This window comes from Flavobacterium erigeronis, from assembly GCF_054075165.1.
On record NZ_JBSKGP010000007.1, the window covers coordinates 173,014 to 288,356 of the forward strand.

Sequence of the window (115,343 nt, forward strand, 5' to 3'; positions counted from 1 at the left end):
ACTATCCGTTAGAAGAACAAACTATTCATTTTTTTGACAACGGTTATTATAAAATTGATCGTCAGATGCTTTTTCAGCCTCCAGAATTTAACCGAAAAATGCTGTATCATATTTATAACTCCAATATGGCTTTGCTAGGGAAACTTCAAAAGGAAATCGCTTTGTCTGATCGCGAAATGAAAGATTTAGAAAATCTGCCTTCTACTTTTATGATCTGTTATTTAAATGGTTTTGAAGACGCAAGACAGAAATTAATTGACGCAAAATTATATTTGAAACCGTATAAAAATGTGTATTCTTCTTTTAAAGAGGCTTTAAGGGTATTGCGTAAAATGAAATATGATGTACAGTGAGGAAAGGTGCTGAGATTCTAAGCTACTAAGGTTCTGAGGTTTTTGTAGAGACTGACAGCAGTGCGTCTAACATTCCATTTTATTGAAAATTCAAATATTTTTTTACCTCTTCATACGAAAATAAAAGCTCTTTTGGACCGTCTGCATAAGATGCGGCTTCATACGAATTGTAAAATAAAAGTAAACCGTCAGAAGTATAGAAGATGTTTTGAGGCAGTTGAAATTTATCATTTTCAAACATTAAACCTGTTGCATTGATATTCGCTTTTTCAGGTATTTTGTATTTGGCTCTGAATGTCTTTTCGGCGAAAGCCTTAAATTCGTTTTCGTTTTTAAATAACTGCTTATTGAAAATCGTTTTTCCAGTTTTTCGATCAAATAATAAAGAGCGATAGCCTTGATATCCGTGAGCACCGCCTGTAAAAGTATAATGATCTATTTTCAGATTTAAAATCTGTTCTGATTGAAATTCAACATTTCCTATTATTTTAGCTTCCCAGCCAAAGGTGTCTTCAGGAAATTTTTGGTGCATTTCTTCGTAAGAAGTAATAAATGATTTTGACAATGACTTATAATCGTTAACCTTTGCCGAATCTTCACCAAAAAAGACAATCTCTTTAATTACATTAAAAACCTTTTTATTAATGCTGTCTGCTATTATTTTCTGAGTTTTTGCGATTGGAATTTCCATTGTAATTACTGGGCAGTCTTTCTCGCATGGAAGATTTGATTTCTCTTCAAATGTCTCTTTTTCAAATGAAAGTTCTTTATTGCAACCCGAAATTAAAAGCAGTAAAAAGATATAAAATGGATATTGTTTCATGTCACGAAATGTTAATTATATAAAAAGAAAAAGAAGAGGAGCTGGAACAAATTAAATTAAAAGGTAAATTTGTATTCTAAAATTACGATTTTTAAAACATAAATCAAAAAAATCGCGAATATCAACAAATTTGTTGAGAACAAATATTTAAAATAAATTTTATTTATATGAAATTCAATACCAAAGTTATACACGGAGGACAGCATCATGATCCGTCTACTGGGGCAGTTATGCCACCGGTGTATCAAACATCAACATTTGTACAAACAAGTCCAGGAAAACCCTTGGCAGATTATGAATACAGTAGGGCTTCGAACCCGACTCGTACCGCGTTGGAAGACGCTTTGGCAAGTATTGAAAACGGAACTCGCGGACTAGCATTTTCATCTGGTCTTGCGGCTACAGACTGCGTTTTGAGATCTTTCAAAGAAGGAGACGAAATCATTGCAATGGATGATTTGTATGGCGGAACCTACAGAATGTTTTCTCGTGTTTATAAAGATTCAGGTATTAAATTTCATTTTGTTGATATGACGAATATCGAAAAACTGAAAAACCTAATCAATGAAAACACGAAATTAATCTGGGTAGAAACACCAACAAATCCGTTAATGAAGTTGGCCGATATTCAGGAAATAGCAAAAATTACTCAGGAGAAAAAAATACTTCTTGCTGTTGATAATACTTTTGCGACTCCGTATTTACAGAAGCCATTAGATTTAGGCGCTGATATTGTAATGCATTCGGCAACAAAATATTTAGGTGGGCATTCAGATGTTATTGCTGGAGCGCTTATCGTAAAAGATGAAGCACTTGGTGAGCAATTGCATTTTCAGCAATTCGCTACAGGAGCGACACTTGGACCAATGGATAGCTTTTTGGTTTTAAGAGGAATCAAAACTTTGGCTTTAAGAGTTCAGAGACATTGCGAAAACGGAGAAAAAGTTGTGGAATATTTAAGCAATCATCCGAAGATAAAAACGGTTTATTACCCAGGTTTAAAAAACCATCCATTTCATGAAATCGCTAAAAAACAAATGAAAGCTTTTGGCGGAATGGTTTCTTTCGATTTTAAATCTGGAAAAAAAGAAGATTCTATCGCATTTTTAGAAAAGCTGAAAGTGTTTACATTGGCTGAATCTCTTGGAGGAGTAGAATCATTAGCCAATCATCCAGCTTTAATGACGCATGCATCAATTCCTGCAGATAAAAGAGCTGAAGTTGGTATTACCGACGATTTGGTTCGATTAAGTGTTGGCATTGAAGATGCAGAAGATTTAATTGCAGATTTAGAACAAGCGCTTTCTTAATAGAAAATTCCAAATAACAAATCCCAAATTCCAAAAGTAAAATTGGAGTTTGGGATTTGTTATTTTAGTTTCGGTTACCAAAATAGAATCCGAAGGATTCAAATATTTATAGCAATCTGTTCTTCAAGATAAGTGCGACCCCGATGGGGTCGTATAACCTCACGTATTAATTTTCTATAAATATTTGAACCTTTCAGGTTCTTTTAAATGCTTAATAAACGAAAATCCCAAACTCCAATTTTACTTTTGGAATTTGGGATTTTTATATTGGAATTTATTTTAGATCTAGAATTCTAAATAGTAAATGTATCCAAAGTTAAACCAAACCTGCCAATCGTTAGATTTGTTTTCAGTATAAATATCCTTATTTGGATTTAATCCGTCGATCCAGTCTGAATTGTACATTTGGAAACGAGTTTCAAACATTAAATCGCTCATTGTTGTTAACTTGTAATGAACTCCAATAGCAGCGGTTGCAGATAAAGCAATGCCCGTTTCTGTAGAAAATCCATGAGCACGTCCATCAGATGGGGTTAAGTATTTTCCTGGAGTAACATTAGGTAGTGTAATGTCTCCTAAATGAGATCCAACTTTTGTTGAATAATAGCTCACTTGAAATCCTAAAGCACCATACGGACTGAAGCTACCAATTGTATTTTCGAAATCGTGAATTTTCATGAAAGGAGAAAATTCAATCTGTGCACCCAGATTTACAAGACTAGAACTTGCGTGCATATTTCTCAATTGTGTCGCAAATACTCCGTTAGGCTTATATTCAACCCATTGACCGTGATGTTTTAAAGTGGTTCTGCTATAAGAAAGATCAGATCTTACTTTAAAATGTTCTGTAAAAAAGTTTTCTCTATTGTTGTTAGCAGAAAAGTTTATAAAGTGCATGATTCCAATGCCAAAACCTGTGTTTCCGACGTTATTATCAAAGTTGTTTCTTTCTCCAAAATCGGACTGTAAAGTTACGGGTCCGGCGTAGATTCCGATCTCTTGAGCTAGTCCTTGTGCTGATACGGCAGTGGTGATGCCAAACAAGGCAAGTAATGTGATAAATAGGGGTTTAGACATTTTTGAGGGCTTACAAATCATGGCAAATATATAAAAAACATAATCGATTCAAAATATAAAATTGCTGTATTGAAAAATAAGTAGCAAAATACTTAATTTACTAACTTTTAAAAGGTGATTTGCATGTAAACACCTACATGTAAAATGTGTTTTTTTGTAATGTTTGAAAAAAACACAAATCGCTTCAAAAAAGTGAAAATTGTAACATCGAATCATTATTTGATATATCTTTGTCTGTTAAAACGAAAACGTTTTCTTAAACATGATTTCTTATTTTTATAAGAGTAAAAATTAAAGCTAAATTATCTGAAAAATTTATTTCAAAGATGGAACAAAAAATAAATGAATTTATGGCTCTGGTTGAGTCAAAAAATCCAAATGAGCCAGAATTTCTTCAAGCAGTTAGAGAATTTGCAGAAACTGTAATTCCTTTTATATCTGAGCGTAAAAAGTATGATGGCAAGAATATACTTCTAAGAATTGCAGAACCAGAACGTTCTATAATTTTTAGAGTTCCGTGGGTAGACGATAAAGGAGAAATCATTGTAAATAGAGGTTTCAGAATTCAAATGAACTCTGCTATCGGGCCTTACAAAGGAGGGATTAGATTCCATCATTCTGTGAACTTGTCTGTTTTGAAATTCCTTGCATTCGAACAAGTATTCAAAAACAGTTTGACAACACTTCCTATGGGAGGTGGAAAAGGGGGTTCTGACTTTGATCCAGAAGGAAAATCTGATGCTGAAATTATGCGTTTCTGCCAGTCATTCATGACAGAATTATGTCGCCATATTGGTCCAGATCTTGACGTTCCTGCTGGAGATATTGGTGTTGGAGCAAGAGAAATTGGTTACTTATTCGGGCAGTACAAAAGAATCAGAAATGAATTTACGGGAGTTTTAACTGGAAAAGGTTTGGCTTACGGAGGTTCATTAATCAGACCAGAAGCTACTGGTTATGGAGTAGTTTACTTTACAGATCAAATGCTTCGTACAATTGGTCACGAAATTAAAGGTAAAAGAGTTGCAATTTCTGGATTCGGAAATGTGGCTTGGGGAGTAGCTTTAAAAGTAAATGAATTAGGCGGAAAAGTAGTTACTATTTCTGGTCCTGACGGATACATTTATGATGAAGAAGGAATTTCTGGAGAAAAAATCGACCACATGCTTGAAATGAGAGCTACTGGAGATAATAAAGCAGAAAGATACTTAGAGAAATATCCAAATGCTATTTTTCATAAAGGAAAAAGCCCTTGGGAAGTAAAAGTAGATATCGCAATTCCTTGTGCTACTCAAAACGAATTGAATGGCGAAGATGCTCAAAAGTTAATTGATAATGGCGTTTTATGTGTGACTGAAGCTGCAAATATGCCTTCTACACTAGATGCTATTAAACTTTTCTTAGACAATAAAGTATTATTTGCACCAGGAAAAGCTGCAAATGCTGGAGGGGTTGCTGCTTCTGGATTAGAAATGACACAAAACTCAATCCGTTTAAACTGGACAAGTGAAGAAGTAGACTTGAGATTGAAAGAAATCATGATCGGAATTCACAATCAATGTAAAAAATACGGTGCAGAAGAAGACGGATATGTGAACTACGTAAAAGGAGCAAACATTGCCGGATTTGTAAAAGTTGCCGACGCTATGCTTGCACAAGGTGTAGTTTAAGATTAGATTACAATAATTAGAAATACCCTCGTTATCTACGTAAGATATCGAGGGTATTTTATTTGGACTAAAAATTAAATAAAATCTCGTTTGTAGTATATTTGTCTATTCGAATACATTAAATGATGAAAAAACTATTTTTCTGCGGTTTCTTTTTACTTCTCATTCAGTTTTGCGGGGCGCAAAGCAAACTGTCTTGGCAGGGATATTTTTCATTTAATGAAATAAAAGATGTTTCAGAATCGACTACCGCTGTTTTTGCGGCTTCAGAAAATGCATTGTTTTCAAGAAATATAGCAACAAACGTTCTTAAATCGACCACTACCGTTGATGGATTATCAGGTCAGACAATTTCTGCGGTTTATTATAGTGAAGCATTCAAAAAAACAATCATCGGTTACGAAAATGGTTTGATGATTTTGATTAATGATGCCGACGGAAGCATTTTAAAAGTGGTTGATATAATTAATAAGCAATTGCCAGCAAATACGAAAAAAATCAACCATTTTATGGAAAGCAATGGCTTGATATATGTTTCTTGCGATTTCGGAATTGTTCAGTTCAATCTTAAAAATTCGCAATTTGGCGATACTTATTTTATTGGCGATAACGGTGCCGAAATTAGTGTAAAGCAAACTACATTGTTTAACGGTTTTATTTTTGCAGCAACATCAAGTGGCATCAGAAAAGCAGACAGTGCGAGTGCTAATCTTATAGATTACAATCAATGGTTGGTTGTAAATGCTGGAGATTGGTCTAGTGTTGAGGCTTTAGATACAGAACTTATTGCCATAAACACTTCCGGATACATTCATAGATTCAATTCAAACGCCTTTGTAGGTTTTTTGCAATTGCCTCAAGCGGCCGTTGATACTAGAGCCAAAAATCATAATTTGTTTATTACAACTGCCAATACCGTTTATGTGTACAATAATCAGATGGTGTTAAATAGGCAAATTACAAATTCGCAGGTTTTGGATAATACTTTGAATTTTAGCTGCGCAACTGCAGTTGGGAATCAGATTTTTATTGGAACAAAAGAAAAAGGACTGTTTTTTTCTGATTTGAATAATGCTACTGCTTTTGAAAATACGACACCGAGTGGCCCAGTTCGAAACAATATTTTTGCTATCGACGCTGGTTCAAATGTTTTATGGACAGTTTACGGAGATTATGATGTTACCTATAATCCTTATCCGTTGGATAATTACGGAATTAGCCGTTATAATGCATCAGGGTGGTTGAATGTCCCGTATTCTGAAGTTTACGATGCAAAATCAATTACAAGAGTTTTGATTAATCCCAATAATGAGAAGCAGGTTTATGCAAGTTCTTTCTTTTCGGGATTATTGAAAGTCGAAAATGATGTGCCTAGTTTTTTATATAATGAAAAAAACAGCGGTTTAGAGTCCATTACAACTGAAGGCCTAAATTATATCGATGTCCGCATCAATGCCACGGCTTTTGACAAAACGGGAAATCTTTGGGTAACCAATAGCCGTATCAAAAACGGACTAAAGGTTTTAAAAACAAATGGGCAGTGGGGGAGTTATGCAATGACTTCGATTTTAGACAATGCAGAAGAAGATAATTATTCAAGTATAGCCATAGATCGTAATAATGTAAAATGGATTGGAACTCTAAAAAGCGGAGTTGTTGGATTTAATGAGAGCACCAACACATTCAAAAAAATGACTTTTGGCGTAGATGCAGGTAATCTGCCAATTGCTGATGTGAGATCGATAGCTTTAGATACAAAAAATCAGTTATGGATTGGTACGACAAAAGGTTTGAGAGTTTTGTCTAATGTTTCGAGTTTTCAATCGGAAAGTCAATTAAAAGCAAATCCGATTATTATTACCGAAGACGACTTGGCTCAAGAATTATTGTATGAGCAGTTTGTTACTTCTATAGCTGTAGATGGTGCAAATAATAAATGGATTGGAACGGCAGATTCTGGTATTTTTATGGTTTCGCCAAATGGCCAGGAAACGAAATATCATTTTACAATAAATAATTCGCCATTGCCGAGTAATTATGTAAATGATATTAAAATAAACGCTAAAACAGGAGAAGTTTTTATCGCAACCAATAAAGGATTAGTTTCTTTTAACGGAATTGCAACAGATGCAAACGACGATTTAAGTAATGTTTATGTTTATCCAAATCCCGTGCGTCCAACATATTCAGGAACTGTTAAAGTTGCTGGATTGATTGATAAAGCAAATGTCAAAATCACAGATATTGAAGGAAATCTGGTTTACGAAATAACCTCTTCTGGAGGAACAATCGAGTGGGATACAACTGCTTTTGGGAAATATAAAGTGGCATCTGGGGTTTATATGGTTTTTATTTCAGCAGAAGATGGAGGAGAAACTAAAGTTAAAAAAGTGATGATAATTAGATAATATGGCAATTAGAAAATTAGAGAATTGCCAAAATCTAAAATCCACAATTTAAAATCTAAAATTAAAAGTGCTCGTCAAAACCAAAGCCATAGTAATTTCATCGTTAAAATTTCAGGAAAAAAGCTTGATTGTAAAATGCTTTACACTTTCAAGCGGACTGAAATCTTACTTTGTGCGCGACGCTTTTTCTAGCAGAAAGGCAAGTCAGAAAATTGCTTACTTTCAGCCTTTTTCGATTTTAGAGATAGAAGCTGTTCATAAGAATAAAGGAACTTTAGAGAATTTTAAAGAAATCAGAAGCGCTGTTCCGTTTCAGACGATTCATACTGACATTGTAAAAAGTACGATGGTTATGTTTCTTTCAGAAATGTTGCATCATTCCATTCAAGAAGAAGAAAAAAATGAACAGCTTTTTTTGTTTTTAGAAACGGCGCTTACTTGGCTAGATCATCACGATGAAATTTCAAATTTTCACTTAATCTTGCTTTTAGAAATCACAAAATATCTGGGCTTTTATCCTGATACTTCCGATATAGATTTGCCTTTTTTTGAAATAAATGAAGGAATTTTTACGGTTTTCCACACTTCAACCGCACTTTCTGAGCATGAAACGACTTTATTTAAAAAACTATTGGAACTAAAATTTGATAACGATCAAAAAGTGTTTCATGTACTTGAAAGACAAATATTGTTAAAAGTTTTGATTAGCTATTATTCGTCTCATTTAGAGGGGTTTAAGAGTCCGAAATCGCTTGATATTTTGAAAGAAATTTTTTCATAACTGCATTTCTATTTTTATATATTTGCTCAGTATTTTTTTACTAAAGGATTATGTCTTTTTGGTAAAAAGTAAATTTCAAAAATATCTAAACCAACTAATTTTAAAAAAAAATCTACCATGAAGAAAATTACTTTTTCGATTATTTTTCTTCTGTCGGTAACGGTTTCATCAATTGCCCAAAGAAAATATGATGAAATAGTTACAACAGAAAATGCTGTCCAAGATTTGGTGCAGAATGGGGTTACTGGAGTTGTTGTCTTTAAAGAAGGCTCATCTATTAAAGGACTTGATCCTGAAATAAAAAAAATTGTATGGACTTTAACTAAAGAAGATTTTGGAGGTAGGTCAGTATTGGATATCGCTGGCGATACAGATCTTACAAAACTTTTCGCGGATAAAAGTACTTTAACTAATGTTCCTGGAAGCCCATATGTGGAAGCTTATCTTGAAAGTAAATACCTTATTATCAATACTGATACAGGTAAAGTAGTTTATAATTCTGCAAAAGAGTCTTTCTGGGTTACCCAATCAGATTTTATTCCTGAAACAAACGAGTATTTACTTACTTTGAAAAAAGATGGCGATATGGCAATTGCTTTATTGGATATGACTACTGGTGAATTGAAATGGAATACAGCTGTTGATAAAGCAAAATCATTGTTTAGTTTTTCTTTTAAAGAATCAGCAAACACAAACATCGCTACAGTACACGGATCAGTAATTTACTATTTATTGTACGGAAAATTATATTCTTTTGACAGAGCTACAGGAAAGTTAAACTGGAAAGGGGAAGAAGATTATTCTAAATTCTTTTTAACTCAAAACGATAAAAATATTGTTGTAGTAAATAATGCTGGAACTTTCTCTTCAAAACAGTATTTAAATGTATTGAATACAGAAACTGGAAAAAGTATCTGGAAAGAATCAATCAAAACTAAGAGAGTAGTTTACCTTGAAGATTGGGGAACAAAAATCTTAGTGGCTCACTACAGCGGATTTAATTTTTATGACTTAACTTCTGGAGAGAAAATCTGGAAAAAAGACGCTCGTGGAGATGGTTTGAAAAGAGTAATTCCAATCGACCAAGATTTCTTATATGTTGCTGAAAACGAAATGATGTTGATCAATAAAGATGGAGAAAAGCTTTGGAAAAAATTCATCGAAATTTCTGATGATAAAGAAGATCCAATCTACTACTTAGGAAAAGTGGGTGAAAAAGTAATGTACCTTACAGGAACTTACGGAAACATGGTAGATTATAAAACAGGAGTTAAGCTTTGGAAACGTAATATTAAGTTTGAAAAAGACCGTCCAGTTTTACCAACTTACGATGAAGCTACAAATTCTTACTTAGTGTATAATGATGAGAAATTATACAAATTTGATCCAAGCATTAGCGATAAGCCAGAGCCATTTGCTAAAGTTAATATCAAAAAAGAAAAAGAATTAAACAGTATCGAACAATTTCCTTGGGGAGTTGTGCTTTCAGGACCACTTGAAGTAATGGGAGTAAATATGGATGGTACTGTAAAATATCACCATACTTATTCACAGCCAGGAGAAGGAACAAGACGTCTTTTAAAAAGTGCTGCAATTGCGGGAAGTATTGGTTTAGGAATTGGTTCAGGAGTAAGTTCAGTTAAAGGTGCTGATTTGACTATGACATATCGTGATGCTGATGGTAACATGAGAACCGTGGTTGCAAAAGGAGATCAGCATAATAAGGATCAGGCAAAAACTTATGCGGCTGGATCAGCGGCTCTAGGTGTAGTAGCGGCTAAATTTGACAAGCGTTACAACGCGATGAAACAAAACAGAGACTTCTCTTATATTTTTGCAAAAGCAGATTCTGGAGAAAAAATTCTTGTAAAAGTGAGTAAAATTGACGGTGTTGAAGTTGATAAGATTATTTTCAACAACAACAAGCCAATTTATGAAGTGGATCCTGCGACTCAGAACATTTTTTATGTTTCTGATAAGTCAATTCAGATTTTCAACAAGAAAGAAAAATAAAAAAAGACAAGGCCATCAGGATCAGATTCTGATGGCTTTTTTTTGCCTATGAAAAAAAAACTACTCCTTATCGCTTTACTTGTAATTGGTTCAATTCAAGCACAAGAAAAAATAAGCTCTAAAAAAAAGAAATTTTACATCCCGGTAATTAAATATTCAGAATTTCCTGCGCTTGATAATGTATTGACACAAACAACATTTTATCAATTAGACAAAGAATTGGTTCAAGAGGAAATTATACTAAAGAAAAAATATTTTAATATAGACGGGTTTATAAAAGATCCTGCAAATGGTAAGTTAAAAATTTACTTAACCATTGGCCTGCCAAAATTTAATGAAACCAGAATTGACAGTACGTTTGACAAAAAGAAGAATAACTGGCAATTTATGGCTTCTTCTGTTTTTAATGTCAATATTAAAGTAGATGTTAAATGTGCTGATAAAATAATCTTGTCTAAAGATTTTAATAATGTAGAATCAAGTTTAATAGGTGCTAGCTATCAAAAGAACGAAGTTAAGGTTATTGCTGGTACGAATAATAAAAAAATTAGAGAAGCAGAGAGAGAGGCTAATGCAACTGCAGAAGAACTTGGTGTTGACGATGTAATTTATCAATCTGTTGAGAGAATTCAAAATTACCTGAATTATAAATTAGCCTACACAACTGATGAATCTAAAGAAAAATTTGAGTTTGTAACCTCAAAATCGCATCCAGAATACAAGCAAATGCAGGCTTTTGAAAACGAAATTACTGCTCAAATGGAGAAAGTAACACTTGAAAAAGGTTTGGATGAGAAATTATTGACTCCGCATTTGCAGTATTTAGAAAGCTTGTTGGTTAAATATCCACCATCAGCTGCAAATGAGTATATGAGATTCATTGTAACAAACAATTTGTCATTAACTTACTTCTTGCTTGAAAATAAAGAAAAAGCTTTGTTGTATGCGAATTTATTAATAGAAAATGACAAACTTGATTCGAGAGGTTCGGCAATAATTAAAAGAGTAGAGACTGCGCATTTTGTAGACAAAAAAATACGTTCTCATACAAACAGATTTGTCGATCTTGCAAAATTAGGGCTTAAAATAGCAGAAGAAAAAGAAGAAAAACGATTAGCCTTTTTTGAAAAAATCCAACAGCAGGATGCCGAATGGGAAATCGAAAAATCTAATCGTGAAGCTTATCTGGAAAAGATTAAAATGCAAAGACATAATTTGCTTGATTCAATAGCGTATCAATTAAATGCAAATCTTTTGGCAAAAGTAATCGATAATCTTGGTGGAAGCCAAGCCTTGAAAAAAATAGAAAAAACACATTTGCTTTCTAAGATTTCGATAGAAGGAACCAATATTCCTCAAACAGAAGAAAAATGGGCAACAACGTCGCATTATCTTCTAAAGAAAAAAATGCCTGAAGCTTATTACGAAATAGTAAATGGACCAGAAGCATGGAGCCATGACGATCGTGAAACAGGTATAAATGCTAAATGGGCAAAGTTAACCGCATACGATTATAGCAATTTGTCTAAGAATGTTGATCCAGTAAACTTTTTGACAGACTTAAGACTTGATCTGTGGAATAATTTTGAGATTTTAGGAGAAGAAATGTACGAAGGAAAATTGTGCTATCATTTAAATTATTTTGAAAAAACGTTGAGTTCTGGAAACAGAACAATTCCGAAAACAGATTATCACGTTTTTATCGATAAAGAAAATTTCAATATTGTTTCTACTGAGAAAACAGAATTTGATAATGGTAATAAAAGTTTTTTCGAGAGAAAATTATTTGGTGATTACCGCCCTGTAGCAGGATTAAATTCTGGAAAAATCCCTCATAAGATTAATTATGAAATTGAAGATTTTAACGGTGAAACTTTGTATCAGGAAACTCGTGAAAAAGTGGAGATAAATCCAGTTTTTGGAAATAGAATTTTTATGAAAGAAGTCTATTTCGGAGGATTCAAATAAGATACAAGCTTGCAGAAAGCTATTTTTAGAATTGGTTATTTTTTGATTTTATTAGCTCAGAAAAATGAGAATAATGTCAGAAAGTAACCAATTCTTGTGTTTTTGTATCTATTCTCTCAACAAAACTTTGTGAAATTTAATGAAATTGGCGGTCAATAGTTCAAAATTTCTTACTTTCGCACCTCGTTTAAGAAAAGGATAAAATGAGTACAAAATTTACTGAATACAAAGGACTTGACTTGCCAACTGTAGCGTCTGAAGTTCTTGATTTTTGGAAGAAAGAAAATATATTTGAAAAGAGTGTAACAACTCGCGAAGGCGCTGAGCCTTTCGTATTTTTTGAAGGTCCGCCTTCAGCAAACGGATTACCTGGAATTCACCACGTAATGGCACGTGCGATTAAAGATATTTTTTGCAGATATAAAACTCAAAAAGGTTTTCAAGTAAAAAGAAAAGCCGGATGGGATACTCACGGTTTGCCTGTAGAATTAGGTACCGAAAAAGAATTAGGAATTACAAAAGAAGATATTGGTAAAACGATTTCTATCGAAGAATATAACGAAGCGTGTAAAAAAACCGTTATGCGTTATACAGACGTATGGAATGACTTGACCGAAAAAATGGGTTATTGGGTAGATATGGAAGATCCGTATGTGACTTATAAACCAAAATACATGGAATCGGTTTGGTGGCTTTTGAAACAAATCTACGATAAAGGTTTGTTGTACAAAGGATACACTATTCAGCCATATTCTCCCAAAGCAGGAACTGGATTATCTTCTCACGAAGTAAACCAGCCCGGAGCTTACCGCGATGTTACAGATACTACGATTGTAGCGCAGTTTAAAACATTGCCAGAAACATTGCCTTCATTCTTGCAAGGTTTTGGAGATATCCACATTTTAGCTTGGACGACAACTCCTTGGACGCTTCCATCAAACACTGCTTTGACAGTTGGTCCAAAAATCGATTATGTTTTAGTTAAAACTTTCAATCAATATACTTTTGAGCCAATCAATGTGGTTTTGGCTAAAAACTTAGTTGGAAAACAATTTGGAAAAGGCTATTTCTTAAGTGAAGACGACGCTGATTTTGACAATGTAAAAAATGGCGATAAAAAACTGCCATATAAAATCTTAACCGAAGCAAAAGGAGCAGATTTAGTAGAAATCCGTTACGAGCAATTGTTGCCTTATGTACTGCCTTACGAAAATGCTGAGAACGCCTTTAGAGTAATTTCTGGAGATTTCGTTACTACAGAAGACGGAACGGGAATTGTACATACAGCTCCAACTTTTGGTGCAGATGATGCTAAAGTAGCAAAAGAAGCAAAACCAGAAGTGCCGCCAATGTTGGTTCTGGATGTAGATGGAAATGCAGTTCCTTTAGTTGATTTACAAGGAAAATTCACTTCGCATGTTGGTGATTTAGCTGGCAAATATGTTAAAAACGAATATTACGATGCAGGGCAAGCTCCAGAGAAATCTGTGGATGTTGAAATCGCTATTCGTTTAAAAGAAGAAAATAAAGCTTTTAAAGTTGAAAAATACGTGCACAGTTACCCACACAGCTGGAGAACTGATGAGCCGTTATTATACTATCCATTAGATTCGTGGTTTATTAAAGTAACCGACGTAAAAGATAGAATGTTCGACCTGAACGAAACTATCAATTGGAAACCCAAATCTACTGGTGAAGGACGTTTCGGAAACTGGCTTAAAAATGCCAACGACTGGAACTTATCTCGTTCTAGATATTGGGGAATTCCGTTACCAATCTGGAGAACAGAAGATAAAAAAGAAGAAATTATTATCGGTTCTGTTGAAGAATTGTACCATGCAATCGAGAAATCGATCGAAGCAGGTTTCCAAAAAGAAAATCCATTTAAAGGATTTGAAATCGGAAATATGGACGAATCAAATTATGATTTAATCGATTTGCATAAAAATGTAGTAGATCAAATAACATTAGTTTCTGCTTCTGGCCAGCCAATGAAGCGTGAAAGCGATTTGATCGACGTTTGGTTTGATTCTGGAGCAATGCCTTATGCACAATGGCATTATCCTTTTGAAAACAAAGAAAAAATTGATGAAAACAAAGATTTTCCAGCAAACTTTATTGCAGAAGGAGTAGACCAGACACGTGGATGGTTTTACACGCTTCACGCAATCGGAACTCTAGTTTTTGATAAAATTGCATACAAAAACGTAGTTTCAAACGGTCTTGTTTTAGATAAAAATGGGGTTAAAATGTCTAAGAGTAAAGGAAATACCATAGATCCATTTAAAACCATTGCAGAAAACGGTCCAGATGCTACGCGTTGGTATATGATTATGAATGCAAATCCGTGGGATAACTTAAAGTTTGACCTTGAAGGAATTGCTGAAGTTAAACGTAAGTTCTTTGGAACATTATACAATACCTATTCTTTCTTCTCGTTATATGCTAACATCGACGGATTTAAATACGAAGAAGCTGAAATCCCGTTAAACGAAAGACCGGAAATTGATCAATGGATTATTTCTGAATTGCACTCATTAATAAAATTTGTTGACGAATGCTACGAAGATTACGAGCCAACAAAAGCTACAAGAGCCATTTCTGATTTCGTTCAGGAAAACTTAAGTAACTGGTACGTTCGTTTATGCCGTCGCCGTTTCTGGAAAGGAGAATATGCAAAAGATAAAATTGCAGCTTACCAAACGCTTTATACTTGTTTGCTTACAATCAGCAAATTAAGCGCTCCAGTGGCTCCATTTTTTATGGATAAATTGTACCGCGATTTAACAACTTCTACGGGAACAGAGGATTTTGCTAGTGTTCACTTGGCAGAATTCCCAAAATTTGTCGAAAACTTTGTTAATAAAACGTTGGAAAGCAAAATGCAGAAGGCGCAGACGATCTCTTCTTTGGTTTTATCACTTCGTAAAAAAGAGATGATCAAAGTACGTCAACCTCTGCAAAAGGTAATGATTCCAGTACTTGACGACAATCAGCGTGCTGAAATTGAAGCTATTTCTGACTTAGTAAAAGCTGAGGTAAACGTTAAAGAAATTGAACTTTTAGACGATGCTTCTGGTATTTTGGTAAAACAGATTAAGCCTAATTTTAAGGCTCTTGGACCACGTTTTGGTAAAGATATGGGGTTGATTTCTAAGGAGATACAAAGTTTTTCTGCAGGTCAGATCAATCAGTTAGACAAGCAAGGAACGCTAGATATTGTTATTGCAGGAAATAGTGTAACTTTATCATTAGAAGATGTAGAAATTACATCACAAGATATCGAAGGATGGCTGGTTGCTAATTCAAACGGAATAACAGTTGCGCTTGACATTACAATCTCCGAAGAATTAAAAAATGAAGGTATCGCGAGAGAATTAGTAAATAGAATACAAAACATTCGTAAAGATTCAGGATTTGAGGTTACGGATAAGATTAAAGTTCAAATAAAACGAAACGGCATTTTAGAAGAAGCAGTTTCAAAAAATGAAGACTATATTAAGTCTGAGACATTAACAGATGATTTGGTTTTTGCTGACGCGTTAGAAAACGGCACAGAAATTGAGTTTGATGACATTAGAACCATTATATTAATTTCAAAATAGTAGAAAATGATAGATGAAATTACAAGATACTCTGATGCTGATTTAGCAGAGTTCAAAGAAATAATCCAAGCAAAAATTAAGAAAGCACAAGAAGATCTTGATTTGATCAAAAGTGCGTATATGAACGATTTGAATAACGGAACTGACGATACTTCTCCAACTTTTAAAGCTTTTGAAGAAGGAAGTGAGACCATGTCAAAAGAAGCAAACTCTCAGTTGGCTATCAGACAAGAGAAATTCATTCGTGACTTAAAAAACGCTTTATTCCGTGTAGAAAACAAAACATACGGTATCTGCAAAGTAACAGGTAAATTAATTAGCAAGGAAAGGCTTAAAATCGTTCCTCATGCAACAATGAGTATCGAGGCTAAAAACCTGCAAAGATAATCGCGTAGAAATACGTAAGAAAAAAGCGCTCCTTTAAGGGGCGCTTTTTTTTGTTTAATGTTTAGCTGTGAGCGAGTTTGTTGCCAAATCTAAGCTTTGAAAGAAATTATTTATAATTAATCAAAGTAGAATTGAATGTCTGCTATCGGTTTTTGTAAGAACAAAATTGAATGCGAGTCTCTTCATTTTGAGTTTTCTAAATAAAAAAACCGCCTTAAAATTAAGACGGTTTGTAATAAATTGAAATCAAGAAATTAAGCTAGGTTTTTTTCAACTTCAGCTTTGTGTTTTCTTAAAATAGCTCTAGTCATTCCTAAATTAGCTTTTGAAGCATCAGCAGCTAGATAGATCATGAATTTTTTGTTTGGAGAAATGTCGATAATGTGGATTTGATTAGAAAGTGTGATCAAAATATCTTCGATGTCCTGATTTAATCCTAAAGCTTTTACAGCGCTCAATTTGGCTTTTACTACTTCTAAGTTATAAGCTGCGGCAAGTTCTGGGTCGAAACCTGGGTCAATAGTTAAATTTCCGAAACTTAATCCAGATTCAATTTCTGTTACTGCTACAGCGATAAAGCCGTTTACGTTAGTTTTCATTTCGTTTAAAAACACGTTTAAAAAGTCATTGTTCATAGTTCATTTGGGTTATTTGTTAATAGAATTTTATGTTATTTCAATAAAGAATTTTTACTTAATTCGGCAGAAACTTCTTCTGTAGAACGCATCAATAACGCGAGATTGCTTCCTTCTTTAGAAAAAGCAACAATAAAGTTGGAGCCACTGATTTTATTTCCAACAATAACGCCTTCCGCGCTTTTTAGATATAATTGTTTTAAAGAGCCTTTTTCTAAATCAATTAAGAATTTTTCGCTCATAGATAAAATTGCTGCGCTCATTGCGGCAATACTGTCTCCGTAATCAAGATTCAGTGAAGTAATTAATTTGCCTTTACCATTTAAAATTAACGCTGCAGTAGATTTTGTGCTGACAAGAAAGTCATTCAGAGTAGTTGTAATTTCATTCATGATTTGTAGGATTTTGGGAGGAATGTTAAATTCAGTTCGTTTTGGTGTTGTTTTTAGAAAATAATTCAACTTGTGCTAAACAAGTGTTAATTTTTATTAACAAATATAAATTAAATTATGTATCATTGTAGTACCAAATCAGTAATAATTTAAATTATTTACTACAAAAAACTTACATTATGGCTAAAGTATTGAAATTCAAAGAAGTAAACTCTGATGTGGAGCGCAGAATGAAAGAATTTGAAAAACTGCGTGTTAAGTTTAAAGCTGATGTAAAAAAAGGGGAAGCTAAGAAATTGGCGGCCGGAAAAGAAAGCAAAGGAATCTTTAAGTCGATCTCTGAATTCTTTTCCGACAGTCCGAAAACACCAGCAAAAGCTGCTGTTAAAAAGTAAACTTTACCGGGTTTAGATTAGCAGATAAACTTGTTTAGTTTGTTACAAAAGAATTAACGCTCCTTTGGGAGCGTTTTTTTTGATTTAATTGTTATTTTTGCCCATCAAAAAATCATAAAATGTCATTACGAAAAGCGTATTTCCTTATATTCTTAGTTTTAATTGTTGATCAGCTTTCTAAAATCTATGTCAAAACAAATTTCGTTCTTGGTGAAGAAGTTGTAATTGCAAATTGGTTTAGAATTCATTTTATTGAAAATGAAGGAATGGCTTGGGGAACAAAAATACCAGGCGAATACGGAAAATTAATTTTGACAGTGTTCAGAATCTTTGCTGTTGTCGGAATTGGCTGGTGGCTTTCTGATTCTGTAAAAAAACGTCATTCGACTTATTTAATAGCGGCCATTGCATTAATCTTTGCAGGTGCAGCAGGAAATATTATAGATTCTGTTTTCTACGGAGTTATTTTTGATGACAGTACGCATAACTTGGCGACCATTTTCTCACCAGCTCCATACGGAACTTGGTTTCATGGTCTGGTTGTAGATATGTTTTATTTTCCGATTTGGGAAGGCGAGCTTCCAACGTGGTTTCCGATTTTTGGAGGAAAACATTTTGCTTTTTTTAATGCTATTTTTAATGTAGCCGATGTAGCAATTTCTACAGGTGTGGGTATACTTTTGGTTTTCAACAAAAGAGCTTTCCCAAAACACTAAATATTTAAAATTCCAAATAGATAAAAATTCCAAATTCCAATATCTATAATGCTCTTCGCTGTAGATATTGGAATTTGGAATTTTTAATTATTGGGATTTAATTTTTTATTATCTTATTTTTACGATATAAAAAATCAAAATTATGCAAAGTCCGTCTTTTTCTATTTATGATGCTTCTGCGGGATCAGGAAAGACGTATACTTTGGTAAAAGAATATTTAAAAATTATTCTTTCTTCTCCAAAAAACGATGCATATCGAAATATTTTAGCGATTACGTTTACCAATAAAGCGGTTCATGAAATGAAAAGCCGTATTGTTGGAAATTTGTCTGAATTTGCAAAAGACGATCCGTCTTCAAAAGCAGTCGATTTAATGGAGGATTTGTCCCGAGAAACAGGACTTTCCATTATTAAAATTAAAACGAAATCGCAACAGATCATAAAGCACTTAATTCATAATTATGCTGCTTTTGATATTTCTACCATTGATAAATTTACCCACAAAGTTATTCGAGCTTTCGCGCACGATTTAAATCTGCCAATGACTTTTGAGGTTACTTTGGATACTGAAAATTTATTGGTCGAAGCTGTTGATGCGATTATTGCGCAGGCAGGTGAGGATGAAACGCTGACAAAACTGCTCATCGATTTTACGATGGAGAAAACCGATGATGATAAAAGTTGGGATGTTTCGAGAGAAATTCTAGATACTGGTAGATTGGTTTTGAATGAAAATAACCGAAATGAAATTCTCCATTTTCAAAACAAAACAATCGAAGAGTTTGTAGAGATCAAAAAGAAAATGCAGGCGCTTTGCAAAGAGCTGGAAGAAACTAATGAAGGTCTTGTGGTGAAAGCAATTGAATTGATTGATAATAACGGAATTGATTCGAAATCATTTTCAAGAGGAACTTTTCCGAATCATTTGCAAAGCATTCGAGAAGGGAAATTCAATCCGAAAAATAAAACCTTTCATGAGTTTGATGATATTGCGATTAATAAAACAGCGAAAGACCGAGCTTTAATAGAAAATATTATTCCAGAGTTACTTCAGATATTAAAGGAGGTTTATCAAAATTTTGAAAAAAGAGATTTTTATAAAGCCTTTTTAAAAAATATTACACCGCTTTCTTTGCTAAATACTGTGAGTAATGAGCTTGCAAAAATTCAGTCGGAACAAAATGTTTTGTCGATTTCAGAATTCAATGCTATAATTCACCGCGAAATTCAGAATCAGCCCGCGCCATTTATTTATGAACGTTTGGGTGAACGTTACCGCAATTTTTTTATTGACGAATTTCAAGATACATCAGAAATGCAATGGCAAAATCTGATTCCGCTGATTGACAACTCGCTTTCCGGTTTAGATGATTTAGGTAATAAAGGAACTCTGATGATAGTTGGGGATCCGAAACAATCTATTTATCGCTGGCGCGGAGGAAAAGCAGAACAATTTATTGAATTAAGTAAAGAAGAGGTGACTTTTTTTCATCATGAAAAAAAAGTGAAGCATTTAGATACAAACTATAGAAGTTATAGCGAGGTTATTGAATTTAATAATGCTTTTTTTAAACTCATTTCTGCCGAATTTACAAATGAAGATTATAAGAATCTATATGAAAATCATAGTTTTCAAAATACGAATTCCAAAAAAGGCGGTTATGTAAATATTTCTTTTCTTCCAATAGCTGATAAAAATGAATCTGTCGATGAAGAAGAAGTTGTAGAGAAATCTGATTTGTATGTTTTAGCGACTTTAAATACAATTCAAGAAGTAGTAAGGCAAGGTTTCGAATATAAAGATATTGTAATTCTGACCAGAAAAAGAGATCAAGGAATTGCGGTGGCAAATTATTTGACAGAGCAAGGCATTCCGTTGCTGTCGTCAGAAACTCTGATGATTCAAAATGCATCAGAAGTTCGTTTGGTTATTCATCTTTTAAGATATTTAAACAATAACGCTGATTTAGAATCGAAAGCTAATTTTTTGCATTTCTTGGCTTCAAGCAGAGATTTGACAATGCCTATCCACGATTTTATCGCAATGGGAATGAGCTATAAATTTGAAAAAGAATTTGAAGAATGGCTTATGACTTTTGATGTTTCTTTTTCTTTTGAAGATGTGAGGAAGAAATCTTTGTATGAAGCTGTGGAAATTATCATTTCTAAATTTATTCTTTCTTCCGAAGGAAATGCTTATGTGCAGTTTTTTCTGGATATTGTTTTAGAAAGAGATATTCGGAATCAATCGGGAGTTTCAGACTTTTTAATTTTCTGGGATAAGAATTCGGAGAAATTTAGTATTCCGTCGCCAGAAGGAAATAATGCCGTTCGAATTATGACAATCCATAAATCTAAAGGATTAGAATTTCCAGTCGTAATTATGCCTTTTGCAGATGAAGATTATAATCGAAAACCAAAAGATAAATTGTGGTTGGATACCGAGGAAATAGATTTGGGGGTTCCAAAAGCTTTGGTTGATAATAGCAGTGCGGTTGAAAGTTTTGGTGAAAACGCATCAGCAGTTTTTAATTTAAAAAAACAAGAAGAGCTTTTAGATAACATAAATGTGCTTTATGTTGCTTTGACTCGCGCAGAAGAGCAATTGTATGTGATTTCGCAATCAATAAAAGCAAAAAATGATGGTGAATATCCGAATAATATGGCTTCTTTTTTTATTAAATTTTTGATTAATGAAGGGGTTTATGATGAAGAGAAATTGAATTACGAATTTGGAAATAAAAGCAAGCTGTCAAAAACGACCAAAACAGTTGATGCAGTTAAATCAATTCCGATTGTCAGGGAGGTTTTAAATCCGAAAAATATTAAAATAGCCCAGCGTGAAGCTTTGATGTGGGGAACGCATCAGCAAGAAGCTATTTCGTATGGAAATATCGTTCATGAGATTTTGGCTTTCGTTAAAGATAAATCAGATGTTGATTTGGCGGTAACAAAATCTATTGAGAATGGTTTGATAACTTACGATCAGCTCGACAAAGTGCTTAAAACTTTGAATGAAATTGTAAATCATCCAGAACTGAATGTTTGTTTTAATGGAAAACATACTGTTTTAAATGAGCAAACTATTGTTCAAAAAGAAGGGAGAATTTTGAAGCCAGATAGAGTTGTGTTTTTAGAAAATAAAGAAGCTTATCTGTTGGATTATAAAACTGGAGCTGTAAATGCTAAGTACAAGCAGCAAATTCAGGAATATCAAGATGCAATACAAGATTTGGGATACACCGTTTCGAAAAAAGCTCTTGTTTACATCGGAACTGAAATTGAAGTGGTAAATTTGTGAAAAAATTAATCAGATGTTAAAGAAAAAGCGAAGCTATAATATGGTTAAGTTGTTAATTTTTAACGTTTTAAATAAATAAAAAATGTACGGTAAAATAAAAGAACATCTGCAAAATGAGCTGCAGACAATCGAAGAAAATGGAATTTTTAAAAAGGAGCGTATTATTACTTCTCCACAAGGTGCGGAAATCACAATTTCGACCGGAGAGAAAGTATTGAATTTTTGTGCTAATAACTATTTAGGGCTTTCGTCGCATCCAGAAGTTGTACAAGCTGCAAAAGATGCAATGGATACTCATGGTTTCGGAATGTCATCTGTTCGTTTCATATGTGGAACACAGGATATTCATAAAACATTGGAGAAAAAAATTGCAGATTTTTATGGTACTGAAGATACTATTTTATACGCTGCTGCTTTTGATGCCAATGGAGGAGTTTTCGAACCTTTATTAGGAGAAAATGATGCAATTATTTCAGATAGTTTAAATCATGCTTCCATTATTGATGGTGTTCGTTTGTGTAAAGCGGCGCGTTATCGTTATGAAAATAACAATATGGAAGATTTGGAACAGCAATTAATAAAAGCAAATGAAGCTGGAGCTCGTTTTAAATTAATTGTTACTGATGGAGTTTTTTCTATGGACGGATTAGTAGCGCCTTTAGATAAAATCTGTGATCTTGCCGACAAGTATGATGCCATGGTAATGGTAGACGAGTGTCATGCTGCTGGTTTTATCGGGGCTACAGGAAAAGGAACTCTAGAAGCAAAAGGAGTGATGGGAAGAGTAGATATTATAACAGGTACTCTTGGTAAAGCTTTAGGAGGAGCAATGGGAGGATATACTACTGCTAAAAAAGAAATAATTGAGCTGTTACGTCAAAGATCTAGGCCTTATTTGTTTTCAAATTCTTTAGCGCCAGCAATTGTTGGGGCTTCAATTAAGGTGTTTGAATTATTAGAAAAAGATACCACACTTCGAGATAAACTAGAATGGAATACCAATTACTTTAAAGAAGGTATGAAAAAAGCAGGTTTTGATTTCATCGATGGTGATTCTGCAATTGTTCCAGTTATGTTGTATGATGCAAAATTATCTCAGACAATGGCAAACGAACTTTTGAAACAAGGAATTTATGTAATTGGATTTTTCTTTCCAGTAGTTCCAAAAGATAAAGCCAGAATACGTGTTCAGCTTTCTGCAGCGCATGAAAAAGAACACTTGGATAAAGCGATAAATGCCTTCACAGTTGTCGGTAAAATGTTAAAAGTTATATAATTACCACTTTGGTCAAATTTTTGTAGGTTTTTTTTAACATTTCATTTTGTATTTAAAAAATTTGGTGTTACTTTTGCTTGTAATTAACTAAATTGTAATTAAAAAAATTAAGTATGAAACATCTTAACAAACTTTTAGTTGCTGTATTGATGGCGATGGGTTTAAATGCTCACGCGCAAGACAGTAACAATCCATGGGCTATCTCTTTTGGAGTTAATGCCGTGGATACTAGAACAAGTTCGGGTTCAGGAAGTGGATTTTTCGATCAGCACTTCTCTCAGCCATTCGCAGTAAAAGATAACTGGAACATTCTTCCTTCTCTATCTTACATTGGAGTAAACAGATACGTAGGTAGCGGTTTCTCTGTAGGTTTACAAGGATCTGTAAACAAAATTGATAAATTGGTTACTTTCGATCCAACTGCAGCAGGACATGATGCAAGAGGTAACGTAGTTACTAATCCTGGTGATTTAATGTACTACGGAATTGATGCTACTATCAAATACAGCTTCCAAGAATTAATCAAATCTAAAGTGATTGATCCTTCGTTATCTGTTGGTGGTGGTTATACTTTCTTCGGAGATAACAGTTTTGGTACTGTTAACCCAGGTGCAGGTGTTACTTTCTGGTTTACAGATGCTATTGGTCTTGAGTTAGCTACAAGATACAAATGGGCTGTTGCTGCTAATGAGGATAAACCTCTTGACAGATCTGTGTTCCAACACACTGCTGGTTTAGTTTTCAAATTCGGAGGTAAAGATACTGACGGAGACGGAATCTATGACAAAGATGATGCTTGTCCAGATGTTGCTGGTTTAAAACAATTCAACGGATGTCCTGATACTGACGGTGACGGAATCGTTGATGCTTCTGACGCTTGTCCAGATGTATTTGGTTTAGCTGCATTAAACGGATGTCCTGATACTGACGGTGACGGAATTGCTGATAAAGATGACGCTTGTCCAGATGTTGCTGGTTTAGCTGCTTTAAAAGGTTGTCCTGATACTGACGGTGACGGAATCGCTGATAAAGATGACAAATGTCCTACAGTTGCTGGTCCTAAAGAAAATGGTGGATGTCCATTCTTAGACGCTGACAAAGATGGTGTTGCTGACAAAGATGACGACTGTCCTACAGTTGCTGGTCCTGCTAGTAACAGAGGATGTCCAGAAGTAACTTCTGAGGCATTAGAAGATCTTAAAGTTCAAGCTAGAGCGGTATACTTCAACTCAGGAAAAGCTACTTTCAAAACTGGAGACAAAGAAACTCAAGCTAGATTAGATGCTATTAAAGAAATCCTTAAAAACTATCCAAACGCGAAATTCTCTATCGAAGGACACACAGATAGTACAGGTTCTGCTAAAATCAACCAAAAACTTTCTGAGGACAGAGCTAAAGCTGTTCTTGATGCATTAGTTCAAAGAGGTGTAAACCCAGAGAACTTAGAGTCTAAAGGATTTGGTGCTTCTCAACCAGTTGCTAGTAACAAAACTGCTGCAGGTAAAGCTCAAAACAGAAGAACTGAAATTAGACACATTGGTTCTAAATACCAAGGTAAACTATAATTAGTTTTCTAAATAAATATGAAAAGCCATTCTTAATTGAATGGCTTTTTTTATTTTTATCCTATGGTAAATACTTCTTTTCTTCAAAAAATTGCCTCCGTTGTAATTCAGGATTATGCAGATAAACTTTCTGAAATAACTATAATACTTCCGAATAAAAGGGCAAAAGTTTTTTTGATTGAAGCTCTGAAAAAAGAGACTTCAAAAACTATTATTGCACCTGAAATTACTAGTATAGAAGATTTTGTTCAAAATGTAGCCTCAATACGAGCAGTTGATTCTATTGAGCTTTTGTTTGAGTTTTACGAAGTTTATTTGTCTGTTACTGAAAAGAAACACCAACAGTCTTTTGAGTTATTTGCAAATTGGGCAAAAACTCTATTGCAAGACTTCAATGAAATTGACAGGTATCTTTTAGATCCTTCACATGTTTTGTCTTATTTAAAAGATATTGAAGATATAAAAAAATGGGGGCTTGAAGTCGATCAAAAAACAAAACTTCTAGAAAATTATATTGACTTCTGGAAATTACTTCCATTGTACTACGAGTCGTTATATAATCATTTGCTGTTTAAATCAATCGGATATCAAGGGTTGATTTATAGAGAAGCTGTAAATAATCTTAATCATTTTTCGAATACTATTGGAAACCGCACTTTTATTTTTGCCGGATTTAATGCTTTAAATGCTGCTGAGGAAAAAATAGTGCAACATTTGCTTGCTTTGGATCAAGCTAGGATTTATTGGGATGCTGATCAAGCTTTTCTTAATGATCCCTATCACGATGCAGGGCTTTTTTTAAGGCGCTTTAAAGAAAGCTGGAAACATTATAAGTCAAATATTTTTGAATGGATTGTTGACGATTTTTCGCAGTCAAAAAACATTCAAATTATTGGAACTCCGAAAACGATTGGGCAGGCAAAACTGGCAGGAAGCATTATTGAAAATTTAATAGACCAAAATCCAGACGCTTCGTTAGATAAAGTTGCAGTTGTTCTTGGTGAAGAGAATCTGTTGGTTCCTGTTTTGTATTCGTTGCCATCTTCTGTTGGAGCTTTAAATATTACGATGGGATATTCTGGAAAGAATAATCCGTCTCAGATTTTTGTTGCCAAATTATTTAAAATGCATACCAATGCACTTTCTCGAAAAGGTGGCAGTTATGTATTCTATTACAAAGATGTGTTGGATGTTTTGACACATCCTTTGGTTGAGCCCTATGCAAATGCACAGAGATTGGTAAGAATAATAAAAGAGAATAATTATACTTTTATTACTCAATATAAAATTTTGGAACTTCATCCTGAGCCGTCAAGCTTTTTTAATTTATTATTTGAAAAATGGGAAAGTGGTTCTATTGCGGTTTTAAAAAATATTTCTGCTTTATTAATTGCAATTAAAGAGCATTTTAGCAACGATAACGTAGAAGAAAAGATTGCTAAAGCTTTTGTTTATGGCGTCTTTAAAGTGATAAATAAGCTTATAAATTATTATTCGAAACACCACCATATTGATAATATCGATACCCTTCATTCGATTTATAAGCAAATTATAGATTTGGCAGAAGTATCTTTTGAAGGTGAACCATTGCGTGGACTGCAGATTATGGGAGTTCTTGAAAGTCGTGTTTTGGACTTTGAAACTGTGATTATAACGTCTATGAATGAAGGAAAATTTCCGGCCGGAAAATCACAGAATTCATTTATTCCTTATGATGTGAAAAAAGAACTTGGGCTTCCAACTTTCAAGGAAAAAGATGCTATTTATACTTATCATTTTTATCATTTATTGCAAAGAGCAAAAAATATTTATCTGATTTACAATACTGAAAATGACGGATTGGATGCTGGTGAAAGAAGCCGTTTTATCACGCAGCTTGAAGTCGAAAAACAGCGAAATCATAATCTTACTTTTGATATTTATAATCCCGTTTTACCAACAACGGCATACGAACCTATTTCTGTTCCGAAATCTGAGATGGTTATGGAGCGTTTGAAAGAAATTGCTGCTAATGGTTTTTCGCCATCGGCATTGACCAGCTATATTCGGAATCCTATTGAGTTTTATTTTCAAAAGATATTGAGAATTCGTGAAGTTGAAGAAGTTGAAGAAAACATCGCTTTGAATACTTTGGGAACGATTATCCACGAAACACTAAAAGCACTTTACGAGCCTTTTATTGGGAAATTTATTTCTGAAAGCGATCTTCTAAATTGTTATAAATTATTGGATGATGAAGTTCTCAAGCAGTTTAAGTTGGTTTATAAAGAAGGCGAAATCAAAAAAGGGAGAAATCTTTTGGCTTTTGAAGTAGCTAAACGAAATGTTTCTAATTTCCTAAGAATGGAATTAGAATCGGTAAAAAATAATGAAGCGATTCAAATTGTTGCGTTAGAGCAGACTTTTGAAAGAGAATTTGTTCATCCAAAACTGCCGTTTCCAGTTTTAATAAAAGGAAATGTAGATAGAATAGAACGTAGAGACGGAAAAATTAGAATTATCGATTATAAGACGGGAAAGGTTGAGAAATCGAATGTGATATTGAAAACTTGGAACGGATTAACCCAGGAGCTTAAAAACGATAAAATCATTCAGGTTTTGGCGTATGCTTTTATGTTTGAAAAAGAAGCTGGAAACCTTCCGATAGAAGTTGGTATTATTTCATTTAAAAATTTAAAATCTGGATTCTTGCCTTTTGGTTTTAGGGAAGAGAAAGATTTGAATGTTGTAGTAACGCCTGAAATTTTGAATTCTTACTTAGAAGAAATTGCCAATTTGCTCAGTGAGATTTTTGATATTAATATTCCTTTTGAGGAAAAAATCTAGAAGTTCTTATCAGGAAATTTAGAAACATATTTGAGTTTTATAAGACGACTTTGGTCGTGAATTTGGCTATCTCTACTACTGTATTTCTTTTTAGTGGACTTAACAATTTTTTATTGATGATAGCTACACTAGGTTTTGCATTAAGTATCGGATTTAAAGAGATGTATCGTCAGAACGAATATTTGTTTTACATGAACAATGGTTTTTCTAAAGGAAGACTTTTGTTTTACACTTTCTTGCTGAATTTTGTTTTTGTATTTCTGTTTGCGACGGCGCTAATTATAATTCAAAAAGCATCTTGAATAAGCATATTCTAGAAATAAGTGGAATTCAAAAAAGTTTTAATAATAAATTATTACTTTCAGATATTTATTTGAAATTGGAAACGGGACAAATAATTGGTTTGTTTGGCAGAAATGGTTCTGGTAAATCTACATTATTGAAGGTTATATTTGGAATAGTTCCAGCATCAGATAAAAGTATTTTTGTTAACGGAATTTCAAAAAATAATTCATCTTTGTTGTTAAATGAAATTAGTTATCTACATCAAAACCAATTTATTCCAAATCATTTTTCAGTTTTACAGACGGTTTTGTTGGCTGTCGATAAACAAAAAGCACACCTTGTTTGTGAAGATGAATTTTTAAAATCTCTTTTAAATCAAAAAATTAGGAATCTGTCTTTTGGAGAATTAAGATATCTTCAGGTTAAATTAGTACTTTCTAATGAATCAAAATTTGTATTATTAGATGAACCGTTTAGTGGTTTGTCTCCCAAAATGATTGAGATTGTAAGTTTATTAATTAAAGCAAATTCTCAGAAAAAAGGAATCATTATTACTGATCACAATTATAGAAGTGTAGTAGGAATTGCAACAGATTTAAGAATGTTAAGCGGAGGTAAGTTGCAGATAATCAATAAAAAAGCCGAACTCATTCAAGAAGGTTATCTGAAAAGTTCGGCAAATTTTTAGATGCTTTTAGCTAAATATTTTTTTAAAGAAACCTTTTTTAGATTTTTCTCCAGAAGCAGTAGTGTTAATGTGTCCGTTCTCAATACGAAATCTTCTAAACTTTTCCAGTTTTACATTTAGGTCAAAGCGTAATTCGTCAACTGTTTTCATTTAATAAAATTTTTTGCAAAGCTATATAAAAACTTTTGTCAAACACAACATTCTGCAAATGTTAATTTTAGAAATGAGTTTTGTTAAGCGAAATGTTATGTTTTTGATATTATTTGCTTTTTATGTTAATTTTTTTTGCAGATTTTTTGCAAAAAAATAGGATTAATTAAGTGATAAACAAAAGTGACTCAGTACGTTATATTACATCTTTTTTTAACAAGTGTTTATCGCGCAATTGTTAATATTAAAATATCTTTGGCGCTCCAAAAACATGACAAATAAAAGAAAATGATTGATTTACAAACACTAGTAGAAGAGACTGGCGCAGAGTCTGGACTCAGTTTTAATATTGATGGGATCTTAAACGAGTCTGTTAATTTAGAATACGACGGAAATGTTGCAGCAATGATCGGAATGATCTTAAAGATGTGCCTTGAAATGTCTGAAGACGTTAACAATGGAGATCTTAAACAAGTAATGATCAAAAATAACGACGGAATTGTTGTAGCAAGCAAAAATCAAGATGATAATTGTATCGCGTTGCTTTCTAAAGATTTAAGTAAAATGGGGCTATTGCTAAGAAAAATGGATTCTATTTTTAACAACTAATTTAAAACCAAATATTTTAATAACATGTCAGATTTTTTACAAAATTTTCAAAACGATTTAAAAGAAAATGTTAACGGATTTATTGCTGTTTCAGTTACAGAAGTGGAAACAGGAATGTCTTATTGCTCATTAACAGTAAAGCCTGATTTTGATCCAGAATTGGCTTCGGCTTATAATTTAGAAGTTGTAAAAGCTAAATTAAACGCACTTAGAGCTTTAGGGTTAAATCAGAAAATTAATGACATTTTAATTACACTGACAGATCAGATTCATATTATTGATGTTTCTGAAGATGGAAGATATTTTATCTACCTAGCAGTAGATTCTACTAAAGCAAATCTTGGCTTAACAAGAGCGACTCTATCGAAATACAAAAAAGATATTACATCAAAGTTATAATGATATTTTGCCCCCAAGAATGAGAAAAAGGCTGTTTCAACTCTAAGTTAGAAATGGCCTTTTTCGATTTTAATAGTTTTAGTTTTTACTGGAAGAACTCTTGTAAGACGGTTTTTAGGGCTTCTTTGTTTTCAATTTGACTCATATGTCCGTCTTCAAAAGAAACCAATTCTGTAGTGGTATCTTCAATTTGAGAAACACTTTCTTCGTAATTTAAAACAGGATCTTTTTTTCCTAATATCAATAAAGCTGGAAATCTATTTTCTTTCAAAAGCCATTCTCTATCTTTTCTGATTTTCATTCCTTCCAAAGAAGCAACGATTCCCTGCAAAGGTGTTTTTAAGGCTTCCGTTTTTACTTTCTCAATTTCTTCTGCTAATCGGGTTCGGTTATTTTCGCTAAATAAATTTGCAATTGCCAAACTTACAAAGCTTACATAGTTTTGTTTTACAGCTTTGATGGCGCGAGTTCTGTTTAGCTTTTTTTCTTCGTTATCTTCTTTTGAAGTAGAATTTTGTAAAACTAATTTCTGGATTTTCTGCGGATATAATTCGGCGAAAGCCAAACCAACATAACCACCCATAGAATGCCCGTGAATTATTGCTTTTTCGATTTCTAAATTTTCCAAAACTTCATTGACTGCGTTGGCATTATCTTCCATCGAATGAACATAACCTAAACAATCTGTTTCGCCATGACCTAATAAATCGATTGTAATTACGCGGTATTTCTCTGAAAAAAGCGAGACATATTCTGCCCACATTTTTTTGTTTTCTAAGAAACCATGAAGAAAAACAATCGCATTGCCTTCTCCTGAGTCAGTAAAAGAGATTTTAGTGTTTTTATATAAGATAGTTTTCAAAATAATAGTTTTGATTTAAAACACAAAGTTAGTAATTGATCAAACCATATAAGTCATGTAAGTTCATTTCAGTCAAAAAAAAATGAATCGAGTTAATTTTAAATATTTAATATGAGATATAAGGTTTAAAAAGAAACGGCTCTCATTTCTGAAAGCCATTCTATAAATTAAAAACGATTGTCTCCATCTAGAAGATTCCCTAACCCACCAAGCAGACTTCCTTCGTCACGACTGTTTCCACCAGATCGTGGTGCCGATGCGATAATGCGATCAGCCAATCTTGAGAATGGTAATGACTGAATATATACAGTTCCCGGACCTTTTAAAGTGGCATAGAATAAGCCTTCGCCACCAAAAATTGAATTCTTGATACCGCCAATAAATTCAATATCGTAATCTACATCTTTGGTAAAACCAATAATACAGCCAGTGTCTACTTTTAGAACTTCGCCAGGGGCTAATTGTTTTTTAGCCATTGTTCCTCCAGAATGGACAAATGCCATACCGTCTCCTTCAATTTTTTGCATAATAAAACCTTCTCCGCCAAATAAGCCTCGGCCTAGTTTCTGAGAAAATTCTATTCCGACAGAAACGCCCTTTGCAGCGCATAAGAAAGAACTTTTTTGACAGATAAATTTTCCTTGAAATTCTGTTAAATCAATCGGAAGGATTTTTCCAGGATATGGCGATGCAAATGAAACTTTGCTTTTAGTATTGCCCTGATTTAAAAAAGCAGTCATAAATAAGCTTTCTCCAGTAAGAACTCTCTTTCCTGCATTCAAAAGTTTGCCAAACAAACCAGATCCTTGCTGTTGAGAACCATCGCCAAAAATGGTTTCCATCTGGATATTGTTTTCCATCATCATAAAACTGCCAGCTTCGGCAATTACAATTTCTTGCGGGTCCAATTCTATCTCGACATACTGCATTTCTTCTCCAAAAATCTGATAATCTATTTCGTGTGATTGCATAATTTCTAAGTTATTTGTTTTTAAAATTAGTCGAAAACCACTCTAGAATGTTACAGATTTTAGTGTTCTAAACATCTTTTTCAAAACAAAACATGATTTGGTTATTTTAAATTAGTCTTAATTATGTTTTATTTGCTTTAAATTATATATTTTTGCATCGTTAATAATTTTTTTAGAATGGCATTAGTTAGTGATTCGACCAACCAAGTATTATTTGAAACCGAAAAAGGATACAGTTATCAATGTGATTTGACCAATACTATCGTTATCAATTTTGTTGATACAGTGTCAAGTTATAAAATTCATGATTTTTTGATTTTTCAAAGAAAGGTTAATAATGTCGATATTTTGAATATGCTTTATGACTTGTCTGATAAGTCAGATGCACAGCTGATTGAGACTACTAAAAGAAATTTTTCCAGAAATCTTACCATCTGCGAAATAGTGCAGCTTAGAGAATTATTGAACGGAACTAAATTTACGCTCAACCTTCATTCTATACTTTGTAATGTTTTAAAAGCGGAGCTTATTTAGATTCTTACTTAGATTAAATCCAAATTTTCAGACATTTACGGCACTTCGGTCTAATTTTAGTAATTTTACATTATTAAAATTTAAGACTATGAAAGATTTACTAAGAACAAGCACTTCATTAACTGAAGGGATTGAAAATATATTGAACTTACAGGCAAAATTAGAAAGCGACGCTTCAAACAAATATTTAGCTATGGCAGCATGGTTGGATAGAAATGGTTATGCTAATACAGCATCTTACTTGTATAAGCAAGCCGAAGAAGAAAGAGAGCATTTTCTAAAAGTTTTCAAATATATTACAGATATGGGAGGGATAGCAGTTACGCCATCTAATCCAGAAGTACAACAAGAATTTGCTTCTTTGAGAGAAGTATTTGAAATTGCTTTACAAAATGAAATTGCAGTTACTCAAGCGGTTAATAAAGTAATTGCAAAATGTAGAGCTGAAAACGACTACGCTACAGAAGATTTCATGATGTGGTATGTTGCTGAGCAAAGAGAAGAAGAGAAAAACGCAAGAAGAGCATTAGAGCTTTTTGAGTTGATCGACGAAAATGAAGCTGCTGGTAAATTCCAATTGGATGTACAGATAGCAAAAATCGGATAATTAAAACCGATTTTTATAAAAATAAAAAGCCCTTAATAATTCAATATTAAGGGCTTCTTTTATTTATTCATTCATCAAAGTTTCAATCTCATCAGCTTCAACAGGAATGTTTCGCATTAAGTTGAAAGGTTCTCCTTTTTCCTGAACCACAACATTATCTTCAAGACGGATTCCGAATTTTTCTGCTGGAATGTAAATTCCTGGCTCAACTGTGAAAACCATATTCGCTTTCATTGGTTCGTGAAGCAATCCGTAATCGTGCGTGTCTAGTCCCATGTGGTGAGACGTTCCGTGCATGAAATATTTTTTGTAAGCTGGCCATTCTGGATTTTCGTTCTGAACATCAGCTTTATCTAATAAACCTAAACCAAGCAATTCAGAAGTCATAATTTTACCTACTTCAATATGGTATTGTTTCCAAAGCGTTCCAGGAGTAAGCATTTTTGTAGCTTCATTTTTAACTCTTAAAACCGCATTGTAAACCGCTTTCTGGCGATCTGTAAAACGTCCAGAAACTGGAATTGTTCTTGTCATATCGCTTGAATAATTAGCGTATTCTGCAGCAACATCCAATAATAATAAATCACCTGCTTTACATTGCTGATTGTTTTCGATGTAATGCAAAACATTCGCATTGTTTCCAGAGGCAATAATTGGCGTGTAAGCAAAACCTTTTGAGCGGTTACGGATAAATTCGTGTGCCAATTCAGCTTCTACTTCATATTCTGTGACATTTGGTTTTACAAAACCTAATAATCTGCGGAAACCTTTTTCTGTAATATCACAAGCATGCTGAATCAAATCGATTTCTTCGCTTTCTTTTACAGAACGAAGTCTTTGTAAAATTGGGTTGCTTTTTGCCACATTGTGTGCTGGATAACGCTCTTTCCACCATTTTACAAAACGAGCTTCACGAGTTTCTGTTTCAACAGTTGCACGATAATGTTCGTTGGTGTTGATGTACATCGTATCGGCGTACGTCATCATTTCGTTCAAAACTTTATGAAAATCCTGTAACCAATAAACAGTTCTGATTCCAGAAACCTGAAAAGCACGTTCTTTAGTCAGTTTTTCACCTTCCCAAACCGCGATATGATCGTTTGTTTCTCTCAAGAAAAGAATTTCTCTCTGGTTTTCGTAAGGCGCATCTGGAAACAAAAGCAAAACACTTTCTTCCTGATCGACACCGCTCAGATAAAAAATATCTCTGTGCTGCGCAAAAGGCAAAGTACTGTCGGCACTAATTGGGTAAATGTCATTTGAATTGAATACGGCAACTGAATTAGGTTTCATTTCTGCCATGAACTTTCTGCGGTTTTTTACAAAAAGACCACTGTTTATTTGATGATATTTCATAATTATTTCATTTTTGAACTTCGAATTTCAAAATTAATGATTTTTGAATTAGTGGCGTATAGCAGATTTATTAAAGTTTTCTTATTTGTTGTTGATTTTGATTCGTTCTATTTAACCGCAAAGAACGCAAAGTTTTTTTTCTCATTTTTTTTGTCCTCCTGAGCGAAGCCGAAGGACCGCAAAGTTTTTCTTTTTGTTATTGTCATTAAATATTAAGCATTGAGATAATATTTGGAAATCAAAATAAGAGCAATACGGTTTACCGTAAAAAACTTTATCAATTATTATTAATATTTGCGTACAGAAAAAAATAAAAACAAACTTACCTATGAAATTGAAAAAATACTATTTAACCACATTATTTCTTGTGTCACTTTTAGTGCAATCGTGTGCAACAGTTGAAGATGTTGCATTGAGTGCTGAAAATGAAATTCAATCTTTTACAATAACGAGAGGCGAGCTTTCAAAAGAGTTTGAAATTTCTGATGATTCTATTACTGGAATAGTAGAAAGTAATTTTGAATTAAACGATTTGACTCTCAAAGTTTTAATCTCTAAAGGAGCAAAAATAAATCCTGACCCAGCTACAATCAAATCAATTACTGCTCCATTTGCTTTGACAGTTATAGCTGAAAATGGTGAAGATAGAGTTTATAATGTAGATATTAAAAGAGAACCTAGTGTTGAGAATTCTGTTTTAGAATTTAATTTGACTAATGAAGCTTTTACAACTACAGCCAAAATAAATTTAGAAAACGGAGAAATTACAAAAAGAATTCCTGAATTTGTTGATTTGAAAAATTTAAGCATCGATTTGAAATTTTCAAAATATGCTACAATTTCACCAGATCCAAAAACGATAAAAGATTATTCTTCGCCAGTGAGTTTTACCGTTAAGTCAGAATCTGGATTAGAAAAAGTTTATCAGGTTAAGTTTGAATATATGAATAATGATAGATTTCAATCCTGTACAGATGCAAATTCAGACAAATGGTTTGGAGGAGATGATAGAACAAATGTTCCCGATATTTTGCCATTTGATAGAAATGTAGGAACTGGTCAGACTATTATAGTTGATAAAGATTTAGTTCCTTCAGTTTTTAGTGTCGATTTAAAGGGTGGTTTTAGATATTTTCAAGGAAATACTAACTATGACAAAGCAGTTACCTTAAAATTGGTTGTAAGAGATGAAAATTCTAAAATTTTAGCAACAACTACTACAGATGTTCCAGCTGGTTTTAGCGGTGGTATGATTCCTTTTGACTTAACCCAACACAATATTTTTATGGAAGCTGGAAAAAAATATAAGATGTTTTGGTATGTTGTTAATGGAGATGTAATTGGTGTAAATTCTGGAAGTAATGCTAACTCCAGTAATGGCTCAGGATTTTGTTTCAATTCTGGATGGGCTGGAGAATCTAAAAAAAGTAAAAATACGACACTAGAAGATTTAAGTGTTTGGTATGAGCACTGGTGGCACTTTAATATTGAATTGGAAGGAAAAGAATAAAAACCGAAAACCGAAGCTTATGCTTCGGTTTTTTATTTGCTGTCTAGTTTGTGTTTGGTTTTAAAATTAGAAATGTGTAATCTTGATGTAGAGAAGATTATAATTATGAAGCCAAACATCAACATAAGAAAAATCCAAACCCAAGATCTAGACTTTGTCTACAAATCAATATGCGAGCTCGAAAATGAAGTTTTTGATTTCGAAACTTTCAAAAGCATATTCAACGAAAACATTTCAAACCCAAATCATCTTTATTTAATCGCCGAAAGCGGAAATGAAAGTTTAGGCTTCATTACATTTCATGTTCAAAATTTAATGCATCATTGCGGTTTGGTTGGCGAAATTCAGGAGTTTTTTATTGATAAAAACCATCGTGGAAAAGGCGTTGGAAGAAAATTAGTTGATGAAATAATTCTCTATTCAAAGCAAAATAATCTAAAAAGTATTGAAGTTACTACAAACAAAAAGCGAGTTGAGAATGTGGCAATTTATGAAAATCTGGGTTTTACTTTGAGCCATAATAAGTTTACTATTTTAAAATAAAAAAAACTTTGCGAACCTTGCGTAGTTCCTTGCGTTCTTTGCGGTTAAACAAAATTCTGCATCTTAATAAATGAACAAACTAAATCCATCCATAAAACACCATTTAATAGTTGGAATGCTCATTAGTCTTTGGCTTTTCATTTTCGCATTCATTATAAAACCTTTTGATGACGGAACTATAAATTTCCAATCTTGGCTTTTAATAAGTGTTGGTTTTAGTTTGCTGGCTTTTTTGTGTTATGGAATTCTTGCAATTATTCAAAAAGTGATTTACGAGAAAAGTTCAGCTTGGAATATCGCATTAGAAATAAGCGGAATTATATTTTTTTATCTGATTTATTTACTCGGAGTTTACACTTATTACAAAAATCCAATTCTAAACGGCGGATATAATTTTACTGAATTCTTCACTATAATTTTTATCAAAGTTTCATTAATTCTGACTCCAGTAATTATTCTGGCAAGAAGATATTTAATTAAGCTGATTCCGATAAAAGAAGATGTTCTGATTTTTAAAGGAGAAAATAAACACGACATTTTAAAAATCAAAAAAGCCGATTTGGTTTGTATTTCGAATGCGCAGAATTATGTCGAGATTTTTTATATCGAAAATGATAAACTTCACTCTAAACTTATTCGGTCTTCGCTTAAAAAGATACAGGATGATTTTACTTTTTTATTGCAAATTCATCGTTCGCATTTAATAAATCCGACTCATTTTAAATCATGGCGAAATCCAAATATTATAATTTTGACTCATATCGAGCTTCCTGTTTCTAAAAATTATAAAGAAGTTTTATTGGCATTGTAATTTTCGTACCTAAAAAGATATGTTTTGTACCTAAGCTTGTAAAATCAGTAGCTTAGAGGTTTTCTTGTCCTAGTTTTGTTTTTCAATTTTAAAGTCAATTATATGAAAACAAAACACCTTTGCCTTCTCGGATTATTATTTTTTCTTCTTAGCTATTTATTATTTTCTAAAGTTTTGCCGGACTTTCGCGTGCCGATAGATTTTGCACATTGGCTCAATTTAATTGGAGCCTGTTTGTTATTATCTTTTAATGATGTTTTTCCTAAAAATGAGCTGAATAGAATTGCTTCTTTTATCACATTTTTGGGTGTAGTTGCCCACGTAGGACTTTGTACAATTGATTTAATTATGTTTAGTTTTGGGAATGATGATCTTGCTAAAGCCGAATTGAGTAATCATATTAATAATTCGCCCTTTATTTTATATCCTTTTATAATAGTTGGGCCTTCTTTGCTTTTTATTGGGTTGTCTTTGCATGCATTACGATTCATTAAAACAAATGCAATCAATTCTATTATGGTTTTCCTGTCTTCAATGGCAATTGGTTTTTCATTTTTTATATTGAAAAATGGAGTTTATATGTTGTTGAGCTGTATGATTTTTGTTTTAGGATTGGGATTTTTGTTGTTTAGAAAGGAAGAAAAGTTAATTAGATAATTTGTCAATTTGATAATTAGATAATTCCCCGATTTTGCGCATGACCTTTGTCAAAGTTTTAAACTTTGACGAAGGTTTTTTTATGCAATCCTATTTGTTTGGCAAATAGTATTAGTAAGATTTTTATTTGATTATTTTAATGTTGTCTAAATGGAAATGCTATTTTTGCTCGAGATACAAATGTTAAACAGTTTGTATCGAAAATCAATAAAACATTATAAATATGGAAGTTAAAAAAATACTTACTTTTTTTGCAATAGCTTTATTTCAGCTTATAAATGCACAGACCTATGAATTGCACAATTCAATTAATTTTAGTGATGTTAACGATGGGCGCAATGTACCTGATGGAATTACATGGTTTAAGCCAGGTGCCTTATCGTATGGGATATATAGAACAGATGGTGCTTGGGTAGGGCCAAATTATCAACAACTAAAATTATCTTTTAGTACGGGTATTATTATAGATGGCGGATCATCACATGGAAAAAGTGGTACAATTATACAGCCAGAAGAAGGGAAAGTAGGTATTGGAAACATTGTTCCAAGTGCAAAATTAGAAGTTACTGGAAACTCTGCTGTTTATAGTGATTTTGCAAATTATTCAGGAACTACGGTAAATAATATTTTGCCAAATGGTAAAGAACCAACATTAGTTATTAGTGAGAAAACCTCTGGAACATTTGTGCCAGCTACTGGGGGACAAATCACTTATCGAGGAGGATTAAGTTTTGGGAGAGGAGGTCCCGGAATTTATTCTGTAAATTTTAATCCTGCTGGTAGTTCATTATATGGGGATCTTCGTTTTCAGACTACAGCCTGGAATGGTTCGGATTATAGTAATTATGATAGAATGGTTATTACTAATCAGGGTTATATAGGTATTGGTACAAGTAATCCAGTTTACAAGCTTGATGTTTGTGGAACAATTAGAGCAAAAGAAATAAAAGTTGATTTGCAGGGAGGTTGTGATTTTGTTTTTGAGAATGACTATAAATTAATGGATTTGAATAAATTAGAAAATTTTGTAACTCAAAATAAACATCTTCCTGAAATTGCCCCTGCAAGAGAAATGATTGAAAATGGACTTGAAATGAAAGAATTTCAAATGAAATTATTGCAAAAAATTGAAGAATTAACGTTGTACACAATTCAGCAAAATAAAAAATTGGAAATGCAGAGCAAGAAAAGCGAAAAACAGGAAAAAGAATTGAAAGCACTGCGAACTAAAATAATAAAGTTAGAATCAGCTAAAAAATAGAAGAAATAGAAATAAAAAAAACCGAAGCGATTAAACTTCGGTTTTTTTGTTGGAATTTGGAATTTTAAAGTTGGAATTTAACTAATCAATCCATTTATAATATCTCGCTCCAATCAAAACTGGGATTTCTTTTTCGATTCTATCTAAAACCCATTCTTGTTTTGGAGTTCTTATGCTTTCTTTTAATTCTTTTTTATGAAGACCTTCATAAGTGTTGAAATCAATTTCTACGCTTTCTTCTAAATTTTCAAAAAGCTTTATGTTTGCTAAAGCTGATTTCCATTCTGGCTGAATGGTTCCTTCAAAAACTTTCGATTTCGATCCGCTTCCGTAAGCTAAGAAACCAAATTTTTCTCCAGCAACTTCTTTATTTGTATCATGAAAATGAGCCAAAGTAGATAACAATCCCATGAAAATAGAACCTGTATAAAGGTTTCCGATTAGAGAAGAAGCTAATTCAGCAGGCTGTAATTTCTCCGTTACAAAACTTCTGTAATCATCAGATTTTGCTACTTCTTTAATTTTTGTCTGATAATCTGCAGGCGCAATATCATCGGCAATAATTTTTTCGGCACTGTCTAAAGCATAAATTTCAGACAACATTCTGCGGCCTTGAAAAGAATACGGCAAGTGCATTACAATACTATGCCAGGTATTGTATAAAGTTTCGGTAGTGTTTTTTAATTTTTTGAATGAAAAGTAAGCATTTCGCGTACGATCCATATAGCATTGGTTCGAGTATTGGCCGTCAAAAACTGGCTGATCTTTGTGGATTTCAATTTCAGCTTCTAAATTATCAAACCAAGAATCGTTGTTGGTGTTTTTCGTGATTTCTTCTTTAGAAATTGTTCTATAAGGCTTAAAGAAGTCAAAAACACCTTTTGTGCTCGTTGCCCAATTGTCATCAAAAGCAATAATTTTTGGGTTTGCAGCAATTAACATTGCAACAGCTCCGGCACCTTGAGTGTATTCTCCGCCAGAATTTAAATCGTATTTAGCGAAATCACTTGTAACTACAATTGCTTTTTTCATCGGATTCAATTTTACAAAATCCAAACAGTTTTGAAGTGCATCAACACCGCCAATACAGGCAAAAGTAAAATCGACAACATCGCATTCAGCCAAAGCATCTTCGCCAAATTTTTGCTCCATTAAGCTAATAAGGTAAGAAGCAATTGGCTTAGAACTGTCAACACCGCTTTCGGTACCAACATAAATACGACTGATTTCGTTAAGATTTATATTGTTGTTCTGAATCAATTTGGTTAAAGCATTTGCTCCAAAAACAACAGCATCTTGGTGAACGTCTGGAAAAGTCATTTTTAGTAATCCAAGACCTTTTTCTAATTTTTCTGGTTCAATATTTCTGGCAACAGCCAAAGTTTTTATGGGTAAATGTATGTTTGCTACATCAAATGAGATAGCATCAATTCCTGTTTTCATTCTTAATTTTTTGAGCCGCTAAAGGTAAAACTATGTTGTGGAATGACAATTTTTTACTTAGACAAAATTTCTGCTCAGCATCACTTTTAAAGAAAACAAATCAAAACTTTGAATAAAATAACAATATGATAAATTTTTGGTAATCTACTTAGAGGGTAATTTTTTCTTTAAGTCTTAAAAAGCAGTGTCTTGACGTTTTCTATAGTGAATTATTTTTTAGCAGCTTCATTTTTGTACGTAAAAATACGTAGAAAAGGTCTATTTTAAAATCATTATAAATAACAGCGAAATGGTTGTAGTTCTTTTGTAATTGAGTTATTTTTGTCTAATTTTTTAAAACAAACTACTTAACACTTATGGCACAATCTGCACAGTTGAATGCTTCCATCTTAAAGAAAGTAGCAATGGCTCTTTCGGGAATATTCTTAATCACGTTTTTAGCGCTGCATGTTACCTTAAATTTTATTTCTATTTTGAGTGAACCCGTTTTTAACGAAGTTTCTCATTTTATGGGTTACAATCCGCTAATACAATATGTAATGCAGCCAGTTTTGGCATTCGGAGTAATTTTGCACTTCGTAATGGGATTTGTTCTTACTGCTCAAAACAGCGCGGCAAGACCAATTTCGTACGCAAAGTACAATGGAGCAGCAAACGCTTCTTGGAGTTCTAGAAATATGATTATTTCTGGATTGGTTATTTTGGCATTCTTAGTATTGCACTTTTATGATTTCTGGTTTCCTGAATTAAGCTATAAATATATAGCAGGTACAGCTCCAGACGCTACAAGATATTATGGTGAGTTAGTTCACAAATTTCACAGTCCAGTTCGTACAGGATTATACTGTATTTCTTTTATCCTTTTAGGATTTCACTTATGGCACGGATTTGCATCTTCTCTTCAATCAATGGGAATGCACAATAAATATTCAAGATTTTTGGCAAAAGTAGGTTACTGGTTTGCAGTTGTTGTACCAGCAGCTTTTGTAATTATCGCACTTTTTCATCATTTCAACCAATAATTAATATCAATTATAATGGCATTAGATTCAAAAATTCCAAATGGTCCTATAGCGGACAAATGGACAAATTATAAAGATCATATTAATTTAGTAAACCCAGCTAACAAACGTAATTTAGATATTATTGTTGTTGGTACAGGTTTGGCTGGAGGTTCGGCTGCGGCTACTCTAGCAGAGTTAGGATATAACGTAAAAGCATTCTGCTTCCAAGATTCTCCACGTCGTGCGCACTCTATTGCTGCACAAGGGGGGATCAACGCGGCAAAAAACTATAAAGGAGACGGTGACTCTGTTTACAGATTATTTTACGATACTGTAAAAGGAGGAGATTACCGTGCTCGTGAAGCAAACGTTCACCGTTTGGCTGAAGTTTCTGCAAACATCATCGACCAGTGTGTGGCTCAAGGGGTGCCATTGGCTCGTGAGTACGGCGGACTTCTTGACAACCGTTCTTTTGGAGGAACTTTGGTTTCTCGTACATTCTACGCACAAGGACAAACTGGACAACAATTATTGTTAGGAGCTTATTCTGCAATGAACCGTCAGATTGGTCGTGGAAAAATTAAAATGTACAACCGTCACGAAATGCTTGACATTGTTATCGTGAACGGAAAAGCGAGAGGAATTATCGCTCGTAACTTAATCACTGGAGAAATAGAAAGACATTCTGCTCACGCGGTAGTTATTGGTTCTGGAGGATACGGAAACGTATTTTTCCTTTCAACAAATGCTATGGGATCAAACGCAACAGCAGCTTGGAAAATTCATAAAAAAGGAGCGTTTTTCGCAAATCCTTGTTACACTCAAATTCACCCAACATGTATTCCAGTTTCTGGAGATCACCAGTCAAAATTGACTTTGATGTCTGAATCATTACGTAATGACGGTCGTATTTGGGTTCCTGCAAAATTAGAAGATGCTCAGGCAATTCGTGAAGGAAGAAAAAAAGCAACTGATTTATCTGAAGCAGAAAGAGATTATTTCTTAGAAAGAAGATATCCTGCTTTTGGTAACCTTGTACCTCGTGACGTTGCGTCTCGTGCGGCTAAAGAAAGATGTGATGCTGGTTTTGGAGTTAACAAAACGGGAGAAGCAGTTTACTTAGATTTCGCAGCAGCGATCAAACGTTACGGAACTGAAGAAGCTTATGTAAAAGGTTTAGATGCTAATGATTCAGCTTTAGTAACTAAATTAGGAACTGCAATCGTAAAAAGTAAATACGGAAACTTATTCCAAATGTACTTGAAAATTGTAGACGAAGATCCTTATGTAACGCCAATGATGATTTACCCAGCGGTTCACTATACAATGGGTGGAACTTGGGTTGATTACAACTTAATGACTACAATTCCTGGATGTTTCTCAATTGGAGAATCTAACTTCTCTGACCACGGAGCAAACAGACTTGGAGCTTCTGCTTTAATGCAAGGTTTAGCTGATGGATATTTCGTATTGCCTTACACTATCGGAGATTATTTAGCTCCAGATATTAAAATGGGTGAAATTTCTACAGATTTGCCAGAATTTGTTGAAGCGGAGAAAGCGGTAAAAGATCAAATCGAGAAATTTATCAATAACAACGGTAAACATTCTGTAGATTATTTCCACAAAAAATTAGGGAAAATCATGTGGGATAAAGTAGGTATGGCTCGTAATGCTAAAGGTTTAACTGAAGCTATCGAAGAAATTGCTGCTTTACGTGAAGAGTTTTATAGAGATGTAAAAGTGCCAGGAAGCGCTAACGAATTTAATCAGGAATTAGAAAAAGCAACTCGTGTTGCCGATTTCTTAGAATTAGGAGAATTGTTCGCGAAAGATGCTTTACACCGTAACGAATCTTGTGGAGGTCACTTCCGTGAGGAATACCAGACAGAAGAAGGAGAAGCACTTCGTGATGACGATAACTTTGCATACGTTGCAGCTTGGGAATACAAAGGAAAACCAAGTGATGCGGTATTACACAAAGAACCTCTGAATTACGAAAACATTAAATTAGTTCAAAGAAGCTACAAATAGTATTTGAATATTGATTCAATACTTAAAACTGATACAAAATGAAACTTACATTAAAAATATGGCGTCAGAAAAACGCCCAAGATAAAGGAGGGATTGTAGAATATCCTATCGATGGAATCGAACCAGATATGTCTTTCCTTGAAATGCTTGATGTTCTTAACGAACAATTAATCAACAAAGGAGACGAGCCAGTTGCATTTGACCACGATTGTCGTGAGGGAATCTGCGGAATGTGTTCTTTATTCATCAACGGTGAAGCACACGGACCAGACAGAGGAGTAACAACTTGCCAATTGCACATGCGTATGTTTAAAGATGGTGACACGATTTTTATCGAGCCATTTAGAGCAAAAGCTTTCCCAGTAATTAAAGATTTAGTTGTTGACAGAAGTTCTTTTGATAGAATCCAACATGCAGGAGGATTTATTTCTGTAAACACTTCAGGAAATACAATCGACGCGAATACTATTCCAATTCCAAAAGACGACGCAGATAAATCATTTGATGCAGCGGCTTGTATTGGTTGTGGAGCTTGTGTTGCAACTTGTAAAAACTCTTCAGCAATGTTATTCGTTTCTGCAAAAGTTTCTCAATATGCATTATTGCCACAAGGAAAAGTTGAAGCAACTGACCGTGTATTAAACATGGTTCACCAAATGGATTTAGAAGGTTTCGGAAACTGTACAAATACAGGAGCTTGTGAAATCGAATGTCCAAAAGGAATTTCGCTTGAAAATATCGCACGTATGAACCGTGAGTATTTAGCAGCAAGCTTAAAAGGATAAAGAATACAATTTAGTATATTTGAAAAACGCTTCCGTTACGACGGAAGCGTTTTTTGTTTTTATTCGTAATACAATTGCGAAGCACTTATTTCTTGTTTTTCCTTTCCTTCTGGCTGAATGAAACAGTTTAAAATCGTTCCGCCAGTTAAATCAAAATAATTGATATTGATCTTATGGAATCCTTTTTCTAGTTTAACTGCCCCATAGGCTTCATTTGCCCAATGAATTTTATCGTTATCTACAATTAATTCATCATCAATAAAAAGCTTTGATCCGTCGTCTGAAAGTGTCGAAAACGTATAATTTCCAGTTTCTGGAATAAAGATATATCCGTTAAGTTTTAAACCAATGTAACGCTCTAATTTTGTTTTCCATTTTTCAGCGCTGATTTTGCCTTCTAAAATTCCAGAGTTTACTGGTTTTGCCAATTCTAAATCTTGAGTTTGCTGAAATAATTTTCCAGTGAAATATTGATACTGCAAACCATTTTTTTTGGGTTGAATTGCCAAAGCAGGTTTTAAATCAGGATTTCGGACAATGATTTTATTGATTGAACTTCTTTTACCGCTTTCGCTAATTTGAATCGTTTTAATAATTCGATATTCACCTTTTGGAATATTGATTTTTACGGGATTTTGATACAGATTTGCTGTTTCATCAGGATTATAGCCATCGATCGTGTAGAAGATTTTTCCGTTTTTGATGGTTGATTTTAAGTCTAAAATATATGTCGAAGCAATTAAAGCCGTTTCATCAGCACCAAAAGGAGTTGGAACTTTATACAATCTTTTTTGTTTTTCTAATTTTTCTAAATGATATGGAAGCTGATTTTGTACAAAATGATTGTAATTTTTGTTTTGAGGTTCTGTCCACGCAATTTCTGCTAAAGCAAACATTCGCGGGTACAACATATAATTCAGTTTTGCTTCGCTTGTCAAATATTCCGACCAAAGGTTAGCCTGTACGCCCAGAATATATTTTTGTTCTTCAATCGTTAAACTGTCAACCGGCGTTGGATTATAATGGTAGACTTTTTCTAAAGTGCTCAATCGCCCAACTGTCAACGGTTCGTTTGGCGAATAACCTTGATTGTAATCAAAATAAACCGTTCGTTCTGGAGTCATTACGACGGGATGTTTCAATTTTGCAGCATGAATTCCACCCGATTCTCCTCGCCAAGACATAACAGCAGCGTTTGGTGCTAAACCGCCTTCTAGGATTTCATCCCAACCGAAAATTTGTCTTCCGTTTGCATTTAGGAATTTTTCTATTCTTTTAATGAAATAGCTCTGCAATTCATGTTCATCTTTCAAACCTAAATCTTTGATTCTTTTTTGGCAATTTGGACAAACTTTCCATCTTGTTTTTGGACACTCATCGCCGCCAACATGAATATAATTACTTGGAAATAATTCCATAACTTCTTTTAAAACATCTTCCAGAAAAGTAAAAGTTTCGTCTTTTCCAGCACAAAAAACGTCTTCAAAAACACCCCAAGATTCTACGACTTTATAATTTCGATCTGGAAAACAAGCCAAATTTGGATAAGCTGTAACCGCCGCCGAAGCATGTCCTGGCATTTCGATTTCGGGAATAATATTGACATAATTTTCTTCGGCGAATTTTACAACTTCTTTAATTTCTTCTTGAGTGTAAAATCCGCCGTAAGGATTTCCGTCGAAGAAAAAGGAGGATCTTTCGAATTTATTACCAACTAAAGTCTGCGCTCTTTTTGAACCAATTTCGGTAAGTTTTGGATATTTTTTGATCTCAATTCGCCATCCCTGATCGTCTGTTAAGTGCCAATGAAAGGTGTTTAGCTTATAGCTAGACATTTGTCTGATAAAATCTTTTATAACATTAACAGAGAAAAAATGACGGCAAACATCTAGGTGTAAACCGCGATACCCGTATCGTGGTTGGTCTCGAACGATTACGCATGGAAATTTTAGCTCTTTTTTGGAAGGATCATTTGGTAAAAATTGCAATAATGTCTGAACAGCATAAAATAATCCTTCTTCTTGACCGCTTACTAAAATTTTATTCTTAGAAATTTCGATTTTATAAGCTTCTTTTGAGGCCAATTTTTCATTTGTATCGAACTCAATTTTGATATTTGATTTTTTGGAATCTGAAAATGAATTTACAGCCGATTCAAAAATTTTAGCCGATTTTAATTCCTTTTGGCTGTAATTTTTGTTTTTAAAAGTAACCTGAACTTTTCCATTTATTTGAATGCTGTCTCCAGTCAATTTATAAAAATTTGGAGTCGGAATAATAGAAATGTTCTGTTGTGAATTTTGTGCTTTTCCATTTAAAAAAGAAAGAACAAAAAATATAAAAAGGAATTTTTTCATAAGAGAAAAACTTTAAATTTTTATTAAAAACAGTTTTAAAGATATTGAAATGCTTTTAAAACTAAATTATTGAAAATTTTTATTGCCAATACGGCTTTTGGTTTCGATGAATTATTTAACGAATTGTTTATTTTTGTAAATAGAAAAAATCAATCGGCATGAGCACTGAAAATGAAGTTTTAAATTACAGTAAAGAAGAACGTAAAAATCATATTCTAAAAGAGATCAACTTGCACACGCGTGTCAGTTTTGAAACGCTGTCGGCTAAACTTGGTGTTTCAGAAGATACAATTCGCCGTGATATTAATGAATTGGACGCTGAAGCACTTATTATCAAAGTAAAAGGCGGCGCGATGACCAAAGGATATCACTATTCTTCGTCGAATCAGACTTATGCGGTAGAAGCGAAACAAGTTATTGCACAAAAAGCAGTTAGTCTTCTTCATGACGGAATGGTTATTATTGTTGACGGAGGAACTACGATTCGAGAATTCATCCGATTAATTCCAAACGATCTTAATCTGACTGTTTTTACGATTACGGCTCTTACTGCTGTACAGCTTTTAGATAAACCGAATATCAAAACGATTATGATTGGCGGAAGCATTTCTTCTTACAGTCAGATGTGTGTGAGCGGAGAAGTTTTTCATCAATTAGCGAATATAAAAGCAGACCTTCTTGTTTTAGGGACAAATGCTTTAGACGTCGATGGCGGATATTCTGATTCGGATTGGGAAACCGTTCAGGTAAAAAAAGCAATGATTCACGCTTCTAAAAAAACTGCAGTTTTAACTATTACCGAAAAATTGAATACAGTTCTAAAAATGAAAATTGCTAGTTTGTCTGAGGTGAATTACGTTATTACCGAAGAAGAGCCAAATCACAAAAAACTACAGCCATACAAAAGCGCCGTTCCGAGTTTGGTTGTGATCTAACCTTTATCTCAAATAAAAATGAAAATTGCTTTAATCCAAACCGATCTTTTTTGGCAGAATGCCCATAAAAACCGAGAAAACTTTGATTCAAAAATCAATGAAATCGAGTCGGACGTAAATCTGATTGTACTTCCAGAAATGTTTTCTACCGGATTTACAATGAATGCTTCTGAAGTTGCAGAAACAATGCAAGGAGAAACGATTGCTTGGATGAAGTTAAAAGCAAAACAGAAAAATGTTGCAATTACAGGGAGTGTTGTCATTACAGAAAATGGAAAATATTACAATCGAATGATTTTTGTTTTTCCGTCTGGCGAAATTCAATATTACGATAAACGACATTCATTTTCTCTCGCTGGCGAAGACAAAATCTATACACGCGGAAACCAAAAAGTTATTGTTGATTATCTGGATTGGAAAATTTGTCTTCAGATTTGTTATGACTTGAGATTTCCGGTTTTTGCTCGAAATGTAGAAAATTACGACCTTATTCTATATGTTGCCAATTGGCCAAAAGTGCGCACCAATGCTTGGGACGCTTTGCTAAAAGCCCGCGCCATAGAAAATCTTTCGTATGTAGTGGGAGTAAACAGAACTGGAAATGATGTCCATGATTATGAACATGTAGGCCACTCTCAGGCAATAGATTTTTTAGGTAATTATATCTTAGAGCCACAAGAAAAAAATGGTGTTTTTGTCGTAGAATTAGACAAAAACACCATGTATGAAACGCGTAAAAAATTGGATTTTTTAAGCGATAAAGATCAGTTTGAAATTAAACTTTAAAACGCTTTTCGTTTCTTTTCTGCTTCTTTTTTCTTTTTATCGTCTTGTTTTTTCTCGACTTCGGGATTAAACGGAATACTCAAGTCAATTGTTTCGTTCCGATCCCAATTGGCGCGCACATCAAACTCTTGCTGATTGTAAAATACCTCTTCGGCATATTTCTTTTCTAAGAAACTACCTGTGTCATATTGTTTGTTTTTATTGTCATCGTAAATAACACGCACGGTAAAAAGGTCAGGTTGAAGTAGATTGAATTCCAATGTCGTTGCGCCTTCAGAATAGCCTTCGGCCAATACAACATCTCCTTTTTTATTGGTCAATTCAACAATAATAGGAAAACGTTTTACATTTTTTAAATTCAAGATAATATTTCCGTAATCGGCATATTCTTTAGTGTTGAGTTTATACGATAAAGTATCATTTGTCTTTTCATAAAAATCAGTCAAAGCGCCTGGTAAGAAAGTGAAATTGTATTTTTCTAAAGGCTCTTTTTTGAAATCAATATACAGTTTCTGGTCAAATTCATCGTATTCTGTTGTGTAAGGAACAGCAACAGAATCTTTATTCACCAAATTGATTTTAGACTTATCAAATTTCACCAATGGGGTTTCGGTTTCCAGTGTAAAACGTTCTCTAAAATTAATTTGGCCGTTTTGTACCGCTTTAATATTTAAAGTGTCTTTTTTCAAAGCTTTAATTTTAAAAGAAAACTTTTTGTTGTAGCTTCCTTTCTCCACTTCCATAGATAATGAATCGGCCTTTAAAGGTTTGTACCAGACCTGAAGTGAATCTTTTTTAGGGAATTGCGTTATAATAGTTTCTAGAACTTCATCGCCATTTTTAAGAACGATTTTTGGTTTTGAATTCTTGAAATTCTGTTTTCCGTCATATGGAAGATACAAACGGTTTCCAGAAGCCTGAATAGGTTTGAACGTTTTTAAAGGCAATGTTTCTTTAAATAATTCTAATTCATAAACAGTATCTGTCGGAATGGTGATGTAGTTTTTTAAGAAACCGATTTTATCATCTTTCGGATTAAATTTATTGTTTGAGCCTTTGTCTTTTAATGCCACCAAAAGATATTTTCCTTCTTTTAAATTTTCGAATTGAAAAGTTCGCATACTGTCCAAAGTGTTGGTAATGTAGCGCGGAAATTCTTTGTAAATGGTAGAATCTTTGTATTTGTCATTTATTTCATATAGCATTACAGAAACGAAATTATCGACATATTTTCCGTAAGAATCTTTAATTCTTCCGTTCAATTTAAGCGAGTCAATGTGCGATCCTGTAGAAAAAATATATTTAAATTGGTTTAAAGCATTTCCTTCATTATTATCAGTAATCGCTTGTCCAAAATTAAAACTATACGTGGTGTTTGGCTGTAAAGTATCTCGAATTTCAATCTTTAAAAATTTACTCACTGTTGAAGGCGTGATTAGAGGCTCATTTTTTAAAGGAGGTGAAATAATCAGCTGTTTATTGGTGTTTTTAAGTTTGACATATTCGTCGAAATTTAAAAGGATCGTATTTCCTTTAAAATCTGTAGAATAATTTTCGGGAAAGCTAGAGACCAAAACGGGAGCTAATGTATCTTTTAAACCGCCGGTAATACTGCCTCGCTTAGCACAGCTTATCATTGATATTAAAATTATAAAGGCAATATATTTTAAAGTGTTTTTCAACATAACGGTTTTTCAATTTGATTGCACAAAATAACAATTATATTTGCTTTAATTGAAATTTTTTGGGCAATTATTAGGATTTGCAACTTTTGTAATTCTTCTAAAATTTTACCTCTTCGAGTATTTTAAAACGGCATAATTTCTTACTTTTGAATTAAAATGTAATCTTCTAAGTTTTGTTCAAACGAATTTTTCCAGTTTTGTTTCTCTTTTTAATGTTGTCATGCACTAAAAGCGAAAAACCTGTAATCTCCTTTTATTACTGGAAAACGATATTTAAATTCTCAAAAACAGAAAAAGAAGTTTTGGATGAAAATAAAGTTCAAAAGCTTTATGTAAGATATTTTGACATTGAACTTCATCCAGAATCAAATTTTCCAATTCCGATTAGCCCTGTTCGATTTTTAGAAAATCCAAAAGAATATACTATTGTTCCAGTTGTTTTTATCCAGAACAAAGTGATGTTGCAGCCTCATCTTGATGTGAATGATCTGGCACAGAAAACTTTTGATTTTATAGAACAGATTAATTCTAAAAACCAAATTTCGTGTCAGGAAATTCAAATTGATTGCGATTGGACCTTAAAAAGCAAAGAGAATTATCTGAAATTTATAGAGGTTTTTAAAAAGCTTTCGAACAAAAAACTTTCAGCTACCATTCGATTGCATCAGGTGAAATACTTCAAAAAAACAAAAATCCCCAATGTCGATTCTGGAGTTTTGATGTATTATAATATGGGATCGATTGCGCCCGATTCGCTAAATTCTATTTATGATAAAAAAGTAGCAGCACGATATCTGAAAAGTTTAAAGCGATATCCGCTGCATCTTGATTTTGCGTTTCCAATTTATTCGTGGGGAGTTCATATTAGAAACAATAAAGTCATCGGACTTCGTTCTAAAATGAATAGTGCAGCGCTAGAGAAAGATGTTAATTTTGAAAAAACAAGTCCGATTTTTTTCAGAGTAAAAAAGGCCAATTATAAAAATGGTGTTTTTTATGAAGAAAATGATCTCTTGAAAATAGAAGAAATTAAAACAGAAGATTTAAAAGAAATGGCAGAAGATTTGCAAGATAATCTTGTCGAAAAGCCAAACGAAATTATATTTTACGATTTAGACGAATTCAATTTAAATAATTATGAAAAGAATATTTTTGAGCAAGTTATTTCTTGTTTCTAGTGCCGTTTTGCTTTCTGCATTCGGAATATACGCCTGTGCAGATGGAGATTGGGACTATTTAGGATCTTATAATTCAAATTTTACTCCAGAAACTTTTGCTGATAAATCGTATTCGCCATTATTTTTGTCAGGCGGAATTTTCTACGGAATTGGTTTTGACACTCAGCACAATTCTCGTTTTAATAAAAACATAAAGTCGGATTGGGCAGATTACTTAAAAGGAAAAGCCGATACAACAACAGTTAATTATTTTTTGATTGGTGACGAAAAGCCTAGATATTATTCTGATGAAAAAAATGTGATCAAAAACAAAGAAGAAATAACCGATTTGCATGTTTTTTATAAAACAAAAAAGGAAAATAAAAGCTCTCAGAAATGGGGCAAAAAGCTTAATTTGAAAGATGAGAAAGTTAAAAACTTTGTCGAATTTTTGTATTTGGCGCAGAAAATAGAAACGGTTTCTATTGGAGAAGATTATTGGAGTTACGATCCTGTGGTGGCCAAAACTTTCAATGATGCTAAAATGATTCAGTCAATAGAAAATGTCTACAACACGCTGTCTGATCCGTTTTTGAAAAACAGATATTGGTTCTTGACTATGAAAGCGCGTTTTTATAGTAATGACAAGCAAAAAGCGATTGATTTTTTTAATAAAACAGAAAGCTCTGTTGCAAAAAATACGTTGTATTATCGTGCTTTGGCTTATGTTGCAGGAATTAATTTCAAACAGAAAAAATATGCGACTTCGAACTATTTATATGCTCAGGTTTTTGATAAATGTCCAGAATTGCGAGTGGTAACGGCTTACAGTTTTCATCCAAAAAATGAATCAGATTGGACTAAAGCTTTGGCGATGGCAAAAAATAACAAAGAAAAAGCGGCGCTTTGGGCAATTCACGGCTATTATAAAGATGAAAAAAAGGCAATTGAAAAAATCTACGAATTAGATCCAAAGAGTGAACATTTGAATTATCTCGGAACAAGATTGGTTAATTCGCTAGAGCAAAAAATAAATAATTCGTTTCAGCTGGACGGGCAAGGAGAAAATCAGAAACCAAAACCGCAGACTGTTGCAGAAAATAAAACAGAAAATAAAGCAAAAGTTGATAATAGCGCTATTGATTTAATTGCAAAAATTTCTGCTGCAGGAAATACCGATAAACCCTATTTATGGGATATGGCACTTGGATATCTTCAAACTCTAAAAGGGGATTATGCTAATGCAGATAAAAATTATACTAAAGCAGAAAAAACGCTTCCAAAAACACAATTGGCTGGGATGCAGCTTCGTTTATTGCGCTTTGTAAATAATTTAAGCAAGATTGATAAGCTGACAGATAAAAATGAGAAAACAATTCTAGCTGATTTGAATTGGCTGTATTACGAGCTTCCTAAAAATTATAAAGGAGAGGAATTTCGTTATCAAAATGCTTCTTCGTGGAGCAGAAGCTATTTGTCGCATTTGTATAAAGAAAGCGGCAATTTTGTGATGGCTGAGATTTATGGTGAATCGCGTTATAGTTATTGGAATGACGGAAATGCTTTTTATGACAACGAAAAGAATTTGTTGGCGATAAAATCTTTCTTAGAAAAATCTAATAAATCGGAAATTGAGAAAATCGGAGCAGGAATTTATAGTTTGAAGCTGAAAGATATTAATCAGTTTCAGGCAGTTCAGGCGACTTTCAAAAACAAGATTCCAGAAGCAATTGCTTTTATGCAGCAAACCGATTCTGTTCAGCATTACAAATTCTTAGGAAATCCGTTTAACGGAAACATAAAAGATTGTCATGATTGTGAGCACGCGGCGTATCAGAAGAAAAAATATACTTACATGGATTTCTTGACGACAATAAAATCTATGCAGGAAAAATTGGCTCAGAAAGAAGATGTTTATACGAACAGCCTTTTGCTAGGAAATGCGTTTTATAATATCTCTCATTTTGGAAATGGAAGAACTTTTTACGAAATCAGTATTGTAGGTTACGGTTCAAGTCCGTATTCGTTTAGAGATTCAATGAAAGAAATGATTACGAATAATTCGGTTTCTAAAATGTATTATCAGAAAGCTTTTGAAGCTGCTTCAAACAAAGAACAAAAAGCAAAATGTCTGTACTTGATTTCGAAATGCGAACGAAACGATTATTACAATAAAAAATACAGTGCAATAAACAGTTATTGGCAAATTCAAGACGATAAAGTTAATTTTATTGCCTGGAACTCATTCAAAGCTTTAAGAAAAGACTATTCCGATACGAAATATTATCAGGACGTAATTGCCGAATGCGGTTATTTTAATACGTACGTAAATCAATAAACAGGAAAAGGTGGTAAACAAAATAGAACATATAGGGATTGCAGTAAAAAATATGGATGATGCCAATATTTTGTTCGAAAAAATGCTTGGTGTTCCGTCTTATAAAATGGAAGCTGTGGAAAGCGAAGGCGTACTAACATCTTTCTTTCAAACCGGAAATAATAAAATCGAACTTTTGGTGGCAACGAATCCCGAAAGTCCGATTGCTAAATTTTTGGAAAAAAAAGGAGAAGGGATTCACCATATTGCTTTTGATGTTGATGATATCGAGGCAGAAATAGTTCGCTTAAAAAATGAAGGTTTTGTTTTGATTAATGAAGTTCCAAAGAAAGGTGCCGACAATAAATTGGTTGTTTTTCTGCATCCAAAGAACACAAATGGTGTTTTGGTGGAGCTTTGCCAAGAAATTAAATAAAAAATATCATTTTAATTTTTTGAATAAGAGGTTGAAAATCAATTTCGTTTTTGAGATTCGAAGAAACTTTTAAAATTAAATTAAAATGATGTCTTAAAATATTTGGAGTGAATGAAAAATAGTAGTAATATTGCATCCTCTAAACCGGTCCTATAGCTCAGCTGGTTAGAGCACCTGACTCATAATCAGGTGGTCCCTGGTTCGAGCCCAGGTGGGACCACTTCTTTAGAATAGAAAGCCTTTACAGAAATGTAGAGGCTTTTTTGTTTTTCAGTACTTTTTAGGATGTGAAATTTGAAATATTCTGCATCAAAAATTAAACTTTCCTTTCTGTAAAATCTCTTAACTTTATCCATCCGAAACAAATTTAATCTTAAGATGGATAGATTAACTCCCGAACAGAGGAGGAAAACTATGCAGGCGATAAAAAGCACTGCTACAAAAGGCGAAGTGAGGCTTGCTAAAGCTTTATGGAAATTGGGTCACAGATATCGAAAGAATAACAAAAAGATATTTGGAAGACCAGATCTTACTTTTGCCAAATATAAATTGGCCATTTTTGTCGACAGTGAATTTTTTCACGGAAAAGATTGGGAAACAGAGCAAATGAGGATTAAAACAAATCGGGAATATTGGATTCCGAAAATTGAAAGAAATATCCAAAGAGATGATGAAGTCAACAGTTTTCTGATTTCTGAAAATTGGACAGTTTTAAGGTTTTGGAGCAAAGAGATAGAAAAGAATCTCGAAGTTTGTTTGGCAAAAATTGAAGGAACAATAATGCTTTTAAGTATTTAAACTTTTTCAGTTTTTAATTTTCTAGCTTCGGCTTTTTCTATGCATTTGAAAATTTCGGAAGCGAGTCTTTGTATCACTGGCATGCTTACCGAATTTCCAGCTTGTTTGTAAAGACTGGAATTCGAAATTTTAGGCAGTTTATAATGGTCTGGAAAACCTTGAAAACGAAAACATTCTCTTGGGGTTAGTTTTCTAAAGCCAAATTCGGTTGTAATAATTGGAACATTGTGGCCACCAGTTCCCATATTGGCGGTTAAAGTAGGGCAGACTTCTTTTTTGTTTTCTCGTACATATTGTCTTCTAAACTGATAAATTCGGTCTTCGCGCACAACAGTTTCTTTGAGCATGTTGTACATGTATTTATCTTCGGTGTAATAGAACTTTTTGTCGACTTTTTCTTTTGTGATTAAATCGGCAACCTTTTTTGTTAATTCTTCTTTTTCTGGGAAATTAAATTTAAAGCCTTTTTTCACGAAGTCTTTGTCGAAAGCAATCATGAAAATTCGCTCTCGATTGTGCGGGATGTTTCCAAAATTTTTGGTGTTCAAGACCGCGCTGTCAAAAGTATAATTGCGTTTTTTGATTTCGCGCTGAATTACTTTCATGGTATTTCCTTTGTCGTGACCTTTTAGATTTTTCACATTTTCAAGAAATACCACTTTTGGCCTCATTTCGTCAATAAAATCCAATATTTTGAAGAAATGATTTCCTCTACTGTCTTTAAAACCTTTTCGATGGCCAGCGAGAGAAAAGGGCTGGCACGGAAATCCGGCAGTAAGAATGTCAATTTTATTGAGTTTTTTTACGTCCAATTCCATAACATCACCTTCAATAAGAGAGTGGTCAAAATTGTTTCTATAAGTAACGCAAGCTTTTTTGTCAAATTCGTTCGCCCATTCTAATTTGAACCCCGCATTTTCAAAACCTAAACAAATGCCGCCGACGCCTGCGTATAAACTTCCGACTGTATATTGGTTTTTCATTTGCTTGATTAGAGGTTTTTGGAAATAGGTTTGAATTTGAAAGTCCAAATTTAACTGTACAAATATATTAATTTGAAAACATTCTCTTAAAAGTAATTAGAGTTGAATCCAAACTTCTTTTTTTGACGTAAATTTTAGTAACAGGTCTTTTTCTCATTGTAAAAAAATCAAATTCGGCTAAAATAAGGAAATTCTTATAAGCTTATAAGACTTATAAATAATAGCAAAAAAGAGTGATTGTTCTCTAGAGCGTTTTCTGAAAAGGATTAGCAGAATTTTGAAAAAAAATGTTAAAATTTGTTTTGTGTTTTTTGGTTTAAAAGTTGATTTTGTGCAAAAAACTTATACTTTTGTCCAAGATTTTGGAAGTAGAAATGCGTTTGTGCGAAATTTCCACAGAAGAATATTTATCAATAATTATCTAGAGTTGCTGATTTGCAATCGCTTGAATTTATGAAAAATCTAAAAGCCCCATTTTTAGTAATTGCCTTGTTGTTTTTAAATGTTTTACTGGCTGGACCGAAGGATATGCCTGTGCCAGGTGATGCTAATGAAATGAATGCACAACAAGCAAGGCTCGCTTGTCCAAATTGCCCTGCTGATTTTCCAATAGATCAGAATATTGTTTTTCTAGTAATTAGCGGTTTAGCTTTAGGAGCTACAATAATATATAAAAATCGTACAAAAAAAGCTTCAATTTAAAATTGAAGCTTTTTTTGTGGAAAATTGCAAAACTTTATTTATTGATAGAATAAAGTCTAGAAATATATTTTCCAACTACATCAAACTCAAGGTTGATTTTTGTGCCAACTTTGAAATCTTTAAAATTAGTGTGTTCATAAGTGTACGGAATGATTGAGACACTAAATTCATTTGTTTTAGAATTAACTACTGTAAGGCTTACTCCATTTACTGTAATCGAACCTTTTTCGATTGTAATATTATTTAAGTTTTTATCATACTCAAACGTATAATTCCAGCTTCCGTTAGCTTCTTCAATTTTGATGCAAGTGCCTGTTTGATCTACGTGACCTTGAACAATATGTCCGTCTAAGCGGTCACCAAGCTTCATTCCTCTTTCCAGATTTACAATATCGCCAGTTTTCCAATCTCCAATATTGGTCTTCAAGATGGTTTCGTCAATTGCGGTTACCGTATAAAAAGAGTCTTTTATAGCAACAACTGTAAGGCATATTCCGTTATGCGAAACGCTTTGGTCTATTTTTAATTCGTGGGTAATTGAAGAGTCAACTGTTATATGAAGATTGTTTTGGTCTTTTTGAATTTCGTGAATCCTGCCGAGTGTTTCTATAATTCCTGTGAACATTGTGGTTTTATTTTACTAAATTTGCACATCAAAATTAGTAATAAATAAACTGAGCTCATGAATAAAAAAGCAGAAAATATAATTGTTGGAATTTCAGTTGGAGATTTAAACGGTATTGGAAGCGAAGTTATACTCAAAACATTCGAAGATTCTCGAATGTTGGAATTGTGTACGCCGGTTATTTTTGCAAATGCTAAAATTCTTTCATTCGTTAGAAAAAGCTTTACATCGACAGTCCAATTTCACGGAGTTGACAAATTGGAGCAGGTTATACCTGGAAAAGTAAATGTCTTAAATCTTTGGAGAGAAGGAGTTGATCTGAATTTTGGAGTTAATGATCCTAAAATAGGAGAGTATGCGATTAAATCTTTTACAGCCGCAACAAAAGCTTTGAAAGATGGCGAAATTGATGTTTTGGTTACGGCTCCTATTAATAAATACAATATACAGTCTGAGGATTTTAAATTTCCTGGGCATACAGATTATTTAGATCAGCAATTAGATGGCGATGCGCTAATGATGATGGTGCAGGATAATTTAAGAGTAGGTTTAATTACCGATCATGTGCCTCTTAACGAAGTTGCTTCACATTTGACAGAAGAATTAATTGCAAAAAAAATAGAAACAGTCAGAAAATCTTTGGTTCAGGATTTTAGCATCGTAAAACCAAAAATTGCAGTTTTAGGATTGAATCCGCATGCAGGTGATGGCGGTGTAATTGGTAAAGAAGATGATTTGATTTTGAAACCTGTTTTAAAAAAAATATTTGAAGCAGGAACAATGGTTTTTGGTCCTTTTCCTGCAGATGGCTTTTTTGGAAGCGGTCAATATGAAAAATATGATGCTATTGTAGCCATGTATCACGATCAAGGATTAATTCCGTTTAAAACTTTATCTTTTGGTAAAGGAGTTAATTATACGGCAGGTTTAAACAGAGTTAGAACTTCTCCAGATCATGGCACAGCTTACGATATTGCTGGGAAAGATATGGCAGATTACAATTCTTTTAAAGAAGCAGTCTATCTTGCAATCGATATTTTTCGCTCGCGTAATCAGTATGAGGAGATTAGCCAAAAACCTCTTAAAATAAAAGAAAAACAGTTATAAACAAAAAAAGGTGAATAAGATTATTAGATTTATAATAATTTTATATCTTTGCACCCCAATTCAGATATCTAGTTTTAGAACTGAATTGATCAAATTGATGTTGAAATGAGCAAAACAAAAGAATTTTTAATTCCTTTCGTAGGATTAAAACTAGGAAAACACCATTTTGAGTATCAGATAAATAACGAGTTCTTTAAGAATTTTGAATACGATGAGTTTCAAAGTTCAGACATTAAAGTCAATTTACTTTTTGATAAAAAAAGTACAATGTTAGAGTTAGAATTCAAACACAAAGGAACCGTAAACGTGCCTTGTGATCTAACAGGCGAAGATTTTGATCTACCTATTAAAGGGAAAATGAAGTTAATAGTTCGCTTTGGAGATGAATTTAATGATGATAACGAAGAATTATTGATTTTACCACATGGTGAACACGAGATAGATGTTGCGCAATATATTTATGAAATGATCGCGCTTTCAGTACCTCAAAAAAGAATTCATCCAGGGGTTAAAGATGGAAGTCTACAGACAGAAACTTTAACAAAATTGAATGAATTAAGTGTAAAAGAACAAAAGGAAGAGAGTAATAAAGAAGAAGATATTGACCCGCGTTGGGAAAAATTAAAGAAACTATTAACGGATAAATAATATAGTAAAATGGCACATCCTAAGAGAAAAACCTCGAAAACAAGAAGAGATAAGAGAAGAACACATTATAAAGCTACTGTAGCTCAAATCGCTACATGTCCTATTACAGGTGAGGCGCATTTATACCACAGAGCTTACTGGCATGAAGGTAAAATGTACTACAGAGGGCAAGTTGTTATCGATAAATCTGAAGCGGTTGCTTAATACGTTTTTGTAAATTATACTAGAACTCTCACATAGTGAGAGTTTTTTTTGTTGGTTATAATTTTCGTTTTTTAGGAAAATATAGACAAATTCGTTACGTTTTTTTTTGTAATTTTCAAGTCTTTTAAAAATTTTTCAAATTAATCATAATTTGAAAAGAAAATAATAGAATATAATGAATACAATCACAGCCGCAATTACCGCTGTTGGAGCTTATGTTCCTGACTTCGTTCTTTCGAACAAAGTACTAGAAACAATGGTTGATACCAATGATGAGTGGATTACCACTCGAACAGGAATTAAAGAAAGAAGAATTCTTAAAGATGCTGATAAAGGTACGTCGTACCTTGCGATAAAAGCAGCACAGGATTTAATTGCAAAAGCAAATATTGATCCGCTTGAGATTGATATGATTATAATGGCAACTGCAACACCAGATATGATGGTGGCTTCTACAGGAGTATTTGTTGCGACAGAAATTGGAGCGACAAATGCATTTGCATACGATTTGCAAGCTGCATGTTCAAGTTTCTTATACGGAATGTCTACTGCTGCGGCTTATGTTCAGTCAGGACGTTACAAAAAAGTACTTTTAATTGGTGCAGATAAAATGTCATCAATTGTAGATTATACAGATAGAGCAACTTGTATTATTTTTGGAGATGGAGCTGGTGCAGTTCTTTTCGAACCAAATTATGAAGGTCTTGGTTTACAGGATGAATATTTAAGAAGTGATGGCGTTGGACGCGATTTTCTTAAAATTCCTGCGGGAGGTTCTTTGATCCCGCCTAGTGAAGATACTGTAAAAAACAGACAGCATAATATTATGCAAGACGGTAAAACTGTTTTCAAATATGCTGTAACTAATATGGCAGATGCCAGCGAATTGATTTTGCAAAGAAATAATTTGACAAATCAAGATGTTGACTGGTTAGTGCCACACCAAGCTAATAAACGTATTATTGATGCTACTGCCGGAAGATTAGAATTGGACGATTCTAAAGTTTTGGTAAACATCGAAAGATATGGTAATACTACTTCTGGAACTTTACCATTAGTATTAGCTGATTTTGAAAATAAGCTTAAAAAAGGAGATAATGTTATCTTTGCCGCTTTTGGTGGAGGATTCACTTGGGGATCTATCTATTTAAAATGGGCTTACGATACAAAATAAATTAAAACTAAAAACGAATCATTATGGATTTAAAAGAAATTCAAAACCTAATCAAATTTGTTGCAAATTCGGGCGTTGCAGAAGTGAAGTTAGAAATGGATGATGTAAAAATCACGATCAGAACAACTTTAGAAACAAATGTAACAGAGGCAACTTACGTACAGCAATTACCAGCTCAAGCAGCTTTACCTCAAGCGGCAGTTCCACAAGTTACAGCTCCAACAGTTGTAAGTGTAACTCCAGAAGCTCCAGCAGCAGCTAACGATTCTAAATATATTACTATAAAATCTCCAATCATTGGAACATTCTATAGAAAACCATCTCCAGACAAACCAGTTTTCACAGAAGTTGGAAGCACAGTTTCTAAAGGTGATGTTCTTTGTGTAATTGAAGCAATGAAATTATTCAACGAAATCGAATCTGAAGTTTCTGGTAAAATTGTAAAAATTCTTGTAGACGATATGTCTCCAGTAGAATTTGACCAACCTTTATTCTTAGTAGATCCATCATAAATAAATTTAGATTTTAGATTTTAGATTTTAGAATGGTTCGAAGCAATTTTGTTAACCATCTAAAATTATCTAATTATCAAATTGTCTAATTAATTAAAATAAGATGTTTAAAAAAATATTAATTGCGAATAGAGGAGAAATTGCACTACGTGTAATTCGTACATGTAAGGAAATGGGAATCAAAACTGTTGCAGTTTACTCTACAGCCGACGCAGAAAGTTTACATGTTAAATTTGCTGACGAAGCGGTTTGTATTGGCCCTCCTCCGAGTAACTTATCGTATTTGAAAATGTCAAATATTATTGCAGCTGCTGAAATTACAAATGCAGATGCAATTCACCCAGGTTATGGATTTCTTTCTGAGAATGCTAAATTCTCAAAAATCTGTCAAGAGCACGGAATTAAATTTATCGGTGCTGCTCCAGAAATGATCGACCGTATGGGAGATAAAGCTTCTGCAAAAGCTACAATGAAAGCAGCAGGAGTTCCTTGTGTACCAGGTTCAGATGGATTATTAGAATCTTACGAACATGCACAAAAAACAGCAGCAGAAATTGGATATCCAGTTATGATGAAAGCTACTGCTGGTGGTGGTGGTAAAGGAATGCGTGCCATCTGGAAAGAAGAAGAGCTTTTAAAAGCTTGGGAAAGTGCACGTCAGGAAGCTGCTGCTGCGTTTGGAAATGACGGAATGTACATGGAAAAACTTATCGAAGAGCCACGTCATATCGAAATTCAAGTTGTTGGAGATGCATACGGAAAAGCTTGTCACCTTTCTGAAAGAGATTGTTCTGTACAGCGTCGTCACCAAAAACTTACTGAAGAAACACCTTCACCTTTCATGACAGATGAACTTCGTGCAAGAATGGGAGAAGCTGCTGTAAAAGCTGCTGAATTCATTAAATACGAAGGAGCTGGAACAGTAGAGTTTTTAGTAGACAAACACAGAAACTTCTACTTCATGGAAATGAATACTCGTATTCAAGTAGAGCACCCGATCACAGAACAAGTTATTGATTATGATTTGATCCGTGAGCAAATTATGGTTGCTGCTGGAATTCCGATTTCAGGTAAAAACTACCTTCCACAATTACACGCTATCGAATGCCGTATTAATGCTGAAGATCCATATAACGATTTTCGTCCTTCACCAGGAAAAATTACTACGCTTCATATGCCAGGAGGACACGGAGTACGTTTAGATACTCACGTATACTCAGGATATAGCATTCCGCCAAATTACGATTCTATGATTGCTAAGTTAATTACAACAGCGCAGTCTCGTGAAGAAGCTATCAGCAAAATGCGTAGAGCTTTGGATGAGTTCGTAATCGAAGGTGTGAAAACTACAATACCTTTTCACAGACAATTAATGGATGATCCAAAATATATTGCAGGAGATTATACAACTGCATTTATGGATACATTTAAAATGAAATCTATAGAGGAATAATATAAAGGCTGTCAATTTTGACAGCCTTTCTTTTTTATATACTTCCTCTTAAATTAAATTCCAATTTAAATTGCTTCGCCTGTTCGCTATCGCTCGAGTCCAAATTCCAAACTAGAGATGATTATATTGGGATTTGGAATTTCAAAAATTAGAATTTCCTAAGCTTGCAATGGAATTTGGAATTTCAAAATTTGGAATTTCAGCCAAGGTTACACTAAAAGTGTTTACTTATTACACACTTCTTTTCTCTTTTACACACCTTTTAAGTTTTATCTTTTTTTGCTATATTTGATGTAAAGCCTTTAAAAACAGGTTTTTATGATCTTTGGCATGGCTCTTTTCTTTTACGGCACAATAATTTCATTATCTAAAGCGTAAACAACTATTAATTTAAATATATACGTTATGAAAAATTTATTTTTATCAGCCGCAATTGTCTTAGGAGGTTTAACTTCATTCGCTTCAACTACACAAGTAAATAATACAATCGTAAAAACGATTTCTATTGAAGAAGAATACACTGAAATTAAATTAGAAGAATTACCAGCAGCAATTACAGAATCTTTGAAAAAAGCTTATCCAACTGCAGTAATCACTAAAGCTTACAAAAACGAAAAGTCAGAGTACAAACTTGATGTTACTGTTGGTGACAAAGTTGGAAATCTTTTTGCTAATGCAGACGGAACCTGGATTCAAAAATAATTCAAAATTCTAAAGTATTCGTATTATGAAAATTCAAATAAAGAATACTAAAATCAAATTAACTACATTAAAATATAACTATCATGAAAAATTTATTTCTATCAGCCGCAATCGTTTTGGGAGGTTTAACATCATTTGCTTCAACTTCGCCAATTTCAAATACAATCGTTAAAACAATTTCTATTCAAGACGAATATACAGAAATTAAAGTAGTAGAAGTTCCAACAGCGGTAACTGACGCTCTTAAAAAAGCATATCCAGATGCAGTTTTGACTAAAGCATTCAAAAATGAAAAGTCAGAATATAAACTAGAAGTTACTGTTGGTGACAAAACAGGAAATCTTTTTGCTAACGCAGATGGTACTTGGATTAAAAAATAATTAAGTCTAACCCTTAAAAACTATTACTATGAAAAAGTTAATCTTATCGGCAGCAATTGTTTTAGGCAGTTTGTCGATGTACGCAGAGACCCCTGTTGCAACTACTCCAATAGTGCATACAGTAAATGATCAGGATGGATATAAAGAAGTGGACGGAGTTCCGGCAGCCGTAAAAAAAGGTTTAGATGACGCTTATCCTGGTGTAGTGCTTGAAAAAGCATGGGTTAATGATAAAAAGGAGTACAAAATTGAGATAACCGTTCGAGGCGAAAAATCGATCGTTTATACAGATGCTTCTGGTAAAATCCTTAAAAAATAATTTAAACCACTAAATATTATGAAAAAGTTAATCTTATCAGCAGCGATTGTTTTAGGAAGTCTTTCAGTAAACGCTACAGTTCTTCCAGCGATTTCGATTTCTCAATCAGTACTTGTTCAGGATGGATATACTGAAGTTGCTTTAGATGCTGTTCCGTCAGCAGTGAAGTCTACAGTTGAAAAATCTTTTCCAAATACTAAGCTTGAGAAAGCTTATAAAAATGATAAAAACGAGTTTAAGCTTGAAATTTCAAGTGGAGACAAGAAGTATACTATTTTCACAGATGCTTCTGGGAATATCATTAAAAAATAATTTAAAATCAGCATCATGAAAAAACTAATCTTATCAGCTATGGTAGTTTTAGGAACAATGTCAATTCATGCCAATGTATTGTCTGTTTCTCAAAACACTAAAGCGACTGTAACTGTTCAGTCAGAATACACTGAAGTTACGGCAGATGCTGTGCCTGCAGCAGTAAAAACTGCTCTGCAGACTGCTTATCCAGGAGCAAAACTGGAGAAAGCATTTGTAAACGAAAAAAAAGAGTATAAACTCGAAATATCAGTTGGAGACCAGAAGGCTACTGTTTATTCAGATGTCAATGGTAACTGGTTGAAGATATAATTAGGTGAATTTAGATTTATGTTTTTGGTGAAAAAGAGATTGCGTCGTGCAATCTCTTTTTTTTTACATATTTTACATAAATTTATGAAATAACAAGTTTAATAATGTTATTTTAGCAAAAAAGTCCCTCAAACCAAATGCCGAAGATATTACTGATAGAAGATGATATTGCGTTTTGCAAATTATTAGAGAAATTTCTAATCAAAAAAGCGTATGACGTAACGATAGCTTTCTCTGCAGCAGAAGCACGTGAAGCGGTTAAAAACGAATCTTTCGATTTGATTTTGACAGATCTTCGCTTGCCTGATTCTGACGGTATCGGACTTATGTCTGAATTTAAAAATTCTCATCCTCATATCCCTGTTATTTTGATGACGGGTTATTCTGATGTAAACACTGCGGTAAAAGCCATCAAAAACGGTGCTGCAGATTATATTTCAAAACCATTTAATCCAGATGAAGTTCTTCTTGTTATTACCAATGCGCTTCAAGCGCCAAAAGTGGAAGAAGAAACTCCTGTAAAAGAAAAAAAGACAGCAAAAAAGCAAGCTCCATCAGGAGAAAATGAATTTGTTAAAGGAATTTCTGTTGCATCCAAAAAACTTTTAGATCACATTCAGCTGGTAAGTCCAACCGATATGTCGGTTTTAATAATTGGAGAAAGCGGAACAGGAAAAGAAATCATTGCAAAAAGCATTCATCAGCAAAGCAGAAGAAAAGACAGTAATTTTATTGCAGTCGATTGCGGTGCGATTCCAAAAGAATTGGCGGCTAGCGAATTTTTCGGACATTTAAAAGGATCTTTCACAGGAGCGATCAACGATAAAAAAGGATATTTTGAAGCTGCAAATGGCGGAACTTTATTTTTGGATGAAATTGGAAATCTTTCTTACGAAAATCAAATTCAGCTTTTAAGAGCACTTCAAGAACGAAAAATTAAACCTGTTGGAAGCAATAAAGAAATAAACGTCGATATACGCATTATTACAGCTACAAACGAAGATTTGCGCGAGGCAGTAAAAAACGGCGATTTTAGAGAAGATTTATACCATAGAATCAACGAGTTTTCGATTCAGTCGCCATCTTTAAAAGATCGTGGTGAAGATTTAATGGTTTTTGCCGATTATTTCTTAGAAAAAGCCAATCAGCAATTGCATAAAGAAGTCATCGGATTTTCGCCAGAAGTAGTTTCTATTTTTCAGAATTACAACTGGCCTGGAAACTTGCGAGAATTGCAAAACTGCGTAAAACGTGCTACGCTTTTAACTCGAGGAGATTTTATTGAAAGCGATGTTCTCCCAGCAGAATTTTTTCAGATTCAAACACAGCAGACACCCGCAAATGAAGTTTTTTCTTTATCTGAAAATGAAAAAGAAACGATCATACATGCGTTGTCTAAAACGCAGAATAATAAATCTGAAGCAGCAAAATTGCTGAAAATTACCAGAAAAACACTTTACAATAAATTGAAACAATATAATATTGAATAAAAAAAAGCAGTCTATTTAGACTGCTTTTTTTATGAATTTCATTAAGGATTATATTTCTTGTTTCAATTCCTCAAAAAGGACTTTTATTTTTTCGTTTAAATCGGCGTACGTAGCCTTTATGTCAATCGTATTTAAATCTTCTTTTTCTAAATCTTTTAAAATATCTCCAATTTCATTGGCTTGAATTTGTTTAAACATTGGAGCAATACGATGCGCGATAGATTTTATTTCGTCATGATTTTGTTCCTCAATGGCGACTTTCAAAAAACCTAAATTTTCTATAGTGGTTTCCAAAAAAGACTTTAAAACCTCTTTCAAAGCCGATTCGTCCTGACCCAGAAAATCCTTTAAGGTTTCTAGAGAATATATTTGAGAAGTATTTTGTGTTGTATTCTCGGTATATTCCGTTATGGGCACTTCTTCATGATCCAAAATATGCTGAATCGTTTCTAGTAAAATTTTTGGCGAATATGGTTTTTTAACAACAGTTGTAAAACCAGCCTTTTTATATACTGCAAGATCAAGATCGGTGCGGCCTGTCAGTGCAATTACAGGCTGATTTTTGAAAATGGTTTCGGGAAGTTCTCGAAGTTTTTCTAAAAACAAAAATCCGTCTATTTCTGGCATTTGAATATCGGTAATTACAAAATCAAACGGAGTGGTTTTAATTGTTTCTAAAGCTTTGGCAGGATTAGTAAACGAAAACACCTGATGTTGTTCTTGCTTTAAAACACCACTCGTTAAATTCAGAAGATTAATATCGTCGTCTACAACAATAAAAGTCTGTTTTTTACTGTTTTTTGCAGTCTTTGGTTTAATTTCGTTTGCAGGAATATTTTGGCTATTATCAAATAATAAAGGCAGTCGAATAAGGAAAGTACTTCCTTTTCCGAAGATGCTTTCTAAGGTTAAATTACCGCCCAAAATAGAAATAATCTTTTGGCAGATCGATAAACCTAAACCTGTTCCTCCGTATTTCTTTTCAATGCTTTCATTCGCTTGGGCAAATTCTTCAAAAACCAATTTCTGATTGGCTTTTTCAATTCCGATTCCGGTATCTTGAATCGAAATGGTGAAAAACTGATCTTCATTCGCGTAAGCGGCAATTCGAATATGGCCTTCTTCGGTAAACTTATAAGCATTTCCGATAATGTTGGTCAAGATTTGTTTTAAACGAAACGGATCGCCAACAATGCGTTTTTGAAACTGCTCGTCTATATTGATAATAAGATCAATATCTTTCTGTTTGTAAACAGTTTGTATATTTCGGGCAACATCTTCAATAATTTCTGGTAATGAAAACGGAACTTTTTCTATCGAAATTTTTCCAGCTTCAATCTGCGAAAAATCCAATAAATCCTGAACAAGCTGTGAAATATATTCAGACGAATTTTTAATGTTTTTAACGAAATAAGACTGCTTGGTGTTAATGTCTGAATTTCCTAAAAGTTCAGAATAACCAACAATAGTACTCAAAGGCGTTTTTAAATCGTGGCTTACAGTCGAAATTAACTGTTCACGGCTCTTTAGCAGGTTTTTTGTTTTGAAATTGGCAATTTCCAGCTGTTTTTTATACAATTGAGATTTGGAATAATCGCTCACAATTAGAATCGAAAAAAAGACCGTCAGCAACAAACCGATAACCGCAGAAGCCGTTACAATTTCGTTGACTCTTTTTAATGATTTTTCTTTTAGTGAATTGCTTTTGATCGAATTGATGATAATTTCTCGCTCAATAATTCGAAGTATTTTTCTAAGCTGATCCGAAATTGCTATTTCATTCTGAAGCAGTTTGTTTTCTTCAAAATTTAGAGATTCTTTCTTCTTTTCGGCTTTTAATTTAACAGAACTTAAAAGTTTTTTAGAATTGGCCAAAATAGAATCAGAGGCTTTTTTACTCAGTGTATTGGTGCTGTCGTCTGGAATATTTGAATTTAAATAATCGACATATCGCTGTAAAACACCGCGCTGATAACTTCCTAACTGGTTTGGGTTTTTAGTGAAATCCTGAAGTTCCAATTTTCTCAGGTTAAATTCCATTTTTGTGATTTCATCGATCGCATTATTTACAGAGGTTTCATCATCAGCTTTATTTTTAATTTCTCTTAATTGCTGGATGTTTTCTGTCTTTTCAGACAAAAAATAAGTAACGCTATCCAAAAGTGTTTTTTGATATTCTGTCGTAACAACTTGCTTTAAAGTATCGATGCGTTTGCGAAGAGAATCGGTTTCGATCAGATAATTTTTAAAATCTTTTTCAGAATTATTTTGAATGGTTTGTCGAGCTAAACTTTCTGTTTTATAAACATTAGAATACAATCTGCTGACTCTAAGAATTTTTATTTTTTCTAAAGCAATCTTGTCTTCCAGCTTGTTGTAAACTACATTTTCAGAATAAAGAAACCATCCAACGGTAACAACCAAAGCCAATAATGCAACGTAGCTGAACAAAACCTTGATTGCGGTGTAACTTTTTTTGGTCTCCATATTTTGCTGAAAGATTTGGGAATTTCGGAATTATTAAAACATTGCAATTTATCTAAAAAAATCTGTTTTAGAAAGTAGCAAAATAATCATTATGTTACATAATTGTAAGGTCTCCAAAGAAAAACAGCCGTAGATTATGTAAATCTACGGCTGTTTTAATATTGTTTTTATGGATTATAAAGTTTCATCTAACCATTTGAAGAATTCGCCCTGCCAAACCTGTGCATTTTGAGGTTTTAAAACCCAGTGATTTTCGTCTGGGAAATATACAAATCTACTTTTGATTCCTCTTAACTGAGCCGCTTGAAAAGCTTCTTGCCCTTGTCCGATTGGCACACGGAAATCTTTTCCTCCTTGGAAAATCAAAATCGGTTTATTCCAATTCTGAACTAAAGTCGCTGGATTAAAAATAGTATACGCTTTTTGTGCAACAGCATTATCTTTTTCCCAATATGGTCCGCCAAAATCCCAGTTGTTAAAGAAAACTTCTTCTGTTGTTCCTAACATCGAAACGGTATTGAAAACACCATCGTGAGCGATAAAAGTTTTGAAACGGTTTTTGTGAATTCCTGCTAAATAAAATACAGAATATCCTCCGTAACTTGCCCCAACACAACCTAAACGGCTTTTGTCAACATACGATTCTTTAGCAACATCATCAATTGCAGAAAGATAATCGTCCATAACTTGTCCGCCCCAGTCTTTACTAATCTGCTCGTTCCATTCAACTCCGTGACCTGGCATTCCGCGACGGTTTGGAGCAACCACCACATAACCTTTAGCAGCCATTAAAGAAAAATTCCAACGGAAAGAATACGATTGTGTCAACGGACTTTGCGGTCCTCCTTGACAGAATAATAAAGTTGGGTATTTTTTTGAAGCATCAAAATTTGGAGGTAAAATTACCCAAACCAGCATTTTTTTACCATCAGTTGTCGTTACATAACGTTTTTCTGTTTTGCTTAAAGCTAAAGTTTTATACGTATCTGTATTTACGTTTGAGATTTGTTTCCAAGTATTTTTCTTCAAGTTAAAAGAATAAATTTCAGCAGCATGATTCATGTCTGTTCTTGTTACAATGATATCATCTCCAGCAAAACCAACTAAATCATTTACGTCAAAATCTCCGTTTGTTAACTGGCGAACGTTGATCGCAATTCTCGTTAAACCAGGAAAATTAACAGAGAAAAGCTGTTTTGTTCCATCAACAGGAGCCACAAAAAATACTGTTTTTCCGTCTTTGCTCCAGATAAAATTATCTACAGTTCCGTCCCAATTTGCAGTTAAGTTTTGTTTGATTCCTTTAAACTCAACAATAATATCATTTTTATCAGACTCGTAACCATCGCGTTTCATTTGCAACCAAGAAAGATTTCCTGTTGGAGAAAATTGCGGTGCTGTGTCGTAACCTAAATTACCTTCCGTTTTATTGGTCGTTTTTTGAGTCTCTAAATTGTACTCATAAATATCTGTATTTGTCGAAATCGCATAAGCAGTTCCCGCTTTTTTCTTGCAAACGTAAAAAATGCTTTTGCTGTCTGGCGACCAGATATAATCTTCGTCACCGCCAAAAGGTTTTTGCGGAGAATCGAAAGTTTCACCTTTCAAAATATCAATTCCTTTTGCGCCGTCTTTGTTTTCTTTGTAAAAAACGTGATTAAATTTTCCTTCGTTCCAAGTGTCCCAATGGCGATAATCTAATCCGTTGTAAATTTGAACGTCCGATTTAGTAAGCTCTGGGTAGAAATCTTTTCCTAAAACGCTCTCGATTTTTACTTCATCATTATAAACAACAAATTTTCCGTCTGGCGAAATATTTTTGTCTTTTAAAACATCTTTGGTATCCTTAATTTCAGTGGCATTACCTCCGTTTACCGGAATAATATAAAGTTTAGAAGTCGATTTGTTATCGGCTACAGAAGGCGTTGAAACCTTATAAACAATATTTTTTTCATCTTTTGAAAGTCCAAGTGGAGTTACTCGTCCTAATTTCCATAACAATTCTGGCGACATTACATTCTGTCCGATAGCGTTTAAACTCATCATTATTAAAGTTGTTACTACTACTTTTTTCATAATAAAAATTCTATTTTTTGTGGTGCCTAAAATACAACATTTTAATCCCATTTAGTTAAATTCCAAATCCCAAATATTGTTAAAGTTTATAGGATGAAATTCTAGTTTTATTCGCCACGAATTCACGAATTTTTACTCTCAAAGATTATCAAAAATTGATTTGTGAATTCTTGTCGACAAACACAAATTTTTATTCTCAAAGATTGTCAAAAAATAATTTGTGAAATTCGTATCGACAAGCACAAATTTTTATTCTCAAAGATTATCAAAAAAATAATTCGTGAATTCGTGGCAGAAAAAAATCATTATTTTTATAAAAAAAAATCTAAAATGGAACTAAGCTACTGGGAACTAAAAAACTGGTTTTCAAACATAGATTACACAATTGTCGGGAGCGGAATTGTCGGACTGCATACTGCATTACGCTTACGCGAAAGATTTCCAGCGGCTAAAATTCTGGTTTTAGAACGCGGCATGTTACCTCAAGGCGCCAGTACCAAAAATGCGGGTTTTGCTTGTTTCGGAAGTCTGTCTGAAATTATGGATGATTTAAAAACACATTCAGAAGAAGACGTTGTGGCTTTAATCGAAAAACGCTGGAAAGGTTTGCAATTGCTTCGAAAAAAATTAGGAGACGAGGCAATAGATTTTAAGCCTTTCGGCGGATATGAATTATTCTTGAGAGCAGACGAATCAGGATTCAACGAATGCGTTTCTAAAATTCCGTTTGTCAACGAAGTTTTAAAACCGCTTTTTAAAGCTGATGTTTTTTCGAAAGAAGTAGACCGATTTGGTTTCGGTAATATCCACGAATATTTAATTTTTAACCCTTTTGAAGGACAGATCGATACCGGAAATATGATGCAGGAATTGCTGAAACAAGCAATTGCAGCAGATATTTTTATTTTAAATCAGCAGACCGTAAAATCGTATGCCGATGCAGGAAATCATGTTGAAGTTGTGGTAAATGATTTTAGCTTTAAAACCAAAAAACTGCTTTTTGCGACCAATGGTTTTGCGGGCGAATTGACAAAAGGAGCGGTAAAACCAGCAAGAGCGCAAGTGCTTATTACAGAGCCAATTCACAATTTAGACATCAAAGGAACGTTTCATTTAGATCGCGGTTATTATTATTTTAGAAATATTAATGACCGAATTTTATTAGGCGGAGGTCGAAACCTTGATTTTGAAGGTGAAACGACAACCGAATTTGGACAGACGAAAATTATTCAAAATAAATTGGAAGAATTACTGAAAAATGTAATTTTACCAAATCAGGATTTTCAGATTGCGCATCGATGGAGCGGCATTATGGGAGTCGGAAATAGTAAGAATCCTGTCGTAACCCAGCTTTCTGAAAACGTATCCTGCGGAGTACGTTTAGGCGGAATGGGAGTGGCGATAGGAAGTTTAATAGGAACAGAATTAGCAGATTTAATAGAATAGCATGGCAGCACCCAAGAAACCAGCACCCAAAAAAACAACAACTACAAATAAGCCCAAACCGGCGGCAAAGAAAAAAACGAATCGCAGTTTTGGCGAAAAAGTAAAATGGTTTTTTATTAAAGCGGCTTTATGGTTTTTTGGAATATCAATCGGATCGGTGATTTTTTTCAAATATGTTCCGGTGCCATTTACACCTTTAATGCTCATTCGCGCCATCGAAAATAAAATGGCTGGAAAAGAAGTTTATTTTGATCACGATTGGGAACCGATTGAAAAAATCTCAATGAATTTGCAAAAAGCGGTTATTGCCAGTGAAGATGGAACTTTTTTAACTCACAATGGTTTTGATTTCAAAGCACTTCAAAAAGCATATAAAAGCAACGAACGCGGACGCAGAATTCGAGGAGGAAGCACCATTTCGCAACAAACGGCCAAAAATGTTTTTCTATGGCAAGGGAAAAGTTATTTCCGTAAAGGCCTTGAAGCTTATTTTACCATTTTAATTGAAATTATCTGGGGCAAAGAACGCATCATGGAAGTTTATCTAAACAGCATCGAAATGGGCGATGGAGTTTACGGTGCTTATGCCGCGACAGAACATTGGTACAGAAGAGATGCGTCGAGTTTAACGCCAATGCAGGCGGCAGGAATTGCTGCAATATTGCCAAACCCAAGAAAATTTAAAGCGACAGGTTCATCAAGTTATATTAATAGAAGAAAAGAAAGAATCGTGCGCGAGATGCGTTACGTTGGAAAAATCAATTACAATGGAAAAGAGGAAAAGAAGTAAAAAAGCACTTTTTGCTTTTCTGATTTTGACTGTAACGTTAACTTTTGGACAAGGAAAAACTAAAGAAATAGGTTTTATAACAGATAATGATTTGTACACTTCGTCTAAATACGATATGTATTACACCAATGGTTTGGAGCTTTTTTTTCGATTTTTATCTAAAAACGATAACCCGAAAATAAATAAAGAAATTACCGAATTTAGAATTGGGCAATATCTTTATAATCCGAGGTTTTTAAATAAGGAAGCGGTTACTGTAAACGATCGTCCTTTTGCCGGTTATATTTTTGCCGAAGTTGGGAAAAACTTTTTTTACCAAAGCGAATCGGTTTTAAAGACCGATTTTCAAATTGGTTTTCTTGGTCCGAATGCGTTTGGAGAAGAATTACAGGAAGGATTTCATAAGATTATTGGTTACAAAAAAGTTTATGGCTGGGAAAACCAGATTCATAATGCTTTAGGAGTACAGGCTCATGCTATTTATTCTAAAAAAATGTTTCCTTCAAAACATAATGATTTTGTAGATTTTCATTGGCAGTCGGAAGCAAATTTGGGAACGATTTTTTCTGGAGTCTCAACAGGATTTATGGCGAGATTCGGATTTAAAAAATTAATTCCGATTTACGATTCTAATATACACGATGCGTCGATAAGTGCAGAAGCGCAACCGAATATTAGAGAATTTTATTTTTACGCAGCGCCAAGTGTCAATTACCAGTTTTATGATGCTACTATTCAAGGAAGCATGTTTAACGATACAAGTCCAATTACTTTTGATTTGGAACCGCTTCGTTTCAATGCCGAAGCAGGTTTAAAATACAGATACAATAACTTCAATATTTCGTATTCTTTCCTTTATCGAGGAAGAGAATTAAAGGATCCAGGAATTGATACCAATTCAGGATATTTTTATGGGTCTATTCGAATGGGATTTTTGTTGAGGTAAAAAATACTGCTCTAAATAATTAGTTTATTTTTTTAGGATTTCTTTTATAAATGAATTTTTTTAAGATTAATCTAAATTCATTTCTTTGAAATACTGATCCCATTTTTTATTAAGATAATCGGTTGTTTGTTGCATTATTTTCGAATTTACATCTGAGGTATTTTGTACCGTTGAACTTAATATCGCTTTACCATTTTCAAAATAGATATAAGCACTGACATCTTGATCTCCCCAAAAGAAAGGAAATACAATTGCCCTATTTTCTGCGCTTTCAGTTATATATTTTTCCATACTGATTATAAAGGAAAACATAGGTAGCATTTCCACGAAGTTTTCACTAAAAAATAGCATGCCCCAATGCCATTCTTCGGTCGCTTCGTCGTAATCTGAAAAAGCCATTGCCTGATCGTATTTGAGCCAGCTATTAATGACTTCCTGATTGTTTTCGTCATTATAAGGACGAAGCAATTCTGAAGTCAAATCCATTTTTGAATACATTTTAAGGCTGTCCCACCATTCGAGCCAGTTTTTATTTAGTTCTGGTGTTTCAACGGGATTGCTTAAAAATTTTTCTAAGTTAGATTTTGAAATTTTGACTTTACAATATAAGGAGCTTAATTCAGACATATGTTTTGTTGTATAGTGTTTTATAGAGATTTAGAATAGCGCCGATACAAACGACCCCCCTTTTATGGTCTTGTAAAAAAAAACGAGATCATAAAAGATGCATGAATATCGCGACGAATCGTCTTTTGAAAACGAAACTTGTTGCTACTTATTTTCTACTAAAATTTATTTTCGACGATTGTCGCACTGCAGATAAATTTCTTCATTTGATTTGTCGATAATTGAAATTACTGGACAACCAAAAGAAGCATTTTCAAAACCAAAAACAACGGCTGGTTTGTTTTTAAAAAGTTTACCCGTCCATTGATTTACATTCTTGCCTTCAGAATAATTTAAAGGAGAAAGAGAAATACCTTCTTTTTGGTAAAAAAGCTTATCTATGATAATTTCGTTGGTTTCGTTTTGCGGAGTTTTGACATCGGTGACAATAAGACGTCTGGCATAAATTATTTTATTGCTGTTTGTATATTCTTGTAAAAAATACTGATAGGTTTTGGTTTCAAAAAAATAATAACTTCCTGTAAGTGCGTTAGTTATTACTTTTTTGTATTCTTTCTTTAATTTTTCGTCTGGATACTCTTTTGCAGTGATTTTTTTCCAGACAATAGGCATCATTTGTTTCTCCACAAACGGATTTTCTTTGCCAACATACACTAAAGCGTTTTTATAATCTTGGCTAAAGCCTTTTAAGTTTTTAGTATTGACTTCGAAGCCAATTCTATAATCCGTAGATTGGTAAGGCCAGTTTTTAGCCGAAGCATCACCATTCAGCATTGCGGAGGTTTTTAAGTTTTTAATTAAAAAAGAAGCCAGTTTGTCTTTCGCATAATCGTAAACAAACAAAGAATCGGTTTCAGAAATTTCTATTTTGGATAAGAATCGCGTTCTATAATTTTTGTCGAAAGTAAAATATAGGGCAGTTTTTTTATCCATTTTTTCTATCTGCGGTAAAGAAAGCGTATCATTAGTTGCAGCTGGGTAAAGGTCAGAAAGTGAAAGAAAGGCAATGTCACCGCCTTGTTTTGGAGTGAGCGTAAATAAATTAATGCTTTCTTTTTTTGGAGATTTTTCTTTAATCGCAAGTGTATCCGCAGGAGCATTTTCAGAAGGAGCGACGTCATCGTTTTTAACTTCGTACTTTTTATTACAAGAGACTAAAAAAAGAAACGAAATCAGCAGTATGATTTGATTTGTTTTCATAATGATTTTTAAGTTATAGTTTTTAAATGTCTTTAAGTTTCTGACAGTAAATAGCATTAAGTAAAAATATAATTATTAAATGTAAGGAAATATTTTATAATAAAGTACTGATTTTGAAACTAATAAGGCTGATTTCCATTTTGGGAATTAGCTTAAGAAGACTTTTAACCTTTTGATAATGTGTACTATTATCAAAAAGTTTATTTTTAATCAAAACTTAATTTTATGGACATTAATTGGAATATAATAGGCATTGTAGCAATTTTGATTGTCATTTTGGTTGTACTGACCATCAGAAAAAATTTGCGAGAAAAAAAGAAACTGGAAAATTTGCTGAATAACGATTTTAAAAAAGCGAAGAAAGATGATGTTGAGGGCGATGATGCGGCAAATGAGAAATAATTATTAGTTTAATGTTTAATGCGATAGACCCGATAGGTTTTAAAAACCTGTCGGGTCTAAGGTTGAAGATATAAAAAATAAAACCCTTGTAAAATTACACTTTACAAGGGTTTTTCGTTTTTAGTGGAGAATACCGTCCCGAAACTTCGGGAGAACCGGTCACCCTCCCGATGCATCGGGATACTCTTTTTTTTGTATTAGATTTTCAATGTATTTACGGCTTTTCATTTTTTTAATTTGTAATTCCCTTTTCATGGCATCACTTCTGGTTTCAAAGGTTTCGTAATGCTTTAGTTCCCAATCTTTAGCCACTTTAGTAAATTTACTTCTGCTATTTAAATGATCTTGCAGACGTTTTGTAATATCTTGACAGGAACCAATGTAATATTTATCAAGAATTGCTGAATAAAGAATATAAGTGTAAAACATAATTGCATAAAATAAAAATACCCAAACATTATCTGTTTGGGTATTTGTTTAATCTTAATATTGTGGAGAATATCGGATTCGAACCGATCGCCTCTACGCTGCCAGCGTAGCGCTCTAGCCAAATGAGCTAATCCCCCGTTGGGTTTTATGGAGAATATCGTATTCGAACCATCACCTTCCCGATTTTTCATCGGGATACTCTAGCCAAATGAGCTAATCCCCCAAAGCATTAACAAATAAAGTCAATTAATTTTCAAAAAACAAATTTCAAATCGCTTAGTCAGAATTATTTTTCAAAAGCGTAACTTTACGTTAAATCCTATTTTTATGAGTTTAGAAAATACAAATGGAAGTTTAGAAACTTCTTTTCAAAATACCATCGCAATTGTACAATTTGGGCATCCTGCAAGTAATTCTTTTCCGCGCGAATTGCTGGATCGTCTTACTGCCGAAATAAATTCTTTGAGTAGAAATGAAAATGTTTCGGTAATTATTTTAAAAAGCGAAGGAAATAAAACTTTTTGCTCTGGAGCTTCTTTTGATGAACTTTTGAAAGTTGAGAATGAAGAAGAAGGAATTGAATTCTTTTCTGGTTTTGCCCATTTGCTAAATGCAATGCGAAATTGCAATAAAATCATAATCGGCCGCGTGCAGGGAAAAGCAGTTGGCGGCGGTGTCGGAATAATTTCGGCTTGCGATTATGTTTTTGCGACGCATCAGAGCGATATTAAATTATCAGAATTAGCGATCGGAATCGGACCGTTTGTGATTGAGCCAGCTGTTTCGAGAAAAATCGGGAAAACCGCAATGACCGCGATGACCTTGGCGGCTCACGAATGGAAATCGGCAGATTGGGCATTCGAAAAAGGATTGTTTTCTGTTCTATGTGAAGCTGAAAATCTTGATGCAGAAGTGGAAAGTTTTGCGTTAAAATTAAGTTCGTACAATCCTGAAGCTTTGCACGAAATGAAAAAGATTATCTGGGAAGGAACAGAAATTTGGGAATCGCTTCTTTTTGAGCGCGCAGCAATTACAGGTAAATTGGTTTTATCTGATTTTACGAAATCGGCGTTGCTTCAGTTTAAAAAATGAAAAAATTAAACACATAGAAACATAGTTTGTTGAAACGTAAAAAAGTCGTTTTACTCATTTTTTTATCTTTTATTTAGAAAAGAAAAATCTATGTTTCTATGTGTTTAAAATTTTAGTCTTTGTTTGCTAATAATTATCATATTATAACTCTATTCGGTTATGGATCTTTGTCAAAGTTTTAAACTTTGACAAAGATTGATTCACATCATAATTAAATAAAAATATTTCAAATGAAACTCATTTCTTTATTCCAAAAAGTAGATGTTGCCGAAAAAATGAAGAACGCTCCAGACAGTGCTTATCAAATTGGCGTCGTGATCGGATCTTTTATTCCGTTTTTAGTTTTAGGAGGAATTGCGCTATGGATGTATAACAGAGCTAAAAAAAGAGACAAAAACGGTTATTAATTTGTAAATTTGCAAGCTTAAAATTAAAAATCGATGAGTAATATCAGAATTACAAAACAATTTAGCTTCGAAACTGGCCACGCTTTGTACGGTTACGACGGAAAATGCAAGAACGTTCACGGACACAGTTACAAATTATCGGTAACCGTTATTGGTTCGCCAATTACAGACCGATCGAATGTAAAGTACGGAATGGTAATTGATTTTTCTGATCTAAAGAAAATTGTAAAAGAAGAAATCGTCGATCAGTTTGATCATGCGACTGTTTTCAATCAGACGACACCGCATATCGAATTGGCAAATGAATTGAAAAACCGTGGACATCATGTTATTTTAGTAGATTATCAGCCAACTAGCGAAAATATGGTGGTAGATTTTGCTGAAAGAATAGTAGCGCGTCTTCCAAAAGGAATTTCATTGTTTTCATTAAAACTTCAAGAAACAGAATCATCATTTGCAGAATGGTACGCAAGTGATAATATCTAAAATTCCAATTTTTAAGTTCCAAATTCCAATCTTTAAGGAATCTAAAATCTAAAGTCTAAAACCTAAAATTCCTCCATGAAAAAAATATATTTCGCTTCAGATCAGCATTTTGGTGCGCCGACTCCCGAATTGAGTTTACCGCGCGAAAAGAAATTTGTTGCCTGGTTGGATGAGGTTAAAGAAGATGCAGAAGCTATTTTTCTTTTGGGAGATTTATTTGACTTTTGGTTCGAATATAAAACGGTTGTCCCTAAAGGTTTTGTTCGAATTTTGGGCAAGCTGGCTGAAATTCGTGACAGCGGAATTCCGATATATTTTTTTGTTGGAAATCACGATCTTTGGATGAATGATTATTTTGAAACCGAGTTGAATATTCCGGTTTATCACGATAATAAGGAATTTACTTTTAACGGAAAGACCTTTTTAATTGGTCACGGCGACGGAAAAGGGCCTGGCGATAAAGGGTATAAACGAATGAAAAAGGTATTTACAAATCCGTTTTCAAAATGGCTTTTCCGTTGGCTTCATCCAGATGTTGGCGTTAGTTTAGCACAATATTTATCGGTTAAAAACAAACTGATTTCTGGCGATGAAGATGTGAAATTTTTGGGTGAAGAAAACGAATGGCTGGTTTTATATGCCAAACGAAAATTGGAAACCAAACATTACAATTACTTCATCTTCGGACACCGCCATTTACCAATGATTATTCCTGTTGGCGAAGATTCTAATTATGTAAATCTTGGCGATTGGATTGGTTATTTTACCTACGGCGTTTTTGACGGCGAAAAATTTGAATTAAAGAAATTCGAAAAATAATTTACTTTTTTGCATTCGGATAAATTCCGATTTTGTGCGTTCTCAAAATATAATTTGAGAATTGCTTGCTGTTTGAAAGCTGAAAATTAATAGCATTTGAGGCTTGCTTCGGCATGTGGCATTCAACACAATTGTTAGCCAATAATTTTTCAGGCATCGTTTTTAAAGTAGTTTCTTTGTGCTTTAAACCCTGATGGCAGCTCATGCAGATTTTAGAGTAGGAAACCATATTTTTAGAAGCATTTTCATGAGGATTATGACACGTAATGCAATCCATTTTTTGGCTGTTAAAACATTTGCTTTGCGCCATTAAACGGTACTGATTACCATGAACATCAAATTTTGCCGTATCGGTAATACTTTTGGTTTCACGAAAGTATTCTGATAAATTATCTCCAGGCTTAAATTCAAAACGAGATTTTAATTTCATGCCGTCGTTTCCTGCGTGGCATAGAGCACAAGCATCTAGTTTTTGCTGTCTGCTTAAGGTTTTCAAACTGGTAATGCTGTTGGCAACTTTTACATTTGGGTTTTTTAAATGAAAATCAACATGTTTTTTGGCTGGACCGTGGCAGCGTTCGCAATCAATTCCGTAAACAATCGTCTTTTTATTGATTACATCTTCGACATCCATAGACATGAAATTTTTATCTGCAGAACTTTGGTTAACAGTTCTCGAACTAATATTCGAACTATGGCAAGAATAACAGTCTTTTACCACCATTCGGTCAAAATACGGTTTATCGGCAGGAAAACCTGGACTTGTAGCCCAATTATTTATCGAATGATAAAAAGAAACTGGCAATTCATAAGTATTATTGTCTTTCCAGTAAACAGAAGTCTGTGCGTGTTTGGTTCCAAAAACGATTTCAAACTTATATTTGGCTGTTTCTTTACCGTTTTTATACAAAACCTGATACAAACTGTCGCCACGTTTTTCCATGACCAGTTTGGTGTTTTTATCATAAATGAAAGTATGATTTTTAGAATCAAAATCACCAGAAACATTTCCTAAAATAGCTGGAGCTGTTGCTTTAAAATGCGAACTTCTAAATGCCATTTCAGATTGTACTTTATGGCATTGTACGCAGCTTTCAGAACCCGCATAATCAGTTCCGCGCGGATCAATATATTCCTCTGATTTGTTATTGCATCCGACAAAGAGAATGGCCAGAAGGGTGAAGGTTAGTAGAAATACAGCTTTTTTCATTGCTGTAAATATACTTTTTTTTGAATTGAATCAAAATATATTTCAATAATGAAAAAATGCTGTTAAAATATTTAGAATGCTTCTTAATTCATGCCGACTCCGTAAACATATTCATCTAGTTCAATTTTGAACAAAGAACCTTCAACCAAATCTTTAATAGATTTTAATTCGGTCATATTTACAGCCAAATCTATCGAATTGCATGGCGTTTTCAATAAAAATTTATGGCAAGAATATTTCATTTCGCAGGCTTCACAACAAGTGTTTTCAATCATACTGTCTTCAATCAAATCGCAGAAAAGATTCAATTCCTGAACGGTAAAATAAAAACCAGTTTCTTTAAAAACCAATTGCACTTTATCTGAAATCGTAGTGTTATGATCTTTCCAGTAAAATGCTATTCCAAAGTTATTATGATATATCTGTTCAATTTCTCTCATCGTAAATCCTTTTAATTCAACAAATATAAATATTATTTATATTAATTCTAAATAAAAAATTCATAAAAATTTGAAAATGTTTTTTGAACCATATAAGTCATATAAGTTCATATTAAAGTTTTTTTTAGAAGCTGTGCTTAAAAAATGCCATAAAAAAAGCTCCAGATTTCTGAAGCTTTTCGATTTTAAGTTTCACTTTTTAAAATGAACTTATATGACTTATATGGTTCAAAAAACGGAATACAATTTTAATTCATTCCTGCACCGTGGATATATTCATTAAGATGAAGTCGAAATAAAGAACCATCAACTAAATCTTTTATACAATCTAATTCAATCGGTGATATTTCTAAATCTAATGCAACGTAAGGTGTTTTCAATAAAAATTTATCGAAGGCACGTTTTACGCCACGTGTATCATTATGATCGGTTACGCAGTCTTCAATTAAATCGTGAAATTCATTTAATTCTTCAATTGAAAAATAGAATCCCATTTGTTTAAAAAGCAATTGAATTTTATCTGATATAATTTCGTTGCCTTCTTTCCAATAAAATGAAATTCCAAAGTCGTTACGATATATTTGCTCGATGTCTTTCATGGCAATTTTTTTAGGCCACAAAGGTACATACAGTTTGTATTAATATGGACTAAAAAAAGCATAAAAAAAAGCTAAAAAACATTATTAATGATTGATTGTAAGTTGTTTAGCTTTTTGTTTTTTAAGTTTTACTTTTAAAATGAACTTATATGATTTATATGGTTTAAAAATCTATTTCAGCCATTTATTGATGTTTGATAGAAATGCTGCTTGCTGGTCAACAAATAAATAATGCGAGCAATTATCTAGAAAGGCAAAATTTTTCTCTCCAATTATTGCCTTAAGTGAATTGATTTGTGCCGATGAAAAAACGCCGTCATCTTTCCCGTAAATTCCATAAATAGGAACGCCAGCAGATTTGATTTTCTTTAAAAGAAGTCTAGTGTCGATGTTGTTTTGTTTTTCATTTTGATAAAAAACTAACGGAGCATTTTTATTTCGAATATTGGTTTTATAAAATTCTCCAGCTTCATAATCAGCGTATAATTTTTTAGATTCTGCAGTTGGGTTTGGCATTTTAAAAAAGCCATTTTCTCCCGCAAGTTCGTAACATCCTTTTCTATATTCGGCAGAATTTTTATTTAGATTTTCTACAACACTAATTTTCTTAAGCTGTTCAGAATTGGTACTGTATTTTTTATTCAGCGTATTTAAAATATGATTGTAAGTTTCCTGTTGAGAAAACAAAGCGCCAGCCAAAACCAAAGCGCTCACATTTTGCGGATACTTATTAGTATAAAGTGTCGCTACTAAACCTCCAAAACTATGACCTAGTATAACCGCTTTCTTTAAATGATATTTTTTATAAATCCAATTTAAATCTTGAAAAGCTTCTTCAAAAGTAAATTTTGCATCAGGATCTGTAGATCTTCCTTCGCCTCTTCTGTCATAAGCAATAACATAAAAACCCTGATCGGCTAGATTTTGTGCTGTAGTTCCTTCAAATAAAGTCGCATTACCGCTTGGACCTCCGTGAATAAAAATGATGGTTTTATTCTTTTCGTTTCCGTATGTTTTGATGTAGAGGTTTTGTCCTTTAGCTAAAAAGGAAAACGTCAAAAATAAAACGGTTGCTAATATTCTCATTTATTGATTTCAAAGTTTAATGAAATGAACTTACATGACTTATATGGTTAAAAAAAGGTTATTCCAACTTTTGATGTTCATCCATATCTCTTTTCAAATCTAAATTTCTAAAAGTTGGTGATTTTAATGCGGTGAAAATAACAGTGAAAAGCGTAACACTTCCTCCAAAAACAACCGAAGTTACAGCGCCCATCAATTTAGCTGTTGCGCCACTTTCAAAAGCACCTAATTCGTTTGAAGATCCAACAAAAATGGAGTTTACTGCACCAACGCGTCCGCGCATGTGATCTGGAGTTTTAAGCTGCAAAATAGTCTGGCGTATTACAACAGAAATTCCGTCAGCCAATCCGCTTAAAAATAGGGCGAAAACCGAAAGCCAGAAATAAGTAGAAAGTCCAAATAAAATGATCGATAATCCGAAAACAAAAATGGCAATTAAAAGTTTTTTTCCTGCATTTTCATATAAAGGCACATAAGCCGAAACTAGCATTGTAATAAAAGCACCGACAGCAGGAGCAGCTCTTAAAATTCCGAAACCTTCAGAACCTACTTTTAAAATGTCTTGTGCGAAAACGGGCAATAATGCAACTGCGCCTCCAAAAAGTACAGCAATCATATCCAAAGAAAGTGCTCCTAGAACAATTTTATTTTTGAATACGAAAGTTATACCTTCCATAAGACTGTCTTTCATAGATTCTCCCATTTTCGGATTTATAATTGGTTTCTGGCTGATTTGAGATAACGCAATTAATGAAAGAATAGAGAATCCAAAAACTAAACACATAGACCAGTGAACGCCAATCCAGTTTATTGAAAATCCAGCCAATGCTGGTCCCATAACGGCTCCAATTTGCCAAACCGAACTGCTCCAAGTTGCAGCATTTGGATATACTTTTTTAGGAATTATTAGTGATAAAAGAGAGAAAATAGTTGGCCCCATAAAAGAACGAACGATTCCGCCAAAAAATACTAAAGCGTAAATAGAGTACAAAATAAGATGCGTAGACCAGCCTCCAACTACTTTTGGCCAAGTCAATAAGAAAAGTCCAAAACTGATTACTGAAAACCCTAGAATACATTTTACCAACAGGCTTTTCTTTTCTCGTTGATCTACAATATGTCCTGCAAACAAAGACATTGAAACAGCAGGAATAATTTCCATTAAACCAATAATTCCTAAAGAAAGCGGATTTTTAGTTAAACTATAAACTTCCCACTCAATTACAATAAACTGCATTGACCAGGCAAAAACCATGGCAAAACGCAGTAATAAAAAAACGTTGAATTCTCTATATCGGAGCGCCTGATACGGATCGCGCTTAGTTGATTTAATTTCTTCCATTTGTTCTAATGTCTTTTAGCATAAGCTGAGTGGAAACCGTTCCGTTCCACTCGTTTTCAGCAATGCAGTATGCCAGCTGAAATGTATTCTGATTTTTAGTTATATCTAATTTTTTTCCCAATCCGAAACCAATAGCTGCGATTCCGTCGGAATTATGTTGTTTGGCAAAAAGCCTCAAATGTTCTTCTTCAGCTCCCAAAGTTTTGGCGTAACCTGTATCTTTTACTTCTTTGGTCATAAAAACTGGTGTCATGTTTTGAGGACCAAAAGGTTCGAATTGTTTTAAGATTCGAATTAATTTTGGAGTAATGTCTGAGAAATTAATTTCAGCATCAATCTCAATTTCTGGCGTAAGCATTTCGGGCTGAATAGTTTCTGAGACGCATTTTTCAAAAGCATTTTTAAAGGCTTCATAATTTTCTGCTTTCAAAGTCATTCCGGCAGCATACATGTGACCTCCAAATTGTTCCAAATGTTCGGCGCAAGCATCGAGTGCATTGTAAACATCAAAACCTTTTACAGATCGGGCAGAAGCGGCATATTTGTCGCCGCTTTTAGTAAAAACCAAAGTCGGGCGATAATAGGTCTCGATCAGTCTTGAAGCTACAATTCCGATCACGCCTTTATGCCAATCTTCTTGAAAAACAACGGTAGAAAAACGTTCTTCTTCGTTGTTTTCTATAATCTGCTGAAAAGCTTCTTTGGTGATTTTTTTATCTAAATCTTTTCGGTCTGCGTTGTATTGTTCAATTTCTGAAGCGAATTGCTGTGCTTGTTCAAAATTAAATTCTGTAAGAAGTTCTACAGCGTGATTCCCGTGTTTGATTCTTCCTGCAGCATTAATTCTTGGCGAAATAATAAAAACAACATCGGTAATATCTAAAGATTTCTTTTTTACCTGATGCGTCAAAGCTTTTATTCCCGGTCTTGGTTCGCTGTTAATGACTTTCAATCCGAAATAAGCTAAAACGCGATTTTCTCCCGTAATCGGAACTATATCTGCCGCGATTGCAGTAGCAACTAAATCCAGATACGGAACTAAGTCTTCAATCGTTTCATTCCGATTCTGGCCTAAAGCTTGAATCAACTTAAATCCAACGCCACAACCGCACAATTCGTCATATGGATAAGAGCAATCTTCTCTCTTCGGATCTAAAACGGCAACCGCATCAGGAAGAATGTCTCCTGGACGGTGGTGATCGCAAACGATAAAATCAATTTTTCTGGCTTTCGCGTAGGCGATATGATCAATCGATTTGATACCGCAGTCAAGTGCAATTATTAATGAAATCCCGTTGTCGTCTGCATAATCAATTCCTTTGTATGAAATGCCATAACCTTCGGCATAACGATCGGGAATATAAGTGGCAACATTTGGATAGTGTGATTTTAAATACGAAGAAACTAAAGAAACCGCTGTTGTTCCGTCAACATCATAATCTCCAAAAACGAGAATGTTTTCTTCATTTTGAATGGCTTGTTCGATTCGGGAAACGGCTTTGTCCATATCTTTCATCAGATACGGATCATGAAGATGCTCTAAAGACGGACGAAAGAAATTCTTCGCATCATCAAAAGTTTCAATTCCTCGCTGAATCAAAAGTGTGGCTACAAAATCTTCTACATTTAAGGCTTGTGCCAAATGTTTGATTTTTTCTTCAGAAGGTTTTGGTTTTAAGGTCCAGCGCATTTTTTATTGTAGATTGTAGATTTTAGATTTTAGATTGAGAAAATCTAAAAACGTTTAATCTGGATGTGTATTTTTTAGCCACTCCCGATAGCTATCGGGATAGAAGGATTCGAAAGGATTTTTTTAACCGCAAATTTCACAAATTTTCACAAATTGAATTAGCGGAAATTTGTGAAATTTGCGGTTCATTTTTTAAATAATCATTCAAAACCTTTTATCCCGATAGCTATCGGTAGTGACAGAGTATTCGGTTTCAACTATGTCAAAGTTTTAAGAGTTGAAGATGTAGCGTTTAAGAATCTAAAATCTACACTCTAAAATCTAAAATTACTTTGCTTCAAGTGCATTTCCTTCAAACTGAATTCCGTCCCAGCCTAAGTTGATGAAATTTCTAATGTTTTGGTGGTTTGTTCCGTTTGGATCGCCTAACACTTCTTCAAAATAAAAAGCTCCAAAGCAAGCTAATGTTTCTTCTTTGTTTAAATTCTGCAGTTTTGCGAAAGAAAACAATTTGCAAGAACCAGAATTTTCGCCTGCTGCGTTATGTTGTGTTCCGTTTTGAAAAGCAGTTGGATTGAAGTTGTAATTTTCTTCAATTACTGCAATTGTTTCAGGAAATGTGATTTGTGTTGGTATTTGTTTTACTTTTTCTAAAAACGCTTGAATGCTCATGATGTTATATTTGGTAATTTTTATTTAGTTTTTGAACTATTTATTTAGAATTGCTGTAATTTTTTAAAGAGATATAATTAGTGTCTTTTTTAATTGATTCGGGAACTTCTTTTAATAGACTTGCAACTTCTTCTCTGCTTAAATTTTTCTTCAAAAAATTTAATCTTTTTACTCCGCTTTTTGATTTAATATATTTAATCGCTAATGCTTTGTTTTTATTGATAGTGTACTCAATAACTATGCTGTCTAACGATTGAAGCATTTTTTCGTCGCTTAATTTTTCGCGATTTTCTTCAATAAATTTTTTATTCTCAGATTTCCATTCGTTAATTAATTTTTCATTTTCTACAGAAAATTGGGAATCAAGATTCGATTGGCAGGAAGCTATTATTGGCAATAAAAGGATTAAATATATTTTATTCATAAACTCATTATTCCTCTTCTTTCGAATATTTACTTTTTTTAGCTTCTTTTTCAATTGTTTTTCCGGAAACAACCACAACAATTTCTCCTCTTGGCGCTATTTTTTCAAAATGCGCAAGAACTTCTTTTGCAGTTCCGCGGACGTTTTCTTCGTGGAGTTTTGATAATTCACGAGAAACGCAAACTTGTCTGTCTTCTCCAAAATATTGGACAAATTCACTTAAAGTCTTAACGAGCTTATGTGGAGAAACATATAAAATCATTGTTCGGGTTTCTTCAGCTAAAGCCAAAAAACGAGTTTGGCGTCCTTTTTTCTCCGGAAGGAAACCTTCAAAAATAAAGCGGTCATTTGGAAGTCCGCTATTTACTAAAGCGGGAACGAAAGCCGTTGCTCCAGGAAGACATTCGACAGGAATATTATTTTCAACACAAGCACGAGTCAGTAAAAATCCCGGATCTGAAATCGCAGGAGTTCCGGCGTCTGAAATTAAAGCGATTGTTTCGCCAGCTTTCAAACGTGCAATTAAATTCTCTGTTGTTTTGTGTTCGTTGTGCATATGATGGCTGTGCATGTGCGTGCCAATTTCAAAATGCTTCAACAGTTTTCCGCTTGTGCGTGTGTCTTCCGCCAAAATCAAATCGACTTCTTTCAAAACCCGAATGGCTCTAAAAGTCATATCTTCAAGATTGCCAATCGGCGTTGGAACGATATATAATTTAGACATAAATTTTTATATTATAACACGAATTGCACTAATTAGCACAAATTCTAAAACTTTAAAAAATTGCACAAAGAAAAATTTGTGTTAATTCGTGCAATCTGTGTTTTTATTTTTTTAAGAAAATTTCTTCTCGATAATTCCCAGAAAACGTTCTGCATAGTCGTCTTTTCCTTCCCAGTTGTTGTAATCTGGTTTAACCATATTTTCGATAAATTCCTTTGCTTCATTAAACGAATCAAAAGTTAAAAGCTGGTTTAAAACACGACTGTAATCTTCTGTACTGTTTCCGAAAAGATTTTTAGTAAAAGCAATTCTGTCATTCAAATCAATATGAAAACCTCTTGCCAATTTTTCATTCAAGGTTATAGGTTTTTGTTGTGCAGGAGTTTCAAGAATAGCAGTTTCGACTTTTTTAGGCTCTTTAAAATCATTTGTAGAAGGAGCTGGAGTTGGAGGAACAGCTTCAAAACTATCCACTTTTACAAATTGCGCATCGGCATAATTAATGCCAAAATCTTCAAACTGAATAGTTGGCTGCGAAGGAGTTTCTGCCTTTGGCTCTATTTTAATATCCTCTTTAACTTCTTCTTTGATTGGTTCCGTTTCCAATTCAAAAGCAGGCTTAAAATCTGGAATTGGTTTCAGTTCATTTACAGTTGTGAATGAAAGATCATCAATCGGTTTTTTAATTTCTTCTGTTTTTTCAGCAACTGGCTCAACAATTTCTTCAACAACTGGTTTTTCAACTTCAGCAACGATTGGATCAACAGTTTCAACAGTTTCAACAGGTTTTTCTTCTGAAATCTCAGGCTCGTAAGATTCTTCAAGCGCAATTACTTTTTTTGTAGCTGGAGTCTCAATTTCAATTACAGCTGGAATTATTTCTTCTTGTTTATCAAAAATAGTTTCCAATTCAGAAGTAATATCATTTTGTCCAATTGTTGGTTTTGCAGCATCGAAATTCTCTTCTACAAATTTTAATACCGCTAATTTCTCGTATAATTTCTGAGTTTCAAGATACAATTGATTGATATCGGATTTGTTTTTTAATTTTAAAATTCGATGTGCAATGCTAATTAAATCAGCTTCCAATTTTTTTTTCATAACTGTTGAAATTATAGTGAATAAGGTATTTTAGTGTATTTAATGTCTGAATGTCTCTATTATCAAGGAAATTCAAAAGATATTTTTTTATTTCTGTTAATACGCTTTCGCGAATCTAAGGTTTGATAAAAATTTTCTACTTTTGAAAAAATGTAAAACAGCACATTTTTACATCAATTTATTGCCAGTACAAAGTAATAAAAACTATTCATTTTTAAAGGTAGAAAAATACAAAATGTTTCTCGAAAATACAGTAAATCACAAAGAACAATTTGGTTGGATTGAAGTTATTTGTGGATCAATGTTTTCGGGTAAAACCGAAGAGCTGATCCGAAGATTAAAGCGCGCCCAATTTGCCAAACAAAGAGTCGAAATCTTTAAACCTGCTATTGATACCCGTTATCATGACGAAATGGTGGTGTCTCATGATGCCAACGAAATTCGTTCTACGCCCGTTCCTGCAGCAGCTAACATATTGATTTTAGCTCAAGGATGCGACGTAATCGGAATTGATGAAGCACAGTTTTTTGATGATGAAATTATTACCGTTTGCAACGATTTGGCCAATCAAGGAATTCGTGTAATTGTTGCAGGACTGGATATGGATTTTAAAGGAAATCCATTTGGACCAATGCCTGGATTAATGGCAACTGCCGAATATGTAACAAAAGTTCACGCCGTTTGTACGCGAACAGGAAATTTGGCCAATTACAGTTTTAGAAAAACGGCCAACGATAAATTGGTTATGCTGGGGGAAACAGAAGAGTACGAGCCACTTAGCCGCGCAGCGTATTTTAATGCTATGAAGAAAAGTCAGGAAAAATAAATTTAAAATTTCCCTAAATAAAAAAAATGCAAAATATGAGAAAGTCGACTGCTTTATTATTGATATTGATTGGAATTGCAGTGGCTTTTGTAGCTTATTTTCAATTTTATCTTGCCGAAAATGCAGATGAGGTGAATACTGAAGTGGTAGAATTGGTTGCAAAATATAATAAAAGCTGTCCGCTGAATATTCAAGAAGGAATGAGATTAGACAGTGTAAGTCTTCCAGAAGAAAGGTTTGTTCAGTACAATTTGACTTTGTTAAATGTTGCAAAAGAAACTGCTGAAGTAAATGTTATTCAAGAAGAACTAAAGAAAAGCTTAATAAGTACCGCAAAAGAAAATCCAGGACTTCAGGTTTTTAGAGATAATGATTATACTCTGATTTACCATTACACTGATAAAAAGAAATCTTTTTTATTTGATGTAAAGATTTTGCCGGATGAGTATAAATAATTTAACGTTCCAAAAGCGTTGTTAAACCCGACAGGTTTTTAAAACCTGTCGGGTTTTATTTTGTACGGATTTATTTTTTAAATTTGTACGTATAAAATAAATGATCATGGACGCAAAATTGACATTGAAGTTAGATAAAGATGTAATTGAGAAAGCAAAAATCTATGCTGCCGAGCATAAACACAGTTTGTCGCTTTTGATTGAGAATTATTTAAAAACAATTATTCAGCTTGAAAAAATGGATAAAAGAGAAGAGAATGAAATTAGTTCTTTTGTAAAAAGTCTTGCCGTTGGAAAAGGGAAAATTGCCAATGATTTTGATTATAAAAAAGACAGGGAAAATTATTTATCTGAAAAACATAAATAATGATATTATTTCTGGATACAAATGTTCTAATTGATTTAATTGGAGAACGTGAACCTTATTTTAATGAGATTGCAATTATTGCATCTCTGGCAGAAAACAAACAGCTAAAATTAGTGACTTCTTCCTTGTCATTTGTAAATACTGTATATGTTGTTTCTAAAGAAATTGAAAAAAAAGTAGTGCTGGAAGCATTAAAAAAATTGCGTTTTATCTGTGAAGTTTCTACTACAGATGAAATTGTTATTGACAAGAGCTTAATTTCAAATTTTAATGATTTTGAAGATGCAGTACAATATTTTAGTGCCTTACATCATAAAAGTGATGTTATTTTAACGCGAAATAAGAAAGATTTTCAAAATTCTGAAATTTCGGTAATGAGTCCAGCAGAATTTTTAGCTTCAATGAAGTAAAAAATAATAAAACCCGACAGATTTCAAAAACTGTCGGGTTTGCTATTCTAAATGAACTTATATTTCTTATATGGGTTAAAAAAGAAAAAATCTAAATCTTCTTTCTCATTCTCGCTACCGGTATATCAAGCTGTTCGCGATACTTAGCAATCGTTCTTCTCGCAATCGGATATCCTTTTTCTTTTAAGATTTCGGCCAATTGATCGTCTGGAAGCGGTTTTCTCTTGTCTTCTTCTTCAATAGTATTCTGAAGGATCTTTTTGATTTCTAAAGTCGAAACATCTTCTCCCTGATCATTTTTCATCGCTTCAGAGAAGAATTCTTTAATTAGTTTTGTTCCGTATGGCGTTTCCACATATTTGCTGTTGGCTACACGCGAAATCGTCGAAATATCCAAACCAACCATATCTGCAATATCTTTTAAGATCATTGGTTTAAGCTTGGTTTCGTCACCGTCTAAGAAATATTCTTCCTGATAATGCATAATCGCATTCATGGTAACAAAAAGCGTTTCCTGACGCTGTCTGATCGCATCGATAAACCATTTTGCAGAATCTAGTTTTTGTTTGATAAACTGAACCGCATCTTTCTGCGCAGTCGATTTATCGCGAGATTCTTTATACGTCTGCATCATTTCCTGATAATCTTTAGAAACGTGCAGAGAAGGAGCGTTACGGCCGTTTAAAGTCAATTCCAATTCGCCGTCTACAATTCTAATGGCAAAATCGGGAACGATATTTTCCGTTACTTTATTATTTCCAGTAAAAGAACCGCCCGGTTTCGGATTCAAACGTTCAATTTCGTGAATCGCTTTTTTAAGCTGTTCGTTCGAAACGCTATATTTCTGTAATAATTTATCGTAATGTTTCTTCGTAAAAGCATCAAACTGATTTTCGATAATGTCAATCGCTAAATCAACATATTCAGTTGGTGTTTTATGTTTTAATTGAAGCAACAAACATTCCTGTAAATCACGTGCGCCAACTCCCGAAGGTTCCAGCTCATGAATTACCGTCATCATTTTTTCGACCATCGCTTCATCAGTATAGATTCCCTGAGTAAAAGCCATATCGTCTACAATATCTGGAATGCTTCTGCGGATGTATCCCATATCATCAATACTTCCCACTAAGAACTCAGCGATTTCGCGCTCTTCATCATTCAAAATAAAAGTATTCAACTGATTAATCAAATCCTGATGAAAACTTATCGGAGCCGCAAAAGGAGTTTCGCGTTCTTCATCATCGCTATAATTGTTGACCTGAGTTTTGTAATCAGGCGTATCGTCGTCGCTTAAGTATTCGTCAATGTTAATGTCGTCTGCTTCGATTCTGTCCGATTCGTTATCATCATAATCGTCATAGTCGTCATTAGCATATTCATCAGCTTCGTAGTCGTCTTCTTTTCCAGCTTCAAGAGCCGGATTTTCGTTCATTTCTTCCAATAAACGCTGTTCAAAAGCTTGCGTAGGCAATTGAATTAACTTCATCAGCTGGATTTGCTGTGGAGATAATTTTTGAGATAATTTTAAATTTAAAAATTGCTTAAGCATATATAAAGGTGCTAAGGCACTAAGCTTCTAAGATGCTTAGTCTCTTATGTTGACGAATTAATTCGAATTAAATTATTTTTTAAAACTTAAACCCTTAGCATCTTAAATGCTAAGGGTCTTTTTTTAATCTTAGAACCTTAGCATCTTAGAAGCTTAGAAGCTTTTATTAAAACTCTGCACTACCTGGAGTTCTTGGGAAAGGAATTACGTCTCTAATGTTTGTCATACCAGTAACAAACAATACCAAACGCTCAAATCCTAAACCGAAACCTGCGTGTGTTGCAGAACCAAATCTTCTGGTGTCTAAATACCAGTATAATTCTTCTTTGTCAATTCCAAGAGCTTCCATTTTCTGAACCAGAACATCGTAACGCTCTTCTCTTTCAGAACCACCAACGATTTCTCCAATTCCAGGGAAAAGGATGTCCATTGCACGAACCGTTTCTCTTCCTGGTTCTGTGTTATCGTTCAAACGCATGTAAAATGCTTTAATGTTTGCTGGGTAATCGTATAAAATTACTGGACATTTAAAGTGTTTTTCTACTAAATAACGCTCGTGTTCCGACTGTAAATCTGCTCCCCATTCGTTGATTAGGTAACTGAATTTTTTCTTTTTATTTGGAGTTGAATCTCTTAAAATGTCAATTGCTTCTGTATACGAAACACGTTTGAAGTTGTTTTCTAAAACAAAGTTTAGTTTTTCTAACAAACTCATTTCGCTTCTGTCTGCCTGTGGTTTAGATTTTTCTTCTTCCAAAAGTCTTCCTTCTAAGAATTTCAAATCATCTTTACAGTTGTCTAAAGCATATTTAATTACATACTGAATAAAATCTTCAGCCAAATCCATGTTGTCATCCAAGTCGTTGAAAGCAACTTCTGGCTCAATCATCCAGAACTCAGCCAAGTGACGAGAAGTGTTTGAGTTTTCTGCTCTAAACGTTGGTCCAAAAGTATAAATCTGACCCAAAGCCATTGCAAAAGTTTCACCTTCTAATTGTCCAGAAACCGTTAAGTTCGTATGTTTTCCAAAGAAATCTTGTTTAAAATCAATGTTTCCTTCTTCGTTTTTCGGCAAATTATCCAACGGTAAAGAAGTAACTTGGAACATTTCTCCAGCACCTTCAGCATCAGCTCCCGTGATAATTGGCGTGTTTACATAAACAAAACCTTTATCCTGAAAATATTTATGAACTGCATAAGACAATACCGAACGAACACGCATAATCGCACCAAAAGCATTTGTACGAACGCGTAAGTGAGCGTTTTCACGTAAAAATTCTAATGAGTGTTTTTTAGGCTGCATTGGGAATTTCTCTGCATCAGAATCTCCAAGAATTTCAAGTTTGTTTACCTGAATTTCGTATTTCTGACCCGCACCTTTACTTTCAACCAAAGTTCCAATTACAGAAACAGAAGCTCCAGTCGTGATTCTTTTTAAAGTCTCTTCTGGCGTATTTTCAAAATCAACAACACATTGAATATTATTAATGGTAGAACCGTCATTTAAAGCGATGAACTGATTATTTCTAAAAGTTCTCACCCATCCTTTTGCATTCACTTCCTGTAACGTCGTCGTACTGTTTAATAAGTCTCTAACTTTTGTGTGTTTCATTGTTATTTAAGATTTTAGATTTCTGACTTAAGCTTAAAACTAAATCAGTGTTTTTATATCGAATTGCAAATATAAACGATAATAATTAATTTTTGAAGCTGTTTCCTGCTCTTCGCTGTATCTTTCTATTTTTAAAGAAAAAATAGAAAGGATGCCGCTTCGATCAGGGCTAGGGGACTCGTTTTCAAAAGAAGTTTTTTGAACCAGTTTGTCATTCCGAGGAACGAGGAATCTCACTAGTAATTCCGCAAAGAGAATCGCCAATCTTTGTCGAGTTTCGAGTGAGATTCCTCGTTCCTCGGAATGACAAACTTTATCCGTAATTATTGTAAAAACCTTTGTCAAAGTTTTAAACTTTGACAAAGGTGTAACTTATTTAAATTCGTGCCAATTCGTGAAATTCGTGGCAAACAAAAAATCTCTATTTCTCCAAATTCTCCAATTCCTCTTTCTTAGTTTTCTTCTTTTCAAAAGTTAAAACCAGTGAAGGCAATACCACTAAATTCGCAAACATTGCAAAAACCAAAGTGCAAGAAATCAATCCTCCAAGCGCAATAGTTCCGCTGAAACTTGATAAAGTGAAAGTCGCAAAACCTAAAATCAGAACCACAGAAGTATAAAAAGTACTTACTCCAGTTTCTCGCAAGGCACTGAAAACCGATTTCTTCACCTTTCCTTTATTTTGAATCAAGTCGTGTTTGTATTTCGCCATAAACTGAATCGCATTATCAACCGAAATTCCGAAAGCGATACTGAATACCAAAATCGTTGAAGGCTTTAATGGAATTCCGAAATAACCCATTAATCCAGAAGTAATGCAAAGCGGTAAAATATTCGTAATCAAAGAAGCCGCAACCATTTTGAATGATCTAAACAAATAAAGCATTAAAATTGCAATAGTTGCAATAGCAAAAAGCAATGACTCGATTAAGTTGTGCGCCAAATAAGTTGTTCCTTTCTGAAAAACCAATGCTTTACCAGTAATCGTAACTTCGTAACGGTCTTTTGGGAAAATTTCATCAATTTTCTTGCGAATTTTTCCTTCCACTTTTGCCATTTCATCAGTTCCGATATCTTTCATAAAAGTCGTAATTCTGGCATATTGTCCAGTCGAATCTACGTAAGCTTTCATTAGATTTTCTTTGCTGTTTTTAGTCGCATTTTTAGCATAACTCAAAATAAAAGTTTGCTCTTGCGAAGTCGGCAATTGGTAATATTCTGGGTTTCCATTGTAGAAAGCCTGTTTAGAATACTTCACCAAATTCACTACAGAAACTGGTTTTGCCAATTCTGGAATTTCTGCAATTGTATTTTGCAGTTCGTCCATTTTACGAATCGTCGAAGCCTTCATAACACCTTTTTTCTTTTTGGTGTCAATCATGATTTCTAAAGGCATTACACCATTAAATTCTTTTTCGTAAAATAAAATATCTTTAAAGAAAGAAGCTGTTTTTGGCATTTCACCAATCAAACTTCCCGAAACTTTCATTTGTCTAACACCATTTAAACTGATAACAAAAAGTACGGCATAAATAATATAGACAATTGTCTTTTTGCCTTTAACAATTGTAGCAACAGAATTTAAAAGCGTCGAAATATACGTTTTGTCTAAATGGTATAAATGTTTTGCTTTCGGCAATGGCATAAAACTGTAAATAATTGGCACAATAAAAAGTGTCAACGTATAAACAGAAAGCACGTTGATAGAAGTGACCAAACCAAATTCAAAAAGCAATTCGTTTCCAGTAATCATCAAAGTTGCGAAACCGATTGCTGCGGTTAAATTGGTCATCAAAGTTGATGATCCAATTTTTGAAATTACGCGCTGTAAAGCTTTTGCTTGATTGTTGTGTATTTTAATTTCCTGCTGGTATTTGTTAATCAGGAAAATACAGTTTGTAATTCCGATTACGATAATCAGCGGCGGAATAATAGCTGTTAAAATGGTGATTTTATAACCCAATAATCCAAGCATTCCAAATGACCAAGTTACGCCGACAATTAAAATACAGATCGAAATAAAGGTTGCTCTAAACGAACGGAAGAAGAAAAAGAAAATTAACGAAACCGTCAATAAAGAGGCTCCAATAAACAGTCCGATTTCGCCTTTCATATTATCAGCGTTAATCGTTCTGATGTACGGCATTCCGGAAACTTTCAGATCAATTCCAGTTGTTTTTTCGAATTTATCAATCTTCGGAACCAGAGTTTTCAGAATAAAAGTTTTTCTTTCAGCGGTGTTTACCAAAGCTTTATTCATGTAAATCGCCGAGCGTACACTTCCGCTTTTTTTGTTGAATAAAAGGCCTTCGTAAAAAGGCAGATTGTTAAACAATTCGTCTTGAGCCTTTTTTAAATAAGCAGGATCTAAAACTTTACTTTGATCGATAAAAGGCGTTAAAACAAATTTTTCATTAACCGTATCTTTCTCCAGTTTTTTCAAATCATTTAGAGAAACGACTAAATCTACCTCTTTAGATTTTTTCAAGCCTGTCATTAATTCATTCCAAGCGGCGTAGTTTTTAGGCGTAAAAAAGTTTTTGTCTTGAAAACCAATTACAATTAGGTTTCCTTCTTCACCAAATTTGTCTAAGAATTTTTGATAATCTTTATTGGCAATATGATCTTTAGGAAGCAAATTTGCCTCTGTATAAGTCATAGATAGATTTTTCCACTGATAACCAAAGAAAATGGTTAAAGCAGAAAGTATAACCAGAATCGTAATTCTGTTTTTAAGTATGATTCGGGCTAGTTTTTCCCAAAATCCAACTTGAATAGCGTTTTTCATAACATCTTTAAAAAATGGTTGCAAATGTAGTGAAAAGTGCTCGAAATCATAAACAATCGCCTCTATTTTACTTTATGTTAACACAAACCGTAACATCTTAAAAATAGGATATATTTACTTGGTTTTTGCTTTTTAGTCGTCTGCTTTTGCCATATTTGCAATTAATTTTGCAATAAAAAAAATCGGTTATTGTAATTTGTACTTAAAAATAGTTTAACAGCGATGCAGCAAAACAATACAACAACTTTTATTTTTCTGGCAATTCTTCTGCTTCTCATTATCATTATTTGTTTTATGGTTTATCAATTAATGCAAACCAAAAAAGCCAAAGAAGATGCCGAAAAAAGTTTCTATGCTTTAGAATCAAAAGTGAACGATTTGCAATTGGAGAATTTAGAATCAAAACTAAATCCGCATTTGTTTAAAAATATTTTAAATTCGATTCAGTCGCATGCTTACCAAACCTACTTTGCATTGGACAAATTAGCGAATGTGTTGGATTATATTTTGTATGAAAGCAAAAAGAAATTTGTAACAGCCAAAGAAGAAATAGATTTTGCTCTTAATTTAATCGAAATCAATAAAATCAAAATCAGTCCGCTTTTTGAGCTCAAAGTCAAAACCAATATTAATCAAGAAGATAAATTGTACGATCAGCCTTTGCTGGCACCTTTAATTTCGATCGATTTAATTGAAAACGCCTTTAAACATGCCGATCTACAAAGTCCCGATGCTTTTATTACGGTAGTTTTTGAGTTTAAAGACAATGCTTTTTTTATGACGGTTTCCAATAAAATCTCTGATAAAAAAGTGCTGAAAAAAGAACGAAGCGGTTTTGGCCATGCCACACTCGAACATCGTCTTCGCATTATTTATAAAAACAATTTCAAACTCGATAAGTTTATAGAAAACGACGTTTATATTGCTCATCTAAAAATTGATTTACTTGAATACAAAACTGAAATGCTTGCTTCTGGACGATGAACTTCCGGGATTAACGTACTTAAAAATGCTTTGCGAACAGATTCCTGAACTGGAAATAGTAAAAACATTTAATAATCCGGAGAAACTTTTGTCTGATATTTCGAATCTGGATTTCGATCTGCTAATCTCAGACATCGAAATGCCAGGAATTGACGGATTGCATCTGGCTGAAAAACTTCAGGATAAATTGGTCATTTTCTGCACGGCGTACAAGGAATATGCGGCCGAAGCGTTTAATATAGATGCGGTAGATTACATTACGAAACCTGTAAAATTGGAGCGTTTAGAAAAAGCGATTTCAAAGGCTCTTGAACGTTTTGAAAAATCAAATTCGGATAAAAAATTCATTCAGCTTAATACTGATAAGGGAAAAACGCTGCTTTATTTTAATAAAATCCAGTACATCACAACTACATTAAGCGACAGTCGAGACAAAACGGTGCTGCTTACCGACGGAAGTTTTCTGAATTTGAAAAATGTAAAATTCGACACGCTTTTAAAAGAATTGCCAGATGCCGATTTCTGCCGAATTAATAAAAAGGAAATCGTAGCTGTAAAAGCGATAAAATTCTTTAACCATAACGAAATTGTCTTGCATCATTTGGACGAAAACAATAAAAATACAGCCTTAATTTTAAGTGAAACCTATCGTTCTGATTTTTTAAAAAAGGTAAAATTATAACTTATTACAAAGTTTTTCCGACTTGTTACATACATTGAAAATTAGCTGGAAATTTGCTTTTTCACGTAAAACTCAGTTCTGATATTTGCGTAAATAAATCTAAAGAACGAGTTATGAATAACATTAAGAACTCTATATTCTATGTTACAATTATTGGTGGTTTTACAGCGCTAATATATTGGGTAATTTCTAAAGGCGCCTCATTAGAAGTGGGCCGTAATATTGTAAAGAAAAGTGTTGAAAGCAATCATTGGAAAGACTTTCTTCATTCGATGGTCGAGAATCTGCAGCACCCTCTTGCTATTTTATTAGCGCAGATCGTCACCATAATTTTGGTTGCTCGTCTGTTTGGATGGATTTTTAGAAAAATAGGCCAGCCGTCGGTAATCGGAGAAATGATTGCCGGAATTGTGTTAGGGCCATCTTTAGTCGGAATGTATTTTCCAGAGTTTTCGGCAGCTTTATTCCCAGCAGCATCTTTAGGAAACTTACAGTTTTTAAGCCAGATCGGTTTAATTCTTTTCATGTTTGTGATCGGAATGGAATTGGACTTGAAAGTCCTAAAAAATAAAGCGCATGATGCTGTTGTTATTAGCCATGCCAGTATCGTAATTCCGTTTGCTTTAGGTTTGTCATTGGCCTATTTTATATACGAAACTTTTGCGCCAGAAGGAGTTGAGTTTTCTTCTTTCGGATTGTTTATGGGAATTGCCATGAGTATTACTGCTTTCCCGGTTTTAGCTCGAATTGTGCAAGAACGCGGTATGCAGAAAACAAAATTAGGAACGATTGCCATTACGTGTGCCGCAGCAGATGATATTACAGCGTGGTGTATTTTGGCGGTTGTTATTGCGATTGTAAAAGCAGGCTCGCTTTCGAGTTCGCTTTATGTTATAGGTATGGCGATTTTGTATGTAATCATTATGCTAAAAATCGTTCGTCCGTTCTTGAAAAGAGTAGGAGATTTGAATGCAACTCGTGAAAGTTTGAATAAACCAGTTGTTGCGATTTTCTTTATCACACTTTTAATATCTTCTTATGCTTCTGAATTAATTGGAATTCATGCTTTATTTGGAGCTTTTTTAGCGGGAGTAATCATGCCTGAAAACAATAAATTCAGAAATATATTTATTGAAAAGGTTGAAGACGTTGCCATTATTGTTCTATTACCATTATTCTTCGTGTTTACTGGTTTGCGTACACAAATCGGATTGTTGAATGATCCTGAATTATGGAAAATTACAGGTTTGATTATTTTGGTTGCCGTTGTGGGTAAGTTCTTCGGAAGTGCTTTCGCCGCAAAATTTATGGGACAAAACTGGAAAGACAGTTTGGCCATTGGTGCCTTGATGAACACGAGAGGTTTAATGGAACTTGTGGTTTTAAATATCGGTTATGATCTTGGTGTATTGTCTACAGAAATCTTTACGATGATGGTTATTATGGCATTGATCACTACTTTTATGACGGGACCAGCATTAGATTTCATCGGATTTATTTTTAAAGATAAGGTCACGGCTGTTCCTCAAGAAATAGGAAGCAAAAGTAAATTTAAGATTCTGCTTTCGTTTGCAACTCCAGAAAAAGGGAAAAAACTACTCAAAATTGCCAACAGTTTGGTGAAAAAACAAGCAGACAATTCAATCGTAACAGCGATGCATATTTCGTTAAGTACAGAAGTGCACTCTTTTGATGTGAAAGAATATGAGCGCAAAATGCTGGTTCCGGTTATTGAAGAATCGCATGCGCTGAATCAGGATATGTTGAGTTTGTTCAAAGTTTCTAATGATATTGATTCGGATATAATTGATACGGCCAATCATGGCGAATACGATTTGCTATTGGTAGGTTTAGGTCAGTCTATTTTTGACGGAACTTTACTTGGAAAAATACTTGGTTTTACGACCAGAATGGTAAATCCAGATCGTTTGATTGATAAGTTTACAGGAAAAGAAGGTTTGTTTGAAAATTCTCCTTTCGATGAAAGAACGCGCCACATTATTACAAAATCTAGAATGCCAGTCGGAATTTTTATCGATAAAAACTTAGAAGATGTCAATCGCGTTTTAATGCCAGTTTTTAGTAAAGAAGATGCTTTTTTAATTGAATATGCCAAAAAGCTAATCAATAATAACGGTTCTCAGATTACGGTTTTAGACGCTGGCGGAGAAGTGAAAAACACAAGAGAAATTCAAGAAACCATTCGTTCTATCGAGCAGATTGCGCCAAATCATATTATGATTATGAATGACAGAACGCTAAAGAAAGAATTTTTAGAAAGTCAGGATTTAATGATCATCAGTCTAGAAAGCTGGAAAAAACTAATAGAATCTCAAAGCATCTGGCTGAATAATTCGCCATCGGTTTTGATTTTTAAACCATAAAAATTGAGAAAATTCCAATATTTTAAAATTCCAATTTTTGTTGGGGTTTGGATTTTTTTTAGCCACGAATTCACGAATTTTAATGATTTGCTTTGCGCAGTTCTTATTCTACAAATTGCACAAATCTTGCAAAATAGTTTAGTAACAATTCGTGAATTCATCGGTAAAATTTTCGCAATTTTAAGGAAATAAATTCGTGAATTCGTGGCTAAAAACTGGCTGAGATTGGAATTTAAAACTATCTACAATCCAAGATCAAGTACATAAGAAATCTTAACCGCAATATTGTCTTCAAATCTCAATAACTGATTTGGACCATATCTGTAGAAACCTCCTAAACCAAAACCTTTAAAGATTCTGTTCAATTCAATTCCCGATTCAAAAAAGCCTCGATCAAGCGTTTTGTAAGTTGGACCAACATGCTGTTCTGGATTTTCCATGCTTCCCCAAGCCATTCTCGTTACTAAGACTAACGAAGGACGAACCTTTTTCATAATTCTGATTCGGTCAAAACCATGTTTGATTTGAAACATCAGATATTGGCTTGAGAAAAATTCGTTAAAATACATCGTTTCAAAAGCATTTCTTCCTGCAAAAGTGATACGCTGTATAACGGTTTCTTTAGTCAAGTTATTCGGAGCTGTATTGTACAAATGCGTAATCGGAACATCGCCCATTGCATAACCTGCCTGTAAAAGCAAGCTTGTTTTCTGGCGGTTTAAATACTGTTTTTCGTATTCGGCCTTAAAATCTATTTTGCTAAAAGTAAAATCATTGTCAAAAACGCTTGGGAGAGATTGTGTGTATTGAAAAGTAAATCTCGGAAATCTTTTATCGCTTTCATTTCTTCCCGTCGGAGTCTGCATATAATTGCTGAAAGGTGCCCAAACAACAGAAAGCATTGCTGTGGTCATAATATAACTCGAATACAGTTTTCCGTTGAGATTAAAAAGATAATCAAATTTTGGTTCGATTAAATTTCTCGAAACTTCCAAAACAGCTTCCGTTTTCGGAATAAATTTAGTCTGCACATTGGCACGCCATCCCGTATATTCGTAAAAAGTGCTAATGTTTATCGGGCGCGGATCGTAGATTTTAAATACACGTTTATCTACCGCAAATACAGTACTTGCGATCTCGCGGACATCATCGGCATAATAGGCATTAAACCAAGTATTGGTATGTTTGTCCAACAAAACGCCGCCGCCGGCACTGTATTTAAAAACACCATCTTTTGTTCCGTAAGCCGTGTAGCTTTCAAGACGGAAATTTTTTGAAAAACGATCGTTTGTAATACCGCCCAAACCAAGTCTGAAACCTTCGTAATTGTTGTAGCTGATAATTTTCTTTAAATCCAAATCAATCGGGCCAATCGGGTAGAAGCCATTTATGATTTTTCGGCCAATTCCTAAACGTTTTTCAATCCTGTTTCGAATAGAAAGACTGTCTAATAATAAATAGGTTTTCTGGCTTTTTAAATCCAAATTTTCCTTTCGATAGGCTTCCCAGAAACTTTCTGGTTTTTTGGCCGCATCGTCGTTGATTTCGATATAAAGCGAAGGATTTTTTATCGGATTATTGTTGTTTACACGAATATCAAAACTATTGCTTTCTGAAAGCAGATAGGTGAAATCTGAAGCGACTTTTTTTCTTGGTTCGGAACTCTCTTCAATATCCCCGTCAAACTGAATGGTGCCGCCTAAAATTCGGATATCATCATCATTTTTTCCTTTTACGATTTTAAAAGTGGTATTGCTCTGAAACCAAATTTTTTCTTTCGGAATATATTCAAATTCATGAACACCGCTGATATCCAAAACGCCTTTAATTCGCATTACGGCTTTCGCGACAGCAAAATTTTCTTTGTCAATATATAAAACGCCTTCTAGTCCAGAAACTCTGTGTTTTGATTTGTTTTTGAAATAAATCATATACGTATCGCGACCTTTTATACTGACAGTATCTAACAATTTATAATTGTAATTGGAAGTCGCATTCCTAGAAATCGGATTTTCGTATTTGGTTTCGAACAATTCGTAGTTAGAATCGTAAATCGAGATAGATTGAAGGTTGAAAGCCAGTACTTCATAAATAGGCTGTTTGAAACCAGCTATTTTTGTTCCTAAAACAGTTTCTTTCAATTTGTTATTCCCAAACTGATATTGAGAAACTTTTTCTGTTTGAAACAAATGCTGTTTGCTGACAATTTCTTTAAACTTATAATCCGAAGAATCAATGTTGACGATTTTTTTATCGAAATCTTTGTATGCTGCTGAAGTGTCAATACGTCCGTCAATAGAATCAGGGTTTGCCGTTACAATAAGTTTGTTATAGGTTTTATATTCAAAATTATTGAGCTTTTTCTGCGGATCGTTTGTCGATTTACTCGCAATAACTTTCTTTATTATCGTTAAGGCGGGATTTTCATTAGAAACCACAACTTCTTTTAAGTCATCGGTTTGCTGTAAAAGCGATATAGAGTAAAAGGTTTTGCTGCTAATTAGGGCAATCGTTTTGGTTTTAAAACCAATATAAGAAACCGTAAGCGATGTGGCTGAATTGCTAATTTTGAAAATAAATTTTCCGTCAACATCTGTAATAGTGTTATTGTTTTCTGAGGTGGTAATGGTAGCAAACGGAAGGGGTTTGTTGTTTGAATCGGTTACGATTCCGTTTATTTGAATTTGCGCCTGAAGGGTAAGCGTAAAAAACAAAGTCAAAAAACAAAATAGCTTCATACAGAATGATATAGTTTCAAAAACGAAAAGAATTTAATTTTCGTATGCAAAAATAACAATAAAAAAATCCGTCTGATGCAATTCACCAGACGGATTTTCTATTTTATCGCAAAACTAATTACACTTTCATGATTTCAGCTTCTTTTAAAGCCAATAATTCATCAATTTTTTTAATGTAAGCGTTTGTCAAGTTTTGAACTTCTTCTTCTGCAGATTTGCAGATATCCTCAGAAGTTCCTTCTTTTTCTAATTTTTTAATATCAGTATTAGCATCTTTACGAGAGTTACGAATACCGATTTTAGCATCTTCAGCTTCAGATTTTGCTTGTTTAGCCAAATCACGACGTCGCTCTTCTGTCAAAGGCGGTACACTGATGATGATAACGTCTCCGTTATTCATTGGGTTAAAACCAATGTTAGCAATCAAAATAGCTTTTTCAATAACAGACAGCATATTTTTTTCAAATGGCTGTAATGTAATTGTTCTCGCATCTGGAACGCTAATTTTAGATACTTGAGAAAGCGGTGTTGCAGATCCGTAATAATCAACAAAAACACCTCCAAGCATAGCCGGAGAAGCTTTTCCTGCACGAATATTAAGAAATTCTTTCTCTAAGTGTGCAATAGTACCGTTCATAGATTCCTCAGTACTTTCTAAAATAAAGTCTATTTCTTCAGTCATTTTTTTAAATTTTAGATTTTAGATGTATGATTTTAGATTTAAAATAAATGCATCTAAAATTTACTAACTAATATAATTTAATTTTTAAGATTGCTTTTTAATTTATAGAAAATCAGAAAGTTCTAACTTGTCTAAAATTCTAATAATCTAAGCAATCTAGATATTTACTACAGTTCCGATGTTTTGGCCTTCGCAGATTTTCAAAAGGTTTCCGATTTTATTCATATCAAAAACAACTATTGGCAATTTGTTTTCTTGGCTTAATGTAAACGCAGTAGTGTCCATTACATTTAATCCTTTTTTAAGAACATCATCAAAAGTGATATAGTCAAATTTCACTGCAGAAGCATTTTTTTCTGGATCAGAATCGTACACACCATCAACGCGAGTTCCTTTTAGAATAACATCAGCATTGATTTCGATACCTCTTAAAACGGCAGCAGTATCAGTTGTAAAATATGGATTTCCAGTTCCAGCACCAAAAATTACAATTCTGCCTTTTTCAAGGTGGCGATCTGCTCTTCTTTTAATGTATGGTTCTGCAATAGATTCCATTTTCAAAGCAGTCTGCAGACGTGTTTTCATTCCTTTATCTTCAAGAGCGCCTTGCAAAGCCATTCCGTTAATAACAGTTGCAAGCATTCCCATATAATCTCCTTGCACTCTGTCCATTCCTGAGCTTGCTCCGGCAACGCCTCTAAAAATATTTCCTCCTCCAATAACAATAGCAATTTCTACTCCTTTGTCGTGAATCTGCTTGATTTCATCTGCATATTCGCCTAATCTTTTTGGGTCTATACCGTATTGTAAATCACCCATTAAGGCCTCGCCGCTAAGTTTTAGAAGAATTCTTTTATATTTCATGTGTGTGTTGCGTTAATTTGTGCAAATATAGACATATTCTGATTTTTAAAAATAATGTTTGCAAAAAATTAATTAGTACCTCAATTTTAGATTTAAAACGGCTTTGCAGTCATTTCATTTTAAATGTGACAAATGTCATTTCTCGGTGTTTCGAAAATTTGTATTTTTATTGTATCCTAAAAAATAAAATAATATGAAAAGCATCGTAGCCAAAGCATTATTCAATAGTCATTCTTATGCTGAATACAGAAAAATAGTAACCGATTTGCTGACTGAAGGAAAATCAACTGGAAATGAGCAATCGGAAAGTCTTACCAATTATTCCAAATTGAATGAAGCCCGAATGAATAGGCTCGAGAAAACAATTACTATTTCAGAAGCTATAGCAGATAAACTTCAACACTTAGATAATCATTATATCTGGCTGGTACTTTCAGAAGGCTGGTGCGGAGATGCAGCGCAGATACTTCCGATTTTAAACAAAATGGCTTTGGCTTCTAATAAAAAAATCGATTTAAGAATTGCTTTGCGCGATGAAAACGAGGATTTAATGAGCCATTATTTAACTAATGGCGGAAGAGCAATTCCGAAAGTAATTATTATTTGCAAAGAAGCGGGAATTGTGCGTGCCGATTGGGGACCAAGACCAAAAGGTGCAGCCGAATTAATGGCAAAACACAAAAGAGAGGTTGGCCCTATAGACGAAAAAATAAAGACAGATCTACAATTATGGTACTTAGCAGATAAAGGAATTTCGGTTCAAGAAGAATTGGTCGAAATTATGGAGAATATCAAATATAATAGGCTTTAAGATGTTAATGTGTTGATAAGCAGAATATTTGGTTAATAAAATTGTCTTAAACTATTTTTAATTTATAAGAAATTTTGTAACTTAGTAAAACTAATCCCACATCTATTATAACTTTCAGATTTACTCTTTTTATTGGTGTTATTTAATTTTTATCTATTAACTATTAAAAAAAAATACACTATTATGAAAAAGTTATTCGAAAGATTTTATGATTTCTTTTCTACATTTTTATTTGGAGGGAAGAATGTGCCTCACTATTAAATGAGATAAGTATGAAGTAATAATACTTATTTTAGGAGCTTGGCACATTACTTTTCAAATAAATGTAATGTGCTTTTTTATTTATTACTTAAAGCTTTCTTCAAACAAAGTAATATCGATCGCATTTTTTACATCGTAATCGCCAATTTTTGTTCGGCGCAAAACGGTTAAATGCGAACCAGAATTCATTGCTTTTCCAAAATCGTAAGCTAGAGAGCGAATGTAAGTTCCTTTAGAACAAACCACTCTAAAATCTACTTCTGGCAATGCAATTCTCGTAATTTCAAATTCGTGAATCGTAGTTTTTCTGCTTTCAATTTCGATAGATTCTCCTGCGCGTGCATGCTCGTACAAACGAACGCCATCTTTTTTTATAGCCGAAAAAATAGGCGGTTTCTGGTCGATTTCGCCCAAAAATTGTTTTACAGTTTCATGAATCAGCGCTTCATCAATATGATCTGTTGGGAAAGTCTGATCGATTTCGGTTTCTAAATCGTATGATGGAGTAGTGGCTCCAATGTAAAAAGTTCCCGTATATTCTTTTGCCTGACCTTGAAGTTCAGAGATTCTTTTGGTGAATTTTCCAGTACAGATTAATAATAAACCTGTAGCCAAAGGATCTAAAGTTCCGGCGTGGCCAATTTTGAATTTTTTTGGAAGCCCAACTTTATTGATCAAAAGGTATTTTAATTTATTGACAGCCTGAAATGAACTCCATTTTAAAGGTTTGTCAATCAATAAAACCTGGCCTTCTAAATATTCTTCGGGTGTCATTATATGATGGTAAGCGGATGAATGAAAAAGTGAATCAATAATAAAATGATTCCAGCGATAATTCGGTAATAACCAAAAACTTTAAATCCGTTTTTGGTCAAAAAACCGATAAAAGTTTTGATTGCTAAAAGGGCTACAGCAAAAGCAACAATATTTCCGATAACCAGCATGTTTACTTGGTCGTGAGAAAGTTCAAATCCAGCTTTGTAATAGTCATAACATTTTTTTGCAGTTGCGCCCAGCATAGTTGGAACAGCCAAGAAAAATGAAAATTCTGCAGCAGAAGTTCTGGTTAGCTTTTGTGCCATACCTCCAACAATACTTGCACCGCTTCGAGAAACTCCAGGAATCATAGCAAGACATTGAAATAATCCAATTTTAAAAGCTTTGGCATAAGTAATTTCGGTAGAAACTTCTGGATCGTTTGGTTTGTTAAACCATTCGTCAACTTTCAATAAAATAATACCTCCTATTAAAAGTGAGATTGCAACAGTTACAGGATTTTCTAATAAGCCATCAATAAAATCGCTTAATAATAATCCTAAAACAACTGCTGGTATAAAAGCGACTAAAAGTTTGAAATAGAAATCAAAAGTTTGAAAGAAACGTTTGAAATATAAAATTACAACCGAAAGTATCGCGCCAAGCTGAATTACAATGGTAAAAAGTTTAGTGAAATCGTCATGTGCGATTCCGAAAAAAGAAGACGCAATAATCATGTGACCTGTTGAAGAAACAGGCAAAAACTCTGTAATTCCTTCAATAATGGCAAGAACAATAGCTTGTAATGTGTTCATTTAAAATTTTAGATTTTAGATTTTAGATTTTGGATTTTAGATTGCCTTTCGCTACGCTCAAGTTTTCAATTAAAATCTCAAAACTGATTTATTTTGATTTTTTGAATATAGAATAAATCGTGATTCCAAAACCGATTAAAACAGTTGTTGGCGCTAAACGAATACGTCTAAAGCTGAAAATATCCTCATTAAAAACATTTGGATCTTTACTTCCTCCACCAGACATTAAAATAAATCCAAGTGCTATAACCGCAATTCCGATTAATAAGATTTTATAATTAATGCTGTCAAAAAGAAATTCTTGTTTTGGCTGCTGTTCTGCGTTATTGTTGTTTTTCATTTTTATATATTTTGTAAACCCTGAAGCGTAGCCGAAGGGCATTTTTTTAATTGTAACCCTGAGCGGAGTCGAAGGGCAATCTAAAATCTAAAATCAGAAATCTAAAATTAATAAAGATCGTCAGTTCTTAAATTCAAGAAACGTTGTGTTGCAAAATGCGTACTTACCCAAGTAATTAAAACTCCTAATCCGAAAACGCCAACCAGAACTAAACCAGTTAAAGCTTTGTCTTCTAGAATTCCTAAACCTGGGAAATTAGTGTCTACATAAATTAAAAGTGCGATTAAAGCAATAATAGCAAGACCTGCGCCCAGCATTCCAAGTTTTACACTTCGCATTACAAACGGTTTACGGATAAAAGCTTTTGTAGCTCCAACCATCTGCATGGTTTTAATAATAAAACGGTTAGAATGTATAGACAAACGAAGCGAACTGTTGATTAATAAAACGGCGATTACAGTCAAGAAACCGCTGATAATCAAAATCCACATACTTACTTTTCTGATGTTGTCATTAACAAGATTGACCAATTGCTTGTCGTAAACAATATCAGAAATCATAGTATTTTGACGAAGACGGCTTTCGATTTTGGCGATGCTGTCTCTCTCTACATAATCTGCTTTTAAGTGAATGTCGTATGAATTCAATAATGGGTTTTCTCCCAAAAAGGTTAAGAAATCTTCTCCAATAATGTCAGTGTGTTCTTTTGCTGCTTTTTCTTTGGTTACATAAACAAAAGATTTCGCAAAAGGCGCTCTTTTCAATTCGGTATTAAAAGCTTTGATAATACTGTCGTTTGCTTCATTTTTGAAGAAAACGGTCATGGCGATTTTTTCTTTAAAATCGTCAGCCAGCTGTTTAGAATTAATAATGAATAATCCCAGTACTCCCAAAAGGAATAAAACCAAGAATACACTTAATACTACCGAAAAATAAGAGGAAATTAACCTGCGCTTTTGAAATTTATCAAAGTTAGAACTCATAGTCTGCTTAAATTATGTGGTAAAAATAGTAAACAATTTTTTTATTTAGGTTAATAACGTTCAAAGTTTTGACTTTATTAGCATAAATATACAATAACAGATTGAGATTTTTTTCTGCTTAAGTTTTTTTTAACCGCAAAGGGCGGAAAGATTTTGTTCTAAGTCTTAAGAAAAAATCTCGCAAAGACGCAAAGACGCAAAGTTTGATTAATCTTTGCGTCTTTGCGACGTTGCGAGCAAATTTTATGTTCTTTTCAAAACATAGCCCGCGGTTTCAACCGTGGGTACGCAACGAATTCACAATACGTTTCCCACGGTTGAAACCGTGGGCTATGTTCAAATCTTTGTCTCTCTGTCTCTTTGTCTCTTTGTCACTTTTCGTCTTTATCGAACTTTAAAAACTTCAATACTTTTTAGCCAATAAACATGTCTTGGCCCAGTGCTGATGTCATTTTTAGAAATCAAAATCATGTCTCCATTTTTAACTGGTTTTCCATTTTCTTCAAAAAGAACAAAAACATTTTCTCCGGTCGGATTATTAAAAAGTTCTGCCCACGAAAATGTTGCTTTATAATCGTCTGAAGCTCTTGCTACGATATAGAAGTTTCGGTCTTTATGATCGGTTTGTTTGATTTTGGCTTTTTCTAAAATGTCTTTTAAGAGAACACCTTTACAAACTTTAACTTCCCTTTTAAGAACACCATTTTTTCCAGTTATCTTAAGATTATCAATCGTCACGACTTTCATTTTCTGAAGAGAATCGACACTTAATTGCAGCGGAAATTCAACTTCGCCTTTTACATCAATTTGATGATTGACCAATTTCAAACTGTCCTCTGCCGAAAGTGCGTGATGATGATTTTCTTTTGAATTTTCTATAATAGCTTTTTCTTCTTTTTTAGAAGAATTGCACATCGTGAAAGTTAGAATGATAAACGGAATTAAAACGAAGATTTTTGTTTTCATAAATTATGATTTTTAAAGTTTTTTGGTTTCCCAAACTAATGATAGATAATATAATCCGCCAATTGATGGCCCGCCGAGAATTGAAGTATAAGGCTTGTTAAGGATATTGGTTCCGCCTAATTTTGCTGAAATACCTTTTTTGAAACTGTAATTTAGCTGAGCGTCCATTGACCAATACGCAGGAACCGTTCCGCTGACTAAAAAAGAAACGTAATCAAAGTTATTTTGGTAACGAGCCGTAACACTTGCGCCCAGATTTTTCCAGATATTTTGAGCAATCAAAGTTCCGTTTGCATTAAATTCAGGTGTATTGAAACCGTCTTCCAATCCGTCTTTGTCATCTGTTCGGTCCAATTTTGTGTAAGTCAGATTCGTCAATGCAGTAAAAGTTTCATCAATACGATATCTCAAACCTAAGCTTCCTCCGTAATTGTAAATTTTACTTTTCGAATTCGTCCATAAACGATAACGGTTTTGAGAGTTTTTGGAATATAAAGCTGTCGGAATCAAGTTTGGATCGCTCGTGTTTGGAATACTGGCCTCGACTTGCGCGATGAAATTTTTATACGAATTGTAATAGAAATCAGCATCAATAAAAAGACTTTGGTTCAAAGCAATTCCTCTAAAACCAATTTCGAAAGATTTGACAAACTCGGGTTGCAGATAAGTGTATGGATTTTTCTGAATCGTATTTTTGTTTTTTTCGATGGCCTGCGCCTGAGTCAAACCAAGCGTATTAACGTCGCTGTTTACTTGTGCCTGAAATTTATCAATCGAAGCTTTTGTATAAGAGTTTTCAAAAATACCATCAGACATAATTCTCAAACCTCCAACGCGTTTTACACCGCCTGAATTTACATTAGAAAATCCTTCAAAAATACTCGGAAAACGATAGCCATTCTGATAAGATGCTCTAAAGCTCAGACTTTGCTTTGGCGAATAAACAGCTGTAAATTGCGGCGTAAATTTCGCATCAAAATAATCGGCTTTGTCCATTCTTAAAGTGACTCCCAAACGTAGTTTACTTTCGAATAAATCTTTAGTTAGCTGGGTAAAACCTCCGAATTTCTGATACGTTAAATTTCCGCCGTCATTTTTTGGATTGATAAAATAATTTCCGTCTGGTACAATAATGTAATTTCTATAATCTAAACCGCTCAGCAATTTAGCATCGATTTTTTCGAAGAAATTAGAAAAAGCTTTGTCCCAATTAAACAAACCTTCGCCATGAACCAAAGTCGATTTCACGCGTAAAGCGGCACCAATATCCCAATTATTAATATCGATTAATTCGTTTTTCTTTGCTTCATAAGCTTCCGTTCCAGGTTCAAAACGGCCTTGATCAGAAGCTGTTCTGGCAATATGATGCGCATCGGCAACAGCCGAACCATTATTGATAGCATTGTTGTAAGCCGTTGTGTAATCCTTAAACCATTGATCGTCTGACTTAAAAGCGCGATCCATATTTTCGGCAAGTGAACGTAAATTGAATGAGTTTCCCGTATTTTCAGTTGTAGCATAAGCTTTTACTTGAAAAACAGGAGTATGATAATCAGCCGCAAATTGATTTAAAGTATAATTGTCTAATGTAAATCGGTTCGAACGCTGGTAAATAGTATTAATCAAAGCCGTTTTATAGGTTAAAGCGAGTTCGTGATCTTTTTTTGGACGAAAAAATAATCCGAAATCAGCTTTGTAATTGTTGATATTGTAGTCTGAAATATCCGTTTCGCGATAACCTGTTCTGGCAACGACATAATTTTTTCCATTCAGATTTAAGGTTTTTCGGTTTGCCGATTCATTTCCGTAGCCGTTCACTTCGTCATAAGCGGGATTATCGGCTCCGAATAAATTGGTTGAAGCATTGGCGTTCGGAGCCAAATCAGTTCTATCATCAGCAACCCAATCTGTTCCGCCAGTTGTAGACGCATTTATTTTGAAAGCCCATTTTTCGTTAAAAGCTTTTGCCAATCTCAAATTAAACTGTGAATATACTTTCGGTGAAAACCGATCCACATTTCCAACATGATTCACGCCTGTTAATTGCTGAATGCTGATTCCCTGATATTCAAAAGGATTTTTAGTCTGAATATTTGCCAGACCATTTATGGCGTTCATTCCGTACAAAGCTGCGGCAGTTCCCGGGATAATTTCTATTTTATCAATATCTAAATCATTTGCGCCCAAAGCGTTTGCAATTGGCGCACCCAAATGCGGCGCCTGATTGTCGATTCCGTCAACCAATTGTGCAAAACGAACATTAGTTGAATTTGCAAAACCTCTTGTGTTGATCACTTTAAAACCTAAACTCGGCGTAATAATTTGCACGCCTTTTACATTTTCTAAAGCTTCATAAATACTTGACGAACCCATCTTTTTGGCTTCCGCCGATTTTAACTGTTCAATGGTGGTGGGAGAGTGCATCAATTTTTCTGAACGGCGCGACGCTGTAATTACAATTTCATTCAGTTCTTCCTTAATAGTGTCTTGCGTTTTTTTGTTTTCCGTTTGAGAAAAGCTTTTTAGGCTTATAAAAAGAAATAATAAATAGAGTTTTTGGTTCATGGTTTTGGTTTTTCAGTATGTTTTAAAAAGAATACTGCTATTTAAAAATGTTTTGGTTGGTTGGGTTTTGAAATCAATTCAGTATGTTTTAAAATGAATACTGATTTTCAAGACAAAAAAAATGCTTTTTAAATTTATAAAATAGGATTAAAATCATAAGTGCGACTTTAAAAATTAAAGCCGATTAGTTGTCAATTAAAATTTCAAGTTCTGCGTTTCTTTCAATGCAAAATCTTTTATTCGTCTTTCTACTTCATAAAATACTTCAATCGCACGTTCGCCTGCTTCGGTCAACTTTGCGCCACCACCGCCTTTTCCGCCTAGAAGTTTTTCGACCAAAGGAGATTCTGCACGCTGATTCATTTCTTCAACCAATTGCCACGCCTGACGGTAAGCCATTTTCATTTCTTTTGCGGCATTGGTAATCGATCCCGTTTTTCGGATATTTTCCAAAAGCCAGATTTTTCCAATTCCAAGAAACGCACCTTCAGCTTCTTCAATCCAAACACGGACTTCAACATTATATTTCTTATTTTCTGACATTTATTTCCGAATAAATAAGTACTAGAGTCTTGCAATAATACGTATTTTTACTTAATTATGAATACGTAATTTGTTATTTTATTTGTTTGTCAATGAAATAGCTTTGGAACAAACAACAATAAATGTAAATTTGCGGATTAAATTAAGCGGCAAAGTGGAGAAACTCAGAACCTTTGCCTCTTAGAACCTTAGTATCTTTAAAAAAATGAAATACAATCCAAACGAAATAGAAGCCAAATGGCAGAAATATTGGGCAGAAAATCAAACTTTTGCAGCAAAAAAGAACTCTGAAAAACCGAAGCATTATGTTCTCGATATGTTTCCTTATCCATCAGGAGCAGGATTACACGTGGGGCATCCGCTGGGGTATATTGCATCAGATGTGTATTCGCGTTTCAAAAGACATCAAGGTTTCAATGTTTTGCACCCAATGGGTTACGACAGTTTCGGATTGCCAGCTGAGCAATATGCGATTCAGACAGGACAGCGTCCAGAAGATACAACTCGTGTAAATATTGACGGTGGAGTTGACAAAGAAGGAAAACAAATTGCGGGTTACAGAAAGCAATTAGATAAAATCGGATTCTCATTTGACTGGGCGCGTGAAGTTCGTACGTCAAATCCAGATTATTACAAACATACACAATGGATTTTTATCCAGCTTTTCAATTCTTGGTATTGCAGAAAACAAGGACAGGCTTTTGATATTTCAGAGTTGGTTACTGTTTTTGAAGAATCAGGAAATGCTTTGGTTGAAGCCGTTTGCGATGACAACGTAGCGATTTTTACTGCTGATGAATGGAACTCGTATTCTGAAGAGCAAAAAGAAAAAATCTTGTTGCAATACAGATTAACTTATTTGGCAGAAACTGAAGTAAACTGGTGTCCAGGCTTAGGAACTGTTTTGGCAAACGACGAAATTGTGAACGGAGTTTCGGAGCGTGGTGGGTTTCCTGTTATAAGAAAAAAAATGACACAATGGAGTATGCGAATTTCTGCTTATGCCGAGCGCTTACTTGAAGGTTTAAATGATATTGATTGGAGTGAGTCTATTAAAGAATCTCAAAGAAACTGGATTGGGAAATCGGTAGGAGCGATGGTTACTTTTAAAGTGAAAAATCACGATGAAGTAATTGATGTTTTTACCACTCGTCCAGATACAATCTTCGGAGTTACTTTTATGACTTTGGCGCCAGAACATGATTTGGTTGCTAAAATTACAACTCCAGAACAAAAAGCAGCTGTTGAAGCCTATATCGAAAAAACGTCTAAACGTTCAGAGCGTGAGCGTATGGCCGATGTAAAAACTATTTCTGGTGTTTTCACAGGAGCTTATGCGGAACATCCTTTTACAAAAGAACCAATTCCGGTTTGGATTGGAGATTACGTTTTAGCAGGTTATGGAACGGGCGCAGTTATGGCGGTTCCTTGCGGAGACGAAAGAGATTATGCTTTTGCTAATTTCTTTAAAGGGCAAAACGGAATGCAGGAAATCAAAAATATCTTCGCAAATGTTGATATTTCTGAAGCAGCTTACGGATCTAAAGATAACGTAGAAATCGCAAATTCTGATTTCTTAAACGGATTAAATTATAAAGAAGGAACTAAAAAAGCCATCGAAAAATTAGAAGAAATAGGTCAGGGAACTGGAAAAACCAATTATAGATTGCGTGATGCGGTTTTTTCTCGTCAGCGTTATTGGGGTGAGCCGTTTCCAGTTTATTATGTAAACGGATTGCCAAAAATGATTGACGGACAGCATTTACCAATTATTTTACCAGAAGTAGAGAAATACTTGCCAACTGAAGACGGTTTACCGCCTTTAGGAAATGCAGCGGTTTGGGCTTGGGACACAAAACAAAACAAAGTTGTTGATACCAATTTGGTTGACAACGTTTCGATTTTTCCTCTTGAATTAAATACGATGCCAGGCTGGGCGGGAAGTTCATGGTATTGGATGCGTTATATGGATGCACACAATGAAAATGAATTTGCGTCTAAAGAAGCTTTGAAATACTGGGAAAATGTAGATTTATACATTGGTGGAAGCGAGCACGCTACAGGTCACTTATTGTATTCTCGTTTCTGGAACAAATTCTTAAAAGACAGAGGTTATGCTCCAACAGAAGAACCATTCAAAAAACTGATTAATCAGGGAATGATTTTGGGTACGACAGCTTATGTTTACAGATTGGAAGGAACAAATACTTTTGTATCTAAAAACAAAATCGGAGATCAAAATGTACAGCCAATTCGTGTGGATGTTAAGTTTGTGAATTCTTCAGATGAATTGGATATTGAAAAGTTCAAAAAGTGGAGAGAAGATTTTAATACAGCTGAGTTTATTTTAGATGATAACGGAAAATATATCGTTGGACGTGAAGTAGAAAAAATGTCGAAATCATACTATAATGTAGTAACTCCAGACGATATTTGCGCAGAATACGGAGCAGATACATTACGTTTGTACGAAATGTTTTTAGGTCCGTTGGAACAGGCAAAACCTTGGAATACGGCTGGTATTTCGGGAGTTTTCGGTTTCCTTAAAAAATTATGGAGATTGTATTTCGATGATAATGGTTTAATTGTAAACAACGACGAACCAACTAAAGACAATTTGAAATCATTGCATAAAACCATCAAAAAAGTAGCTGATGATATTGAGAATTTCTCTTTCAATACTTCGGTTTCTCAGTTTATGATTTGTGTGAATGAATTGTCTTCTCAAAACTGTCATTCAAGAGCGATTTTAGAGCCGTTAGCGATTTTGGTTTCTCCTTACGCTCCTCATATTGCAGAGGAATTATGGGCACAATTAGGAAGCACAACTTCTATTTCTGAAGTTGCTTTCCCAATTTTTGAAGAGAAACATTTGGTTGAAACCAATAAAGAATATCCAGTTTCTTTCAACGGAAAAATGCGTTTCACAATCGAATTGCCTTTGGATTTAACAAAAGAACAAATCGAAGAAATCGTTATGAAAGACGAAAGAACTCAAAAACAATTGGACGGTAGAACTCCAAATAAAGTGATTATCGTTCCTGGAAAAATTATTAACCT

Annotated in this window: 106 protein-coding genes and 2 tRNA genes (2 of these 108 only partly in view); 66 read left to right on the forward strand and 42 right to left on the reverse strand. The window is 33.8% G+C overall.

All coding sequences use genetic code 11. The features are described from left to right. On the forward strand, nt 1-353 hold the end of the coding sequence (locus tag ACWA1F_RS14975; protein ID WP_306153520.1) for an ATP-binding protein. 793 nt of this gene lie to the left of the window's left edge; the window shows 353 of its 1,146 coding nt (coding positions 794-1,146); its start codon lies off the left edge, out of view; its stop codon occupies nt 351-353. 79 nt (nt 354-432) lie between these two features. Here ACWA1F_RS14975 and ACWA1F_RS14980 read toward each other — a convergent pair whose 3' ends face one another. Further along, nucleotides 433-1,176: a DUF3298 and DUF4163 domain-containing protein gene (locus tag ACWA1F_RS14980; RefSeq protein ID WP_456894673.1), complete on the reverse strand. Its 744-nt coding sequence runs from the start codon at nt 1,174-1,176 to the stop codon at nt 433-435. Between the two features lie 167 nt (nt 1,177-1,343). Between ACWA1F_RS14980 and ACWA1F_RS14985 the strand changes: the two genes are divergently transcribed. Beyond that, nucleotides 1,344-2,486: a cystathionine gamma-synthase gene (locus ACWA1F_RS14985; RefSeq protein WP_456894675.1), complete on the forward strand. Its 1,143-nt coding sequence runs from the start codon at nt 1,344-1,346 to the stop codon at nt 2,484-2,486. 285 nt (nt 2,487-2,771) lie between these two features. Here ACWA1F_RS14985 and ACWA1F_RS14990 read toward each other — a convergent pair whose 3' ends face one another. Next, nucleotides 2,772-3,563 (reverse strand): THC0290_0291 family protein, encoded by a 792-nt coding sequence (locus tag ACWA1F_RS14990; RefSeq protein ID WP_306153511.1) that lies wholly within the window; start codon nt 3,561-3,563, stop codon nt 2,772-2,774. 326 nt (nt 3,564-3,889) lie between these two features. Here ACWA1F_RS14990 and gdhA point away from each other — a divergent pair, with 326 nt between their 5' ends. From gdhA to ACWA1F_RS15025, 7 genes are all read left to right on the forward strand, one after another. Further along, nucleotides 3,890-5,233 carry an NADP-specific glutamate dehydrogenase gene (gene gdhA / locus ACWA1F_RS14995; RefSeq protein WP_306153508.1) on the forward strand — a complete coding sequence of 448 codons (1,344 nt, stop codon included), beginning with the start codon at nt 3,890-3,892 and terminating at the stop codon, nt 5,231-5,233. 125 nt (nt 5,234-5,358) lie between these two features. Beyond that, nucleotides 5,359-7,641: a type IX secretion system anionic LPS delivery protein PorZ gene (gene porZ / locus ACWA1F_RS15000; protein ID WP_456894976.1), complete on the forward strand. Its 2,283-nt coding sequence runs from the start codon at nt 5,359-5,361 to the stop codon at nt 7,639-7,641. Between the two features lie 67 nt (nt 7,642-7,708). Further along, the gene (gene recO, locus ACWA1F_RS15005; RefSeq protein ID WP_306153506.1) at nt 7,709-8,422 is read left to right on the forward strand and encodes a DNA repair protein RecO; all 714 of its coding nucleotides are present in this window, start codon (nt 7,709-7,711) and stop codon (nt 8,420-8,422) included. Between the two features lie 117 nt (nt 8,423-8,539). Beyond that, a complete protein-coding gene (locus tag ACWA1F_RS15010) occupies nt 8,540-10,435 on the forward strand; it encodes an outer membrane protein assembly factor BamB family protein (protein ID WP_456894678.1) in 1,896 nt (631 codons plus the stop codon). 48 nt (nt 10,436-10,483) lie between these two features. Next, nucleotides 10,484-12,403 (forward strand): hypothetical protein, encoded by a 1,920-nt coding sequence (locus tag ACWA1F_RS15015; protein ID WP_456894680.1) that lies wholly within the window; start codon nt 10,484-10,486, stop codon nt 12,401-12,403. 203 nt (nt 12,404-12,606) lie between these two features. Then, the gene (gene ileS, locus ACWA1F_RS15020) at nt 12,607-16,008 is read left to right on the forward strand and encodes an isoleucine--tRNA ligase (protein ID WP_456894682.1); all 3,402 of its coding nucleotides are present in this window, start codon (nt 12,607-12,609) and stop codon (nt 16,006-16,008) included. Nucleotides 16,009-16,014: 6 nt separating this feature from the next. Further along, nucleotides 16,015-16,395 (forward strand): TraR/DksA family transcriptional regulator, encoded by a 381-nt coding sequence (locus ACWA1F_RS15025; protein WP_012022792.1) that lies wholly within the window; start codon nt 16,015-16,017, stop codon nt 16,393-16,395. A gap of 254 nt (nt 16,396-16,649) precedes the next feature. Here ACWA1F_RS15025 and ACWA1F_RS15030 read toward each other — a convergent pair whose 3' ends face one another. Both ACWA1F_RS15030 and ACWA1F_RS15035 read right to left on the reverse strand, forming a co-directional pair. Continuing rightward, on the reverse strand, nt 16,650-17,030 hold the full coding sequence (locus ACWA1F_RS15030) for a hypothetical protein (RefSeq protein ID WP_456894685.1): 381 nt from the start codon (nt 17,028-17,030) through the stop codon (nt 16,650-16,652). Nucleotides 17,031-17,065: 35 nt separating this feature from the next. Beyond that, nucleotides 17,066-17,422 carry a roadblock/LC7 domain-containing protein gene (locus ACWA1F_RS15035; RefSeq protein ID WP_091494460.1) on the reverse strand — a complete coding sequence of 119 codons (357 nt, stop codon included), beginning with the start codon at nt 17,420-17,422 and terminating at the stop codon, nt 17,066-17,068. A gap of 179 nt (nt 17,423-17,601) precedes the next feature. On the opposite strand from ACWA1F_RS15035, the gene ACWA1F_RS15040 reads away from it, so the two are divergent. The 8 genes from ACWA1F_RS15040 to ACWA1F_RS15075 all read left to right on the forward strand — a co-directional run bounded on the left by ACWA1F_RS15040 (nt 17,602) and on the right by ACWA1F_RS15075 (nt 28,474). Beyond that, nucleotides 17,602-17,817 (forward strand): hypothetical protein, encoded by a 216-nt coding sequence (locus tag ACWA1F_RS15040; RefSeq protein WP_095928396.1) that lies wholly within the window; start codon nt 17,602-17,604, stop codon nt 17,815-17,817. Between the two features lie 119 nt (nt 17,818-17,936). Beyond that, the gene (locus ACWA1F_RS15045; RefSeq protein ID WP_456894688.1) at nt 17,937-18,533 is read left to right on the forward strand and encodes a lipoprotein signal peptidase; all 597 of its coding nucleotides are present in this window, start codon (nt 17,937-17,939) and stop codon (nt 18,531-18,533) included. 142 nt (nt 18,534-18,675) lie between these two features. After that, nucleotides 18,676-21,834: a UvrD-helicase domain-containing protein gene (locus ACWA1F_RS15050; RefSeq protein WP_456894690.1), complete on the forward strand. Its 3,159-nt coding sequence runs from the start codon at nt 18,676-18,678 to the stop codon at nt 21,832-21,834. Nucleotides 21,835-21,916: 82 nt separating this feature from the next. Then, nucleotides 21,917-23,110 (forward strand): glycine C-acetyltransferase, encoded by a 1,194-nt coding sequence (gene kbl / locus ACWA1F_RS15055; RefSeq protein WP_456894692.1) that lies wholly within the window; start codon nt 21,917-21,919, stop codon nt 23,108-23,110. Nucleotides 23,111-23,223: 113 nt separating this feature from the next. Beyond that, complete coding sequence (locus tag ACWA1F_RS15060; protein ID WP_456894694.1) at nt 23,224-24,675, forward strand: OmpA family protein; 1,452 nt, start codon at nt 23,224-23,226, stop codon at nt 24,673-24,675. A 63-nt stretch (nt 24,676-24,738) separates the two neighbouring features. Then, a complete protein-coding gene (locus tag ACWA1F_RS15065) occupies nt 24,739-27,501 on the forward strand; it encodes a PD-(D/E)XK nuclease family protein (RefSeq protein ID WP_456894696.1) in 2,763 nt (920 codons plus the stop codon). Between the two features lie 116 nt (nt 27,502-27,617). Further along, nucleotides 27,618-27,803 carry a hypothetical protein gene (locus ACWA1F_RS15070; RefSeq protein ID WP_456894698.1) on the forward strand — a complete coding sequence of 62 codons (186 nt, stop codon included), beginning with the start codon at nt 27,618-27,620 and terminating at the stop codon, nt 27,801-27,803. After that, nucleotides 27,800-28,474, forward strand: coding sequence for an ATP-binding cassette domain-containing protein (locus ACWA1F_RS15075; protein ID WP_456894700.1), 675 nt, complete (start codon nt 27,800-27,802; stop codon nt 28,472-28,474). Before ACWA1F_RS15070 ends, ACWA1F_RS15075 begins: the two co-directional genes overlap by 4 nt. A gap of 6 nt (nt 28,475-28,480) precedes the next feature. On the opposite strand, the gene ACWA1F_RS15080 is transcribed toward ACWA1F_RS15075, so the two are convergent. Then, entirely contained in the window at nt 28,481-28,624 is a 144-nt protein-coding gene (locus ACWA1F_RS15080; RefSeq protein WP_306153476.1) for a hypothetical protein, read from the reverse strand. A 288-nt stretch (nt 28,625-28,912) separates the two neighbouring features. Between ACWA1F_RS15080 and ACWA1F_RS15085 the strand changes: the two genes are divergently transcribed. Beyond that, on the forward strand, nt 28,913-29,233 hold the full coding sequence (locus ACWA1F_RS15085; RefSeq protein WP_095928511.1) for a roadblock/LC7 domain-containing protein: 321 nt from the start codon (nt 28,913-28,915) through the stop codon (nt 29,231-29,233). A gap of 24 nt (nt 29,234-29,257) precedes the next feature. Then, a complete protein-coding gene (locus ACWA1F_RS15090) occupies nt 29,258-29,632 on the forward strand; it encodes a hypothetical protein (RefSeq protein ID WP_294788253.1) in 375 nt (124 codons plus the stop codon). Nucleotides 29,633-29,717: 85 nt separating this feature from the next. On the opposite strand, the gene ACWA1F_RS15095 is transcribed toward ACWA1F_RS15090, so the two are convergent. Together ACWA1F_RS15095 and ACWA1F_RS15100 are read right to left on the reverse strand one after the other, a co-directional pair. After that, nucleotides 29,718-30,494: an alpha/beta fold hydrolase gene (locus tag ACWA1F_RS15095; RefSeq protein WP_456894703.1), complete on the reverse strand. Its 777-nt coding sequence runs from the start codon at nt 30,492-30,494 to the stop codon at nt 29,718-29,720. A 167-nt stretch (nt 30,495-30,661) separates the two neighbouring features. Continuing rightward, entirely contained in the window at nt 30,662-31,465 is an 804-nt protein-coding gene (locus tag ACWA1F_RS15100) for a TIGR00266 family protein (protein ID WP_456894705.1), read from the reverse strand. A gap of 177 nt (nt 31,466-31,642) precedes the next feature. Here ACWA1F_RS15100 and ACWA1F_RS15105 point away from each other — a divergent pair, with 177 nt between their 5' ends. After that, complete coding sequence (locus ACWA1F_RS15105) at nt 31,643-31,999, forward strand: hypothetical protein (RefSeq protein ID WP_456894707.1); 357 nt, start codon at nt 31,643-31,645, stop codon at nt 31,997-31,999. A gap of 88 nt (nt 32,000-32,087) precedes the next feature. Next, complete coding sequence (locus ACWA1F_RS15110; protein ID WP_306153467.1) at nt 32,088-32,606, forward strand: ferritin; 519 nt, start codon at nt 32,088-32,090, stop codon at nt 32,604-32,606. 63 nt (nt 32,607-32,669) lie between these two features. Here the strand turns inward: ACWA1F_RS15110 and ACWA1F_RS15115 are convergent, their stop codons facing one another. After that, entirely contained in the window at nt 32,670-33,962 is a 1,293-nt protein-coding gene (locus ACWA1F_RS15115) for an aminopeptidase P family protein (RefSeq protein ID WP_456894709.1), read from the reverse strand. Nucleotides 33,963-34,290: 328 nt separating this feature from the next. Here ACWA1F_RS15115 and ACWA1F_RS15120 point away from each other — a divergent pair, with 328 nt between their 5' ends. From ACWA1F_RS15120 to ACWA1F_RS15140, 5 genes are all read left to right on the forward strand, one after another. Beyond that, on the forward strand, nt 34,291-35,472 hold the full coding sequence (locus ACWA1F_RS15120; protein ID WP_306153462.1) for a DUF5018 domain-containing protein: 1,182 nt from the start codon (nt 34,291-34,293) through the stop codon (nt 35,470-35,472). A gap of 72 nt (nt 35,473-35,544) precedes the next feature. After that, entirely contained in the window at nt 35,545-36,015 is a 471-nt protein-coding gene (locus ACWA1F_RS15125) for a GNAT family N-acetyltransferase (protein ID WP_456894711.1), read from the forward strand. Between the two features lie 70 nt (nt 36,016-36,085). Then, entirely contained in the window at nt 36,086-36,826 is a 741-nt protein-coding gene (locus tag ACWA1F_RS15130) for a LytTR family transcriptional regulator DNA-binding domain-containing protein (protein ID WP_456894713.1), read from the forward strand. 102 nt (nt 36,827-36,928) lie between these two features. Then, the gene (locus ACWA1F_RS15135) at nt 36,929-37,483 is read left to right on the forward strand and encodes a hypothetical protein (RefSeq protein WP_456894715.1); all 555 of its coding nucleotides are present in this window, start codon (nt 36,929-36,931) and stop codon (nt 37,481-37,483) included. A 223-nt stretch (nt 37,484-37,706) separates the two neighbouring features. After that, nucleotides 37,707-38,744 (forward strand): hypothetical protein, encoded by a 1,038-nt coding sequence (locus ACWA1F_RS15140; RefSeq protein WP_456894717.1) that lies wholly within the window; start codon nt 37,707-37,709, stop codon nt 38,742-38,744. 81 nt (nt 38,745-38,825) lie between these two features. Here ACWA1F_RS15140 and ACWA1F_RS15145 read toward each other — a convergent pair whose 3' ends face one another. Further along, nucleotides 38,826-40,187 carry a hydroxymethylglutaryl-CoA synthase family protein gene (locus tag ACWA1F_RS15145; RefSeq protein WP_456894718.1) on the reverse strand — a complete coding sequence of 454 codons (1,362 nt, stop codon included), beginning with the start codon at nt 40,185-40,187 and terminating at the stop codon, nt 38,826-38,828. 356 nt (nt 40,188-40,543) lie between these two features. Between ACWA1F_RS15145 and ACWA1F_RS15150 the strand changes: the two genes are divergently transcribed. The 3 genes from ACWA1F_RS15150 to ACWA1F_RS15160 are packed head-to-tail and all read left to right on the forward strand — an operon-like array spanning nt 40,544 to nt 44,010. Then, nucleotides 40,544-41,209 (forward strand): succinate dehydrogenase cytochrome b subunit, encoded by a 666-nt coding sequence (locus ACWA1F_RS15150; RefSeq protein WP_456894720.1) that lies wholly within the window; start codon nt 40,544-40,546, stop codon nt 41,207-41,209. A gap of 15 nt (nt 41,210-41,224) precedes the next feature. Beyond that, nucleotides 41,225-43,225 carry a fumarate reductase/succinate dehydrogenase flavoprotein subunit gene (locus ACWA1F_RS15155; RefSeq protein WP_306153451.1) on the forward strand — a complete coding sequence of 667 codons (2,001 nt, stop codon included), beginning with the start codon at nt 41,225-41,227 and terminating at the stop codon, nt 43,223-43,225. A 38-nt stretch (nt 43,226-43,263) separates the two neighbouring features. Next, nucleotides 43,264-44,010 (forward strand): succinate dehydrogenase/fumarate reductase iron-sulfur subunit, encoded by a 747-nt coding sequence (locus tag ACWA1F_RS15160; RefSeq protein WP_306153449.1) that lies wholly within the window; start codon nt 43,264-43,266, stop codon nt 44,008-44,010. A gap of 59 nt (nt 44,011-44,069) precedes the next feature. Here ACWA1F_RS15160 and ACWA1F_RS15165 read toward each other — a convergent pair whose 3' ends face one another. Next, nucleotides 44,070-46,367, reverse strand: coding sequence for a family 20 glycosylhydrolase (locus tag ACWA1F_RS15165; protein ID WP_456894723.1), 2,298 nt, complete (start codon nt 46,365-46,367; stop codon nt 44,070-44,072). 158 nt (nt 46,368-46,525) lie between these two features. Between ACWA1F_RS15165 and ACWA1F_RS15170 the strand changes: the two genes are divergently transcribed. Next, a complete protein-coding gene (locus ACWA1F_RS15170; RefSeq protein WP_456894725.1) occupies nt 46,526-47,302 on the forward strand; it encodes a DeoR/GlpR family DNA-binding transcription regulator in 777 nt (258 codons plus the stop codon). A gap of 18 nt (nt 47,303-47,320) precedes the next feature. Then, nucleotides 47,321-48,088, forward strand: coding sequence for a nitrilase family protein (locus ACWA1F_RS15175; RefSeq protein ID WP_456894727.1), 768 nt, complete (start codon nt 47,321-47,323; stop codon nt 48,086-48,088). Here ACWA1F_RS15175 and ACWA1F_RS15180 read toward each other — a convergent pair. After that, entirely contained in the window at nt 48,085-49,773 is a 1,689-nt protein-coding gene (locus ACWA1F_RS15180; protein WP_306153434.1) for an Ig-like domain-containing domain, read from the reverse strand. The genes ACWA1F_RS15175 and ACWA1F_RS15180 overlap by 4 nt on opposite strands. 302 nt (nt 49,774-50,075) lie before the next feature. On the opposite strand from ACWA1F_RS15180, the gene ACWA1F_RS15185 reads away from it, so the two are divergent. The 5 genes from ACWA1F_RS15185 (at nt 50,076) to ACWA1F_RS15205 (ending at nt 54,481) form a co-directional block, all read left to right on the forward strand. Continuing rightward, complete coding sequence (locus ACWA1F_RS15185) at nt 50,076-50,951, forward strand: hypothetical protein (protein WP_456894729.1); 876 nt, start codon at nt 50,076-50,078, stop codon at nt 50,949-50,951. Beyond that, on the forward strand, nt 50,911-53,268 hold the full coding sequence (locus tag ACWA1F_RS15190) for a hypothetical protein (RefSeq protein ID WP_456894731.1): 2,358 nt from the start codon (nt 50,911-50,913) through the stop codon (nt 53,266-53,268). The genes ACWA1F_RS15185 and ACWA1F_RS15190 overlap by 41 nt, the downstream gene beginning before the upstream one ends. A gap of 10 nt (nt 53,269-53,278) precedes the next feature. After that, a complete protein-coding gene (gene mce / locus ACWA1F_RS15195; protein WP_456894733.1) occupies nt 53,279-53,683 on the forward strand; it encodes a methylmalonyl-CoA epimerase in 405 nt (134 codons plus the stop codon). A 146-nt stretch (nt 53,684-53,829) separates the two neighbouring features. Beyond that, nucleotides 53,830-53,903 (forward strand) — tRNA-Ile (locus tag ACWA1F_RS15200). 158 nt (nt 53,904-54,061) lie between these two features. Further along, entirely contained in the window at nt 54,062-54,481 is a 420-nt protein-coding gene (locus ACWA1F_RS15205; RefSeq protein ID WP_456894735.1) for a very short patch repair endonuclease, read from the forward strand. Here ACWA1F_RS15205 and dcm read toward each other — a convergent pair. Continuing rightward, entirely contained in the window at nt 54,478-55,464 is a 987-nt protein-coding gene (gene dcm, locus ACWA1F_RS15210; protein ID WP_456894737.1) for a DNA (cytosine-5-)-methyltransferase, read from the reverse strand. The genes ACWA1F_RS15205 and dcm overlap by 4 nt on opposite strands. A gap of 453 nt (nt 55,465-55,917) precedes the next feature. Here dcm and ACWA1F_RS15215 point away from each other — a divergent pair, with 453 nt between their 5' ends. After that, nucleotides 55,918-56,166, forward strand: a complete 249-nt coding sequence (locus ACWA1F_RS15215) for a hypothetical protein (protein ID WP_456894739.1) — start codon at nt 55,918-55,920, stop codon at nt 56,164-56,166. Between the two features lie 34 nt (nt 56,167-56,200). On the opposite strand, the gene ACWA1F_RS15220 is transcribed toward ACWA1F_RS15215, so the two are convergent. Beyond that, nucleotides 56,201-56,791 carry a riboflavin synthase gene (locus ACWA1F_RS15220; protein WP_456894741.1) on the reverse strand — a complete coding sequence of 197 codons (591 nt, stop codon included), beginning with the start codon at nt 56,789-56,791 and terminating at the stop codon, nt 56,201-56,203. 57 nt (nt 56,792-56,848) lie between these two features. Between ACWA1F_RS15220 and pdxA the strand changes: the two genes are divergently transcribed. The 12 genes from pdxA to ACWA1F_RS15280 all read left to right on the forward strand — a co-directional run bounded on the left by pdxA (nt 56,849) and on the right by ACWA1F_RS15280 (nt 65,404). Continuing rightward, nucleotides 56,849-57,898: a 4-hydroxythreonine-4-phosphate dehydrogenase PdxA gene (pdxA, locus tag ACWA1F_RS15225; protein ID WP_456894743.1), complete on the forward strand. Its 1,050-nt coding sequence runs from the start codon at nt 56,849-56,851 to the stop codon at nt 57,896-57,898. Nucleotides 57,899-58,003: 105 nt separating this feature from the next. Beyond that, a complete protein-coding gene (locus ACWA1F_RS15230; RefSeq protein ID WP_456894745.1) occupies nt 58,004-58,546 on the forward strand; it encodes a YceD family protein in 543 nt (180 codons plus the stop codon). 9 nt (nt 58,547-58,555) lie between these two features. Beyond that, nucleotides 58,556-58,750, forward strand: a complete 195-nt coding sequence (gene rpmF / locus ACWA1F_RS15235) for a 50S ribosomal protein L32 (protein WP_008465217.1) — start codon at nt 58,556-58,558, stop codon at nt 58,748-58,750. 175 nt (nt 58,751-58,925) lie between these two features. Further along, a complete protein-coding gene (locus ACWA1F_RS15240; RefSeq protein WP_306153397.1) occupies nt 58,926-59,924 on the forward strand; it encodes a beta-ketoacyl-ACP synthase III in 999 nt (332 codons plus the stop codon). Nucleotides 59,925-59,947: 23 nt separating this feature from the next. Then, the gene (accB, locus tag ACWA1F_RS15245; RefSeq protein ID WP_306153395.1) at nt 59,948-60,436 is read left to right on the forward strand and encodes an acetyl-CoA carboxylase biotin carboxyl carrier protein; all 489 of its coding nucleotides are present in this window, start codon (nt 59,948-59,950) and stop codon (nt 60,434-60,436) included. Between the two features lie 103 nt (nt 60,437-60,539). Continuing rightward, on the forward strand, nt 60,540-61,889 hold the full coding sequence (gene accC, locus ACWA1F_RS15250; RefSeq protein ID WP_456894749.1) for an acetyl-CoA carboxylase biotin carboxylase subunit: 1,350 nt from the start codon (nt 60,540-60,542) through the stop codon (nt 61,887-61,889). Nucleotides 61,890-62,294: 405 nt separating this feature from the next. Further along, entirely contained in the window at nt 62,295-62,591 is a 297-nt protein-coding gene (locus ACWA1F_RS15255; RefSeq protein ID WP_456894751.1) for a hypothetical protein, read from the forward strand. Nucleotides 62,592-62,674: 83 nt separating this feature from the next. Further along, nucleotides 62,675-62,971 (forward strand): hypothetical protein, encoded by a 297-nt coding sequence (locus tag ACWA1F_RS15260; RefSeq protein WP_306153388.1) that lies wholly within the window; start codon nt 62,675-62,677, stop codon nt 62,969-62,971. Between the two features lie 28 nt (nt 62,972-62,999). After that, complete coding sequence (locus tag ACWA1F_RS15265) at nt 63,000-63,290, forward strand: hypothetical protein (protein WP_306153385.1); 291 nt, start codon at nt 63,000-63,002, stop codon at nt 63,288-63,290. Between the two features lie 18 nt (nt 63,291-63,308). After that, nucleotides 63,309-63,602 carry a PepSY-like domain-containing protein gene (locus tag ACWA1F_RS15270; protein ID WP_456894753.1) on the forward strand — a complete coding sequence of 98 codons (294 nt, stop codon included), beginning with the start codon at nt 63,309-63,311 and terminating at the stop codon, nt 63,600-63,602. 15 nt (nt 63,603-63,617) lie between these two features. Then, entirely contained in the window at nt 63,618-63,914 is a 297-nt protein-coding gene (locus tag ACWA1F_RS15275) for a PepSY-like domain-containing protein (RefSeq protein WP_456894755.1), read from the forward strand. 137 nt (nt 63,915-64,051) lie between these two features. Next, nucleotides 64,052-65,404, forward strand: coding sequence for a sigma-54-dependent transcriptional regulator (locus ACWA1F_RS15280; protein WP_456894757.1), 1,353 nt, complete (start codon nt 64,052-64,054; stop codon nt 65,402-65,404). 48 nt (nt 65,405-65,452) lie between these two features. Here the strand turns inward: ACWA1F_RS15280 and ACWA1F_RS15285 are convergent, their stop codons facing one another. Further along, nucleotides 65,453-67,891, reverse strand: coding sequence for a hybrid sensor histidine kinase/response regulator (locus ACWA1F_RS15285; protein WP_456894759.1), 2,439 nt, complete (start codon nt 67,889-67,891; stop codon nt 65,453-65,455). A 174-nt stretch (nt 67,892-68,065) separates the two neighbouring features. Continuing rightward, nucleotides 68,066-69,967 carry a S9 family peptidase gene (locus ACWA1F_RS15290; RefSeq protein ID WP_456894761.1) on the reverse strand — a complete coding sequence of 634 codons (1,902 nt, stop codon included), beginning with the start codon at nt 69,965-69,967 and terminating at the stop codon, nt 68,066-68,068. 330 nt (nt 69,968-70,297) lie between these two features. Between ACWA1F_RS15290 and ACWA1F_RS15295 the strand changes: the two genes are divergently transcribed. The 3 genes from ACWA1F_RS15295 to ACWA1F_RS15305 are packed head-to-tail and all read left to right on the forward strand — an operon-like array spanning nt 70,298 to nt 73,149. After that, the gene (locus tag ACWA1F_RS15295; RefSeq protein WP_456894763.1) at nt 70,298-71,413 is read left to right on the forward strand and encodes an NAD(P)/FAD-dependent oxidoreductase; all 1,116 of its coding nucleotides are present in this window, start codon (nt 70,298-70,300) and stop codon (nt 71,411-71,413) included. A 1-nt stretch (nt 71,414) separates the two neighbouring features. Next, a complete protein-coding gene (gene mtgA / locus ACWA1F_RS15300; protein WP_306153373.1) occupies nt 71,415-72,203 on the forward strand; it encodes a monofunctional biosynthetic peptidoglycan transglycosylase in 789 nt (262 codons plus the stop codon). Beyond that, nucleotides 72,181-73,149: a lipid A deacylase LpxR family protein gene (locus tag ACWA1F_RS15305; protein WP_456894765.1), complete on the forward strand. Its 969-nt coding sequence runs from the start codon at nt 72,181-72,183 to the stop codon at nt 73,147-73,149. The genes mtgA and ACWA1F_RS15305 overlap by 23 nt, the downstream gene beginning before the upstream one ends. Nucleotides 73,150-73,215: 66 nt before the next feature. Here the strand turns inward: ACWA1F_RS15305 and ACWA1F_RS15310 are convergent, their stop codons facing one another. Next, nucleotides 73,216-73,776: a hypothetical protein gene (locus tag ACWA1F_RS15310; protein ID WP_456894767.1), complete on the reverse strand. Its 561-nt coding sequence runs from the start codon at nt 73,774-73,776 to the stop codon at nt 73,216-73,218. 165 nt (nt 73,777-73,941) lie between these two features. Then, nucleotides 73,942-74,976, reverse strand: coding sequence for an oxidoreductase (locus tag ACWA1F_RS15315; RefSeq protein WP_456894769.1), 1,035 nt, complete (start codon nt 74,974-74,976; stop codon nt 73,942-73,944). A 225-nt stretch (nt 74,977-75,201) separates the two neighbouring features. Between ACWA1F_RS15315 and ACWA1F_RS15320 the strand changes: the two genes are divergently transcribed. Next, nucleotides 75,202-75,378 carry a FeoB-associated Cys-rich membrane protein gene (locus tag ACWA1F_RS15320; RefSeq protein ID WP_456894771.1) on the forward strand — a complete coding sequence of 59 codons (177 nt, stop codon included), beginning with the start codon at nt 75,202-75,204 and terminating at the stop codon, nt 75,376-75,378. Between the two features lie 159 nt (nt 75,379-75,537). On the opposite strand, the gene ACWA1F_RS15325 is transcribed toward ACWA1F_RS15320, so the two are convergent. Continuing rightward, nucleotides 75,538-75,807 (reverse strand): GIY-YIG nuclease family protein, encoded by a 270-nt coding sequence (locus ACWA1F_RS15325; RefSeq protein WP_456894773.1) that lies wholly within the window; start codon nt 75,805-75,807, stop codon nt 75,538-75,540. A 63-nt stretch (nt 75,808-75,870) separates the two neighbouring features. Further along, nucleotides 75,871-75,944, reverse strand: a tRNA-Ala gene (locus ACWA1F_RS15330). A gap of 190 nt (nt 75,945-76,134) precedes the next feature. Between ACWA1F_RS15330 and ACWA1F_RS15335 the strand changes: the two genes are divergently transcribed. The 4 genes from ACWA1F_RS15335 to ACWA1F_RS15350 all read left to right on the forward strand — a co-directional run bounded on the left by ACWA1F_RS15335 (nt 76,135) and on the right by ACWA1F_RS15350 (nt 78,611). Continuing rightward, nucleotides 76,135-76,899 carry an enoyl-CoA hydratase/isomerase family protein gene (locus ACWA1F_RS15335; protein ID WP_456894775.1) on the forward strand — a complete coding sequence of 255 codons (765 nt, stop codon included), beginning with the start codon at nt 76,135-76,137 and terminating at the stop codon, nt 76,897-76,899. 230 nt (nt 76,900-77,129) lie between these two features. Next, a complete protein-coding gene (locus ACWA1F_RS15340; RefSeq protein WP_456894777.1) occupies nt 77,130-77,306 on the forward strand; it encodes a hypothetical protein in 177 nt (58 codons plus the stop codon). Nucleotides 77,307-77,339: 33 nt separating this feature from the next. Beyond that, complete coding sequence (locus ACWA1F_RS15345) at nt 77,340-77,792, forward strand: 6-pyruvoyl trahydropterin synthase family protein (protein WP_456894779.1); 453 nt, start codon at nt 77,340-77,342, stop codon at nt 77,790-77,792. A 75-nt stretch (nt 77,793-77,867) separates the two neighbouring features. Next, nucleotides 77,868-78,611, forward strand: a complete 744-nt coding sequence (locus ACWA1F_RS15350; RefSeq protein ID WP_264553208.1) for a UDP-2,3-diacylglucosamine diphosphatase — start codon at nt 77,868-77,870, stop codon at nt 78,609-78,611. 1 nt (nt 78,612) lies between these two features. Here the strand turns inward: ACWA1F_RS15350 and ACWA1F_RS15355 are convergent, their stop codons facing one another. The 10 genes from ACWA1F_RS15355 to ACWA1F_RS15400 all read right to left on the reverse strand — a co-directional run bounded on the left by ACWA1F_RS15355 (nt 78,613) and on the right by ACWA1F_RS15400 (nt 87,899). Beyond that, nucleotides 78,613-79,821 (reverse strand): cytochrome c3 family protein, encoded by a 1,209-nt coding sequence (locus ACWA1F_RS15355; RefSeq protein ID WP_456894782.1) that lies wholly within the window; start codon nt 79,819-79,821, stop codon nt 78,613-78,615. An 83-nt stretch (nt 79,822-79,904) separates the two neighbouring features. Continuing rightward, nucleotides 79,905-80,261 (reverse strand): hypothetical protein, encoded by a 357-nt coding sequence (locus tag ACWA1F_RS15360; RefSeq protein ID WP_306153354.1) that lies wholly within the window; start codon nt 80,259-80,261, stop codon nt 79,905-79,907. Between the two features lie 248 nt (nt 80,262-80,509). Then, nucleotides 80,510-80,860 carry a hypothetical protein gene (locus ACWA1F_RS15365; protein WP_306153352.1) on the reverse strand — a complete coding sequence of 117 codons (351 nt, stop codon included), beginning with the start codon at nt 80,858-80,860 and terminating at the stop codon, nt 80,510-80,512. 171 nt (nt 80,861-81,031) lie between these two features. Further along, nucleotides 81,032-81,946, reverse strand: coding sequence for an alpha/beta fold hydrolase (locus ACWA1F_RS15370; protein ID WP_456894784.1), 915 nt, complete (start codon nt 81,944-81,946; stop codon nt 81,032-81,034). 58 nt (nt 81,947-82,004) lie between these two features. After that, the gene (locus tag ACWA1F_RS15375; protein WP_456894786.1) at nt 82,005-83,288 is read right to left on the reverse strand and encodes an MFS transporter; all 1,284 of its coding nucleotides are present in this window, start codon (nt 83,286-83,288) and stop codon (nt 82,005-82,007) included. Next, nucleotides 83,275-84,978 carry a single-stranded-DNA-specific exonuclease RecJ gene (gene recJ / locus ACWA1F_RS15380; RefSeq protein WP_456894788.1) on the reverse strand — a complete coding sequence of 568 codons (1,704 nt, stop codon included), beginning with the start codon at nt 84,976-84,978 and terminating at the stop codon, nt 83,275-83,277. The genes ACWA1F_RS15375 and recJ overlap by 14 nt, the downstream gene beginning before the upstream one ends. 327 nt (nt 84,979-85,305) lie before the next feature. Then, a complete protein-coding gene (locus ACWA1F_RS15385; RefSeq protein WP_456894790.1) occupies nt 85,306-85,650 on the reverse strand; it encodes a HopJ type III effector protein in 345 nt (114 codons plus the stop codon). Nucleotides 85,651-85,690: 40 nt separating this feature from the next. Continuing rightward, nucleotides 85,691-86,074, reverse strand: coding sequence for a hypothetical protein (locus ACWA1F_RS15390; protein ID WP_456894792.1), 384 nt, complete (start codon nt 86,072-86,074; stop codon nt 85,691-85,693). A gap of 7 nt (nt 86,075-86,081) precedes the next feature. Beyond that, nucleotides 86,082-86,798: a 16S rRNA (cytidine(1402)-2'-O)-methyltransferase gene (gene rsmI / locus ACWA1F_RS15395; protein WP_456894794.1), complete on the reverse strand. Its 717-nt coding sequence runs from the start codon at nt 86,796-86,798 to the stop codon at nt 86,082-86,084. Nucleotides 86,799-86,909: 111 nt separating this feature from the next. Continuing rightward, entirely contained in the window at nt 86,910-87,899 is a 990-nt protein-coding gene (locus ACWA1F_RS15400; protein WP_456894796.1) for a hypothetical protein, read from the reverse strand. Between the two features lie 235 nt (nt 87,900-88,134). On the opposite strand from ACWA1F_RS15400, the gene ACWA1F_RS15405 reads away from it, so the two are divergent. The 4 genes from ACWA1F_RS15405 (at nt 88,135) to ACWA1F_RS15420 (ending at nt 89,957) form a co-directional block, all read left to right on the forward strand. Then, entirely contained in the window at nt 88,135-88,725 is a 591-nt protein-coding gene (locus tag ACWA1F_RS15405; protein ID WP_144219804.1) for a thymidine kinase, read from the forward strand. Between the two features lie 35 nt (nt 88,726-88,760). After that, on the forward strand, nt 88,761-89,180 hold the full coding sequence (locus tag ACWA1F_RS15410) for a hypothetical protein (protein WP_456894798.1): 420 nt from the start codon (nt 88,761-88,763) through the stop codon (nt 89,178-89,180). Between the two features lie 106 nt (nt 89,181-89,286). After that, nucleotides 89,287-89,547, forward strand: coding sequence for a DUF6364 family protein (locus ACWA1F_RS15415; RefSeq protein ID WP_306153338.1), 261 nt, complete (start codon nt 89,287-89,289; stop codon nt 89,545-89,547). Then, a complete protein-coding gene (locus tag ACWA1F_RS15420) occupies nt 89,547-89,957 on the forward strand; it encodes a type II toxin-antitoxin system VapC family toxin (RefSeq protein ID WP_306153336.1) in 411 nt (136 codons plus the stop codon). Before ACWA1F_RS15415 ends, ACWA1F_RS15420 begins: the two co-directional genes overlap by 1 nt. A 91-nt stretch (nt 89,958-90,048) precedes the next feature. Here the strand turns inward: ACWA1F_RS15420 and rpoN are convergent, their stop codons facing one another. The 3 genes from rpoN to ACWA1F_RS15435 all read right to left on the reverse strand — a co-directional run bounded on the left by rpoN (nt 90,049) and on the right by ACWA1F_RS15435 (nt 95,909). Next, nucleotides 90,049-91,509 carry an RNA polymerase factor sigma-54 gene (rpoN, locus tag ACWA1F_RS15425; protein WP_306153333.1) on the reverse strand — a complete coding sequence of 487 codons (1,461 nt, stop codon included), beginning with the start codon at nt 91,507-91,509 and terminating at the stop codon, nt 90,049-90,051. Between the two features lie 166 nt (nt 91,510-91,675). After that, nucleotides 91,676-93,121, reverse strand: coding sequence for an asparagine--tRNA ligase (asnS, locus tag ACWA1F_RS15430; protein WP_306153330.1), 1,446 nt, complete (start codon nt 93,119-93,121; stop codon nt 91,676-91,678). 421 nt (nt 93,122-93,542) lie between these two features. Beyond that, entirely contained in the window at nt 93,543-95,909 is a 2,367-nt protein-coding gene (locus ACWA1F_RS15435; protein ID WP_456894801.1) for an efflux RND transporter permease subunit, read from the reverse strand. Between the two features lie 222 nt (nt 95,910-96,131). Between ACWA1F_RS15435 and ACWA1F_RS15440 the strand changes: the two genes are divergently transcribed. The 3 genes from ACWA1F_RS15440 to ACWA1F_RS15450 all read left to right on the forward strand — a co-directional run bounded on the left by ACWA1F_RS15440 (nt 96,132) and on the right by ACWA1F_RS15450 (nt 99,959). After that, nucleotides 96,132-96,893, forward strand: coding sequence for a sensor histidine kinase (locus ACWA1F_RS15440; protein ID WP_306153326.1), 762 nt, complete (start codon nt 96,132-96,134; stop codon nt 96,891-96,893). Further along, entirely contained in the window at nt 96,856-97,575 is a 720-nt protein-coding gene (locus tag ACWA1F_RS15445) for a LytR/AlgR family response regulator transcription factor (protein ID WP_456894804.1), read from the forward strand. The genes ACWA1F_RS15440 and ACWA1F_RS15445 overlap by 38 nt, the downstream gene beginning before the upstream one ends. Before the next feature lie 113 nt (nt 97,576-97,688). Further along, a complete protein-coding gene (locus ACWA1F_RS15450; RefSeq protein ID WP_306153322.1) occupies nt 97,689-99,959 on the forward strand; it encodes a cation:proton antiporter in 2,271 nt (756 codons plus the stop codon). Between the two features lie 242 nt (nt 99,960-100,201). Here the strand turns inward: ACWA1F_RS15450 and ACWA1F_RS15455 are convergent, their stop codons facing one another. The 3 genes from ACWA1F_RS15455 to pyrH all read right to left on the reverse strand — a co-directional run bounded on the left by ACWA1F_RS15455 (nt 100,202) and on the right by pyrH (nt 104,243). Further along, nucleotides 100,202-102,697 (reverse strand): DUF5686 family protein, encoded by a 2,496-nt coding sequence (locus ACWA1F_RS15455; protein ID WP_456894806.1) that lies wholly within the window; start codon nt 102,695-102,697, stop codon nt 100,202-100,204. A gap of 118 nt (nt 102,698-102,815) precedes the next feature. Further along, complete coding sequence (gene frr, locus ACWA1F_RS15460; protein WP_125717836.1) at nt 102,816-103,379, reverse strand: ribosome recycling factor; 564 nt, start codon at nt 103,377-103,379, stop codon at nt 102,816-102,818. A 156-nt stretch (nt 103,380-103,535) separates the two neighbouring features. Continuing rightward, nucleotides 103,536-104,243 carry a UMP kinase gene (gene pyrH, locus ACWA1F_RS15465; RefSeq protein WP_306153317.1) on the reverse strand — a complete coding sequence of 236 codons (708 nt, stop codon included), beginning with the start codon at nt 104,241-104,243 and terminating at the stop codon, nt 103,536-103,538. Between the two features lie 193 nt (nt 104,244-104,436). On the opposite strand from pyrH, the gene ACWA1F_RS15470 reads away from it, so the two are divergent. Continuing rightward, nucleotides 104,437-105,054, forward strand: a complete 618-nt coding sequence (locus tag ACWA1F_RS15470) for a thioredoxin family protein (protein WP_306153315.1) — start codon at nt 104,437-104,439, stop codon at nt 105,052-105,054. A gap of 345 nt (nt 105,055-105,399) precedes the next feature. Here the strand turns inward: ACWA1F_RS15470 and truB are convergent, their stop codons facing one another. From truB to ACWA1F_RS15505, 7 genes are all read right to left on the reverse strand, one after another. Continuing rightward, on the reverse strand, nt 105,400-106,089 hold the full coding sequence (gene truB, locus ACWA1F_RS15475; protein WP_456894809.1) for a tRNA pseudouridine(55) synthase TruB: 690 nt from the start codon (nt 106,087-106,089) through the stop codon (nt 105,400-105,402). Next, on the reverse strand, nt 106,089-106,886 hold the full coding sequence (locus ACWA1F_RS15480; protein ID WP_456894811.1) for an undecaprenyl-diphosphate phosphatase: 798 nt from the start codon (nt 106,884-106,886) through the stop codon (nt 106,089-106,091). Before ACWA1F_RS15480 ends, truB begins: the two co-directional genes overlap by 1 nt. Before the next feature lie 88 nt (nt 106,887-106,974). Next, a complete protein-coding gene (locus tag ACWA1F_RS15485) occupies nt 106,975-107,226 on the reverse strand; it encodes a DUF3098 domain-containing protein (RefSeq protein WP_456894813.1) in 252 nt (83 codons plus the stop codon). A 107-nt stretch (nt 107,227-107,333) separates the two neighbouring features. Then, a complete protein-coding gene (locus ACWA1F_RS15490; RefSeq protein WP_456894815.1) occupies nt 107,334-108,209 on the reverse strand; it encodes a cell division protein FtsX in 876 nt (291 codons plus the stop codon). A gap of 384 nt (nt 108,210-108,593) precedes the next feature. Beyond that, nucleotides 108,594-109,175 carry a molybdopterin-dependent oxidoreductase gene (locus ACWA1F_RS15495; protein ID WP_456894817.1) on the reverse strand — a complete coding sequence of 194 codons (582 nt, stop codon included), beginning with the start codon at nt 109,173-109,175 and terminating at the stop codon, nt 108,594-108,596. 12 nt (nt 109,176-109,187) lie between these two features. Then, complete coding sequence (locus ACWA1F_RS15500; RefSeq protein WP_456894819.1) at nt 109,188-111,740, reverse strand: TonB-dependent receptor; 2,553 nt, start codon at nt 111,738-111,740, stop codon at nt 109,188-109,190. Between the two features lie 195 nt (nt 111,741-111,935). Beyond that, complete coding sequence (locus ACWA1F_RS15505; protein ID WP_456894821.1) at nt 111,936-112,283, reverse strand: winged helix-turn-helix domain-containing protein; 348 nt, start codon at nt 112,281-112,283, stop codon at nt 111,936-111,938. Between the two features lie 205 nt (nt 112,284-112,488). On the opposite strand from ACWA1F_RS15505, the gene leuS reads away from it, so the two are divergent. Further along, nucleotides 112,489-115,343 carry the 5' portion of a leucine--tRNA ligase gene (leuS, locus tag ACWA1F_RS15510; protein ID WP_456894823.1) on the forward strand. It continues 10 nt past the right edge of the window, so 2,855 of the gene's 2,865 nt are visible here — the first part of the coding sequence; the start codon lies at nt 112,489-112,491; the stop codon falls past the right edge of the window.

Coding starts and splice junctions, on each gene's coding strand:
- ACWA1F_RS14980 (WP_456894673.1), bottom strand. CDS start 1,176: ATGAAACAATATCCATTTTATATCTTTTTACTGCTTTTAATTTCGGGT.
- ACWA1F_RS14985 (WP_456894675.1), top strand. CDS start 1,344: ATGAAATTCAATACCAAAGTTATACACGGAGGACAGCATCATGATCCG.
- ACWA1F_RS14990 (WP_306153511.1), bottom strand. CDS start 3,563: ATGTCTAAACCCCTATTTATCACATTACTTGCCTTGTTTGGCATCACC.
- gdhA (WP_306153508.1), top strand. CDS start 3,890: ATGGAACAAAAAATAAATGAATTTATGGCTCTGGTTGAGTCAAAAAAT.
- porZ (WP_456894976.1), top strand. CDS start 5,359: ATGAAAAAACTATTTTTCTGCGGTTTCTTTTTACTTCTCATTCAGTTT.
- ACWA1F_RS15010 (WP_456894678.1), top strand. CDS start 8,540: ATGAAGAAAATTACTTTTTCGATTATTTTTCTTCTGTCGGTAACGGTT.
- ACWA1F_RS15015 (WP_456894680.1), top strand. CDS start 10,484: ATGAAAAAAAAACTACTCCTTATCGCTTTACTTGTAATTGGTTCAATT.
- ileS (WP_456894682.1), top strand. CDS start 12,607: ATGAGTACAAAATTTACTGAATACAAAGGACTTGACTTGCCAACTGTA.
- ACWA1F_RS15025 (WP_012022792.1), top strand. CDS start 16,015: ATGATAGATGAAATTACAAGATACTCTGATGCTGATTTAGCAGAGTTC.
- ACWA1F_RS15030 (WP_456894685.1), bottom strand. CDS start 17,030: ATGAACAATGACTTTTTAAACGTGTTTTTAAACGAAATGAAAACTAAC.
- ACWA1F_RS15035 (WP_091494460.1), bottom strand. CDS start 17,422: ATGAATGAAATTACAACTACTCTGAATGACTTTCTTGTCAGCACAAAA.
- ACWA1F_RS15040 (WP_095928396.1), top strand. CDS start 17,602: ATGGCTAAAGTATTGAAATTCAAAGAAGTAAACTCTGATGTGGAGCGC.
- ACWA1F_RS15045 (WP_456894688.1), top strand. CDS start 17,937: ATGTCATTACGAAAAGCGTATTTCCTTATATTCTTAGTTTTAATTGTT.
- ACWA1F_RS15050 (WP_456894690.1), top strand. CDS start 18,676: ATGCAAAGTCCGTCTTTTTCTATTTATGATGCTTCTGCGGGATCAGGA.
- kbl (WP_456894692.1), top strand. CDS start 21,917: ATGTACGGTAAAATAAAAGAACATCTGCAAAATGAGCTGCAGACAATC.
- ACWA1F_RS15060 (WP_456894694.1), top strand. CDS start 23,224: ATGAAACATCTTAACAAACTTTTAGTTGCTGTATTGATGGCGATGGGT.
- ACWA1F_RS15065 (WP_456894696.1), top strand. CDS start 24,739: ATGGTAAATACTTCTTTTCTTCAAAAAATTGCCTCCGTTGTAATTCAG.
- ACWA1F_RS15070 (WP_456894698.1), top strand. CDS start 27,618: ATGATAGCTACACTAGGTTTTGCATTAAGTATCGGATTTAAAGAGATG.
- ACWA1F_RS15080 (WP_306153476.1), bottom strand. CDS start 28,624: ATGAAAACAGTTGACGAATTACGCTTTGACCTAAATGTAAAACTGGAA.
- ACWA1F_RS15085 (WP_095928511.1), top strand. CDS start 28,913: ATGATTGATTTACAAACACTAGTAGAAGAGACTGGCGCAGAGTCTGGA.
- ACWA1F_RS15090 (WP_294788253.1), top strand. CDS start 29,258: ATGTCAGATTTTTTACAAAATTTTCAAAACGATTTAAAAGAAAATGTT.
- ACWA1F_RS15100 (WP_456894705.1), bottom strand. CDS start 31,465: ATGCAATCACACGAAATAGATTATCAGATTTTTGGAGAAGAAATGCAG.
- ACWA1F_RS15105 (WP_456894707.1), top strand. CDS start 31,643: ATGGCATTAGTTAGTGATTCGACCAACCAAGTATTATTTGAAACCGAA.
- ACWA1F_RS15110 (WP_306153467.1), top strand. CDS start 32,088: ATGAAAGATTTACTAAGAACAAGCACTTCATTAACTGAAGGGATTGAA.
- ACWA1F_RS15115 (WP_456894709.1), bottom strand. CDS start 33,962: ATGAAATATCATCAAATAAACAGTGGTCTTTTTGTAAAAAACCGCAGA.
- ACWA1F_RS15120 (WP_306153462.1), top strand. CDS start 34,291: ATGAAATTGAAAAAATACTATTTAACCACATTATTTCTTGTGTCACTT.
- ACWA1F_RS15125 (WP_456894711.1), top strand. CDS start 35,545: ATGTGTAATCTTGATGTAGAGAAGATTATAATTATGAAGCCAAACATC.
- ACWA1F_RS15130 (WP_456894713.1), top strand. CDS start 36,086: ATGAACAAACTAAATCCATCCATAAAACACCATTTAATAGTTGGAATG.
- ACWA1F_RS15135 (WP_456894715.1), top strand. CDS start 36,929: ATGAAAACAAAACACCTTTGCCTTCTCGGATTATTATTTTTTCTTCTT.
- ACWA1F_RS15140 (WP_456894717.1), top strand. CDS start 37,707: ATGGAAGTTAAAAAAATACTTACTTTTTTTGCAATAGCTTTATTTCAG.
- ACWA1F_RS15145 (WP_456894718.1), bottom strand. CDS start 40,187: ATGAAAACAGGAATTGATGCTATCTCATTTGATGTAGCAAACATACAT.
- ACWA1F_RS15150 (WP_456894720.1), top strand. CDS start 40,544: ATGGCACAATCTGCACAGTTGAATGCTTCCATCTTAAAGAAAGTAGCA.
- ACWA1F_RS15155 (WP_306153451.1), top strand. CDS start 41,225: ATGGCATTAGATTCAAAAATTCCAAATGGTCCTATAGCGGACAAATGG.
- ACWA1F_RS15160 (WP_306153449.1), top strand. CDS start 43,264: ATGAAACTTACATTAAAAATATGGCGTCAGAAAAACGCCCAAGATAAA.
- ACWA1F_RS15165 (WP_456894723.1), bottom strand. CDS start 46,367: ATGAAAAAATTCCTTTTTATATTTTTTGTTCTTTCTTTTTTAAATGGA.
- ACWA1F_RS15170 (WP_456894725.1), top strand. CDS start 46,526: ATGAGCACTGAAAATGAAGTTTTAAATTACAGTAAAGAAGAACGTAAA.
- ACWA1F_RS15175 (WP_456894727.1), top strand. CDS start 47,321: ATGAAAATTGCTTTAATCCAAACCGATCTTTTTTGGCAGAATGCCCAT.
- ACWA1F_RS15180 (WP_306153434.1), bottom strand. CDS start 49,773: ATGTTGAAAAACACTTTAAAATATATTGCCTTTATAATTTTAATATCA.
- ACWA1F_RS15190 (WP_456894731.1), top strand. CDS start 50,911: ATGAAAAGAATATTTTTGAGCAAGTTATTTCTTGTTTCTAGTGCCGTT.
- ACWA1F_RS15205 (WP_456894735.1), top strand. CDS start 54,062: ATGGATAGATTAACTCCCGAACAGAGGAGGAAAACTATGCAGGCGATA.
- dcm (WP_456894737.1), bottom strand. CDS start 55,464: ATGAAAAACCAATATACAGTCGGAAGTTTATACGCAGGCGTCGGCGGC.
- ACWA1F_RS15215 (WP_456894739.1), top strand. CDS start 55,918: ATGAAAAATCTAAAAGCCCCATTTTTAGTAATTGCCTTGTTGTTTTTA.
- ACWA1F_RS15220 (WP_456894741.1), bottom strand. CDS start 56,791: ATGTTCACAGGAATTATAGAAACACTCGGCAGGATTCACGAAATTCAA.
- pdxA (WP_456894743.1), top strand. CDS start 56,849: ATGAATAAAAAAGCAGAAAATATAATTGTTGGAATTTCAGTTGGAGAT.
- ACWA1F_RS15230 (WP_456894745.1), top strand. CDS start 58,004: ATGAGCAAAACAAAAGAATTTTTAATTCCTTTCGTAGGATTAAAACTA.
- rpmF (WP_008465217.1), top strand. CDS start 58,556: ATGGCACATCCTAAGAGAAAAACCTCGAAAACAAGAAGAGATAAGAGA.
- ACWA1F_RS15240 (WP_306153397.1), top strand. CDS start 58,926: ATGAATACAATCACAGCCGCAATTACCGCTGTTGGAGCTTATGTTCCT.
- accB (WP_306153395.1), top strand. CDS start 59,948: ATGGATTTAAAAGAAATTCAAAACCTAATCAAATTTGTTGCAAATTCG.
- accC (WP_456894749.1), top strand. CDS start 60,540: ATGTTTAAAAAAATATTAATTGCGAATAGAGGAGAAATTGCACTACGT.
- ACWA1F_RS15255 (WP_456894751.1), top strand. CDS start 62,295: ATGAAAAATTTATTTTTATCAGCCGCAATTGTCTTAGGAGGTTTAACT.
- ACWA1F_RS15260 (WP_306153388.1), top strand. CDS start 62,675: ATGAAAAATTTATTTCTATCAGCCGCAATCGTTTTGGGAGGTTTAACA.
- ACWA1F_RS15265 (WP_306153385.1), top strand. CDS start 63,000: ATGAAAAAGTTAATCTTATCGGCAGCAATTGTTTTAGGCAGTTTGTCG.
- ACWA1F_RS15270 (WP_456894753.1), top strand. CDS start 63,309: ATGAAAAAGTTAATCTTATCAGCAGCGATTGTTTTAGGAAGTCTTTCA.
- ACWA1F_RS15275 (WP_456894755.1), top strand. CDS start 63,618: ATGAAAAAACTAATCTTATCAGCTATGGTAGTTTTAGGAACAATGTCA.
- ACWA1F_RS15280 (WP_456894757.1), top strand. CDS start 64,052: ATGCCGAAGATATTACTGATAGAAGATGATATTGCGTTTTGCAAATTA.
- ACWA1F_RS15285 (WP_456894759.1), bottom strand. CDS start 67,891: ATGGAGACCAAAAAAAGTTACACCGCAATCAAGGTTTTGTTCAGCTAC.
- ACWA1F_RS15290 (WP_456894761.1), bottom strand. CDS start 69,967: ATGAAAAAAGTAGTAGTAACAACTTTAATAATGATGAGTTTAAACGCT.
- ACWA1F_RS15295 (WP_456894763.1), top strand. CDS start 70,298: ATGGAACTAAGCTACTGGGAACTAAAAAACTGGTTTTCAAACATAGAT.
- mtgA (WP_306153373.1), top strand. CDS start 71,415: ATGGCAGCACCCAAGAAACCAGCACCCAAAAAAACAACAACTACAAAT.
- ACWA1F_RS15305 (WP_456894765.1), top strand. CDS start 72,181: ATGGAAAAGAGGAAAAGAAGTAAAAAAGCACTTTTTGCTTTTCTGATT.
- ACWA1F_RS15310 (WP_456894767.1), bottom strand. CDS start 73,776: ATGTCTGAATTAAGCTCCTTATATTGTAAAGTCAAAATTTCAAAATCT.
- ACWA1F_RS15315 (WP_456894769.1), bottom strand. CDS start 74,976: ATGAAAACAAATCAAATCATACTGCTGATTTCGTTTCTTTTTTTAGTC.
- ACWA1F_RS15320 (WP_456894771.1), top strand. CDS start 75,202: ATGGACATTAATTGGAATATAATAGGCATTGTAGCAATTTTGATTGTC.
- ACWA1F_RS15325 (WP_456894773.1), bottom strand. CDS start 75,807: ATGTTTTACACTTATATTCTTTATTCAGCAATTCTTGATAAATATTAC.
- ACWA1F_RS15335 (WP_456894775.1), top strand. CDS start 76,135: ATGAGTTTAGAAAATACAAATGGAAGTTTAGAAACTTCTTTTCAAAAT.
- ACWA1F_RS15340 (WP_456894777.1), top strand. CDS start 77,130: ATGAAACTCATTTCTTTATTCCAAAAAGTAGATGTTGCCGAAAAAATG.
- ACWA1F_RS15345 (WP_456894779.1), top strand. CDS start 77,340: ATGAGTAATATCAGAATTACAAAACAATTTAGCTTCGAAACTGGCCAC.
- ACWA1F_RS15350 (WP_264553208.1), top strand. CDS start 77,868: ATGAAAAAAATATATTTCGCTTCAGATCAGCATTTTGGTGCGCCGACT.
- ACWA1F_RS15355 (WP_456894782.1), bottom strand. CDS start 79,821: ATGAAAAAAGCTGTATTTCTACTAACCTTCACCCTTCTGGCCATTCTC.
- ACWA1F_RS15360 (WP_306153354.1), bottom strand. CDS start 80,261: ATGAGAGAAATTGAACAGATATATCATAATAACTTTGGAATAGCATTT.
- ACWA1F_RS15365 (WP_306153352.1), bottom strand. CDS start 80,860: ATGAAAGACATCGAGCAAATATATCGTAACGACTTTGGAATTTCATTT.
- ACWA1F_RS15370 (WP_456894784.1), bottom strand. CDS start 81,946: ATGAGAATATTAGCAACCGTTTTATTTTTGACGTTTTCCTTTTTAGCT.
- ACWA1F_RS15375 (WP_456894786.1), bottom strand. CDS start 83,288: ATGGAAGAAATTAAATCAACTAAGCGCGATCCGTATCAGGCGCTCCGA.
- recJ (WP_456894788.1), bottom strand. CDS start 84,978: ATGCGCTGGACCTTAAAACCAAAACCTTCTGAAGAAAAAATCAAACAT.
- ACWA1F_RS15385 (WP_456894790.1), bottom strand. CDS start 85,650: ATGAGCATTCAAGCGTTTTTAGAAAAAGTAAAACAAATACCAACACAA.
- ACWA1F_RS15390 (WP_456894792.1), bottom strand. CDS start 86,074: ATGAATAAAATATATTTAATCCTTTTATTGCCAATAATAGCTTCCTGC.
- rsmI (WP_456894794.1), bottom strand. CDS start 86,798: ATGTCTAAATTATATATCGTTCCAACGCCGATTGGCAATCTTGAAGAT.
- ACWA1F_RS15400 (WP_456894796.1), bottom strand. CDS start 87,899: ATGAAAAAAAAATTGGAAGCTGATTTAATTAGCATTGCACATCGAATT.
- ACWA1F_RS15405 (WP_144219804.1), top strand. CDS start 88,135: ATGTTTCTCGAAAATACAGTAAATCACAAAGAACAATTTGGTTGGATT.
- ACWA1F_RS15410 (WP_456894798.1), top strand. CDS start 88,761: ATGAGAAAGTCGACTGCTTTATTATTGATATTGATTGGAATTGCAGTG.
- ACWA1F_RS15415 (WP_306153338.1), top strand. CDS start 89,287: ATGGACGCAAAATTGACATTGAAGTTAGATAAAGATGTAATTGAGAAA.
- ACWA1F_RS15420 (WP_306153336.1), top strand. CDS start 89,547: ATGATATTATTTCTGGATACAAATGTTCTAATTGATTTAATTGGAGAA.
- rpoN (WP_306153333.1), bottom strand. CDS start 91,509: ATGCTTAAGCAATTTTTAAATTTAAAATTATCTCAAAAATTATCTCCA.
- asnS (WP_306153330.1), bottom strand. CDS start 93,121: ATGAAACACACAAAAGTTAGAGACTTATTAAACAGTACGACGACGTTA.
- ACWA1F_RS15435 (WP_456894801.1), bottom strand. CDS start 95,909: ATGAAAAACGCTATTCAAGTTGGATTTTGGGAAAAACTAGCCCGAATC.
- ACWA1F_RS15440 (WP_306153326.1), top strand. CDS start 96,132: ATGCAGCAAAACAATACAACAACTTTTATTTTTCTGGCAATTCTTCTG.
- ACWA1F_RS15450 (WP_306153322.1), top strand. CDS start 97,689: ATGAATAACATTAAGAACTCTATATTCTATGTTACAATTATTGGTGGT.
- ACWA1F_RS15455 (WP_456894806.1), bottom strand. CDS start 102,697: ATGAAGCTATTTTGTTTTTTGACTTTGTTTTTTACGCTTACCCTTCAG.
- frr (WP_125717836.1), bottom strand. CDS start 103,379: ATGACTGAAGAAATAGACTTTATTTTAGAAAGTACTGAGGAATCTATG.
- pyrH (WP_306153317.1), bottom strand. CDS start 104,243: ATGAAATATAAAAGAATTCTTCTAAAACTTAGCGGCGAGGCCTTAATG.
- ACWA1F_RS15470 (WP_306153315.1), top strand. CDS start 104,437: ATGAAAAGCATCGTAGCCAAAGCATTATTCAATAGTCATTCTTATGCT.
- truB (WP_456894809.1), bottom strand. CDS start 106,089: ATGACACCCGAAGAATATTTAGAAGGCCAGGTTTTATTGATTGACAAA.
- ACWA1F_RS15480 (WP_456894811.1), bottom strand. CDS start 106,886: ATGAACACATTACAAGCTATTGTTCTTGCCATTATTGAAGGAATTACA.
- ACWA1F_RS15485 (WP_456894813.1), bottom strand. CDS start 107,226: ATGAAAAACAACAATAACGCAGAACAGCAGCCAAAACAAGAATTTCTT.
- ACWA1F_RS15490 (WP_456894815.1), bottom strand. CDS start 108,209: ATGAGTTCTAACTTTGATAAATTTCAAAAGCGCAGGTTAATTTCCTCT.
- ACWA1F_RS15495 (WP_456894817.1), bottom strand. CDS start 109,175: ATGAAAACAAAAATCTTCGTTTTAATTCCGTTTATCATTCTAACTTTC.
- ACWA1F_RS15500 (WP_456894819.1), bottom strand. CDS start 111,740: ATGAACCAAAAACTCTATTTATTATTTCTTTTTATAAGCCTAAAAAGC.
- ACWA1F_RS15505 (WP_456894821.1), bottom strand. CDS start 112,283: ATGTCAGAAAATAAGAAATATAATGTTGAAGTCCGTGTTTGGATTGAA.